Source organism: Serratia sp. GW822-FHT06E05 (genome assembly GCF_058799445.1).
In genome coordinates this window covers 56,535-171,877 of the sequence record NZ_JBXALM010000009.1, presented here as the reverse complement: position 1 = coordinate 171,877, position 115,343 = coordinate 56,535, and the positions used below count along the sequence as shown (strand labels likewise).

Here is a 115,343-nt window from a genome sequence, read left to right as displayed (position 1 = left end):
CTGAAAGAACTGTTCCGCATCGAAGTACCGGAAATCGGCGAAGAAGTGATTGAAATTAAAGCGGCAGCCCGCGATCCAGGCTCCCGTGCGAAAATTGCAGTGAAAACCAACGACAAACGCATCGACCCGGTCGGCGCTTGCGTAGGTATGCGCGGTGCGCGCGTTCAGGCCGTTTCGAGCGAGCTCGGCGGTGAACGTATCGACATCATCCTGTGGGATGATAACCCTGCGCAGTTCGTCATCAACGCCATGGCGCCGGCAGACGTTGCCTCGATCGTGGTTGATGAAGATAATTGCACTATGGATATCGCCGTTGAAGCCAGCAATCTGGCACAGGCGATCGGCCGTAATGGCCAAAACGTGCGTTTGGCATCCCAGCTGTTAAAACAACACCGTGACGACGACCGTTGGGAACTGAACGTGATGACGGCGGACGATCTGCAGGCCAAGCACCAGGCCGAAGCTCATGCCGCCATTGATACCTTCACCAAGTATCTTGATATCGACGAAGATTTCGCCACCGTACTGGTCGAAGAAGGCTTCTCTACGCTGGAAGAATTGGCTTACGTGCCAATCAAAGAGCTGCTGGAAATCGACGGTCTGGATGAAGATATGGTTGAAGCGTTGCGCGATCGCGCCAAAGCTGCATTGACCACGCTGGCCCTGGCCCAAGAAGAAAGCCTGGGCGACCAAAAACCTGCTGACGATTTGCTCAACCTTCCGGGTCTTGAGCGCAGCATGGCCTTTAAACTGGCCGCGCGTGGGGTTTGTACGCTGGAAGATCTTGCCGAGCAGGGTGTTGACGATCTGGCTGATATTGAAGGGCTTAGCGATGAGCAAGCCGGCGAGCTGATTATGGCCGCACGTAATATCTGTTGGTTTGGCGACAACGCGTAATAAACTGTAGCAGGAAGGAACAGCATGACGACAGATGTAACCGTAAAATCGCTGGCAGCAGAGATTCAGACTCCAGTTGATCGCCTGGTACAGCAGTTTGCTGATGCAGGGATTAACAAGTCTGAGACAGACTCTGTAACCCAACATGAGAAAGAAGCCTTACTGGCGCACCTGAACCGTGAACACGGTAGCGCGCCTGGTAAGCTCACGTTGCAGCGCAAAACGCGCAGCACCTTGAATATTCCGAGCACCGGCGGTAAAAGTAAATCGGTGCAAATTGAGGTCCGCAAGAAACGCACTTATGTAAATCGCGATACGCCAGAAGCCCAACAGGCTGAAGCGGCAGAGCAGGCACAGCGTGAAGCGGAAGAGCAGGCACAGCGCGAAGCGGAAGAGCTAGCGAAACGCGAAGCAGAAGCGAAGCGCGCAGCCGAAGAGCAAGCCAAACGTGAGGCCGCGGAGATTGCTAAGCGTAATTCAGCGGAAAAAGAAAAAGTGACGAATCAACATACCGACGAAATGACCAAGCCAGCTCAGGCAGAAAAAGCACGCCGTGAAGCCGAAGCCGCTGAACTGAAACGTAAAGCGGAAGAGGAAGTACGCCGTAAGGTCGAAGAAGACGCCAAACGCGTAGCGGAAGAAGCTCGCCGCATGGCAGAAGAGAACGGTGAGAAGTGGGCCGAAGCTGAAGCAGCAAGCGCTGCGGTTGAAACAGCCGATTACCACGTGACTACCTCTCAGCACGCCCGTGCCGCTGAAGACGAAAACGACGCTAAAGTTGAAGGCGAACGCCGCAGCCGCACCCGTGGCGGTAAAGCGACCAAGCAGAAGAAAGGCAACAAGCTTTCCGAGTCTAAAGCAGACCGTGAAGAAGCGCGCGCCGTTACCCGTGGCGGTAAAGGCAAGCGTAAGCCAAGCACTCTGCAGCAGGGCTTCAACAAGCCGGCTCAGGTGGTTAACCGCGACGTTATTATCGGCGAAACCATCACCGTAGCCGAACTGGCTAACAAAATGGCGGTTAAAGGCTCTCAGGTCATCAAAGCGATGATGAAGCTGGGCGCAATGGCCACCATCAACCAGGTCATCGATCAGGAAACCGCGCAGCTGGTTGCCGAAGAGATGGGCCACAAAGTTATCCTGCGTCGTGAGAACGAGCTGGAAGAAGCGCTGATGAGCGACCGTGATACCGGTGCAGCGGCTGAGCCACGTGCGCCAGTTGTGACCATCATGGGCCACGTCGACCACGGTAAAACTTCTTTGCTGGACTACATCCGCTCCACCAAGGTGGCAGCAGGCGAGGCCGGCGGTATTACCCAGCATATCGGTGCTTACCACGTAGAAACCGACAACGGCATGATCACCTTCCTGGATACCCCAGGCCACGCAGCCTTTACTTCAATGCGTGCCCGTGGTGCTCAGGCGACTGACATCGTTGTTCTGGTTGTTGCTGCCGACGACGGCGTAATGCCGCAAACCATCGAAGCTATCCAGCATGCGAAAGCAGCGCAGGTACCGTTGGTGGTTGCAGTGAACAAAATTGACAAGCCGGAAGCCGATCCGGATCGCGTTAAGCAAGAACTGTCCCAGTACGGCGTTATGCCGGAAGAGTGGGGCGGCGAAGCTCAGTTCGTTCACGTATCTGCGAAAGCCGGTACCGGTATCGACGAACTGCTGAACGCTATCCTGCTGCAGTCCGAAGTTCTCGAACTGAAAGCAGTACGCAGCGGCATGGCCAGCGGCGTAGTTATCGAATCCTTCCTGGATAAAGGTCGTGGTCCGGTTGCTACCGTGTTGGTACAGGAAGGTACGCTGAACAAAGGCGATATCGTTCTGTGTGGCTTCGAATACGGCCGCGTGCGTGCGATGCGTGACGAACTGGGTCGCGAAGTGACCTCTGCGGGTCCTTCTATTCCGGTTGAGATCCTGGGCCTGTCCAGCGTTCCTGCCGCCGGTGATGAAGCGACCGTTGTGCGCGATGAGAAGAAAGCGCGTGAAGTTGCGCTGTACCGTCAAGGCAAGTTCCGCGAAGTTAAACTGGCGCGTCAGCAGAAATCCAAACTGGAAAACATGTTTGCGAACATGACCGACGGTGAAGTTTCTGAGCTGAACATCGTACTGAAATCCGACGTACAGGGTTCTTGTGAAGCCATCATGGATTCACTGTTGAAACTCTCTACCGACGAAGTGAAAGTGAAGATTGTTGGTTCTGGCGTAGGTGGTATCACTGAAACCGACGCAACGCTGGCAGCCGCTTCCAACGCCATCATCCTGGGCTTCAACGTCCGTGCCGACGCTTCTGCGCGCCGCGTGATTGAAGCAGAAAGCCTGGATCTGCGTTACTACTCCGTGATCTATAACTTGATCGACGAAGTGAAGCAGGCGATGAGCGGTATGTTGGCGCCTGAGTACAAGCAGCAGATCATCGGTCTGGCCGAAGTGCGTGACGTGTTCAAATCACCTAAATTCGGTGCTATTGCCGGTTGTATGGTTACCGAAGGTAACATCAAGCGTCACAACCCAATCCGCGTTCTGCGCGACAACGTGGTTATCTATGAAGGCGAGTTGGAATCCCTGCGCCGCTTCAAAGATGACGTTAACGAAGTCCGTAACGGCATGGAATGTGGTATCGGCGTTAAGAACTACAACGACGTGCGCGTCGGCGACATGATCGAAGTCTTCGAAATCATCGAGATCCAACGTACCATCGCTTAACGCTAGCACATCTGCTTAAGTCTTTTCTGGGGGGCCTTGTGCCCCCCGATTTGTCTGGAGAATCCATAATGGCAAAAGAATTCAGCCGCGGTCAGCGCGTGGCACAAGAGATGCAAAAAGAGATTGCTATCATTCTGCAGCGTGAAGTCAAAGATCCGCGTATCGGCATGGCTACCGTTTCTGGTGTAGAAGTTTCTCGCGATTTGGCCTATGCCAAAGTTTATGTCACCTTCCTGAACGTGTTGACCGAAAACCCGGATCCGGAACTGGTGCCAAACGGCATCAAAGCGCTGCAAGACGCTTCGGGTTACATCCGCACATTGCTGGGCAAAGCCATGCGTCTGCGTGTAGTGCCTGAGCTGACCTTCGCTTACGACAACTCTCTGGTTGAAGGCATGCGCATGTCCAACCTGGTGACTAACGTAGTGAAGAACGACGCCGAACGCCGTTCCGCATCAGGCGATGACGAGGAGGCTTAATGAGTCGCCCTCGTCGCCGCGGCCGTGATATCCACGGCGTCCTGTTGCTGGACAAACCGCAGGGCCTGTCGTCTAACGACGCCCTGCAAAAAGTAAAACGCCTCTATAACGCCAACCGCGCGGGACACACCGGCGCGCTCGACCCGCTGGCGACCGGCATGCTGCCGATTTGCCTCGGTGAGGCGACCAAGTTCTCACAGTTCCTGCTCGACTCCGACAAACGCTATCGCGTTATTGCTCGACTGGGTCAGCGCACCGATACTTCGGACGCCGACGGCCAGATTGTGCAGGAACGTCCGGTGAACTTCACCCAGGTGCAGCTCGATGCGGCGTTGGACAGCTTCCGCGGCGATATCAAGCAGGTGCCTTCGATGTATTCGGCGCTGAAGTACCAGGGCAAGAAACTCTATGAGTATGCTCGTCAAGGTATCGAAGTTCCGCGCGAAGCACGCAGCATCACCGTTTACGATCTGCAGTTTATCCGCTGGGAAGGGGACGAACTGGAGCTGGAAATTCACTGTTCGAAAGGCACCTACATCCGCACCATTACCGACGACCTCGGTGAGTTGCTGGGGTGTGGCGCACACGTGATCTACCTGCGTCGTCTGCAGGTGGCGACCTATCCGATCGAAAGGATGGTCACGCTGGAACAGCTGAACGAATTGCTGGAGCAGGCACAGGCACAGGAAGTCGCGCCAGGCGAGCTGCTCGATCCTCTGCTGATGCCGATGGACAGCCCGGTGGAGAACTACCCGGAAGTGAATTTGCTCCCGGTAGTCGCGGGATACGTTAAGCAGGGGCAGCCCGTACAGGTTGCCGGTGCGCCGGCCTCGGGCATGGTACGTATCACCGAAGGTGAAGAGCGTAAATTTATCGGCGTGGGTGATATTGCCGATGACGGTCGTGTGGCGCCGCGCCGCCTGGTCGTCGAATATTTCGACTGAGGGCAGAAAACGCACTGCCTTGCGATCGCACTGCGCTAAGGGTAGAATGGCGCAGCTTATGCATTGGGTTGCTGAATTAGAGATCGGCGCCTGTATTTATTATCTATAATCTGGAGTATTACAATGTCTCTAAGTGTTGAAGCTAAAGCTAAAATCGTAGCTGATTTCGGTCGTGGTACTAACGACAGCGGTTCTTCCGAAGTTCAGGTTGCCCTGTTGACTGCGCAGATCAACCATCTGCAAGGCCACTTCTCAGAGCACAAAAAAGATCACCACAGCCGTCGTGGTCTGCTGCGTATGGTTTCTCAGCGTCGTAAGCTGCTGGACTACCTGAAGCGTAAAGATGTAGCACGTTACACCAGCCTGATCGAGCGTCTGGGTCTGCGTCGCTAATCTAGCGAGTTTCAGTGGAAAGGGGCCTATTTGGGCCCCTTTCTTCTAGGAAGCATAAGCAAATCAGGTTAATGTATTACTGATGTTTCCAAACAGGATCTTCCATTACAGAGGTTCGCGCGGCTAATGAGAGGCTTTGTCTCAGGCTTGAGATAAGGATTGTCATTAGTCGCGAGGATGTAGTGAGAAGGCAAATCGAGTCAATGGCGTGTCGAGTCGTCAATACGATTGCGCGCCTAATCTAAGGATATAATTTTGCTGACACCGATCATTCGCAAATTCCAGTATGGCCAGCATACCGTCACTATCGAGACCGGTATGATGGCTCGTCAAGCCACCGCCGCCGTGATGGTGAGCATGGATGACACCGCCGTATTCGTTACCGTAGTTGGCCAGAAAAAAGCCAAACCAGGCCAGAGCTTCTTCCCACTGACCGTTAACTATCAGGAGCGTACCTACGCTGCTGGTCGTATCCCGGGCAGCTTCTTCCGTCGTGAAGGCCGTCCGAGCGAAGGCGAAACTCTGACTTCCCGTCTGATTGACCGTCCGATCCGTCCACTGTTCCCGGACAGCTTCCTGAACGAAGTTCAGGTGATCGCGACCGTTGTTTCCGTAAACCCGCAGGTTAACCCGGACATCGTTGCGATGATCGGTGCCTCTGCAGCCCTGAGCCTGTCCGGTATTCCGTTCAATGGCCCAATCGGTGCTGCTCGCGTGGGTTACATCAACAGCCAGTACGTGCTGAACCCAACGACTGACGAGCTGAAAGAAAGCAGCCTGGACTTGGTGGTTGCCGGTACCGCAGGTGCAGTGCTGATGGTTGAATCCGAAGCTGACGTTCTGAGCGAAGATCAAATGCTGGGCGCGGTGGTCTTTGGCCACGAGCAACAGCAGATCGTTATCGAGAACATCAATTCCCTGGTTGCCGAAGCCGGCAAGCCTAAGTGGGATTGGCAGGCACCTGCAGTCAACGAAGCGCTGCACGCGCGTGTTGCAGAACTGGCAGAAGGCCGCCTGGGCGACGCTTATCACATTACCGAAAAACAAGAGCGTTACGCTCAGGTAGATGCGATCAAGAACAGCGTTGTTGAAACCCTGTTGGCACAGGACGAAACCCTGGACGCGTCTGAAATTCAGGACATCCTGGGCAGCGTTGAGAAAAACGTCGTTCGTAGCCGCGTGCTGCGTGGCGAGCCGCGTATCGACGGCCGTGAAAAAGACATGATCCGTGGCCTGGACGTGCGCACTGGCGTACTGCCGCGTACCCACGGTTCCGCACTGTTCACCCGTGGTGAAACTCAGGCTCTGGTTACTGCAACTCTGGGTACCGCACGTGATGCGCAGAACCTGGATGAGCTGATGGGCGAGAAGACCGACAGCTTCCTGTTCCACTACAACTTCCCTCCGTACTCCGTTGGTGAGACCGGGATGGTAGGTTCGCCTAAACGTCGTGAAATTGGTCACGGTCGCCTGGCGAAACGCGGCGTATTGGCTATGATGCCTAAAGCAGAAGATTTCCCGTACACGGTGCGTGTGGTTTCCGAAATCACCGAATCTAACGGTTCTTCTTCCATGGCTTCAGTCTGTGGCGCTTCTCTGGCGCTGATGGACGCTGGTGTGCCAATCAAAGCCGCCGTTGCGGGTATCGCAATGGGCCTGGTGAAAGAACAAGACAACTTTGTGGTTCTGTCCGACATTCTGGGTGACGAAGATCACCTGGGTGACATGGACTTCAAAGTAGCGGGTAGCCGTGACGGTATTACCGCGCTGCAGATGGACATTAAAATTGAAGGCATCACCCGCGAAATCATGCAGGTTGCACTGAACCAGGCCAAGGGCGCGCGTCTGCACATCCTGGGCGTAATGGAACAGGCTATCAGCACTCCGCGTGGCGATATCTCTCAGTTCGCACCACGTATTCACACTATCCGAATCAACCCGGACAAGATCAAAGACGTGATTGGTAAAGGCGGCTCTGTCATCCGTGCGTTGACCGAAGAGACCGGCACTACCATCGAAATCGAAGATGATGGTACAGTGAAAATCGCTGCTACCGACGGTGAGAAAGCGAAATTCGCTATTCGCCGCATCGAAGAGATCACTGCCGAGATCGAAGTGGGCCGTATTTACCAGGGTAAAGTTACCCGTATCGTTGATTTCGGCGCATTCGTGGCGATCGGCGGCGGTAAAGAAGGTCTGGTGCACATCTCTCAAATCGCAGACAAGCGCGTTGAGAAAGTGACCGACTATCTGCAGATGGGTCAGGAAGTACCGGTTAAGGTACTGGAAGTTGACCGTCAGGGCCGCGTGCGTCTGAGCATCAAAGAAGCGACCGCACCAGAAGCAGGTTCACCTGCGCCTGAAGCAGAATAACTGTATAGATAGATTTACAGCTCCCGGCCATGGGGTTGGGAGCTGTTCGTATCGCGCGGGTAGGATGCTTGCGTATTAGCAAACGGATGAAAGGATGTTCATCCAATGTTTGTCTTCGGGAGTGGGAAATGAAGCCTTTCTTGCGCTGGTGTTACGTTGCGACAGCACTCATGCTGGCAGGATGCAGCAACCATGATTGGCGTAAAGACGAAGTTTTGGCGATCCCGTTGCAGCCAACTCTGCAGCAGGAAGTGATCCTGGCGCGCATGGAACAAATACTTGCCAGCCGGGCACTGACGGACGATGAGCGTGCGCAGCTTTTATATGAGCGCGGTGTGCTGTATGATAGCCTCGGGCTACGTGCACTGGCGCGCAATGATTTCTCGCAAGCGCTGGCGATACGTCCTGATATGCCAGAAGTTTTCAACTACCTGGGCATTTACTTAACGCAGGCAGGCAATTTTGATGCTGCCTATGAAGCGTTTGATTCTGTACTAGAGCTTGATCCAACTTACAATTACGCGCGTTTAAACCGGGGCATCGCACTGTATTATGGCGGCCGCTTCCCGTTGGCGCAGGATGATCTGCAGGCGTTTTATCAAGACGACCCAAACGATCCCTTCCGTTCGTTGTGGCTTTATCTGGTGGAAAGAGAAATCGATCCCAAGAAGGCTGACGTAGCGCTCCAGCAGCGTTATGACAAAGCGAACCGAGGGCAATGGGGATGGAATATTGTCGAATTCTACCTGGGCAACATCAGTGAAAAAACGCTGATGGAAAGGCTCAAGGCAGATGCAACGGATAACACTTCGCTCGCTGAGCATCTCAGTGAAACTGACTTCTATTTAGGTAAGCATTACCTAAGTCTGGGGGACAAGGACACCGCTTCGGCGCTGTTCAAACTGACGGTCGCTAACAACGTTCATAACTTCGTTGAGCACCGCTATGCATTGTTGGAATTGGCGCTGTTAGGCCAAGAACAAGACGACCTATCGGAATCGGACCAGCAATAGCTGACGAACAACTATCAGCCTGATATACATTGGTTTTTTGCCAAAGTTATCGTCTTAACGGGCGAGGGCTTTTTTGTTCGTTTTATAATCTAATTTGAGCCGGTTCACACTTTTCAATGAAAATGACTGAAAATTTTCTCGACGAGTTATGTAGACTGGCTGCCATTATTAATGAGGCACGTGTACATGACTACTGAGCTTGAAACCTCTTTTGCTGACCTGGGGCTGTCTGCTCCGATCATTTCTGCCCTGACCGATCTGGGCTATGAAAAACCTTCACCGATCCAGGCTGAGTGTATTCCTCACCTGTTGAACGGCCGTGATGTGCTGGGCATGGCACAGACCGGTAGTGGTAAAACTGCAGCATTCTCGCTGCCACTGCTGCACAACCTTGACGCTTCCCTGAAAGCACCTCAGATCCTGGTGCTGGCACCGACCCGCGAACTGGCGGTTCAGGTTGCTGAAGCGATGACTGATTTCTCCAAACACATGCATGGCGTTAACGTCGTGGCCCTGTATGGCGGCCAGCGTTATGACGTGCAGCTGCGCGCTCTGCGTCAGGGCCCGCAAATCGTAGTAGGGACTCCAGGCCGTCTGCTGGACCACCTGAAGCGTGGCACCCTGAACCTCTCTAACCTGAGCGGTCTGGTGCTGGATGAAGCCGACGAAATGCTGCGCATGGGCTTTATCGAAGACGTAGAAACCATCATGGCAGAGATCCCGGCTGAACATCAGACCGCGCTGTTCTCCGCAACCATGCCGGAAGCGATCCGTCGCATTACCCGCCGCTTTATGAAAGAGCCGCAGGAAGTGCGCATCCAATCCAGCATCACTACCCGTCCGGACATCAGCCAGAGCTACTGGACTGTGCACGGCATGCGTAAAAACGAAGCGCTGGTGCGTTTCCTGGAAGCGGAAGACTTTGATGCGGCGATTATCTTCGTTCGTACCAAAAACGCGACCCTGGAAGTGGCTGAAGCGCTGGAGCGCAGCGGTTACAGCAGCGCAGCACTGAACGGCGACATGAACCAGGCACTGCGTGAGCAGACCCTGGAGCGCCTGAAAGATGGTCGTCTGGATATCCTGATCGCAACCGACGTTGCTGCTCGTGGCCTGGACGTTGAGCGTATCAGCCTGGTGGTAAACTATGACATCCCTATGGATTCAGAGTCTTACGTTCACCGTATCGGCCGTACCGGCCGTGCTGGTCGTGCCGGCCGTGCGCTGCTGTTCGTAGAAAACCGCGAACGCCGCCTGCTGCGCAACATCGAACGCACCATGAAGCTGACCATTCCAGAAGTTGAGCTGCCAAACGCAGAACTGCTGGGTGAGCGTCGTCTGGCCAAGTTCGCCGCTAAAGTACAGCAACAGCTGGAAAGCAGCGATCTGGACATGTACCGCGCACTGCTGGCTAAACTGCAGCCGGAAGAAGAGCTGGAAATGGAAACCCTGGCCGCAGCACTGCTGAAAATGGCACAGGGCGAACGTCCTCTGATCTTGCCACCGGATCCCGTGTTCAAACCACGTCAGCGTCGTGAATTCAACGACCGTGACGACCGCGGCAGCGACCGTCGTCGTGACGCACGTCCAGACAGCCGTGATGGTGGCGCAGATCGCCCACGTCGCGAGCGTCGTGACGTTGGCGAAATGCAGCTGTACCGCATTGAAGTGGGCCGTGATGACGGCGTTGAAGTTCGTCATATCGTTGGCGCGATCGCTAACGAAGGTGACATCAGCAGCCGTTACATCGGTAACATCAAGCTGTTTGCTGGTCACTCGACCATCGAACTGCCAAAAGGCATGCCGGGCGAGATCCTGTCTCACTTCACCCGTACTCGTATCCTGAACAAGCCGATGAACATGCAACTGCTGGGCGATGCACAGCCGCATGAACGTCGTGAGCGTCGCGAAGGCGGTGCTGGTGCAGGTAACGGCGAGCGTCGTGGCGGTGGTCGTCCATTCAACGGCGAACGTCGTGAAGGGGCAAACCCAGGCCGTCGTTCTTTCGGTGATCGTCGTGAAGGCGGTGCTGCTGCACCTGCCGGCAACGGTGGCGAACGTCGTGGCGGTAACTTCAACCGTGACGGCCAACGCGCCCCACGTCGTGATGACGCCGCTCCGGCTGCACCACGTCGCCGTTTCGGTGATGCATAACATCTGATTTGACCGCTTGCGGTTAATCGGACTAAGAAACCAGCCTTCGGGCTGGTTTTTTTATGCCTGAAATTCACCGTTAAATGGCAGAAAATGGCGTATCATTTATAAGGTTTTTTCTTATGGATACTACGCACGGGAGATGCCATGAGTTGGCAGCAGTTCAAGTCTCAATACCTGGTGCGCTTTTGGGCACCTTTACCCGCGGTGATTGCCGCAGGGATCCTCTCTACCTACTACTTTGGTTTGACCGGTACCTTCTGGGCGGTAACCGGGGAATTTACCCGCTGGGGTGGCCATGTATTGCAGTGGTTCGGCCTGCACCCTGAGCAATGGGGCTACTTCAAGGTTATCGGCCTTGAGGGCACGCCGCTGCAGCGCATCGACGGCAGGATGATCATCGGCATGTTCGCTGGCTGTATCGCTGCCGCACTGTGGGCCAATAACATCAAGCTGCGCCAGCCACAGCACCGCATTCGCATTGTGCAGGCGCTGTTGGGCGGCATTATCGCCGGCTTCGGTGCCCGTCTGGCGATGGGCTGCAACCTGGCGGCGTTCTTTACCGGTATTCCTCAGTTCTCGTTGCACGCCTGGTTCTTCGCACTGGCGACCGCTGCTGGCTCCTACTTTGGCGCCAAATTTACCCTGTTGCCGATGTTCCGCATCCCGGTGAAATTACAGAAGGTAAAAGCCGCCGCCCCGTTGACGCAAAAGCCGGAGCAGGCGCGCCGCCGCTTCCGTTTGGGCATGGTGATTTTCTGTCTGTCGGTAGCCTGGTCACTTTGGACGCTGTTCGATGCGCCGAAGCTGGGTATCGCCATGCTGTTCGGTATCGGTTTTGGCCTGCTGATTGAGCGTGCGCAGATCTGCTTCACCTCAGCCTTCCGCGATTTATGGATCACCGGGCGTACCCACATGGCGAAAGCGATCATTATCGGCATGGCGGTGAGCGCCATCGGTATTTTCAGCTATGTGCAGTTGGGTGTCGCGCCGAAAATCATGTGGGCCGGCCCCAATGCGGTTCTGGGCGGCCTGCTGTTTGGTTTCGGCATCGTGCTGGCCGGCGGCTGTGAAACCGGCTGGATGTACCGTGCGGTGGAAGGACAGGTGCACTATTGGTGGGTGGGGCTGGGTAACATCATCGGCGCGACCCTGCTGGCTTACTACTGGGATGACCTGGCCCCGGCGCTGGCCACAGATTACGACAAGATCAACCTGCTGGATACTTTCGGGCCGATCGGCGGCCTGCTGGTGACTTACCTGCTGCTGGCGTTGGCGTTTGCCGCCATGCTGTGGTGGGAGAAACGTTTTTTCCGCGCCAAACCCGATGCGCAGGTGGTTAATTTGAGGAGTGTGTCATGAAGCAAGCGGCGATAGTGCCAAATTATCGGTTGGATATGCTGGGTGAACCTTGTCCGTATCCGGCAGTGGCCACGCTGGAGGCGATGCCGCAGTTGAAGCCGGGCGAGATCCTGGAAGTGATCAGCGACTGCCCGCAGTCGATCAACAACATTCCACTCGACGCGCGGAATCACGGTTACAAAGTGTTGGATATTCAGCAGGACGGGCCAACCATCCGCTATCTTATCCAGCGTTAACCGACGTGGGGCAGCGGTGTGCTGCCCCATTTTTGCATGGCGGACGTTGAGGGAAATGATTGCCCTGCGGCCCGCCGTTGACTTACCCTTTCGCCAGCGTGTCTTTTACTCCGGCGACAATCTCAAACGAATGCAACCGTGCCTGATGGTCAAAGATCTGGCCGTTAACCATGATCTCATCCGCACCGGTTTCGTTGAGCAACGTTTGCAGCCCGTGACGCACGGTATTTTCGTTACCGATGATCGACATGCGCAGTGCCTGATCAACCCCGTACTGTTCCCCGGCGGTCCATAGCGCGTGGATATTGTCCACCGGCGCCGGCAGTGGGCCTGGCGAACCACGACGCAGGTTGATGAACTGCTGCTGCATCGACGTAAACAGGAAGCGCGCATCGGCATCGCTGTCGGCGGCCACCACGTTGACGCACACCATCGCATGCGGCTGCTGGCACTGCTCGGAAGCTTTGAAGTTATCACGATACAACTTCAGCGCCTGGAACAGCATCTCCGGTGCAAAGTGGGAGGCGAAGGCGAACGGCAGGCCAAGCTGTGCCGCCAACTGCGCGCTGTACAAACTGGAACCGAGCAGCCAGAGAGGGACATGCAATCCTTGGCCGGGTACCGCCTGTACCGGCTGGCCCGGTTGTGCATCGCAGAAGTAATGTTGCAGTTCCTGCACGTCGCGGGGGAAGTTATCCACCTCGCCGGACAGATGGCGGCGCAGTGCCATCATGGTGCGTTGATCGGTACCGGGTGCACGGCCGAGGCCCAAATCGATACGCCCGGGGTACAAAGACTCCAGCGTACCGAACTGCTCGGCGATCACCAGCGGCGCATGGTTAGGCAGCATCACGCCACCGGAACCAAGGCGAATGGTTTGGGTACCCGCGGCCAGATAACCCAGCAGTACCGAGGTGGCGGCACTGCCGATGCCGGTCATGTTGTGATGCTCTGCCAACCAATAGCGTTGATAACCCCATTTTTCGGCATGTTGTGCTAAATCTAAAGAAGCGTGAAACGCATCACGTGGTTTGGCCCCTTGTGGGATAGGGGATAAATCCAGTACCGAAACCGGTACCGCAGTTTTTTCAGTCATGGCATCGTCCATCAAAAGGTGATCGCTTAAAGGGCGATTGCAGAAGTCTGCAAACTACAAAGCATAATGTGCTTTTAGTGTTAAAAGCATAATCCAATTTATAGTTATAAAAGAGGATATATGTGCTCGAGATATCCTTATGAGTAAAATGGTTTTTTTGGGAGTTTATTGAAATATGGACATGATGATTTCACCTGCCGCTTACTGCTCAGGGAGCTGAGAGAATGAAAAAAAAGACGTTGTTTACCCTACTGTTGATGGTGGTGGCGATCGCCATGGCGATATTGTTCCGCGCGCATAATCAGGATTTGTTGTTGCAGGGCGAAGTGGATGCGCCTGAGGTGATTGTGGCTTCCAAAGCTAAGGGACGAGTGATTGAACGTCTGGTGGAGCGTGGGGACGACGTGCAGGCAGGGCAAGTGATGATTCATCTCGACAGCCCGGAACTGATGGCGCAACTGCGTTCCGCGCAGGCGTCGCGCGATGAGGCCAAAGCGCAGCTCGAGCAGTCGCTGCACGGCACGCGTGAAGAAAGCATCCGCAACCTGCGCGCCAACCTGGCGCAGTCCGAAGCGCAATATCGCAACGCGCAAAACGACTACAACCGCAACCTGAGCGTGGCCGGTAAAGGTTATATTTCGAAATCTGAATTGGACGCTTCACGCCGCGCGCGCGATACCGCTTTCCAACAGGTGCAGGCGGCCAAAGCCAACCTGGACGAAGGGATTAACGGCGACCGTGTCGAATTACGGCAACAGTACGCTGCGGCACTGCGAGCAGCGGAAGAAAACTTGCTGCAGGTGAAAGCCCAGACGGACGACCTGCAGGTTTTGGCCCCGGTGACCGGCGAAGTTGGGCCAATACCGGCAGAAGTGGGCGAGTTGTTGAATGCGGGTAGCCCATTGCTGACGCTGATCCGCATACCGGACGCTTATTTCGTGTTTAACCTGCGTGAAGATATTTTGGCTCACGTGCGGAAGGGCGACAAAGTCCAGATGCGGGTACCGGCACTGAAGGACAAAATGATCGAGGCGGAAGTGCGTTATATCGCCCCGCTGGGTGACTACGCCACCAAACGTGCCACCCGAGCTACCGGTGATTTCGATCTGAAAACGTTTGAAGTGCGCCTGTATCCGTCACAGCCGGTAGACGGCCTGCGCCCAGGGATGAGCAGCTTATGGCTATGGAAAGAGTAAGGGCCGGCTGGCGCTGCTTCAGTCATGCGTTTGGCAACGAGTGTCGGCTTGCCTTCCGCAGCCCGGTGGTGCATTGGCTGAGCTGGATCTTCCCGCTGATCCTGTTTGGTCTGATCAGCAGTAACTTTTCGGAAGGGACCTTGCTCGATCTGCCTGTGTCGGTAGTGGACAGCGATCACAGCCCGCTATCCAAATCGCTGACGCGCCGTCTGGATGCCGGTTCGCACGCCCACGTCGAGGCTTACCCCGGTGGGCTGCAGGAATCGCTGCATCGCCTGCGTAGCGCGCAGGATTACGCGCTGCTGTATGTGCCGCCGGATTTTGAGGCCAACGCGCTGGCTGGCAAACAGCCGAGCGTGGTGATGTACTACAATGCGCTGTTTTACGGTGCGGGGCTGTATTCCACCCAGGACTTCAGCGGCCTGATGACCGAAATCAACGCCAGCTACCGCAGCATCATCGCCGGCGAGATGGGCAAAACACTGCCGCCCCTGGCGGACGTGACGCTTTCCTACGGCAGTTTATTCAACGCCAGCGGCAGCTATATTTATTATCAACAGTTTGCCGCCACCATCCACCTGCTGCAGCTGTTCGTAGTGACCTGCATGATTTACGTGTTGGCACGCAGTAAATCCTTGTTGAAGGCTCGGCCGTTCAGCCTGGCGCTGCTCGGCAAGTTGGCGCCGTACACCCTATGTTTCACCAGCTTGCTGATGGTTGAAATTGCCGCGCTGGTGGGCATTTTTGACGCCCGCGTCAGCGGCAATCCGCTGTTTATGCTGATGATTGGCTTCTTCTACGTGATGGCGGCGCAGAGCATTGGCCTGCTGTTGTTTACCTTTACCAGCAGCACCATCACCGCCTACAGCCTGATCGCCATTTTGGTGAGTATTGCGCTGACCTTTTCGGGCATGGCGGTGCCGGAACTGTCGATGCCGCTGCCGGCGCGCATTATTTCCAATATTGAGCCGTTAACTCATGCGTTGTACGCCATGTTTGACGTATTCCTGCGGCAAGTCCCTGCCAGCGCCATCTTCAGCGTCTGTGCGTTGCTGTCGATTTATCCGCTGGTGACCGCACTGCTGGTGCGTAACCGGCTGTTGGCGCGGCTGTTAAAAGAAGGGGGGGCAGGATGAAACTTTATTGGCAAACCTTCGTCCGGGTGCTGCTCGGCATGCTGGAGCGGCCGATGTGGCTGATGTTGATCCTGTCGTTGTGCGTCATGAGCATGGTCTATGCCAACCGCACGGTATGGGATCTGCCGGTGGGCGTCATCGATCAGGACCACAGCACCGCCAGTCGCCAGCTGATCCGTCAACTGGACGCCACCTCCAAAATCGCTATTGAAACCTACGACAGTCTTGAGCAGGCGCAGCGGGATCTTGGCTGGCGCAAGCTGTTCGCGGTGATCATCATGCCGGTGGATCTGGAGAAGAAGATCCTGAGCGGCCAGAATATCGTGGTGCCGGTGTATGGCGATGCGACCAACCGCCTGGCCAACGGGCAGATCCAGCAGGATGTGGTGGCGGCTTATCAGCAGTTGCTGACCCAGTACAACAACGGCCTGCTGTTACGCAGCGGTTTCAGCGAACGCCAGGCGCAGGTGATCCTGACGCCGATCGTCGGACAGACGTTGGATGTGTTCAACCCGGGCATCAGCTTTGCGGCGATCATCTTCCCCGGCCTGCTGGTGATGCTGTTGCAGCACTCGCTGTTGATTGCCTGCGTGCGCGTCAGCATTGCCATGAAGAGCATGCCCGGGGGTAAAGCGCCGCTGGCGGCGCATCTGGGGGGGCTGACGGCGTTGCTGCCGATCTGGCTGTTCCTGTCGATCGTGCTGTTTGTGTTGTGGCCATGGGTGCTGGGCTATCGGCAAACGGCGGGCATTGCGGAAATTCTGCTGCTGACCTTCCCGTTCTTACTGGCGGTGCTGGGGTTGGGCAAGCTGGTGACCGAGTGCCTGCGCAGCGTCGAAATGATCTACCTGACGCTGGCGTTTATTACGACGCCGATATTTTATCTTTCGGGCACCATCTGGCCGCTGCAGGCGATGCCTGGCTGGGTGCGGGCGATTTCCTACAGCATTCCCTCCACCTGGGCAACCAAGGCCGTTGCGGGGGTTAACCAGATGGGGTTGTCGCTGAACGAAGTGTGGGGGGACGTGGCGATGCTGTTGGTGCTGGGGATTGTTTACACCCTGTTGGGCTTCGGCGTAGGTTTCGTACGCAACAGCGTCGCGCTGCGCAGTATGTTCCGCAAACGGCAGGTTAATTAACGTTCCAGCAAGGGAGCCCCACCATTTCCTTGACCCTTAACAAGGTGGACAGACGCGCTGTCTCGCATAATCACGTCCGTGAATTTTCTTACTGGTGTGATTGTATGGCTTACCAACTGAACCTGAACTGGCCCGAGTTTTTAGAGAAGTATTGGCAGAAAAAACCTGTTGTTTTGAAAAATGCCTTCCCGAATTTTGTCGATCCTATCACGCCAGACGAACTGGCGGGGCTGGCGATGGAGCAGGAGGTTGACAGCCGTCTGGTGAGCAACGCAGAGGGAAAATGGCAGGCCAGCAACGGTCCGTTTGAACATTTCGATGACCTCGGTGAAACGGGTTGGTCACTGCTGGCGCAGGCGGTTAACCACTGGCATGCGCCCTCAGCCGAGCTGGTGCGCCCGTTTCGCGCCTTGCCGGACTGGCGCCTGGATGATCTGATGATCTCCTTCTCGGTGCCGGGAGGCGGTGTGGGTCCGCATATCGACAACTACGATGTGTTCATCATTCAGGGGATGGGCCGCCGTCGCTGGCGCGTAGGCGACGCCTTGCCGATGCGTCAGTTCTGCCCGCACCCGGCGCTGCTGCACGTTGATCCGTTCGAGCCGATCATTGATGAAGAATTGGAACCGGGCGACATTCTGTATATCCCGCCAGGCTTCCCACATGACGGCTTTACCCACGAAACGGCGTTCAACTATTCAGTGGGCTTCCGTGGGCCAAACGGCCGCGACTTGATCAGCAGCTTTGCTGATTACGCGCTGGAAAAAGATCTGGGTGGTGCGCATTACAGCGATCCTGATTTAACCCTGCGTGAACATCCGGGCCGGGTTGAAGAATATGAGCTTGAGCGCCTGCGCTCAATGATGTTCGAAATGATCGGCCAACCGGAAGACTTTAAGCAGTGGTTTGGCCGTTTTGCCACTACGCCACGTCATGAGCTGGATATCGCTATGGCGGAACCCCCTTATGAAGCGGAAGAGGTACTGAATGCGCTGATGGGCGGTGAAACCCTGACTCGCCTGAGCGGCCTGCGTGTGCTGCAGGTCGGCGACAGCTTCTTCGTCAACAGCGAGCGTCTGAACACCGTGGACGATCGTGCGGCCGATGCGCTGTGTCGTTATACCGAGCTGGGCCAGCCGGAGCTGGGTGATGCGTTGCAAAATCCGGCCTTTGTGGCTGAGCTGACCGAACTGATCAATCAGGGATACTGGTTCTTCAAAGAGTAGTTGTCGCTGTTGGCTGACTTGCCGGGTGGCGCTACGCCTACCCGGCAGTTTTGTATTTTCTCAACGAATTAAGACACCAATTCCAGCCCCGCGACCCGGCGCCAGTAGCCGTTGCAGTCGGCTTGATCGGTGAGCGTTAACGGCTGCGCACCCTGCTCGTTGGCACGGAAACGTTCGACCAGAGCCAACGTCTCCGTGCTCTGCGGCGACAGGCGCACGATGTCTACCAATCCCTGCATACCGCTCAATTCGTTACCCAGGTTATAACAGTAGCCGCTCATGGTCTGAATACCGTTGAGCACGAACACCTGTTGCTGTTCTTGGGAACGCATCATGCGGCCCTGCGGGTATTTGATGCAGCAGGTTTCGCATTCGTCCTTGGCACGGTCTTCAGACCGTGCGGTGAAGCAGCGTGCCGAATAGGCCAGCGGCAGGTGGCCGTAGCTCAGCACTTCCACTTCAAACTGCTGGCGGAAGCCCAGTTCCTCGCACTGCGCCAACAGTTTGGCCAGCCAGTCGCGTGACAGCTCGACCGGCATACACCAGCGGGTCATGCCCTGGCGGTGCAGCAGGCGCAGGGTATAAGCGTTGTAGCAATTTAGCGCGTGACCGGCGACGAACGGCAGGCCACGTTCCGCGGCCATGTTCACCGTGCCCAGATCGTTGGCTTCGATCAGGAATTCGCCGTTTTCCACATAACGCTTCAGTTCGTTCAGCTCGGACGGCGCCTGTAATAGGGCCAGGGTAGAGATCACCACCTGCTTGCCGCTGCGGGCTATCTCTTGCGCCAGCGCCAGCCAGTCTCCCACCTTCATTTCACGCCGTTTGGTGCAGACGCTTTCACCGAGATAAATAATCTCCGCGCTGCTGTTTACCGCCTGCTGATAAAAACTCTCGACCTCGGTTTTTGGCCAGTAGTACAGCACTGGGCCTAATGCGTATTTCATGCGTCCTCCTGCTACTGCCATTTGCGGTGATAGGCACCGAGGGTGGTTTGGGTGCCTTCGGACATCGAGCCGAGCGCCTCCATCCAGCCGGCCTCGGCCTGATAAGCGGCCGGATCGGCCTGGCAGCGATCGATGGCCTGACGCCACACGCGGGCAACCTGGCTAACATAGGCCGGGCTGCGCTGGCGGCCTTCAATCTTCACCGAAGCGATATTGGCAGCCAGCAGTTCCGGCAGCAGTTCCAGCGTATTGAGGCTGGTGGGCTCTTCCAGCGCGTGGTAGCGCACGTCATCCACCAGATAGCGGCCCTTGCACAGCGTCGGGTAACCGGCATTTTCATCGTCCCGGTAGCGGTCGATCAGCACGCCGTTCAGGCGTGACTCCATACCCTGAGCCGTTTGCTGCCAGCGCACGTAGCGCGCCGGCGAACAGGCACCGACGGTATTGGGGGATTCGCCGGTCAGGTAAGAGGAGAGGTAGCAACGCCCCTCGGCCATGATGCACAGGCTGCCGAAGGCGAAGACCTCAAGCGGCACAGGGCTGGTACGCGCCAACTGTTTAACCTGGTGCATCGACAGCACGCGCGGCAGCACCACCCGACCGACGTCGAAATGGCGTTGGTAGAAGCGAATTGCCTCTTCGTTAGTGGCAGAAGCCTGCACCGACACGTGGCGCTCCAACTGCGGGTAACGTTCGGCGGCGTATTCCAGCATCGCCAAATCGGCGAGGATCAGCACGTCGGCACCCAACTGCGCCGCCATGTCTACCGCCCGCTGCCAGCGGGCATAGCCGTCCGGGTGGGCGAAGGTGTTGATGGCGATGTGCAGCTTGCGGTGGTGGCGATGGACGTACTCGACCGCTTCCTGCAGCTTTTTCTCGGTAAAGTTGAGGCCGGCAAAGTGGCGCGCGTTGGTATCATCTTTCAGGCCGATGTACACGGCGTCAGCGCCGTTATCCACCGCAGCCTTCAGGGCCGGCAGGTTACCGGCGGGACAAAGCAGCTCCATAGATTTATCCTGACTCAGCATGCACCCATGGCGGATGCGGGCTGTCACAATGTTTACCGGTGACCGTTTTTAACCGGCAAACGCTAATCGGGAGGCAATTTTAGTGAAAGCGCGCTGAACAGGCTTTGATTTGAGGCAGCTTCTGGCGTATTGATAAAGCTGGCGGCGAAATGCACTATTTGTTGATATAGAGCGCTTCTGCCGTGCGCCACTGTGGCAAAATAGTGCATCTGTGTTGAAAGGAGTGAACGACAGTGTTGGAACAATTACGAGCGCGCATTGTGCGCCAGGGGCCGTCGCTGCTGCGAGTACCGCTAAAATTCACGCCGTTTGCTTTGCAGCGCCAGCTTCTGGAACAGGTGCTGGGCTGGCAGTTCCGCCAGGCGTTGGCGGATGGCGATTTGGAATTTCTCGAATCGCGCTGGTTAAAGATCGAAGTCCGCGATCTGGCGCTACACTGGTTTATGACGGTAGAAAACGGCAAGCTGGTTGTCAGCCAACACGCCGAGGCTGATGTCAGCTTCAGCGGCGACGCCAACGATCTGATTCTTATCGCAGCGCGTAAGCAAGATCCCGATACGCTGTTCTTTCAGCGTCGGCTGCAGATTGAAGGGGACACCGAATTGGGCCTGTATGTAAAAAATCTGATGGACGCCATCGAGTTGGAAGCCATGCCTGCGCCATTGCGCCTGGGCCTGCTGCAACTGGCTGAATTTGTTGAAGCAGGGCTGCAGGAGGGCACGGTGCAAACTTCCCGTGTGCCGGTATCATGCTAATCCGCGTAGAAATTCCAGTAGATGCCGCAGGGATCGACGCGCTGTTGCGTCGTGCCTTTGGGCGTGACGACGAGGCCGATCTGGTGCAGCAACTGCGCGAAGATGGCCTGCTGACGCTGGGCATTGTCGCCACCGACGACGAAGGCGGCGTGGTAGGTTATGCGGCGTTCAGTCCGGTGGACGTGGCCGGGGAGGATCGCCAATGGGTCGGTCTGGCACCGCTGGCGGTGGACGAAAGCCTGCGTCGCCAAGGGCTGGGTGAAAAACTGATCTACGAAGGATTGGATTCGCTCAATGAGTTCAGCTATGCCGCAGTCGTGGTGCTGGGCGATCCCGCTTATTACGGTCGCTTTGGCTTTAAACCGGCTGCCGCCTACGGGCTGCAGTGCCGTTGGCCGGGCAGCGAAGCCGCCTTCCAGGTGTATCCGCTGGCGGAAAATGCTCTGGATGATGCGCGCGGGGCGGTGGAGTTTTCCGAGCCGTTTAACCGGTTTTAATCTCAGCGTCCGGCAGTAAATGATCCAAAGTAAGAGGCGGGTGATTCACCAGCCTCTCTTTTTGCGTTTTGCTCAGTTGCTTCACCCGGTATTCCAGCCTTAGCGCTTTAGAACGATCCCCCGCCAGGCAGTGAAACGCCAACACCAGCTCGCCTTTGCCCCGCAGTGCCTTTGCACCTTTGCCAGCCTGATGCTGCGCCAGACGTCGTTCGACGTCGGTAGTAATGCCGGTATACAGCATGCCGTTAGGCAGACGCAGCATGTAAAGGTACCAGGGGGAGAGGGTATCGGTCATGAATAAGCAGCAACTTCGGTGGCCAGGGTGGGAATATGATGGCATGTTCGCCGTCGTAATCCCACCCTGTCCGCCTGCGGATGATTACGGTTAGCCTTTTTTGCCCGCCATTTCAAAGCGAGGTGAAACGATGCCGTACAGCGTCCAGCCGAGGAAAGTGGCGATGGCACCCCACATCATGGCCTCTTCACCGGAACTGTAGAGCGCATAGAAGCTGTAAAGCGCGCCAATGCCGGCAATGATGTTGGCGATCCGCGCTTTTTTCTCCGGCACTTTCGCCACCTTCTGAATAATGATCAGCGCCGCCATCGACAAGATGTAAGGGATAATATTGGTCACCACGGCCAGGTTAACCAGCACGTTGAACTGCTTGTTCAACGAGGGGCTGATGGTCATCAGCGACAGTACGCTCTGGATAACGACGATGGTCAGCATGCCTTTGACCGGGGCGTCCGCCTTGCTGAGTTTCGAGAAGATTTTCGGGAAGAAACCGCTGTCGGCGGAAGATTTGAATACCTGAGCGATGGTGAACTGCCACCCCAGCAGCGACCCGACGCAGGACATGATCATCAGTGCCATGATGATCTTGCCGACCGTTGGGTTGAACATATGGGAAAACGCCAGCCCAAACGGCGCGGTGGAATTGGCCAGGTCCATATTCGGTACTATACCGGCGATCACGTTGGTCGAAACGATATAGATCACTGCGGCGCTAAGCGTGCCGCCCAATACGGCGATCGGCACATTACGTTCTGGGTTCTCCACCACATCGGTATTGGCACAGGCGGATTCGAGGCCCAGGAAAGCCCATAGGGTCATGGAAATCGAAGCGCCAATGGCTTCAAAAGTTGGCACCTGATGCGGGTTCCACGCGGCGACGTAAGCGCTGCCGCTGAACCAGTGCCAGCCGATGATCGAAATCCCGACCACCGGGATGATGACGCCCCAAACGGTGATGCCGCTGATCCTGCCGGTAATGCGAGCGCCGCCGAAGTTGGCGACCGTGGCTAACCACAGCACACCAATGGTGGCGATACAGATCCCTAACGGGCTCAGGTTGGCGCCAAACAGCTCGGTACCGTAGCCCACGGCGGAAATGGCGATGGCGATATTGGCGATCAGTAACGAAACGCCGTAGGTATAGTTCGCCATAAAGTTGCCCGATTTGCCGAAAGCATATTCAGCATACCCCCCCATACCGCCGGATTTACGGCTGAACATCCCGCATTTGGCGAAGGCATAGGCCAGCGCCATTGAACCAACCGCAGTGACCAACCAGGAAACAATAGAAATTGTGCCTACCTCGGCCAATTTGGTCGGCAGCATAATTATGCCGGACCCCATCATGTTGACGGCCGTCAGGATCGTTAACTGCACGACCCCCATTTTATTATTAGACTTACTCATGATCATTCTCTCTTTTCGGATGCGATCTGGGCGGTGAATAATATTCACCGCCTTGTGAGGTCATTAATTACTCATGACGTAGCCGTAAGCGCGATTCCAGCCATCTTCATCTTGTTGGATATAAACACCCTGCAATTCCGGTGCGAAACCAGGAAGTAAATTAATGCCTTCCTCCAATGCCAGGAAATAACGCTGTGCAGCGCCACCCCATATTTCTCCAGGGACGACACATAAAACACCCGGAGGGTAAGGTAGTGCACCCTCTGCCGCAATACGGCCCTCAGCCTTGGCCAATGAAATCAATTCGATATTGCCGCGGACAAATTCTGTATTGGCATCTTGCGGGTTCATGGCGACACGAGGGAAATAATTTTTGCGGAACATCTCTTTTTGCAGTTCTTTAACGTCGTAACTGACATAGAGATCGTGCATTTCTTGGCAAAGTTGACGCAGGGTATAATTCTTGTAGCGTTGCTCATTGCTTTTATATACCGCGGGCAGGACTTCACTGAGTAATGAATCCTGCTCGATGTGTTTTTCAAAGCGGGCAATCAGCGCCACCAGATGCTGCATTTTGGCGATGTCTTCGGCCGGCGTGAGCAGGAACAGGATCGAGTTGAGATCGCATTTTTCCGGTACTATGCCGTTTTCGCGCAGATAGTTGGCCAAAATGGTCGCCGGAATGCCGAAGTCACTGTAGTTACCGCTCGTCGTGTCTATGCCCGGCGTGGTGAGCAACAGCTTGCACGGGTCGACAAAATACTGCGATTCCGCATAGCCTTCAAAGGCATGCCACTTCTCGCCTGGCACAAAGTTGAAGAAGCGCAAATCGTTGGCCATTGTCTCGGTGTCATAAGACTGCCAGGGCTTGCCGTCGATCTGATCTGGAACAAAAGGTTTGATTAACTGGCAGGTCTCCAGCAGCATTTTACGGGCTTCAATCCCTGCGCGAACGCACTCCTTCCACAGGCGCTGACCGCTTTTCCCTTCATGCATTTTGGCATTGACGTCCAGAGCGGCAAACAGCGGATAGAACGGGCTGGTGGAAGCATGCAGCATAAAAGCGTTATTAAAGCGTTTATGGTTGCAATAGCGACTTTGGCCTTTGATATGTTTGTCTTTTTTATGGATTTGTGAGGTTTGCGAGAAGCCGGCCTGCTGTTTGTGAACGGACTGGGTCACAATGATCCCCGGGTCGTTTTCATTCAGTTCAAGCAGTAAAGGCGAGCAATCTTTCATCATTGGGATGAACTGTTCGTAGCCCACCCAGGCGGAGTCAAACAGGATGTAATCGCACAGGTGCCCAATCTTGTCGACCACCTGGCGAGCGTTGTAAATGGTGCCGTCGTAGGTGCCTAACTGGATGATTGCCAGACGGAAAGGTCGGGCTTCATTGGCACGTTCCGGCGCCACTTCGCGGATTTGCTGACGTAAATAACGTTCATCGAAGCAGTGCGCATCAATACCGCCGATAAAGCCAAATGGGTTGCGGGCGGTCTCCAGATACACCGGCGTTGCACCAGCTTGAATCAGAGCGCCATGGTGATTGGATTTATGGTTATTACGGTCGAACAACACTAAATCGCCGCGTGTTAACAGGGCGTTGGTCGCAACTTTGTTTGATGCCGAGGTCCCATTCAGCACGAAATAGGTCTTATCGGCGTTAAAGACCTTGGCTGCGTGTTGCTGCGCGGCACAGGGTGCCCCCTCGTGGATCAATAAATCGCCCAGTTTGACGTCCGCGTTGCACATATCGGAACGGAACAGCGTCTCGCCATAGAAATCAAAGAACTGACGTCCGGCCGGATGTTTACGGAAGAATTCACCGCCCTGATGGCCCGGACAGGCAAAGGTGGCGTTACCCATTTCGACATACTGCGTCAGCGTGTTGAAGAACGGTGGCAGCAGATCTTTTTCATATTTTACCGCCGCGGCCTCCAACTGCTTGCCGTAGAACTGGGTGTTTTTCCCGCAGAGTTCAAATACCCCGTGCAGCGCCGGTAATACGGCATTGTCCAACTCTTCTTCGCAGCAAACCGCCACAAACAGCGGGATGTTCAACCCGATCTCTTCGAGATGCGTCACCATGCCCTTCGTAACGTCCTCAACGGACAGCACAATGGCGGCGACATCATTGAAATCGCTCTGATGCACATCGACAATTTCACGTTCTGTTTCAAAGCAGCCCAGTGTTTTTTCATTAGCGGCAATTTTTAACTTTTTCATTTTCTCATTCTTCAGACAAAGGTATTCCATCGGCAAATAATTAAATCTGCCGTTAATACCTTATTAAAATAAAGGTGTACGAGAACCTGGCATGCCGGAAGGCATTCCTGAGTTCACTCTATTATTTTGTGATGACGTTCTTATCCCATGAAGCTGAATTACGATGTTTTCCGCTGCGTAAGCAACAGCAGTTTATCTCTGTTGAACAGAGTGAAAAATAAGTCGTAATGATGTCTTGCGTTCGGAATAAGGACGAACGAGGAGGGAGGTTATCTGAAGTTAAAGAAAGCGAAGCTAAAGCAACTACGATGAGCCATCATCATAATATGGGTTGTGCGCCTGATATGCGCCATTTTTCTGTTGTTGTTTTCCATTTCTAATCCACCTTTGTGAGTGAAAAGATGGCGCTATTTTAACGCAGGCTTGAGCAAAATATGTGACATACATCACGCATATGCACCTTCAAGTAAATAACTATTCACTGGTTATGCATTGAGTTGCATAAGAATACCTCTAAAGAGTGATTATGCATGTAAATAGATTGATAATAAATAGCCCTTTCTGCTACCTGATTTTTCCTGTGTGGGAGAAATAGCAAAAAAAATTGGGTTTAAGAGGGGCGTATAATGCGCAATTGAAGTGGGTTTGTTTTTATTATGTTATAAGTCCATATAATGATATTTTGTATATAAATTCACTTTATCTGGGTGTTTATTCTCTTTTAATTTTTGCCGACATTGTTGTTATTTGTGACCCGCCTCAACAACACGGGTTAAGATGAAACAAGCTAACGGGGAGAATTCACAGTGACTATGACCGATGAGCATCAACCTATCGCACAGTTTCTCAGCAAGCAGCACGTACTGACGCTGTGCGCGGGGAACGGCATGGATATGTGGTGCGCCAATTGTTTCTACGTGTTTGACACCGAGCGGATGGCGCTGTGGTTGATGACCGAAACCCACACCCGTCACGGTGAGCTGATGCTGCAAAACGCCAGCGTGGTGGGCACCATAGCGCCGAAACCGAAGACCATCGCCTTGATCCGCGGCATTCAGTATCGGGCGCAAGCGACGATGCTGAACGGTGAGCAGGAGGCGTTGGCACGGGCACGTTACTGCAAGCGTTTCCCGATAGCCAAGATGATGAAGGCGCCGGTCTGGCAGTTGGATCTGCAGGAGGTGAAGATGACTGACAATACCCTCGGTTTCGGTAAAAAGCTTCACTGGGCGCGGGTCTGAATACCGCAAACTATACTTTTCAGCATCATCAATCAGCGGGAGGGCATATGGCACGGGTATTCATTGTCGGGGCAACTGGGTTGGTGGGTAATGCACTGTTACATCTGCTGCAGCGTGATCCGCAAGTTACGGCGATCGTGGCGCCAACGCGCAAACCATTGCCGCCGAACGAAAAATTAGAGAACCCGGTAGGGGATGATTTGTTCGCGCTGCTGACTGAATGTGAACAGCCGGTCGATATGGTGTTTTGCTGCCTGGGGACGACCCGCCGCGAAGCCGGTAGCGACGCTAATTTCCATTATGTCGATTACACCCTGGTGGTGGAAAGTGCGCTGACTGGCCGTCGGTTAGGGGCGCAGCATTGTCTGGCCGTCAGTGCGCTAGGCGCGAACAGGCGCTCTACGTTCCTCTATAACCGCACCAAAGGGGAAATGGAGCAGGCGCTGCGTGAACAGAATTGGCCGCGCCTGACGCTGGTGCGGCCATCCATGCTACTGGGGTCACGGCCCTCGCCGCGTTTGCTGGAGCGCCTCACCGCGCCGCTGTTTAAATTGCTGCCCGGCAAATGGCGAGCGGTGAGTGCCGAAGACGTGGCGCAAACCCTGCTGGAACAGGCGTTCAGCCCTGGCAACGGCGTTAGGGTGCTGGAATCCGATCGGCTGCATTGTTACCGCAGTGCACGCTGAGATTATCGAACGCCAGCTCCAGGCCAGGCGGCAGTTCATTGTCTGTCAGCCACAAATCGAGATGATGGCTGATGTGCGTCAATAGGGTACGGCCTGGTTGCAAGCGTTGCTGAATTTCCTGCGCACGGGTCAAATCGTTGTGGTTACGCGGTGCCTGCGGCTGAGGGGGCAGGCTGCAATCGAGCACCAGCAAATCCAACGGCACTCCGCGTAGAAAAGCGTCGGTATCGGGCGGCAGGCCGACGGTATCGGTCAGGTAGGCGAGCGATGCCCCTGCGGCCTGGATCAGATAGCCCAGTGTGATTTTTGAATGCTGCAGCGGTAACGGTGTGATGCGCAGCCCGCCCAGTTCAAGGGGTTCGAAGGGGGTTAACGGCGGTTGAAACGCCAGAATACCAGGGTGTTTGAACAGGTCATCGCAGCCCTGCTCGTCTGCCGGACCATAGACGGGAATAAAATTTCCGCACCCCCAACGCAAAGGAAATAACCCCTGTACGTGATCCATGTGGTAATGTGTCAGTAAAAAACGTTGAATTTCCCCCGCCGAAAAACGCCGTTCCAACGACGGTAATCCTGCATCCAGCAAGGTCGTTTCCCCCTGAAATTTGAGCATGGCGCTGCACGGTCGTCGCCGAAACGCCGGCTCGCGCCTCGCCCGCTGACAGACCAGACAATCACAGCCAAACACCGGGATCTGTTGCGCGCCACCGGTGCCGAGAAACGTCAGTTGCATGTCGTCACTCCCGATTATAAATACTTCTCCGCGAAGGCATGGATATCACGGAAATCCGCCAACCGCTGTTGCAGCGTCTGGTGGTCCCAGTGCCACCACTGGCTGCGCTCAATGCGTTCGATCAGGGCGTCGTCGAAACGCATGCCGATCTTTTTGGCCGCTACGCCGGCGACAATCTCATAGGGGGCGACATCTTTGGTGACGACCGCCGCGCTGCCGATAACGGCACCGTTGCCGATGCTGACGCCGGGCATGACGATGGCGTTATGACCGATCCAGACGTCGTGGCCGATAGTCACATGCTGTTCGCGCCGCCAGTCGAAGAACGCTTCGTCGTCTTCTCCCAGGTCATACTCTGAAGCGCGGTAGGTGAAATGGTGTTGGGCGATACGCTGGTAACTGGGGTGATTGCCAGGATTGATACGCGCATAAGAGGCAATCGACACGAATTTGCCGATGGTGGCGTAAAAAATCTGGTTGTGTCCGGCGGTATAGGAGTAGTCACCCATCTCCACCTCTTCCAGAATCGCATCGTCGGCCAGATGTACATATTGGCCTAAGCGACTGCGGTTAAGCGTCACGTTGTTACCGATTCTCGGCTGCGCAGCATCGTTCATGGCACGGTATCCTGTGGTTGTTTTGCCAAAGAGGGCAGCAGCGCCAACAGCACCGCCAGCGTGTCATCAAGGTTGCCGTCGTTATCCAACCGTCGGCAACCGGCAGGGAGTTTTTCCTGGTACTCTGCCGCACGCGCCAATCGTTGTTCGATCTGCTCGGCATTTTCGCGTCCGCGGTTTTGCAGCCGCTGGCGGAGAATATGCGTACTGACCTGCAGGCAAACCGGCAGCAGCTGTGCGCCATAACGCTGCTGCGCCTGCAATAAGTGAGCGCGCGAGCCATTGACCACCACATCGATCCCCTGCAGCAACCAAAGATCCACTTCGATCCCAAAAGCGTAATGATGCTGGTGCGCGTGCCAGTCGAGGGCGAACAGGCCTTTGGCGCGGCGGCGCAAAAATTCGGGTTCACTGAGCGCAATATGGTTCTCGCAGCCGGCGTCTGCCGGCCGGGTGATATAACGGTGCGCCACCAGCGGCGCACTGTCGGCATGGGCGCGCAGGGCGGCCAGCAGGCTGTCTTTCCCGGCCCCGGAAGGCCCCATCAGATAGATAAGCTGTGCCATCAGAACACCTGCTTGCCCTGGCGCCACACGTTCTGCACGTAGATATGCTCGCCGTGCGGCCGCGCCAGCACCAAATCTGCCCGTAATCCTTCGGCGATGGTCCCGCGATCCTGCAAGTCCAGCGCTTTCGCCGGGTTGCGGGTGATCATCTGCACCGCCTGCGGCAAGCCGTAGCCGTTGCGCTCGTCGGCCGCGATACGAAATGCCGCATCCAGCAGGCTGGCCGGGTAATAATCGGAAGACAGAATATCCAACACCCCCAACGCCGCCAGATGGTGCGCTGCCACGTTGCCGGAGTGGGAACCGCCGCGCACGATATTCGGTGCCCCCATCAGCACCTGTAATCCTTGCTGATGCGAGGCCAGGGCCGCGGCTTCGGTGGTGGGGAATTCGGCAATGGCGCTGCCCAGCGCACAGGACTCGGCTACGTGTTCGGCGGTCGCATCGTCGTGACTGGCAAGAGAGATCTTGCGTGCCCGGCAGTGAGCGGCGATCGCTTCGCGGTTTGGCGTGGCCCAGCGAGCGGAAAGCCCGATTTGCTGCTCCTCAAAGTCGCTCATCTTCTGGTCATTGAGGTTGTATTTGCCCTGATAGTATTCGCGGTATTTTTCTCGCGAAGCGAACTGGCGCTGACCCGGCGAATGGTCCATCAACGACACCAGAGACACGCCCGGCTTGTCCATCAGCTGTTCGAACAACGGCAGGGTACTGTCGTGCGGCAGTTCGCAGCGCAGGTGCAACCGGTGTTCGGCGCGATTCACCCCCGCACGCTGGCTGTGGATCACCGCGTCGATCATTTTTTGCAGGTTCTCCAGCCGGTGACCGCCGTCGCGTACGTCGCCAATGGCCACTGCGTCCAGCACGGTGGTGATGCCATTGGCCACCATCAATGCATCATGGCTGCTCATGGCCGAATGGGCCGGCCAGTCGACGTTAGGGCGCGGGGTGAAAAACTTGTCCAGGTTGTCGGTGTGTAATTCAATCAGGCCAGGCAGCAACCAGCCGCCTTCACCGTTCAGTGCCTGGGGTAACTGACTCGGCGTATCGGCAAAACTGCGGATCGTGCCGTCGCTGATCTCCAGCGATCCTTCGACAACCTGATCTTCCAGCACCAGCTTCACGTTATTGATGATCATCAGAGGATCTCCAGCGCCTGTGGCGCCTGCATGTCATATAACCGGTCGGCGACCTGCTGACGGACGCCCTCATCATGAAAAATGCCGACGATAGCCGCGCCGCGCCGTTTGGCCTGTTCGATCAAGGCGACCACTGCCGCGCTGTTGCGGCTGTCGAGTGACGCCGTGGGTTCGTCCAGCAGCAAAATCGGATAATCGACAATAAAGCCGCGCGCAATGTTCACCCGCTGTTGCTCGCCGCCGGAGAAGGTCGAAGGCGCCAACTGCCACAGACGCTGCGGCACATTGAGCTGGTTAAGCAAGGTTTCGGCGCGCTCACGGCATTCGGTGCGATCGGCACCCTGTTCCAGTAACGGCTGCATCACGACGTCCAGTGCGCTGATACGAGGGATCACTCGCAGGAACTGGCTGACCCAGCCAAGGGTATGACGGCGAACCGCCAGGATTTGGCGCGCTTCGGCCTGCACCATGTCCAGCCATTCCCCCTGATGGTTGACCCAGATATGGCCGCTGTCGGGCAGATAGTTGGCATACAGCGAGCGCAGCAGGGTTGATTTTCCGCTGCCGGAATGGCCGTGCAGCACCACACACTCGCCGCTGCTGACCGTCATGTTGGCGTCGTGCAACACCGGCAGCCGCGTGCCGTGCTGCTGGTGGAGCACAAAGGTTTTGCTGAGGTGTTCAACCCGGATTTGAATAGTCATCTGTTATTACCTTGAGTTACGACAGCACCGAAGAAACCAGCAGTTGGGTATAAGGATGGTGTGGATCGTCCAGCACCCGGTCGGTCAGGCCGCTTTCCACCACCTCGCCCTGTTTCATCACCAGCAAGCGGTGCGCCAGCAGGCGCGCCACGCCGAGATCGTGGGTGACGATCACCGCCGCCAACTGCATTTCCACCACCAAAGTGCGCAGCAGATCGAGCAGCCGCGCCTGCACCGAAACGTCCAGACCACCGGTGGGTTCGTCCATAAACACCAGCTTCGGGTGGGTCACCAGATTGCGGGCGATCTGCAAGCGTTGCTGCATGCCGCCGGAAAAGGTGGTCGGTAGATCGTCAAGGCGCGACAGCGGGATCTCAACGTCTTCCAGCCACTGCCCGGCCTGACGGCGGATGTCGCCATAGTGGCGCTGGCCGATGGCCATCAGCCGTTCGCCGATGTTGCCGCCGGCGGAAACCTTGGGCCGCAGCCCGTCGAGCGGGTGCTGATGCACCACGCCCCAGTCGGTGCGCAGCAGGCGGCGGCGATCGCTTTCCGCCATCGCATATAAATCATGCTGTTGCCCGGCCTGCGGACGGTAGAGGATCTGCCCTTGCTGCGGCGGCAGCCGCGCAGAGATCGACTTCAGCAGGGTGGTTTTGCCGGAGCCGGATTCGCCGACGATGCCCAGCACTTCACCGGGGTAGATATCGAAAGACACATCGCTAAAGCCTTTGCCCGGTGCGTACAGGTGGGTCAGGTTAGCCACCGACAGCAGCGGCGTGGTGCTCAGAGGGGTGGAAGTCATCAGTGCTGCGCCTCTTGCGAAGGTTGCGCCAGTTGCTGCTGGCAGTAATCGGTATCGGAGCAGACGAACATGCGGTTGCCCTGGTCGTCGAGCACTACCTCGTCCAGATAACTGTGGCGCGAGCCGCATAGCGCGCAGGGCTCGTCCCACTGCTGTACGCTGAACGGATGATCGTCGAAGTCCAGGCTCTCCACTTTGGTAAAGGGTGGCAGGGCATAGATACGTTTCTCTCGTCCGGCCCCAAACAGCTGCAGCGCCGGCATCATGTGCATTTTCGGGTTATCGAATTTGGGGATCGGCGACGGATCCATCACGTAGCGGTCATTGACCTTCACCGGATAGGCGTAGGTGGTGGCGATGTGGCCGTAGCGCGCGATGTCTTCGTACAGCTTCACCTGCATCACGCCATACTCTTCCAGCGCATGCATTTTGCGGGTCTCGGTTTCTCGCGGTTCGATAAAGCGCAGCGGCTCAGGGATCGGCACCTGATAAATCAGGATCTGGTCTTCGCGCAGCGCAGTTTCCGGAATGCGGTGACGGGTCTGGATCAGCGTAGCCTCGGGCGTGCGTTCGGTGGTGGCGACCCCGGCGACGCGCTGGAAAAAGCGGCGAATCGACACGGCGTTGGTGGTGTCGTCGGCGCCCTGATCAATCACCTTCAGCACGTCGGCACGGCCAATCACGCTGGCGGTCAACTGAATGCCGCCGGTGCCCCAGCCGTAGGGCATCGGCATTTCACGGCCGCCGAACGGCACCTGATAACCGGGGATGGCGATTGCCTTCAAAATGGCGCGACGGATCATGCGCTTGGTTTGCTCGTCCAGGTAGCCCAGGTTGTAGCCGGTTAATACTTCACTCATTGCGGGCCTCCTGACGCTCGCTAAATTCCTGGCGCAGACGCTTAAGCAGTTCCAGCTCTGCCTGGAAATCGACGTAGTGCGGCAGTTTAAGGTGGGAAACAAAGCCGGCGGCTTCGACGTTATCGGCATGGGCCAGCACGAACTCTTCGTCCTGCGCCGGGCTGGCGATGCCTTCGTCGTACTCGGGGCTTTGCAGTGCACGGTCTACCAGCGCCATTGCCATCGCCTTGCGTTCGGCCCGGCCAAACACCAGACCATAGCCGCGGGTGAAATGCGGCGGCTGGTCAAGCGGATCGATAAAACCGTTAACCATCTCGCATTCGGTTAGCAGGATTTCGCCGATATCAATGGTGAAACCCAGCTCTTCTGGCGTGATCTCCGCTGAAACATAGCCGGTGCGGATCTCGCCGGCGAACGGGTGGGTACGGCCGTAGCCACGTTGGGTGGAGTAGCTCAGCGCCAGTAAAAAGCCTTCGTCACCGCGCACCAATTGCTGCAGACGCGCTGAGCGTGAGCAGGGGTAAACCGGAGGATTACGGGTGATATCGTCCGGTATGCTGCCGTCGTCCTGTTCCGCCAATGCCAGCTGTTGCTGACTGAGCAGATCAAACACGTGGGCACAGTTTTCCGGCAAGGGTTCGTCCGCCTGTGGTGCGCGGGGGGCCTCTCCTTCCGCCAGCAACGCGAAATCCAACAGCCGGTGAGTGTAATCGTAGGTTGGCCCCAGCACCTGTCCGCCGGGCAAGTCCTTGTAAACTGCCGAGATGCGGCGCTCCAGTCGCATATTTTCTGTCGCCAGCGGTTCGCCGATCGCCAGGCGCGGCAGAGTGGTACGGTAGGCGCGCAGCAGGAAAATGGCCTCGACCAGATCGCCGCTTGCCTGCTTGATGGCCAGCGCCGCCAGCTCGGGATCGTAAATACCGCCCTCGGTCATGACCCTGTCCACGGCCAGGCCCAGCTGCTGCTCAATCTGCAGTGCGCTCAGTTCCGCCACGCTGTCATCGCCGCGCCGCAGCTGTTCTTGTAACTGATGGGCGGCCTCAATGGCTTTTTCGCCCCCTTTAACGGCAACGTACATCAGCACACCTCCACGTGGGTGGTTCGCGGTAACGCCAACAGGCATTCGCCGCAGGTCAGCAGGAAATCCAGCCCCAGCGGGAAGCGCTGCGGGCGGTTAAGCAGGTAATCCAGCAGCGCCGGCGGCAGCTGCGGTGAAATAATTCGTTGATGTTCGATGCCTGGCCCGGTCAGGCGCAGGGCGGTGCCTTGTTCCAGGCTAGCTAACTGCACAATCACCGTAGCGCTGAACTCGGGGGAAATTTCGCTGCCGTGCGGCAATGCCTGTAAATCGGTCGCCTGCAGTTGGCTATCGAACAGGGCGAAACACACCTCTTCGGCGCGCTCGGCCAGCGGTGCGCCACTGTGGAAGCGAATGTTTGTTAGCGCTTGCTCACTTTTTAGCTCAGGACTCAGCTGGATCGGAGTTTCCTGATCCGCCAGGGTCAGCAAGGCAGCGGTACTGGCGGCATTCAGCCTGTCCCAGGTTGGGCTGCCTTGCAGCGTGACCACATGCCCAGGCTCGCTTAACGCCTTAAGAATTAAGCGGAAAGTCTGCTGAGATTGGTCGATCGGCTGGGTAAAACCTGTCAGTAGGCTCATGATTAATCCCCTCGCACCAGCGTAAAGAAGTCCACCCGGCTGGAGGCGACGGCCCTTGCACGCAGCTGGCGTTGCTCGTGTTGCAGCGCGGCCAGCGGCTCTATCAGCTGTTGTTGCAGCAATTCGGCCTGCTCCGGCAGTTGCAGCAGGGCATCCAGCAGCGCGCAGAGTTCGGCATGCGCCTTATCGCGCCCGGCGATATAGCTGTAGCCATAGCCGCCGTTTTCGAGCTGGACCACCGCACGGGTGACGGTCATGTCGCCCAAGACGAAGCGGCGACCGGTGGCGCCCATGCGCCCCTGCAACTGCGCCAGGCCAATCTCCGGTGCACGGATGCTCTGGTAGCGCGGGTTGATATTCAGCGCCTGCCAGTGGCTGCGCAACTGGGCCGGCTGGCTGTGCGCCAGTACCGACATCCAGCGTTGTCTCGGCTGTAAGGCTTGCATTTAGTGCTCCATCGTCAGTTCAATCATGTCGGCGCGCGCCAGGCTGACGGAGTATTCCGCCACGTTGTCGCTGCCGGTGCAGACGTTCAGGGTGCGCACGCACAGCAGCGGCGCCTGGGTGGCAATTTCCAGCATCCGGCTCTCTTTGGCCTGGGCCCGGCGCGCACTGATGCGTGTCTGGCTGCGGGTCAGCGGCTGGTGGATGTTTGATTCGATAAATTCGTGCAGCGAACCGCTGTGGAACTGCTGTAGCGCCGGCCACCAGTCCAGATCGGGCAGATAGTGGTCGATCAGGCTCATCGGTACGCCGTTGACCCGGCGCAAAGTGCGAAGGTGGATCACCGTTTCGCCTTCTTCCCGTGACAACGCGCTGGCAACATGCCCATTGCACGGGCGTAGCACAGCGAGTAAGCGCTCACTGGTGGGGTGACTTCCCTGCTCGAACAGGTTCTGACTGAAACGGGTATTGGCATGCAGCGGGTAGTCGTAGGGGCGCATCAACACCAGAATGCCGATCCCGTGCCGGCGTTGCAGCCAGCCGCGTTCCACCAATTGATCGACTGCACGACGCAGGGTATGGCGATTGACCTGATAGCGTTCCGCCAATTGCTGCTCGGAAGGCAGGTAGTCGCCACAGCGGTATTGGGTGCGCAGCTCTTGTTCCAGCTGCGCGGCGATTTGCTGGTAGCGGGTGGGGAAACTGGTCGGATGTCTAGATAAGTCCATCATAATAAAAAACCTCGGTGGCCATAACGACATAAAAAATATGCGGTTTATTGGCATGTCTTACAGTGCTTACCCTGCGGCTTGAAAGACGACGGGTAGGTCCCGTGGTGAAGTTGGCATCATCTTGCAGGCGTCAGATGACAATCGCGTTACGCGTCGGTGGCGAACAGATGAACTATTTTGGACAGGCAGATGATGCGCAGGGGGCCGCTGCGCGCTAAGCTGACGCTATTGATGATTGAACCGAGTTAATCTAAGCCCATGCCACATCCCCTGACTGCAACTGAACACCGCGCGCGCCCTTGGCCGTGGTGGAAACCGGCGCTGTTTCTGCTGGTGGTGGCCATCGGCCTCTACTACGTCAAATGGCAGCCTTATTACGGCAAGGCCTTTCTGGCGGCGGACACGCATTCCATCGGCAAATCGATACTGGTCAACGACGACAGCAGCCCGTGGCTGGCGGCCTGGCACTATGCGCTGGTCTATTTCACGGCGGTATGGAAGGCGGCGGTGCTCGGTGTGGTGTTGGGCTCATTGGTACAGGTGCTGATCCCACGCGATTGGTTGATGCGCACGCTCGGTCATCCGCGTTTTTCCGGTACCTTGCTGGGCGCGGTGATCGCACTGCCGGGCATGATGTGTACTTGTTGCGCCGCGCCGGTAGCTGCCGGATTACGGCGTCAGTCGGTGTCCAGCGGGGCAGCGATGGCGTTCTGGCTGAGTAACCCGGTGCTGAATCCTGCCACGCTGATTTTTATGGGCTTTGTGCTCGGTTGGCAGTTTGCCGCAATCCGGCTGGTGGCTGGGGTGATCATGGTGCTGGGCATCGCCTGGCTGGTGCAGCGTGCCACTGCCAGGGATCCGCAGCCGGCGGCTTTGCAAACGCCGCTGCTGCCGCTGGATAAAGCTAACGAAAAGCCGTTTTTCGGCCGCTGGCTCAAGGCGCTGTGGTCGCTGTTTTGGTCCACCATACCTGTCTACATTCTGGCGGTATTGGCGCTAGGGGCCGCGCGCGTTTGGCTGTTCCCGCATGCCGATGGGGCGATAGATAATAGCGTGTTGTGGATTATTGGCCTGGCGATCGCCGGTTGCCTGTTCGTGATCCCGACGGCGGCGGAAATCCCGATTGTGCAGACTCTAATGCTGGCGGGCATGGGCACCGGCCCGGCGCTGGCGTTGTTGATGACCCTGCCGGCGGTCAGCCTGCCTTCGTTGCTGATGCTGAACAAGGCCTTCTCTGCCAAGGCGCTGTGCCTGACAGCGCTGTTGGTTGCGCTGTGTGGGATCGTCACGGGCGTGGTAGGAATGGGGTTGGTATAAATTGTTTAATAAATAGTCTTTCATTCGTATTTGCGTTGTCACAAATGTGCTAACGTTGGCAGGTTTTCAGTTGTTAAATATTGAGCGAATGCAGGAGTATCAAGATGGAAAGCCGTATCCAGTTTCGCATTGAGGATGAGACTAAACGTTTGGCGCAGAAAGCCGCAGAAGCCAAGGGGATCACTTTGAGTGAGGCGTGTCGACGTTTGGCTGAGCAAATGGCGGATGAGCAACGGGCCACTGAGCAACATGAAAATTGGTTGAAAGAAAAGGTTGATGCCGCTTTTGCCCGTTTGCATGAAGGAAGTGCGGTCTATCTTGACCAACAACAGGTTGATGAAAGCATGGATGCCTTTAAGGCAAAAGTCCGAGCGAAATACGACCGAAAATAAGGATCGTTATGCGTGTCGAATGGGATGAAGAAGCGCTACGGGACAGGGAACGTATTTTTGATTTTCTCTATCCTTTTAATCCACAGGCTGCTGAGCAGGCTGATGCTGAGATTGATAAGGCAGTGAAGCGCCTGTTGGATTACCCTGAACTCGGTAAAATTTGGTACAGACAGGCGCGTAAGTTATTGGTCAGCCAGGCTTCGTTATTAGTTTTATACGTTGTTGTCGACGACGTGATTAAGGTTTTAGCCGTTGCTCATCAACGAGAGAAATTCCCCGACATAGAGAACTAACGCAGCTTATGCACCACCTGATTAGCGCTGCCGCGCCAAATCAGCGCCGGATCTTTTAAGTCCTGCATAAACTTTCCGTCAATCAACACGTTAATCCTGTCCACTATCTGCATTTGCTGCGCATCCAGCTCCGCCAGCCGGTAGCCGGTCCACAGCCAGATATCCTTGCCCGGGCATTCGGCACGCACCCGTTTCACCAGTTGCAGCACCGCCGTGACGTTGGCGGGGTGCAGGGGATCGCCACCGGACAGCGACAGCCCCTGGCGCGGAATGCGCGTATCGTTCAGGTCGGCAATCAACTGATCTTCCATCGTCTGGGTAAACGGCTGGCCGGAGTTAAGCCGCCAGGTACTTTTGTTGTAGCAGCCAGGGCACTGGTGCACGCAGCCGGCAACAAACAGCGTGCAACGGGTGCCGGGGCCGTTGACGACATCAATGGGGTAATACTGGTGATAATTCATGCGAGGTCTGCCCATCTGGCTATTTTACTTGCCATTTTCCCCCCGGGCAGTGCTCTGAATACTCACGTACTGCGTGTACGCTCCGTTTCTCCCGCGCTGGCCGAGGGTAAATTGGCGGCGACAATCACGCCCGGTGAACAGACGTATGCTCAGCAGGCTTGACGATCTTTGCTTCAGCCGATCTGCCCGTTCCCCAGGTGTTTCACCCGGCGTTTCACCTCTTCTTGCTTGCCGGCATTGAACGGCCTGGCGTCCGGGCTGCCGAGATAGCCGCACACCCGGCGGGTGACGGAGACCTTGGATGGCTCGTGGTTACCGCATTTCGGGCAGGTGAAGCCCTTGCTGGTGCAAGAGAATTCTCCGGTAAAACCGCACTCGTAGCATTCATCGATGGGCGTGTTGGTGCCGTAATAGGGCACGCGGCTGTAGCTGTAATCCCACACGTCTTCGAGCGCTTTCAGGTTGTGCTGCAGGTTCGGGTATTCGCCGTAACAGATGAAACCGCCGTTGGCCAATGGCGGATAGGGGGCTTCAAAATCCAGCTTGTCGTAAGGATTGACCTTTTTCTCTACGTCGAGGTGGAAGCTGTTGGTGTAATAGCCTTTGTCGGTCACGCCAGACACCACGCCGAAATCGGCGGTATCGAGCCGGCAGAAGCGATCGCACAGGTTTTCGCTTGGCGTGCTGTACAGGCTAAAGCCGTAACCGGTCTCGGCTTTCCAACTTTCCGTGGCGGCCCGCAGGTGCGCAACGATGGCGATCGCCTTGGCGCGCAGCGTTTCATCGTCGTATACGTGTTGTTCGTTGCCGAACAGGGCGTTGATGGTTTCATGCAGACCGATGTAACCCAGCGAAATAGAGGCACGGCCATTCTTGAAGATCTCGGCAATGTTGTCGTCTGCCTTCAGGCGTACGCCGCAGGCGCCTTCCATATACAAAATAGGGGCCACGCGCGCCTTGATACCTTCCAGCCGGGCAATGCGCGTCATCAGCGCTTTTTTCGCCAGCAGCAAGCGCTGATCCAGCAGATCCCAGAAGCGGCTTTCATCGCCCATGGCCTCCAGCGCAATACGCGGCAGGTTCAGGCTGATCACGCCGATATTGTTGCGACCATCGTGTACCAGCTCGCCCTCTTCTTCGTAAGTGCCGAGGAAGCTGCGGCAGCCCATCGGCGTTTTGAACGAGCCGGTGACTTTCACCACCTGATCGTAATTGAGTATGTCTGGGTACATGCGTTTGCTGGCGCACTCCAACGCCAACTGCTTGATGTCGTAATTCGGATCGCCGTACTGATGATTCAGGCCGTCGCGGATGGCAAACACCAGTTTAGGGAATACCGCCGTTTTACGGTTTTTGCCCAGCCCGGCAATGCGGTTACTCAGGATAGAACGTTGGATCAAGCGTGATTCCCAAGAGGTCCCCAGCCCGAAACCGAAGGTGACGAACGGCGTCTGGCCATTGGCGGTGTGCAGGGTGTTGACCTCGTATTCCAGCGACTGGAAGGCGTCGTAACACTCTTTTTCGGTGCGCGCCATGGCATAGCCTTGCGCGTCAGGGATCTGCCACTGTTCGGCGACCTGCTGGTGTTTGTTAAAGCTTTCGGTGACGAACGGCGCCAGGATCTCGTCGATACGGTTAATGGTGGTGCCGCCATAAATATGGCTGGCCACCTGCGCGATGATTTGCGCGGTCACTGCGGTAGCGGTGGAGATCGACTTCGGGGGTTCAATCTCGGCGTTACCCATCTTGAAGCCGTTGGTCAGCATGCCCTTCAGGTCGATCAGCATGCAGTTGAACATCGGGAAGAATGGCGAGTAGTCGAGATCGTGGTAGTGGATCTCGCCTCGCTCATGGGCCAGCACCACGTCACGCGGCAGGATGTGCTGCTTGGCATAGTGCTTGGCGACGATCCCGGCCAGCAGATCGCGCTGGGTGGGGATCACCTTGCTGTCTTTATTGGCGTTTTCATTGAGCAACGCTACGTTGCTTTGCTCGACCAGGCCGCGGATCTCCTGGTTCAACCGTCCACGCAGTTCACGCGCGACGTCGCGATCGTGACGGTACTCAATATAGGCCCGCGCCAGCTGCTTGTATTCGCCGGCCATAAGCTGGTTTTCCACTGCCCGCTGGATTTCATGGATATCGACGCGCGGCTGCTGTGATATCTGTTGAGCGACTACGCGGGCGACGGTTGCGCAGTAGTCCGCATCGACGATCCCCACGGCCAGCGCGGCCCGCTCGATCGCTTGCCCAATACGTGCCTCGTCAAAAGGTACCTGACAACCGTCCCGTTTAATCACTACTGGTTTCACGTTGTTACTCCTTGTTCCCCGAGGGAGCGTTGATGCCCTGCCTTGCAGATTTCAGCCTGAAAGCTAGCGGGCATCGGTATGATTTCAGCTTATCCACAGGGCCATGCCGCAGCACGCAAGGGCTGAGACGATGTGTGGATGATTTTGTGGATAACTACTATATATAGTTGTTGTCGTTTCTTAATGCACTATATATAGATGTTGATGGGGTTCTTTTGACGTAGGACAAAGAAAATGAAAGAGCGCGCGTAAGCTGTACAGACGTTAATTTTGGCCTGAATGCTCAGGCCGGACGAGAGTGGAAATGTTCGAGCAGGAACTCAACCCAGACGCGCACTCGCGGGGGCAGATCGGCCGAGGCATAGTACAACCACAGTTGGGTTGGCTGCGGCCAGCATTCTGCCAGCACCGGCAGCAGGGTACCCTGCGCAAAGTGATGCTCCGCATACCAACGCGCCAGACAGACGATGCCCAGGCCAGCCAGTGCCGCATCCAATAACATCTCCGGCCGACTGGCCACCAGGCGGCCATGCAGCTCCAGCGTTTTGGCTTCGCCATGTCGATGCAACGGCCATTTTACGCTGCGGCCGGTGGCCGGGTTACGGTGCAGCAGACAATTATGTTGCAGCAGATCGTCAGGATCCTGCGGCGTGCCGTGCTGCGCAAGATAGCCGGGCGAGGCCGCCAGAACCATCTGCATCGGATACAGTGGCCGCGCCACCAGCCGGCTGTCGGGATCGACCCGGCTGCCGATGCCGACGTCAAATCCTTCGCCCACCAGATTAACCACGCGGGCATCCAGTGAGAGATCGAGATCGATCTGCGGATAACGTTCCAGGAATTGCGGGATCAACGGCATCAGGATCTGGCGGCCGAAGCCGGGGATCATGCTGACGCGCACCGTGCCGGAAGGTGCCTGCTGCGCGCTACCGGCAGTTTCCAGCGTGGCGGACAGCGCCTGCCACAGCGGTGCGACTTGCTGCAACAGCGCCTTACCTTCGTCGGTGAGCACCACGTTGTGGGTATTACGCTGGAACAACCGCAGCGCCAGTTTTTCTTCCAGCACGCGAATATTTTTACTGATTGCCGCCGGGGTGACGCCCAGTTGGCGCGCGGCGGCGGAGAAATTCTGTGCCTGGGCGGCCGCGAGAAAGGCTGGCAGCAGGCGGTGCACGTCAAAGGGCAGCGACATAGTGGTTGATACTTTCAGTTGAAATTGAAGTGACGATTCACAGCCTACACCCGCGGCGCTGGAAATGGAAAAATGCGTTATCAAATCTTAATCAAGGATCCTTTATGTCGCGTATTTTAGTGTTGACCGCCCACCGTTTTCCCGACGAATCACGCATCAACAAAGCGTTGATCGAAGCGCTTCGTCCTTTGCCTAACGTCACTGTCCACGAACTGATGCGTGCTTACCCGGACTATCAAATCGACGTGGCGCGTGAGCAAGAGCTGCTGCAAAACCATGATGCGGTGGTGATGCTGTTCCCGTTCTATTGGTACAGCTCACCGGCGATTCTCAGCGAGTGGCAGGATGCGGTATTAACCCACGGTTTCGCCTACGGCAGTGAAGGTACCCAACTGCATGGCAAGCCCTTGCAACTGGTGGTCACCACCGGCGGCAATCAGCAGGCCTATACGGCGGAAGGGTATAACCGCTATCCGGTCGAGGATTTGCTGCGTCCGTTCCATGCGATGGCCAACCTGACCGGCATGGATTACCTGCCGCCGCATCTGGTGCAGGGCGTCTTTGATATGAGCGATGAGCGTCTGGCGCAAGAGGCCGCCGGAGTGGTGGCTCTGTTGAAAAAAGAGTAGGGCGCAGCCTGAGGCCGCGCCCTGGGGGGTTAGTCCTCTAACAACCACCACACCGCTTCGAACGGGCGCAGGGTGATAGCCTGCGGTTGCGTAGGCGCATCGGCGTAATTGCTCATCAGCGGACGCCACAACGCTGAAGGTTCCACGCCTTCCGCCTGCCAGGGCAGCGGTTCACGGCTGAGGTTGGCCGCCACCAGCAGGCGTTGGCCGTTCCAGCGGCGCTGGTAGCACCACAGCGCCGGATGGTTGGGGGCCAGATCCTGATAGTCACCGTGGGTCAACAGCGGATACTGCTTGCGCAGGGTGATTAACTGACGGTAAGCGTAAAACACCGAGTCCAGATCGGCCAGTGCCGCTTCAGCATTGATTTGCGGGTAGTTTTCCGCACAGCCAATCCACGGGGTTCCCTGGGTGAAACCGGCGTTGGGCGCGGCACTCCACTGCATTGGCGTGCGGCCGTTATCGCGCGATTTAGTGGCCAGGATCGCCAGCAATTCGGCGTCACTTTTGCCCTGGGAGCTTAGCTCGGCGTACATGTTCAGGCTTTCCACATCGCGGTACTGCCCGATGGTGCTAAAGCCGGGATTGGTCATGCCGAGCTCTTCGCCCTGATAAATATAAGGCGTGCCCTGCATGCCGTGCAGCACCATCGCCAGCATTTTGGCGGCCGGTACTCGCAGTTCGCCTTCATCGCCGAAGCGCGAAACGATGCGCGGCTGATCGTGGTTACACCAGAACAGCGCATTCCAGGCCTGGTTGTGCATGCCCTGCTGCCAGTGGCGGAAAATCTGTTTCAGTTCAACGTAATCCGGCGCCGCCAGCGTCCATTTTTCGCCGCCGGCATAGTCCACTTTCAGATGATGGAAGTTGAAGGTCATCGACAACTCTTCACCGCTTTGCGCAGCGTACTGCCGGCAATGCTCCAGGGTGGTGGAGGACATTTCGCCCACGGTCATCAAGCCGCGCGGCTGGAACACGTCGCGGCTCATTTCCTGCAGGAACTCATGAATACGCGGCCCGTCGGTATAGAAACGGCGACCGTCCCCCTGGGGATCGGACGGGAAATCCTGCTGTTTGGAAACCAGGTTAATCACGTCGAGGCGCAGGCCGTCGACGCCTTTGTCGGCCCAGAACTGGCACACTTTCTTCAATTCTTCGCGGACCGGCGGGTGTTCCCAGTTGAGATCGGCCTGCTCGGTGGCAAACAGATGCAGGTAATACTGGCCGCTGTCGGCATGCCACTGCCAGGCATTACCGCCAAATTTGGAACGCCAGTTGTTCGGCGGGGTATCACCTTCGCCATCGCGCCAGACGTAGAACTGGCGGAAAGGGCTGTTCGGTTCTTGCGAAGCTTTGAACCACGGGTGGTCGGTTGAAGTGTGGTTGAACACCATATCCATGACGATGCGGATGCTGCGCTGGTGGGCGGCGGCAATCAGTCGGTCGAAATCCTCCATGGTGCCGTAGGCCGGATCGATGGCGCAGTAGTCCGCCACGTCATAACCGTTATCGACCTGTGGGGAGACATAAACCGGCGTCAGCCAGATCGCATCGACGCCCAGCTCCTGCAGATAGTCCAGCCGCTGGGTCACACCGGCCAGATCGCCGTAGCCGTTACCGGTGCTGTCCTGAAAACTCTTCGGGTAGATTTGGTAGATGACGCCGTTTTGCCACCAGGGGATTGGATTGCTCATAGTCATACCTTTAAATCGTGACAACGGGCCCGGCATGCCGGGCCCCTACATTTTAATCAGACCGGCAGCTCACCGCGGCTGGCTTTGCGTTTGTAAACCATCATGGTCAGGACCAGCGGGATAATCACCGCCACCAGGATCGCCACCGTGTAAATCATCCAGAACTGAGGTTTGATCGACAGGATGCCCGGCAAACCGCCGACGCCGATGCCGTTGGCCATCACGCCGTCCAGGCCGCAGATCAGCCCGGCGAAGGCAGAGCCGATCATCGCGCACAGCATAGGGAAACGGTATTTCAGGTTGATCCCGTACATTGCCGGTTCGGTGACGCCAAGGTAGGCGGAGATTGCCGCCGGGACCGAGATTTCACGTTCGTTGGCCTTGCGGCTGACGATGATGATACCCAGCACCGCAGATGCCTGCGCAATGTTGGACAGAGCAATCAGTGGCCAAACCGGCGTGCCGCCCATGCTCTGGATCATCTGCATATCGATGGCCAGCGTGGTCTGATGTACGCCGGTGATCACCAGCGGGGCATACAGGAAACCAAACAGCGCGGCCCCAATCGGCGCGAAGCTGCCGGTCATGACGGCTTTCACCGCCCAGGCTACGCCATCGCCAATCATGCGGCCGAACGGGCCGATAAAGGCGTGCGCCAGGAACACCGCCAGCAGCAGAGAAACGACCGGCACTACCACCAGATACAGGTAATCCGGCACGATCTTTTTCAAACGGGTTTCAATCCAGCCCAGTGCCATACCGGCCAGCATGGACGGGATCACCTGCGCCTGATAGCCGACTTTCTGGATGGTGAACCAGCCGAAGTTCCACACTTCCGGGATCTGCTGGCCGAGCTGATAGGAGTTCATCAACTGCGGCGACACCAGCGTGACGCCCAGCACGATGCCAAGCACCGGCGTGCCGCCCATTTTTTTCACCGTTGACCAACAGATGGCGACCGGCAGGAACATGAAGATGGCTTCACCGAGCAGCCACAGGAAGTCGTAAATGGTTTTCCACGCCGGGTGCATTTGCGCCAGCGTTTGGCCGCCGGACATCGGGATGTCGCCGATCACGTTGCGGAAGCCGAGGATTAAACCGCCGCTGATCAGCGCTGGCAGCAGCGGGAAGAAGATTTCGGCGAAGTGGGAGATAGCGCGCTCGCTCCAGGTCATGTTCTGGCGCGCAGCCACCTTGGCCTGTTCTTTATCGGCCTCGTTGACGCCGGTGGTGGCAATCAACGCCTGATAATAATCACCGACCTCCGGGCCAATCACTACCTGGAACTGCCCGGCATTGGTGAAGCAGCCTTTGACCATTGGCAGCTCTTCGATTTCTTTTGGTTTGGCAAGACTTGTGTCGTTGAGAACGAAACGCAGCCTGGTAATGCAATGGCTGACGGTGGCGATATTCTCGCGCCCGCCCACCAGCACAATCAGGCGATCGATATCCTGCTGTTTTACTTTGCCCATTATTAGATACCTTTCTTGGTATGAGACTGCCGCAGAGGTGTTGTTGGAGTGATGATCAAAGCTTAGTCATTTCGCTTTTTTTATGGAATGGGAACGTTCCCGGTTTGGGGCGAGGATCACAAAACGATAAAAAAATGACCACTTGTTGAACAGGGGAAATTTGAGAGCGGGGCGAAACATTCCGTAATATTATCTTGAACTGATGCAACGCTGGCTATACTGTCAGCCTTAACAATCAATAAGTTGATTGAAATCAGCGGCACTCACGCCTGTGTTTTCAAAACCAATACGCTATACGAGTGCTATTACCACGGACTTTTTTCAAGGAAGAATGATGACTTTGACATTGCCTCGACTGCTTTTTGTCTTTACCGCGCTGCTCCTGAGCGCCTGTACCAGTCAAAAAAGTAGCCCGGAACGCCACGCTAAACATGCGGTTTATCAGTTGGCACGTGAAGATTTCTCCCCCGAAATGCGAACCCAAATCCCAGACTCGATAAAAGCGTCTATTCCGTTCTTCGACCAGTTCTACAAGATGGGGAAAGCCGATCGGGCCAAGGGCTTAACGCAGCAACAGGCACAGCAGCAGGAAGCCTATTTCCGCAGCCCAGAATTCCTCAGTGACATGGGGAAGAAAGGGCGATTTATCAATCAGCAATATTCAGTGGATAACCCGCAGAAACAACGCCAGATATTGCTGGATTCCGCCGTGGCCACCTACTGGGATGGTTACGAAGGGCGGCCTTGAAGACTGCCTACAAATGATGCAATAAACCCGCCGTCAGGCGAGTTTGCTTGGCACGATGATCTGGCGGATACCCTGTTCGCTGCTGAGCTGTCCCAGCAGCTGTTGCGCAGCCTGCAGTCCGGCGCTGCCGTAGCCGAGATCGACCGAGAACGTTTCGGGAAACAAGAAGTTAAGCAACGGGGTGTTACCGATGCCGCACACCTGCAGCGGCGCAATATGCTGCTGTTGCAGGTATTTGATGGCGCCAAGGGCGATGGTGTCGGAGGCGCACACCAGCGCGGTGGTCTGTGGTTCGATGGCTGAGGCAGCCAGCTGGAAGCCGCTCTGATAACTCAATTCACCCAAGGCCACATGGGGGGAAATCCCCCGTTGGCGGCAGGCGTCCAGATAGGCCTGGTGGCGGCGCAAACCGGTGGTGGCATCCGACAGTTGTACCCCCAAATAACTGATATGGCGATGCCCCTGCTGCTGCAGGCGTTCCATCAACAGCCGTACGGCACCGTCGTCGTCGTAGCACACCGAGGAAAAACCGTCATATTCCCGCGCCAGCACCACCATCTTTTCTTGCCATGGGCTGAGCATGGCCGCCGTCAGGCCGGTGAAGCCAAACAGGATCACCCCGTCGACGTTGCGCTGTTGAAGGACATGCAGATGCTCTTCCACCAGCCGGGTTTCAAACTGGCTTTCCATCACGATAGGGTCGAAACCGTGCTGATACAGCAGCGGCAGCATGGTGCGTACCGCCTGGTTTTCTGACGGCGAATCGAGACGGGAAACGATGATGCCGACCACTTTATCGCTCTGGCCGCGCATGGCGCGCGCCGATTTGGACGGGGTGAACCCCTGCTGACGGATCACTGCTTCCACCCGTTCGCGGGTTTGCGGGCTCACGCTGCCTTCGTTGTTCAGCACGCGTGATACGGTGGATTTGCCTACGCCGCTCAGGCGTGCGATGTCCTTGATGGTCAGCCGGTTTTGCATGGTTTACTTTTCGTTGAGGTTAAAAGGCGTAGACTGGCGGCCTACGCTGAATGCCCGTCAGCATAGCTTATTTTCCGCAACGGATCTTGACGCTATGCAGGGATTTATGTGCTGCGCTGAACGGCCGCTCTTGTCGTTCGATCTTTTCATTTACCGGAGGTTATCACCCGTATGGATCCCGATCCGACCCCGTTAGACACCCACTCGGTGATCCGGTAAAACCTGCTCGCTTTGCGCTGCTGTTTTACCGGTGAAGTAAACGGTAACCGGTAGCGCACGCCCGTCGTTCGCTCCTGCTGCTTTTAAAAAAACAGGATCTGCCCCGGCAGAGGCTTTTTGGCACATCCAAAAGCCCGGTTGGGTGCGATCCCGCGTTCACCCGCTGCCGGGAGGCAATGGGCGACGAGGTGCAAAATAATGAAACTGAAAAATATTCCCCGTCAGCTGTTGGGCATGCTCAGCCGCAATTTACCGCGCCGTTTGGTGCACCGCGATAGCCTGTTGGACAGCCTTGGCGGCAAAGCGCAAGGGTTGCCCGCCGGATTGGCACAGCAGCGGCTGGAATGCGCCGCTGCCGACGTCACCGATCTGTATCTGCGTTTTCACAGCCACCCGGAAGGCATCACTGCCCATGAGGCTGAGCGGGTGCGCGAACGCTGCGGCGAGAACGTCATCGACGATCAGCAAAAAGAAGCCTGGTGGCAGCACCTGTGGCACTGCTATCGCAACCCGTTCAACCTGCTGCTGACCGCGCTTGGCATGATCTCTTACGCGACGGAAGATCTGACGGGCGCACTGGTGATCGCACTGATGGTGGTGATCTCCACGTTGTTGAACTTCATTCAGGAAGCGCGATCCAATCGGGCGGCGGACGCGCTGAAGGCGATGGTCAGCAACACCGCCACGGTGATCCGCAGCGACGCATTGTCCGGGAAAAGCGAACATCTTGAACTGCCGATCTCTCAACTGGTGCCGGGTGACATCATCAAACTGGCGGCAGGAGATATGATCCCGGCGGATCTGCGCGTGCTGTCGGCCAAGGATCTGTTTATCAGCCAGGCGGCGTTGACCGGCGAATCTCTTCCGGTAGAGAAAATCGCCGAGCTGCGTGAACAGGCAGAAGATCCGTTGGAGTGCCAGAACCTGTGCTTTATGGGCACCAACGTGGTCAGCGGCACCGCGCTGGCGATGGTGATCGGTACCGGCGGCGGCACCTACTTTGGCCAGTTGGCGCAGCGGGTCATCAGCCAGGATGAACAGCCGAACGCTTTCCAGACCGGCATCAGCAGGGTCAGCTGGCTGCTGATCCGTTTTATGCTGGTGATGACGCCGATCGTTTTGTTGATCAACGGCTACACCAAGGGTGACTGGTGGGAAGCGGCGCTGTTTGCGCTGTCGGTGGCGGTGGGGCTGACCCCGGAAATGCTGCCGATGATCGTCACTTCAACGCTGGCCAGAGGGGCAGTGAAACTGTCCAGGCAGAAAGTGATCGTCAAACGTCTGGATGCTATCCAAAACTTTGGCGCCATGGACGTTTTGTGCACTGATAAAACCGGCACCCTGACCCAGGATAAAATCGTGCTGGAGCGCCACACCGACGTGTTCGGTGCCGCCAGCGATCGCGTGCTGCATTACGCCTGGCTTAACAGCTTCTACCAGACCGGCTTGAAAAACCTGCTCGACGTGGCAGTGCTGAGCTGCGCGGAACAAAACCACCAGCCGGATGCGTTGCAGCATTACCGTAAAGTGGATGAGATCCCGTTTGATTTTGAACGGCGCCGTATGTCGGTGGTGGTGGCCAAAGACGCGCAATATCACGAACTGATCTGCAAGGGCGCGCTGGAAGAGATGCTGGCGATTTGCAGCCATGTGCGGCAGGAAGATGAGGTGATCCCGCTCAGCGAAGCGCTGCTGGCGCGAATTCGGCGCATCACCGACGATCTCAACCAGCAAGGGTTGCGCGTAGTGGCGGTGGCCAACAAGATCTTGCCGGCCCAGGCCCATGAATACAGCGTGGCCGACGAGTCGGATTTGATCCTCGAGGGCTACGTGGCCTTCCTCGATCCGCCTAAAGAGAGCACGGCACCGGCGTTGGCGGCGCTGAAAAACAGCGGTGTCACGGTGAAGATCCTTACCGGTGACAATGAGCTGGTGGCGGCGAAGGTGTGCAAAGACGTCGGGCTGGCGGCGGATCACGTATTGCGCGGCAGTGAAATCGAACAGATGAACGACGAACAGCTGGCGCAGGCTGCGGCGCGTACCACGGTGTTCGCCAAGCTGACGCCGCTGCATAAGGAACGCATCGTCAAGCTATTGCGCCAGCAGGGCCACGTGGTCGGCTTTATGGGGGACGGAATCAACGATGCGCCCGCTCTGCGTGCGGCGGATATCGGTATTTCGGTGGACTCCGCTGTGGATATCGCCAAGGAAGCGGCGGACATCATCCTGCTGGAAAAAAGCCTGATGGTGTTGGAGCAGGGGGTCATCGAGGGACGCCGTACTTTTGCCAACATGCTCAAGTACATCAAGATGACCGCCAGCTCCAATTTCGGCAACGTCTTCAGCGTGCTGATTGCCAGCGCCTTTTTACCTTTCCTGCCGATGTTGCCGCTGCACCTGTTGATCCAGAACCTGATGTATGACATTTCACAGATCGCCATTCCGTTCGACAATGTCGACGACGATCAGATTACTCAGCCGCAACGCTGGAACTCCGGCGATATTGGACGCTTTATGGTGTTTTTCGGGCCGATCAGCTCGATCTTCGACGTGCTGACCTTCAGCCTGATGTGGTGGGTTTTCAAGGCCAATACGCCTGAAATGCAGACGCTGTTCCAGTCCGGCTGGTTCGTGGAAGGCCTGCTGTCGCAAACGCTGATTGTGCATATGATCCGCACGCGCAAAATACCGTTTATCCAGAGCCGTCCTTCATGGCCGCTGTGCATGATGACCCTGCTGGTCATCGTTACCGGCATCGGCCTGACCTTCTCGCCGTTGGCCGGATTCTTGCAGCTACAGGCATTGCCGCTCGGCTACTTCCCGTGGCTGGTGCTGATCCTGACCGGCTATATGGTGCTGACCCAGTGCGTGAAAGGCTGGTTTGTGCGCCGTTACGGCTGGCAGTAATCGCTGCGCCCCTCTTTCGCCTGGAAGAGGGGCATCTGTGATCCAACCCGGCTTTTCACCCTTGTCGTTGGACATCTGTCCTGTGCTCAGTCTTTATTTACAGCTTAGCTGTCTTCCCCTTTGCCTTTCAAACTACCGCGTTGTTGGCTGCACGTCCTCACCCTAGTCACTTAGCAAATCTAAGCTCCCAGGGATTCAGACGCTTGCTGCCTGGCGGTAATTTGAAATTCGTTGGGGGAGCAATTGATATTTTTTCCTCTGAGGAATTTCTGATGCACAGAACTTTGCGTTATACGCTACTGGCTTCATCGTTATTGCTTTCCCTGGGCGCGCTGGCGCAGCCGGCCGGCGATCTGCCGCTGATGCCCTGGCCGCAGCAGGTTGAACTGACTCAGCCGGCGGGCAAGCTGGTGTTGGATCACCGTTTGTCGATTAGCCTGCAGGGGGACGATCTGGACGATGCGCTGCAGCGCTGGCGCCAACGTATTGAGCTGCAAACCGGCTGGACCCTGGTGCCGCAGGTCGAAAAAGCCACGGGCGTGGTCATCAAGGTGAATATCAAAGATAAGGTGGCGGCGCAGCCGCTGCCGGGGAGCGATGAAAGCTATAAATTGACGGTGACGCCGCAGGGGGTAACGCTGGCAGCCAATACCCGTTTCGGCGCGTTGCGCGGCATGGAAACCCTGCTGCAATTGGTGCAGACCGACGGGCAGAACACCTTCCTGCCGTTGGTGAGCATTATCGACGTACCGCGTTTCCCGTGGCGCGGTGTGCTGCTGGATTCGGCACGTCATTTCCTGCCGTTGGCGGACATTCTGCGTCAGCTCGACGGCATGGCGGCGGCCAAACTCAACGTGTTCCACTGGCACCTGACCGACGATCAGGGCTGGCGCTTTGCCTCCGAGCGCTATCCTAAACTGCAACAGCAGGCCAGTGACGGCCAATTCTACACACGCGAACAGATGCAACAGGTAGTGGCTTACGCTAGCGCGCGCGGTATCCGGGTAGTACCTGAAATCGATCTGCCTGGCCATGCTTCCAGCATCGCCGTGGCCTACCCGGAATTGATGAGCGCGCCGGGCCCGTATTCGATGGAGCGCAAGTGGGGTGTGCATCTGCCGACGCTGGATCCGACCCGCGATGAAGTTTATCGGTTTGTTGACGCCATCATTGGCGAACTGGCTGCGATCTTCCCCGATCCTTATTTGCATATTGGTGGTGATGAGGTTGATGCCAGCCAGTGGAAGCAATCCAAAACGATTCAGGCCTTTATGCAGCAGCACCAGTTGGCGGACACCCATGCGCTGCAGGCCTACTTCAATCAGAAGCTGGAGAAAATCCTCGAACAGCATCAGCGTCAGATGGTGGGTTGGGATGAGATCTATCATCCGTCGCTGCCGCGCAGCATTGTCATCCAGTCCTGGCAGGGGCAGGATTCGCTCGGCGCCAGCGCACAGGACGGTTACCAGGGCATTCTGTCTACCGGTTTTTACCTCGATCAACCGCAAAGCGCGGCCTATCACTATCGCAATGAGATCCTGCCGCAGCCGCTGGGCGTCGACACCGAGGTGCAGCCGGATGAAAAGGCGCAAAGCTGGCAGTTCAGCATGCCGCGGCTGAAGGGCAGCGCGGTAGAAGGCAGTTTTACCCTGATTGAAGGCAAGCAGGGCTGGCGGGGTTTTATCGATTTCAACGGTAAATCGCGCCGTGCGATGCACGATATCGTCTGGCGTTCTCCGCAGCAGGTGAGCTTCCGGCTCGACAGCTGGATGGGGGATACCCGCCCGGTATTTACCCTGAGCCAGGACCAGCTCAGCGGCTATACGCTGGTGGGCAACGTGCGTTACCCGACCACTGGCAGCAAGCTGACGGCGATCCCGGAGAGCAAGATGCCGGTGGTGCCGGAGACGAAGCAGCAGGCCAATATTCTCGGCGGTGAGGCGGCGCTGTGGGCGGAAAACATCAGGGCGCCGATCCTCGATCTCAAACTCTGGCCGCGTGGGTTCGCGGTGGCGGAGCGCTTGTGGTCTGCGCAGGACGTGACCGATGAAAATAATATGTACCGCAGGCTGGCGGCAGTCGATGCCTGGTCGGTGGTGTCGGTGGGGTTGCAACAGCATGCGGAAACCGCACGCGAGTTCACCCGGTTGGCAAACAGCGTGACGATAGCACCGCTGCAAACCCTGGCAGAAGCGGTGGAGCCGGGCCAGTACTACACTCGACAGCATCTGAAATTCAAAGCCGGTAACTATCACCAGTTCGAACCGCTGAACCGTTTTGCCGATGCACTGCCGGCGGAAAGCAACGCGGTGCGCGAGATGGGCATGCAGGTTGCGGCGTTAGTGAAGGACCGCAACGATCGTGCTGCAGCGCAGGCGTTGCGCGAACGTTTACAACGCTGGCAGCTCAATACCGCACCGGTAAAAACGGTGATTGCCGGTAACCGGCTGATGCAGGATCTGGCACCGGTGGCGCAGGATGTCGGCGCGCTGTCCACGCTGGGGCTGATGCTGTTGGAGCGTTATCAACAGGGCAAACCGCTGAGCAAGGCAGAAGCGACCCAGATACAGCAGCAATTGGACGCGGCGGCGCAGATACGCGACGAAGTGGTGATTGCGGCGGTCTATCCGCTGGAAGCGCTTTTGCGCGCCAGCGCTATCGAATGAGGTAAGTCAGTATATGTAGCGCTCAGCATGTGTAGGGGCTCAGCATGCTGAGCCCGCAAAACCTACAGTTGCAGCGGCGGCAACTGTTTGAAAATACTGACCAGCCCTTCGCCCCAGCCTTTACGGATGGCGCTAAAATGCGGGTGATCTTCGGTGATACGGTACTGCTGCGCACTGCTAAAGCTGTCGCGCGGGTAGATCATCACGTCGAGCGGCAGGCCGACCGACAGGTTGCTGCGCAGCGTCGAATCCAGAGAGATCAGCGCGCACTGCATCGCCTGTTCCAGCGGGGTGTCGTAGGTCAGTACCCGATCGATAATCGGTTTGCCGTATTTGCTTTCGCCAATCTGGAAATAGGGCGTATCGCGGGTGGCCTCGATAAAATTACCCTGCGGATAAATATGGAATAGCCGCATCTCTTCACCGCTGATCTGGCCACCGAGCAGCAGGCTGCAGCTGAAATCGGTCGTGCTGCCGCTTTGCTGGGCTTCGCTGTCGCGTTGGATCACTTCCCGCACCGTTTCGCCCACCAGCGTGGCGGCTTCGTACATGCTCGGAGCGTTCAGCAGGTTCAGGCGTTCGGGATCTTTACTGCGGCGCTGTAGCAGGCTGATGATGCTCTGAGTGGTCGCCAGGTTGCCGGCGCTTTGCAACACCAGCATGCGTTCACCGTCCTGCTGAAACACATGCAGTTTGCGGAAGGTGGAAATATGATCCACGCCGGCATTGGTGCGCGAATCGGAAGCAAAGACCAGCCCGGAAGACAAGCGCATGGCCACACAATAGGTCATACCACAATCCCTCAAAACGATACTGGCACGCCGCCAACCGCCAGCGTGCCGTAAACCCTGGTTTTCGGCAAGAGGCTACTGGCCGGTTGGCATCATCTGCACTTCGGCGATGGTCTGCATGTTCTCGCAGCCGCCGCCGAGCCGCATCCCGCGTACCGGGCAGGCGTCGAGATAGTCGATGCCCACTGCCAGCTTAAGGTGTTGATTCGGCAGGCGGGTATTGTTGGTGACGTCAAAGCTGTGCCAGCGGTCGTCGACCCAGGCCTCGGCCCAGGCGTGGGTGGCGACGTGGGCCGAGTCCTCGCTATATAGATAACCGCTGACATAGCGCGCCGGAATGTTCAGGCTGCGGCAGCAGGCCAAAAATACGTGGGTATGATCCTGACAGACGCCGGTGCCGGTTGCGAATGCCTGGGCCGCGCTGTCGGTGACGCTGGTTGACCCTGGGGTGTACGGCATTTTGAGCAGCAGCTCGCCCATCAGATTTTCCAGCCCGTCCAGCACCGCCTGCGGTTGGTAGTAGCGCAGGGCGAAGGCCTGGATCGCGCTGTCGGGTTGGGTCAGCGGGCTGTGGCGCAGGAAGACCAGCGGCGACAAATGCCCCATCACCTGATCTTCGGCACCGTCTTCAATTTCCACCACGCCGTGGGCCTGAATGCTGATGGCCTGGTGCGGGTGATCCAGCGTCAGCACGTGCAGCACGTTGCCGAAGGCATCGGTGGTGCACACCGCATCTTCCGGCAGCGTCAACTGCCATGAAATGATGCGCTGATGCTCCGAATCCTGCGGCGTCAGGCGCAGATACTGAGTGCTGCGCTGCACCTGCTGGGCATAGGTATAGTGGGTGTTGTGCTCAATGTTCAGTTTCATTGCGCCTCCAGATAAGTGTGATGGATGCTCTCCGCGATGCCGCCAATCTGGCCGAGAAACGCGTCCAGCCAGTCGTTCAACCCGACCTTGTTCAGATCTTTCATGCTGCTAAAGCGCAGCTCGGCGTGCAGCGTATGCGCCAGCCGGCGCGGCTGATTGGCACTGTTGCCGCCAATTTGCTCCAGCTGTTGCACCAGATCGCCGACGCAGGCCAGCAGGGAGCGGGGGATTTCATTACGCAGGATCATCAGTTCGGCAATGGTGTCCCGACTGAGCTGCTGCTTGTAGATGCTGTGGTAGGCTTCGCGTGCGCTCACTGCCCGCAACAGCGTGTCCATGCGGTAATATTCGCGCACCGGGTCGCCGTCGCTGTCCATCAGCGAGTTCTTGACCCCTAACAGACGGGCAGTGCTGTCTGCGCGCTCCAGCAGGGTGCCGAGACGGATAAAGCACATGGCGTCGCTGCGCAGCAAGGTACCGAACATCGCACCGCGAAACAGGTGAGAACGTTCCTTCACCCAGTCGAAAAAGCCATCCGCGCCCACTGACCCTATGCCCTGACGGCGGATCAGCTTCATTTCGATCCAGGTGGCGTTGATGCATTCCCAGACCTCGGAAGACAGGCTGCCGCGCACCGCATGGGCGTTGTTCCAGCCCATTTGCAGACAGCTGTAAATGCTGCTGTGGTTGCGGCTGTCGAGCGCAAAAAAGCTCACCAGATTGGCCATCGTCAGGTCGGGGTAGGCGGCGGCATACAGCTGTCCGGTACTGGTCAGATTGAGGGGTACCTGCAGATCCTGATCCTCGCTGTCGCGGATCGGCATCATCGACAGCTTGTTGGTGACGTCGAGCACCCGGGCGATGCTTTCCGCCCGCTCCAGATAGCGGGCCATCCAATAGAGTTCACTGGCAGTTCGGCTCAGCATGCGTCGTCCTCCAACACCCAGGTATCCTTGGTTCCCCCGCCTTGCGACGAGTTGACCACCAGTGAGCCTTGCGCCAGCGCCACGCGCGTCAGGCCGCCTGGCACCAGGCGGATTTCCGCGCCGCTGAGGGCGAACGGCCGTAAATCGATATGTCGCGGCGCCAGGCCGTCGTTGACGAAGGTCGGGCAGGTCGACAGCGCCAGCGTATTTTGCGCAATGTAGTTATGCGGCTTGGCCAGCAGCAGGCTGCGGAAGTGAGCGATTTCGTCTTTGGTCGCCGCCGGGCCGATCAGCATGCCGTAGCCGCCGGCACCGTGCACCTCCTTCACCACCATCTGTTCCAGGTTCGCCAGCACGTACGACAGTTCATTCTTGTGGCGGCATTGCCAGGTGGGCACGTTATTGAGGATCGGCTCTTCCTGCAGGTAGAAACGCACCATGTCCGGCACGTACGGATAAATTGACTTGTCGTCGGCCACGCCGGTGCCGATGGCGTTGGCCAGCACCACGTTGCCGGCGCGGTATACCGACAGCAGGCCCGGCACGCCGAGCATCGAATCCGGGCGGAACGCCAGCGGATCGAGGAAGGCGTCGTCCACCCGGCGGTAGATCACATCCACCTTGCAAGGCCCGGCGGTGGTACGCATAAAGACCGCCCCGTCCTTGACGAACAGGTCGGCGCTTTCCACCAGCTCAACCCCCATCTGCTGCGCCAGGAAGCTGTGTTCGAAGTAGGCGCTGTTGAAACGGCCCGGCGTCAGCACCACCACGGTAGGATCGTTGATCGGCGAGCTTTCACGCAGGGTTTGCAGCAGGTGCGACGGGTAGCGCTCCACCGGCGCGATGCGTTGCTGAGCGAACAGCTCCGGGTACAGGCGCATCATCATTTTGCGGTTTTCCAGCATATAGGAAACGCCGGACGGGGTGCGCAGGTTGTCTTCCAGCACGTAATACTGGCCGTCACCGTTGCGCACCATATCCACGCCGACAATGTGCGCGTAAATATTGCGGTGCAGATCGACCCCTTGCATGCAGGGTTGATATTGATCGTTGGCCAGCACCTGTTCCGCCGGAATGATCCCGGCTTTCAGAATGTGTTGTTGATGGTAAATATCGTGCAGAAAGGCGTTAAGCGCCTGTACGCGCTGGCGGATACCGCGATCGAGCATCGCCCACTCGCTGGCGGGTATGATGCGCGGTACGCTGTCGAACGGAATCAAGCGCTCAGCGCCATCATCCTCACCATAAACGTTAAAGGTAATCCCCACCCGGTGAAACAGCAGTGCAGCCTCTTCCCTCTTGCGTTGAATGGCCTTTTGGTCAGCCTGTTGCAGCCAATGCCAGTAAGCCTCGTAGTGACCCCGGTGCTTACCCTCAGCCAGAAGCATCTCATCAAAAAACGGTGAAGCAGACAGATCGATATTTAGCATCATCACCTCGTCGACATTGCAGGCTGTATACAGAACCAGCATAAAATGTGCCAAGGTGATAAAGGGGCGAAAATGGCGCGAAAACGCCGGCTCGCGGCAGGAAATGGCCCGCTTTGGGTGCAACCAAAGCGGGCGCTGCCTTAAAACGGGGCAAAACTGCGGCGCGTGTGGGTTGACTATGAGCAGTGATGGCGCAACTCACCGGGCAAAGGACGCGGGCGGGCCCTGAAGACCCGCCCTGGTATTTATACCTGCAATGCTTGCTGCGAAGTGCCGATAGACTGCCGCAGATAATTCAGTAGCATTTGCCGGGTAAACCGTGGTTCTTCGATCCCGCTGTGCCGCAGGAAATGCTGCAGGTTGCTGCAATCCCATTGGTAGGTATTTTGGTAGAGCTGCACCGTCGATTGCCCATTCACCATATTGTCCCTGAACAGGCTGAGCAACGGGTAGAGCGGTGCATTAGCGTCGTGTTCCCACTGTGCTCGCCATTGATCGAAAGGCAGCTGTCGGAAACGGTAGCCACACTCGCGCTCCAGCAGGCGGAAGAAGGCTTGCAGCGTCAGGTTATTCTGGTGCTGGTGGATCAGGTTGAATTTCTTCCCTAACGCCTGAGGGTTGCGAGTGATATGGGCAATGGATTGGGTCATATAGTCCACCGTCGTCAGGCCCTCGCGCAGGTCTTGCAACACCGGCAGGGTGCCGCTGGTGATACAGGTTTTGACTAGCCGTCCCCACCATTGGTAGCTGGCGCTGACGCCGGTTCGGCTGTGGAAGGTGGCGTACCCCAGACGGAAGGTCATTAGCGGCAAGCCTTGCGATGCCGCCAGATCGGCAATTTTCTCCATTACCCATTTGCTGCGGACGTAGCCGATATCGGTGATCACCGCCGGCAGGTTCTGATCTATGTCGTCACTTTCCAGCATCACCCGTTTGCCGGTATGCAAGTGCCCCCAGCTGTAGACCGAAATCGTCGACATCAACATCAGTGGTTTGGTGCGTCGGTACGCGGCAAAACGAATGATTTCGCGCAGGCCCTGCACATTATCGCGTTTCATATAAGAATAGGGCTGGATAAAGTTCACCGCACTTGCCGAATGATAAATGATATCGATCCGCTGGCTGAGTTCACGGAAGTGCTCAGGTGACAGGGCGAAATCGTGCTCGGCCACGTCACCGGGGATCAGATGGACGCGCGCGTACTGCTCGGCGGATAAAGTAATCTGATAGCGATTCAGGATCTCGTTGAGTCGTTGCTGCGGGGATATCCGGCTACGCTGCCGCACCAGGCAATACAACTCGGCACGGGTTGTGGCGAGCAACTCTGCCAGCAGATGCGCACCGACAAAGCCGGTGGCGCCGGTGAGCAAAATGGCTTTGGGGTCGCTGACCTGTCGCACATCATAATCCGGGTTGATGGTGATATCTGCAGGCAGCCAAACATCGTCTTGCAGAGCACGTACCGGTTCGCTGTCCACCGTCGGCAGTACATGGCCGCTGCGTTCATCCAGCGCCTGCGACAGACGATTTATCGTCGGATATTCATAAATATCGCGCACATAGACTTTGACTCCGATTTTGTTATCGATGGCCGTCGCCAGCTTTGCTGCCAGCAGTGAATGGCCGCCGATGTCGAAAAAGTTGTCTTCGGCGCGGATATTCGCCGTCCCCAATACCTGGCTCCAAATAGCGGCAATGATCTGCCGGCTGCCGGTCAGCGTCTCTGCTGCCGGAGGCTGATCCGTGTGGGAAAGGGCCAACAGCGCGGCCTTATCGGTTTTACCATTGGCATTGATCGGCATGCGTTCCATCACCAGGAAGCTGGCGGGCAGGAAGTATGAAGGTAACATTTCTTTCAGCTGCTGCTTCACACGTTCGACCAACTCGCCGTCGTCATTGTCAGCCGCCAGAAACGCCACAATCTGTTTGTTTGCAGGATCCTGGGGTTGGGTGGCGATAGCGACAGCCGCCTTCACTCCCGCAACCTGCACCATAACGCTTTCTATTTCGCCCAGTTCCACGCGGTTACCGCGGATTTTGATCTGGTCGTCTAGACGCCCGAGGTATTGAATGCGTTGATCCGGTAGCCAGCGTGCCCGATCGCCGCTGCGGTAGAGGCGTTTACCGGCAAAATGCACCGGGGTAATAAACTTTTCTGCGGTGAGCTGTGGGTCATTCAGGTAACCACGAGCCAGGCAACGGCCACTGATATAAAGCTCGCCAGCCTGTTGGCCACTCACCGGTTGCAGATGATCGTCGAGAATGAAGATCTCGGTGTCTGCCACCGGTCGACCGATAGTCGCGGCCGTGTTTTGTGTTGCACAAGTGACCCGATTCCAAGTGGCAAAGATGGTCGCTTCAGTGGGGCCGTAGTAATCCACCAAGGGGTAACTCACTCCACGGAGATCGATCGGGTTGAGTTTTTCCCCGGCGGTAAACAGGTAGCGCAGCGCCAGGTTTTCTGGCTGTGGCGCGCCGACGATTTCAGCCACCAACACCGTGGGCACGAATGCATGGGTGATCTGGTGGTCTGCGAAGAAGTTGAGCAGGGCAGAGGGCTGCAGTCGGGTCTCTTCTTGCGGCAAATATAGCGTGCCGCCGCTGAGCAATGCTGCCCAGATTTCCCACTGGGCCACATCAAAGCCGATACCGGCTATCAGCGTGGAACGGCTTTCATGGCTCATGGCGAATTTTTGATTATGCCAGAGAATAATATTCAACAGTGAATGATGTTCAATCATCACTCCCTTGGGCTTGCCGGTAGTGCCAGAGGTGAAAATAATATAAGCCGTTGCATCACTCTTGGGATTTATTAATTCAAAAGGCACCAGTTTATCTGATGTAATATTATCAATGGCAATGATTTTCACATCGGGGTTATTTATTTCAAAAGTAATTGATAAGTTACTCAATATGATTACTTTTGACCCGCTTTGTCTGACAATATCCAGAATTCTTTTTTCAGGATATCGGGCATCGATGGGGATATAACTTGCTCCAGCTTTGATAATCGCCAGGATACCTATCAGCAATTCCGGCGTGCGCAGCGCGACTAATGGCACGTTATCACCGGGGCTAACGCCCTGCCGTTGCAACTGACCGCAGAGTTGGTTGCTGGCTTCATTTAACTGTCGGTAGGTAATACGTTGATCGTCACTGACGATCGCCAGTGCTTCGGGGGAATAAGTGACCTGTTGGATAAAATAATCCAATATGCTTTGAGCCATGGGATATTCTCCTGAGATAATTAGTCTGGTTAATAAATCACAAGAAATCATAGCCTGGCCGGGCGAAAATAATTATAGACGTATTTTTAATGCGGAATTGTAAATGTGGGGAGGATAGGTCTATCGTTATAAAATAATTGAAATAATAAAAATACTAAAAATAAAAACGGCCAGCCTGGGCTGACCGTTGGGCGCGTGGTCGCGGTATTAGCGACGAACGGCGATGGCTTCGATTTCAATTTTCACGTCTTTCGGCAGACGGGCCACTTCAACGCAGGAACGGGCCGGGAACGGCGCGCTGTGCTCGGTGAAGAAAGCTTCATAAGCGGCGTTAACGGTAGCGAAGTCGTTCAGATCTTTCACGAAAACCGTGGTTTTCACGATGTCGGCCACTTTCAGGCCGGCGGCTTCAACGATCGCTTTAACGTTTTCCAGCGACTGGCGAGCCTGAGCGGCAACGTCGTCGGCAACGGCGCCGGTTTTCGGATCGACCGGGATCTGGCCGGAAGTGATGATCATGCTGCCCAGATCAACGCCCTGCACGTAAGGACCAATGGCTGCCGGGGCGAGTTCAGTGCTGATGTTACGTGACATTTTTTCTCCTGATATACCCTTCGTCTTTCAAATCGCAGCGCGGTGGGCTGCGTGGCTCTCCGTAGCGTCGGGCCCGGTATTCGGTGCCCCTACGGGGTTCCCATTATAGGCAGTCACCGGGAGAATAACAGCCTCATCTCCCGGCTGCCGGCCGAACTCAGTCCGCCTGCAAGACCACCTGATGCTCGAACTCTTTTTCGCAGTAGCGGCATTTCAGGTGTACGTCGCCGTCGCGGGATTTCACGCTAAAGCTGGAAGACACCGGTTCGCTGCGGCTGATGCAGTTGCTGTTCGGGCAGGTCAGCACGCCGTCGATGTGATCCGGCAGGCTGAGGGTCAGTTTGCGCACCACTTCATAATTGTCGATGCGGTTAACCGTGGCTTTCGGCGCGTACATGGCCAGTTGGTTGGCCTGTTGCTCCGTCAGGAAGGTGTTTTCGATTTTGATCAGGTCTTTACGGCCCAGCTCGTTGGAAGGCAGGTTCAGGCCGATGGTGATGCGCTGGTCGGTGGCGGTCAGCTTGAACAGCGTCAGCAGCTTAAACCCGATCTGTGCCGGAATATGGTCAATCACCGTGCCGCACTTGATCGCTTCAACCTGCAGTTTGTTATCGTGAGTCATGACGGTTCCCCCTTAAAGAGCCAAATCTGCGTTTAAAACCAGCGCCAGCAGCGCCTGACGGGCGAAAATGCCGTTACCCGCCTGCTGGAAATAGTAGGCGTACGGCGTTTTGTCCACGTCGGTAGTGATTTCGTCAATGCGTGGCAGCGGGTGCAGTACCTTGAGGTTGGCGCGTGCGCCGGCCAGATCCGCTGCGCGCAGAACGAACTGCGCCTTCACGTTGGCGTATTCGGAAGGATCCAGACGCTCTTTCTGCACCCGGGTCATGTAGAGAATATCCAGCTCGGGGACCACCTCTTCAATGCTGCTGTGCAGGCTGAACTCGATGCCTTTCTCTTCCAGCATTTGCAGGATATAGGCCGGCATTGCCAGCGCGTCCGGCGCGATGAAGAAGAAGCGGTTGCCTTCAAACTTGGCCAGCGCCTGCGCCAGCGAGTGCACGGTGCGGCCGTATTTCAGGTCGCCAACCATGGCGATATTGATGTTGTTCAGGCGGCCCTGGGTTTCCTGAATGGTGAACAGGTCGAGCAGCGTCTGGGTCGGGTGCTGGTTGGCGCCGTCACCGGCGTTGAGCACCGGGATGCCGCCGGAGAATTCGGTCGCCAGGCGCGCCGCGCCTTCCTGCGGATGACGCATGACGATGGCGTCGACGTAGGTGCCAATCACCGAGATGGTGTCGGCCAGCGTTTCGCCTTTCTTGCCGAGCGAGGTGTTGCTGCCGTCGGCAAAACCCACTACCGAAGCGCCCAGGCGGTGCATCGAGGTTTCAAACGACAGGCGGGTACGGGTCGAGGCTTCAAAGAAGCAGCTGGCGATCACCTTGTGTTTTAGCAGCTCGGGTTGCGGATTGGCTTTCAGGCTGGCGGCGGTGCGCAGCACCAGCTCCAGATCCTCGCGGCTGAGATCGTTAATAGAGATGATATGTTTGTGATACAGCGGGTTGGCCATTTTTCACTCTCCTCGACTCGTGCCCGTGGCGCGGGGCTTTGAACAGATTTTTCAGGCAAAAAAAAGCCCCTCAACGAGGGGCTTGAAACGATCGGTTTAGCAACAGGAGAAACAACGGCAGTTGGCTGCCGATTGGCAGTCGGTTTTGTCGGTTGTGGCTAACAAAACAAACGTCGTTTTTCATGCTTTCTCCTGGCAAATTGTCGCGCATTATACTCGCGCCTTTGTTCACTGCAAGCGCTAAAACGCCGATTTTTGTCATTTCGCAATCGATTGGCTGGTGGCCTTTAGCCGCATGCAGAAAATTTATCTTCAGTGGGCTCGGCGCAGCAAAATCACCAGAACGAAAACACCGCCCAGCCCGGCGGTAATGATCCCGATGGGCAGCTCTTGGGGGGCGGTGATGACGCGGCTCAGCAGATCGCCGGCAGAGAGCAATATGGCCCCTAACACCCCGACCAACGGCAGCAGACGCCGGTGACGTACGCCGGTAAAAGGGCGCGCCAGATGGGGAACCATTAAGCCGACAAATCCTATCACCCCGGTCAATGCCACCAGTAATGCCGTCGCCAGCGAACAGCAAAGAAACACTTCCGTGCGCAAACGGCGGGTGTTGATGCCCAGCGTGCCGGCGGTCTGTTCGCCCGCCAGTAAGCCGTCCAGCGATCGCCAGCGCAAGGCAATCAATACCACCAGCAACAGCAGCGCTATCAAGGCAAAAATCACATTATCCCAGCGGGCCAGCCCCAGCCCGCCCAGCGTCCAGAACAGTACGCTGCTGGCGGTACGCTGATCGCCGGAAAAAACCAGATAGTTGGTGAAGGCCCCGAATAAAAAAGAGACCGCCAGCCCGCAGATAATCAGTTTTTCGGTGCCTTTTTGCGATTGAGTCATAAAAATAACCAGCACCACGGCAGCAGAGAGTATACCACCGGCAAAGGAAGACACCGGTAACGTCCAGGCCCCGAGGCTATCACCGAGACGGGTCATCACCAGCACCACGCCGGCGGAGGCGCCAGAGGAGAGGCCAAACAGAAAGGGATCGGCCAAATCGTTGCGGGTTGTGGTTTGCAACAGTGCGCCGACCAACGCCAGGCCAGCCCCCGCCAGTAGCCCAAGCAAGGTGCGTGGCAAACGCAGTTCCAGCACGATGCTCTTGATCATGGGGGACACATCACCCGGGATGATGCCCAGCGCGCTCAACACCTGGGCAAGAGAGAGCGACACGCTGCCTTGGGCGACATTGGCGAAGATTAACCCTGCCAATAACAGCGGGGCGAGGGTCCAGGCCAGCCTGAAACGTATTTTTTCCGACATCAGCTAACAGCGGCAGGATAAAGGGCCTGAGCCAGTTTGTGGATCGCCTCAATATTGACCGGCCCCGGTGTTAACGCCTGGTATTTCAATTTCAAATAGCGGTGATGAACCACTGCCGGGGTTTGCTTCATCAGGGGGTGTTGTTCAAGGAAAAGCTGCCGCGCATCGATGCTGTCGGTGGGCTCAGCCTGATAGTCCACCAGAATGATAAATTCAGGCTCTGTCGCCGCCACGCTTTCCCAATTGGTGTTCACCCAACTGGTGTTCAGGGTATCCATCACGTTTGTTGCCCCAGCGGCTTCAATAATCGCCGTCGGCATGGCGTAGGCCCCGCTGGTGTAGGGCTTTTCTTCGCCGGAATCATAAAGGAACACCCTGACGGGTTTTTGCGTCGCAATTTTGCGATGGATATCTGCCACCTGCCGTTGCCAGCCTGCGACCAGTTTTTCCGCCTGTTCCTGTTTACCAAAGACTTTGCCGAGCCTGATCATATCGTCGTAGAGCAAATCCATACTGGCCCGCGGCCGATGATTGTCGACGTGGATGCAGCTTTCACTCAACACCAGCGTTTTGATATTGAATTTTGCCAGCGCTTGCGGGGTCACTTCCCCACGAAGACCATAATTCCAACCGGCGAAGAACAGGTCTGGGCTGGCGGCAAGAAGGTTTTCGATCGTCGGGTATTTGGCGGCCAGTTCAGGAATGGTTCCCTGCTGCTGCGTGAATTCAGGGATGTTTTTGTACCAGCCGGAGATCCCTGTCACGCCGACGATAGAAGGCTGGAGCTGCAGGGCAAAGGCCATTTGCGACATATTGATATCTTGAATAATGGCACGCTGTGGCGGGCGTTCAAAGGTCAGGGGCTGACCGCAGTTGTCCACCGTAACCGGGAAACCAGAGGCCCCGGCGCTTGCCGCGGTGAATGCCAGTAACGCGGCGAGGGTTAACTTTTTCACATCGACTCCAGATTCATTGCACCGAAAGGCTATTGATTGGGCATTACCGTCGGTTGTCTGGCCTGGCGTCAGTGGGGCGGAGGAAGGTCATCCCACTCGGGTAACCCCGTGGGCAAAACGGCAAAACCGAAGTCAATAACCCGGTTTATTGGAAACGGGGGCAACATACCGGAATAATTCGTATGACAAATATAGTTAGATCAAACAATTGTCGATTGTGGCGAATATCGCGGGGATTATGTCGGTAAAGCCTCGAAGAAACGCACAGCTTCGCCGCTTTCCGGATGACGAACCTGCAGCGTTCTCATGCCAAACACCTGTTGCAGGTGCGCCGATTCCAGCACCCTTTCAGGGCGGTCATAACAAAGGATTTTCCCTTTATTGATGATCATCACCTTATCGGAAAAGGGTTGCACCAGCTCGAGATCGTGCAGCACTTTTATCGTGGCTATCTTTTTTTCATGGATCAGCGACAGCAGTTGATGTCGGGCCAGCGGATCGAGATGGTTAGTGGGTTCATCAAGCAATAACAGCAACGGCTGCTGCGCCAATGCTCTGGCGAACCCGGCGCGCTGGCGTTCACCGCCTGAAAGCTTGCCCAGCGGGCTATGTTGCAGGTGGCCGATACCCACCTCCTCCACCGCTTTTGCAACTATCAGCGTGTGTTGAGATGGCGAATGATCGGCCAGCCAGGGCAGTCGTCCCAGCGCCACATACTCGCTAACCTTCAGCCGTAAATCCGCATCATCGTGCTGGCTCAGCAAGGCGATAGCGCGGGCGCGTTGCTGGGGTTTTAAGCTGGCTAGGGGCTTTCCCTGAAAGAGAATTTCGCCTTCGGTCGGCTTGAGCTCACAGGTCAGTAGCCGCAATAGCGTGGATTTCCCACTGCCGTTCGGGCCGATAATGGTAACGGATTCACCGGGTTGAATACTGAAGCTGGCCCGATCAATTCGCGGGGCCTTCCCTGGGGTCGCCAGAGAAAGATTCTGCACCGACAGCAGGCTGTCGGTGGGCAGGCTGGTCATGAAATATCCTTTTCCGAGCTCAGAAAAATGTCTCAACGGTTTCTATAACGTTGTAATTATCATCAATCACCAACAGCGTCTTCCATTTATCGAAGGTCAGGCAGGGGTGAGAGGTGGCAAACACCAGTATATCTCCAACCTGCACCGGGAAGTCTGCCGGGCAGCTTAACATGGCGTGCTGGTCCATAACCCCCTGGGTGGTCAACTGCTGCACGCTGCTGTCTTGCCGAATCCCGTTGCGGTAATGGGCGATCGGCTGCGGTAATCCGGCGTCGAAAGCCGCGTCTCGCTTGCCAAAATTGACGATAACCCGGCCCGGCTCCGGCACCGACTGTACCAGCGCTATCAATTCCAATGCCGAGGTTAGCTCCCCCGCCAGATCGCAGGCGTAGCTATCGCGGGCCAGCACCGCATTTTGCGCGTCCTGATAAATTCCCCGATCGTGGGTGATGTAACAGCCGGGGCGGATCACCCGACGGCAGTTTTCCGGCAAAGACTCTTCACCCCAAACGCGGCAAACCACGTCATACCAGGAAGAGCCCGCACCGGTGAGGATTGCTTCTTCACCGCTGAGCAGACGTTGCCGGTGCAGTTCACGCAGCAAGCCGGCGGCGTCACGCAGGAACCGTTCGATTTTACTCTGGGCGTCGTCGCCGTGCATCACGCCTTCATATAGCTCGATACCCTGCAGGCGCAGCCCTGGCAGCCCGGCAATATCCTGCGCCAGTTGCTCGGCTTGTGCCACGCTACGGCAGCCGCAGCGGCCACCGGGCACGCCCAGTTCCAACAGGACATCCAGGGTTTGCCCATGCTGGCTGAAAAACGCCGAGAGGGCTTGCGCATTGCTCAGGCTGTCGATGCAGCAAAGGAAAAGGGTGGAGGGATGTTGCGCTTTCAATTCGGCCACGAGTCGCATATTGGCCTTGCCGACCAGTTGGTTGGCCATCAGCACCCGGGGTACGCCCGCCTCCATTGCCACCTTCGCCTGCCAGGCGGAACCGACGCCCACCGCCCAGGCGCCCTGGGCTACCTGACGCTGGAAGATCCAGGGGGTCATGGTGGTTTTACCGTGCGGGGCCAGCGAGACGCCGCGTGCATCGGCATAGTTTTGCATCCAGGCGATATTGTTTTCCAGGCTGCTGAGCTTGATCACCGCGGCCGGCAGGCAGACATCTTCGTTAAGCAGGTTTGCCGGCGCAGACGGGTCACTGCGCAGCACGGCGGCCTTATGGGTAACGGTGAAATCTTTTTGGTATTTCATAACATTATCCTTTGGGTGATCTATCTTTTTTAAATTGGGGTATCTTGATTTATTTATTTGATTTTAATTGGATTTAAATATTATTTTTTGATTTTAGGGTACAAAGTATCATTTTTAACGCTGATTTTTGTGTAGTCTTCCACTGTTTTCTTGCATTGTAAATGACAAAATTTAATCACTATGGGGTGAGGCGATGGGTGTGGATATCGACATTATCTCGCGCATTACAGAGCTTTTTATTGAGCTGAGCAGCGCCGAAAAACGTATCGCGCAATTCATTCTGGACGAGGCGGACGCGGTGACCGCTTTGCCGATTGCCGAGCTGGCCCGACAGGCCAACGTCAGCCAGGCCTCGATCACGCGCTTCGCCAAAACGCTGGGCTGCCGTGACGTGCGGGACCTTAAGGTCAAGCTGGCGCAGTCGTTGGCGGTGGGGCAACGGTTTATCCATGAAGAACCGGACCTGGAAGGGATCCAGGGGATTTACGAAACCATCATCAATGTCCTGACGATTAACCGCCGGACGATCGACGAGCCGGCGCTGGCCAAAGCGGTGGAGTGGCTCAGCGACGCGCGGCAAATTCTGGCCATTGGCATGGGGGGCGGTTCGACCATTTGTGCCGCTGAGGTACAGCACCGCCTGTTTCGGCTCGGGCTGCCGGTGACCGCGCAAAGCGACGGCTTGCTGGTGCGCATGATGGCGGCGGCGGTGGCCAGGCAGGATGTGGTGGTGGCGCTGTCGCTGGGCGGCTACACGCAGGAAGTGGTGGAAAGTGCGGCGATTGCTCGCCAGTACGGGGCCAAAGTGGTGGCCATCACGCCGGCAGGAACGCCGCTGGCGGCGCAGGCCGACGTGCTGTTGGCGCTGGTGGTGCGGGAAAATGATTACATCTATAAACCCAGCACTTCGCGCTACGCCATGTTGGCGATGGTCGACGTGCTGGCGACGGCGCTGGCCATGGCGAATAAACGCCAGTCCCGGGACCGTCTGCGTCGCATCAAGCTGGCGCTGGACAGTCACCGTGGAGGAGAAGATCGGCAGCCGCTGGGGGACTGAGTCGCTGCCCCAAGACACTAACCTGAGGATGATGATTCATGCGGTATCAGTATCTGATTAAAAATGTCACGGTGATCGACGGCAGCGGCGGGCCGCAATACCGTGCCGATGTGGCGGTGAAAGACGATCGGATTGGGGCGATTGCACCAGCCATAGAGGCTGAAGCCGAGGTGGTGATCGACGGCCGGGGGCGGGTGCTGTCGCCGGGGTTTATCGACGTACATACTCACGACGACACCAACGTGATCCGCATGCCCGAGATGCTGCCGAAGATATCTCAGGGGGTGACAACGGTGATTGTCGGCAACTGCGGCATCAGTGCTGCCGGGGCGGTGATCAAAACCAGCGTGCCCGATCCAATGAACCTGCTGGGAGAAAAAGCGCATTTCGTTTACCCCACGATTGCCGATTATCGTCAGCAGGTCGAGGCCGCGACGCCGGCGGTGAATGTGGCGACGCTGATCGGGCACACCACGCTGCGCAGTAACCAGATGGACGACCTGTTTCGCCCGGCTAATGCCGAGGAAATCTGCGCCATGCGTGAGCAGCTGCGTGCCGCGTTGCAACAGGGCGCTTTGGGGCTGAGTACCGGTCTGGCGTATGCCTCGGCGTTCTCTGCCCCCACGCAAGAGGTGATGGCATTGGCGGAAGAGCTGGCGGGTGAGCAGGGGATTTACACCACTCACCTGCGTTCTGAATTTGAGCCCATACTCGAGGCAATGGAGGAGGCATTCCACATTGGCCGCCATGGCCGGGTGCCGGTGGTGATTTCGCACCACAAATGCGCCGGGGCCAAAAACTGGGGCCGCACGCAGGAAACGCTCAAGCTGTTCGACAAGGTGCGCCAGACGCAGGACGTGTCCTGCGACTGTTACCCTTATTCCGCCAGTTCATCGACGCTGGATTTAAAACAGATCACCGATGAGTTCGATATCGTCATCACCTGGTCCGAACCGCACCCGGAGATGGCGGGGCAATCCTTGCGGGACATCGCCGGGGCCTGGTCAATGAGCCTGCATGAGGCCGGCAAACGGCTGATGCCGGCGGGGGCGATTTATTACAACATGGACGAGCAGGATGTGCGCCGGGTATTGCGCTATCCGCTGACCATGGTGGGATCGGATGGCCTGCCGAACGATCCGATGCCGCACCCGCGCCTGTGGGGCGCTTTTCCCCGCGTGCTGGGCCACTACAGCCGCGATGAAGGTTTGTTCCCGCTCACGGTGGCGGTGCACAAAATGAGCGGTATGTCGGCGGCGCGTTATCAACTGCCGCAGCGTGGGCTGATCAAAACAGGGTACTACGCCGATCTGGTATTGTTTGACGCATTGAAAGTGAAAGACAGCGCGACGTTCAGCCAACCGCAGCAACCCGCTGCAGGGATCGACGCGGTGTGGGTGAACGGCGTACTGAGTTATCAACATCAGGCCGTGACCGGCCTGCGCGCCGGGCGGTTTTTGTGCCGTCAGGGCAACACAATCGACAGGAGCAAGGCATGACGATCAAAAGATACGGCATTGACGGCGGAACCGGAACCGGTGGACAGCATCTGCCCTTTTCCCGCGCGGTAGAAGCCGGTGGCTGGTTGTACATTTCCGGCCAAACGCCGATGAAAGACGGTGAAGTGGTGGAGGGGGGGATTATCGATCAGTCTCGACTGGCGATCCAAAACTGCCTGGATATTATGGCGGAAGCGGGATATGGCCTGGAAGACGTGGTGCACGTTAAGGTCATTCTGACCGATGCGCGTTACTTCCAGTCATTCAATAAAGTCTTTCGCGAGTTCTTTGCCGCTCATCCCCCGGCACGGATTTGCGCGGTCGCCGATCTGGTAGTGGATTGCAAGGTTGAAGTGGATATCACCTGCTATAACGCCGCACGTATTCCCCGCTAGAGCGCTTGCCGATTAAAGGGGGGTGAAGCCACCCTCAGACCGCTGATTAACCCGCATAATGGCTAAACCGGTAGGGGTCGAACATGTTCGACCCGATTTAACCGATTGATTATGCGATAGGACGCAGCATGCAACGCCCTTACTACGAAACTTTGGAGCACTTTGCCAGTGGCCTTAGGGGCAAAATCTCCCCTAATCATCATTTCACCAGGCGGTGGAGCTCCGCGGCGCGAGTCAGTTATTTGCTGACGCGATCGTAGTAGACCATGTCGGCGTTCAGACCCTGCTGATAGCCTTTGACGTTATCGCGCAGCACCACTTCGGTTTTCGCCTGATCGATAAAGACATACGGCGAACTGCGTTGCAGTTCTTGCTGCATGGCAGTGTACAGCGCGCTGCGCTTGGCGGGATCGGCTTCGGCCACCGCCGCCAGCGTTTGCTGGTTCAACTGTGGGATCTGCCAGCCGTTGAGGCCTGCGACCGTGCTGGTCTTGCCGTCGTTATAGGCGAAGGCGCTGGCATTGGAGTGGGCGTCGAAATAGTCCGGGATCCACAGGCGGATCGCCGCCTGATGCTGTCGGGCGCGTACCCGCGAATAAACCTGGCTGCCGGCGGCCGGCAACAGTTCCACCTTCACGCCACCTTCGGCAAAGCTGGCCTGCAACGCCTGAGCAATAGTAATAAACGGCGGTTTGTTCTCGACGTCCAGCGTCAGCGAGGCATTGGTGATACCGGCCTTGGCCAGAATGGCCTTGGCTTTGGCCGGATCGAAACTGAACGGATTGTCTTTCAGCGCGCCCGGCAAGCCGACCGGCAGGAAGCTCTGGTGCACAAAATATTGGCCCTTCAACAGATCTTTAGTGATGCCCTGATAGTCGATCAGATAGCGCGCCGCTTCCCAGAACGCCGGGTTTTTCAACAGCGGATTGGCGGTATTGCCGGTGTTGAACACCAGGTAATTCTGCTCGGCAGAGGGGATTTCCAGCACCTTCACGCCCGGCTGATTTTTCAGCGCCACGGTTTGGTCCGGGCCCAGTTCGCGCGCCACATCTGCGTCACCTTGCTGGATCAACAGGCGGCGAGTGGCGGAGTCCGGCACGCTTTTAATGATGATGCTTTTCAGCAGTGGCTTGCTGCCCGGCGACGTCGGGTTGGCGTCCAGCACAATCGCCTGATGCGGTTGATAGACGCGCATTTTAAACGGCCCACTGCCGGCGGAGTGCATTTTCAGCCAGGCATTGCCGTAGTCGCCGTCTTTGGCGTTAGGCTGCACCGCCTTGCTGTCGACGATCGAGGCGATCGGCGTGGAGAGAATATTCAGCGCCACCGCAGGACTGACGTTCGCCGTCCAGCTCAGTTGCAGGCTGTGGTCGTCGATTTTTTTCAGCTGTGCGTCGATGTTGTCCGGCTGCCAGCCGAGAACGTTGAGGATAAACGCTGGTGACTTGTTCATCTTCACCGCGCGGCTAAAGGAAAATATCACGTCATCGGCGGTCAGCGGGTTGCCGGAGGCGAAGGTCGCCTGCGGACGCAGTTTGATAGTCAGGGTTTTGGCTGCGGCGTTGCCCTGCCAGCTTTCCGCCAGCACCGGTTCCACTTTCGCCGGATCGTCGCGATCCGCCTGCACCAGCCGCTGATACAGGCTTGGGACGGTCTGGATACTCGACAGCTCGTTGGCTTCCGCCGGATCCAGGCTGACGATATCGTCGAGCGATTGCACGACCACCAGCGTATTGGGCGGGGTGGCGGCCAGCGCGGAGGAGGACAGGGCGGCAAGTATCAACAGCGGCAGGACTTTGGCTTTCATCGATGTTTTCCCTTGAATGTACGGCAAGAAATTATTGTTATCGTTTGTTTTCACGGCGTTTTCGCCGCCAGAATGCCACGGTAGAGTCTTTGTCGGCGGCTGACAAAGGCCAATCGGCTATTTGATATGCTTAAAATATATTAGACGGAAAAGGCGAGAGGGGGACGCAGCGTGCTGGATCACTGCGCCCCGGCAATGCAGATTAAAACGTTTCGCTTAGGGTGGCGACCATCACCGCCTTGATGGTATGCAGGCGGTTCTCGGCCTGATCGAACACCACGCTGTGTGCAGATTCGAACACCTCATCGGTGACTTCCATGCCGCCGTGCAGCCCGTATTGTTCGGCCATTTGCTTACCGAGCGTGGTCTGGTCGTCGTGAAACGCCGGCAGGCAGTGCAGGAATTTGACGTTCGGGTTACCGGTCAGTTTCACCATCGCCATATTGACCTGATAAGGCTTCAGCAGCGCGATACGCTCCTGCCAGGTTTCTTTCGGCTCGCCCATCGATACCCACACGTCGGTATACAGAAAGTCCGCGTCCTTCACCCCTTCGGCAATGTCTTCGGTCAGGGTGATCTTGGCGCCGGTCTGTTTTGCCAATGTCTGGCACTCTGCCACCAGCTCCGGCTGTGGCCAGCAGGCCTTCGGCGCCACCAGTCGCAGGTCCATGCCCGCCAGGGCGGCAGCTTCCAGCAGGGTGTTGCCCATGTTGTTGCGGGTGTCGCCAAGGTAGGCGAGCTTCACCTCGCTCAGCGGCTTGCCCGGTAGGTGCTCCTGTACGGTCAGCAGATCCGCCAGCAACTGGGTCGGATGGAACTCGTTGGTCAACCCGTTCCACACCGGTACGCCGGCATGGTTGGCCAGGGTTTCCACCAGCGCCTGACCATAACCGCGGTATTGAATACCGTCATACATCCGGCCCAGCACCCGGGCGGTGTCTTTCATCGATTCTTTATGACCGATCTGGCTGCCGCTTGGGCCCAGATAGGTGACCTGAGCACCCTGATCGAAAGCGGCAACTTCGAAAGAGCATCGGGTACGGGTCGAGTCTTTTTCGAAGATGAGCGCAATATTTTTGCCCTGCAGGTGGCGTTTTTCCTGGCCTTTCCGCTTGGCCTGCTTTAATTCGGCCGAAAGCTGCAGCAGCGCCTGAAGCTCCGCCGGGGTGAAATCCATTAACCTTAGGAAGTGACGTTTGTAGAACGGGTTTATGCTACTCATTGCCGTGTATCCTGATTGTTGTTATTGAATTAAAATTCACTTTATATGTATGAATATTCAATTTCAACCCCGTGGGAGAAATCTTTCACGTTTATCGTGGAAGCAATGCCGACGGTGTGTGAAAATAGAAGGAATACAGGCCATTTGACTTGAGGATATAGGCATGGCAAACCGCGAACAGCTAGAAGAACAACGTGAAGAGACCCGCCTGATCATCGAAGAACTGCTGGAAGACGGCAGCGATCCGGAAGCGCTCTACACTATCGAACACCACCTTTCTGCTGAGAAGTTTGAAGTGCTGGAGCAGGCCGCCGTTGAAGCCTTCAAGTTGGGCTACGAAGTGACCGACGCCGAAGAGCTGGAAGTGGAAGACGGTACCCTGGTGATGTGCTGTGACGTGATCAGCGAAATCGGTCTCAACGCCGAGCTGATCGACACTCAGGTAGAGCAGCTGGTGGCGTTGGCAGCACGTTGCGGCGTCAACTACGACGGTTGGGGCACCTACTTTGAAGATCCGAACGGCGAAGAAGGTGACGACGACGAAGAAGAAGGTGACTTCATCGACGAAGACGACGACGGTAAACGCCATTAATTAATCTTGTGGGCCGGCGCTCGCCGGCCCCGCCTATCCCGCCGTTTTTCAAGCCGCAGCGCTAGCTGTAACTTGAAATGCACAGGGCAGTTGAAGCAGATGAAATACCAATCCCTGTTAGCCCCCATTTTAAACTTCCTGCATTGCGAAACCCCAGACGCCTGGATCGACGCCGCCCGTCGTCCGGAAAACCTGCCGCTGTTGCTGACCGACCATATGGTGTGCGAGCTGAAAGCGGCGCAAACCGGCATGTGGCTAATCCGCCGTTACGTGGCAGACAAGGAGAGCGGCGATGCCTTGTTGGCGCTGCTAAGGCCTTATGAAGCGTTTCTGCATGAAGCGCAGGGCGTGCCGGAAGCCTTGTTCCAGCAAAACAATTTCACCCGCAAGATCTTGCCTAAGAACGGCTCGGCCTACGGCCAGGATCTGGCGGACAAGATGGTGTTGCTGATCAAAGAAGAGCTGCATCACTTCTCGCAGGTGCTGGAGATCATGCTGGCGCGGCAGATCCCGTATAAAAAGATCACCGCCAGCCGCTATGCCAAAGGCATGATCCGCGAGATCCGCACCCACGATCCGGCCACGCTGATTGATAAGCTGATTTGCGGTGCCTATATCGAAGCCCGCTCCTGCGAGCGCTTTGCCCGGTTGGCACCGCATCTGGACGACGAGTTAAACCGTTTCTACGTTTCGCTGCTGCGCTCCGAAGCGCGCCACTATCAGGATTACCTGCAGCTTGCCGAACAGATAGCCGGTGGCGACATCAGTGAGCGGGTGGCCCATTTCGGCCGCATTGAAGCAGAGCTTATCCAAACGCCGGACAGCGAGTTCCGCTTCCACAGCGGCGTGCCCGCCTTCGCCTGATAGTCGGGCGCCCGCGCAACTCAGTTACGCCGGTGCGCCCAGCAGCAAATCCACCGCTTTTTCCGCCAGCATAATGGTCGGCGCATTGGTATTGCCGCTGGTGACCTGCGGCATCACCGAGCAGTCGATCACCCGCAGTCGCTCAAAACCGTGCACCCGCAGTTGCAGATCGGTCACCGAGTCCTGCGGCGATTGGCCCATGCGGCAACTGCCTACCGGGTGATACACCGTCTTGCAGAAGTTGCGCACAAACTCCTCCAGCTGGGCGTCATCGTTCAACCACGCCGGCTGCGGCATCAGCAGATCTTTGATCAGCGGCTTGAGGGCCGCGGTTTGCAGAAAGCGCAGGCCGAATTTCACCGCGCGCACGCTGCCGGCCAGATCTTCCGGATGGCCGAGGTAATTGGTGTGCAGCTTCACCGGATCGCGCGGATCGCGGCTGCGCAGCAGGACTTCCCCTCGCGCCTTGGGCTGCAGATAACCGACCTTGAGCGTGAAACCGTGGATATTGGGCAGCGGTTCGCCGGGCACGTCGTCCCAGCTGTCGAGCATCGGCAGGAAGTGGATTTGCACGTCGGGCCGGCCGTCACCCTGGCTGTCGGTGAAGGCGGCGCCTTCCAGTACGTTGGAGCTCAGCACGCCGCTGCGAAACGCCAGCCATTCGGTGCCGTGGCGTAGCGCCTGCAGCCCGCGATCGGCACCGTACAGGCTGATCGGTTGTCGGGTGCTGACGTTGATCGACGTATGCAGGTGATCGTGGAAGTTCTTGCCCACCGGCAGATCGGCGAGCGGCGTTATGCCCAACTGTTGCAGATGTTCGCGTGGCCCAATGCCTGACAGCATCAGGATCTTCGGCGATCCTACCGCGCCGGCGCTGAGGATCACTTCCTTTGCCGCATGCGCGGTGACTTCGGCACCGCCGTTTTGGCTATACACCACGCCGGTGGCGATGTTGTTGTCCAATACCACGCGGTGCACCAGCGCATTCAGTTTCACCACCAGGCGTTGGTCGTTGCGCACCGCTTTCAGGTAGGTGCGTGCAGTGCTGGCGCGCTCGCCGTTATGGGTGGTGGTCTGGTAGAAGCCGACGCCGTGCTGGCTGTCGCCGTTGAAATCGTTGCGGTAGGGCAGGTTCAGTTCCTGGCCGGCGCGGATAAACGCCATGCTGAGCGGGTGTCGGTAGCGGTTCTCGCTGACCGGCAGCAGGCCCTCACCGCCGTGATAGGCGTCGGACAGGCTCTCGTTGGCCTCGGCACGTTTGAAATAGGGTAGCACGTCCTGATAGCCCCAGCCGACGCAGCCGTAACGTTCGGCCCACTCGTCGTAATCCTGCCGCTGGCCACGAATATAGATCATGCCGTTGACCGAGCTGCTGCCGCCCAACACCTTGCCCTGGGCGATCTGCATGCGGCGGTTGTTGGCGTGCGGCTCGGGTTCGGTTTCGTAGGGCCAGCTTTTTTTGGCGATGATTTTCGCCACGCCGGCCGGCATCTTGATGAATAAATTATTGTCGTCGCCACCGGCTTCCAGCAGTAACACCCGTGCCTGAGTGCGGCGGATCAACTGCGCTGCCAGTACGCAGCCGGCGGAACCTGCGCCGACAATGATGTAATCAAAAGCGTTTTCCGACATGACTGCTCCCAGTGCGATTACGGCATGAGCCTGTCATGGCAGAGTATCGCAAGCGGACGGCAGGTCAATTTCAAATCGTTAATTTGTTAATGAATATCACATAAATTGTTTTTAATTTTTATCAACTAATTGATTTTAATATATAAAAAATAAAATGTTCATATTAATATTTTTTGTGGTTTGCGCGACCGTGACGATACCGGAACGAAAAATACGCGGTGATAAATATCCGGCGCATTGTTTCTAAACGGAATATTAAATATGAGATTTATCCGAGCGGGAAAGAGGATGTCAGCACAAAAATGCTGCTATATGATGAGCCACTCTATGGTTGGATAAGATATTAAGAAATATGGACATTTCGATTAATAAATCTAATTATTTAAAAGGGATTGCCATCATATTGATGCTGATCCATCACCTGTTTGCCTACCCGATCCGAATTAGCCCGGATATCCCGGTCTATCATATTGTTAACAGCGTTGATCTTGAAATGTATCTTGGTCTGTTCGGCAAGATTTGCGTTTCGATGTTTCTGTTTCTGTCCGGTTACGGGTTTGCGCTGAAAAAAGAAGTGTCGTTTCACTATATCTGGGGAAAGCTGAAGAATTTATATATCAGCTATTGGATAGTGTTATTTATCTTTGTCCCTATCGGCATTTTCTTCTTTCCCGGAGAAAGGTATAGCCTTTCCCTGCCGCTGTTTCTCGAAAACCTGATTGGCATTAAATCCACGTATAACAGCGAGTGGTGGTTCTTCAAACTCTATGTGCTGTACGTGCTTTCTCTGCCGCTGTTGTCGCGGCTGAATATCTACCCTTTGCTGGGGCTGCTGGTTCTGGCGGCGCTGTGCGGCAGAGGGCTGCAGTATTTCGCCTGGGCGCCTGAAATCGTGATCGAATATTGCACCTGGCTACTGCCTTTCGGCTTTGGCATGGTGTTTGGCCGCAGCAAGCAAATGCCGGCGGACTTCTGGCTGTCGAAGCTGATTGTTACCCTGAGCCGCACCCATCCGCTGATCTTGCTGATGGTGACGGTAGCGGTGTTTATCGTCGCCCATAATCCGGGGCTGCTGCTGGTGACGCCGCTGTTTATCATCGCGATGATGAAAACCGCAGACGGGCTGGGCAGCACGGTGAATCGGGTGGTGGGCGAGTTGGGCAAGCATTCGATGTACATGTGGCTGACCCACAGCTTCTACTGCTATTACTTTACCCAAAAGCTGATTTTTGCGCCGCGCTATACGCCGCTGATCCTGCTGCTGCTGATTGTGGTGTCCTACCTGACCAGCCTGGTGCTGAGCCGGATTGAGCTGGCGATCAAGGGCAGGGTAACGGCGTAGGGAGGCTGAATACTGCGCCCGTGATGACCGTGGGCGCAGCAGCAAGATTAAAGCGTTTTCAGCATGGTGACTTCGCAGTCGACGTGGCCAGTGGTGCCCATGGCGTGGTCGATATGTTCGAAGCCCAGATGCTCGTACAGGCCGATGGCCTGCGTCAGGCTGGCGGTGGTTTCCAAATAACAACAGCGGAAGCCCTGTTGACGGGCAAACTCCAGTGCCTGCAGCGCCAGGCGTTTTGCCAGGCCCTGGCCGCGCAAAATCGGCAGGAAATACATTTTCTGTAATTCGCAAATATCGTCGTCACCGCCCTGCAGCGGGGCCACGCCGCCACCGCCGGCAATCCGGCCATCGACTTCTATCACCCAATAAGCGCTGCGTGGCAGGCTGTAGAGCTGATACAAGACGTCCAGATTGGGGTCGGAAACGGTATAGCCTTTGTCCGCCGTCAGGCCGTGCTCGGCAGAGACTTCGCGAATGACATTAGCAATAGCGGCATTGTCGTCAGCCGTTATTGGGCGCACCAGAAGACGTACTGGGGTTGCTGTTGTCATAGTTACACTCGCCATAAAAAGAACCCGAAGGGCTCCGGAATATCGTTTTTTGTGCAGACAAAAACGCGCCGGGGTTATATCTCGGCGGCGTCCATGCAGCTTTAATATCTTGTAATAACATCTATACCCTTCATCTTTCAAGCTGCAGATGTGTTGGCTGCGTTTTCTTACCCCAGTCACTTACTTATGTAAGCTCCTGGGGCTTCGCTCACTTGCCGCCTTCCTGCATCTCGAAATCTATTGGGTATTTATATGGCTGATGCAACGGCGATAAAAAAACAGCGGGGAAATCCCCGCTGTTTTTCAACTGTTGCAGTGAACCGAAAGATTACAGCGCGGTGATGGTCGCCTGCTGTTCCTGTAGCTTCACTTTACCTTCTTTGCAGGCTGCCAGACGTTCGCGCTCTTTGGCGACCACGGCTTCCGGCGCGCGCGCTACAAAGCCTTCGTTGGCCAGCTTGCCTTCGATTGAGGCGATTTCTGCATCCAGCTTGCCCATCTCTTTCGACAGACGCGCAATTTCGGCGTCTTTATCGATAAAGCCGGCCATAGGGATCAGCAGCTCGGCGCCGTCCACCAGTTTGGTGACCGATACCGGGCCTTTGTCACCCGCAGGCAGCAGGGCGATAGACTCCAGACGCGCCAGACGCTCGATAAAGCTCTGGTTCTCCTGCACGCGACGCTGAGCGTCGGCACTGCAGTTGCGCAGCAGCACTTCCAGCTGTTTGCTCGGAGCGATATTCATCTCGGCACGAATGTTACGCACCGCGGTGATCGCCTGCTTGATCCACTCCAGATCGTTCAGCGCCTGCGCGTCTTCCAACGCGGCGTCGTACTCTGGGAAGGGTTGCAGCATAATGGTGTCTGCGGTTTCGCCGGTCAGGGTTTTCACGCGCTGCCAGATGGTTTCGGTAATGAACGGGATCACCGGGTGCGCCAGGCGCAGCAGGGCTTCCAGCACGGTGATCAGCGTGTGGCGGGTGCCGCGCTGTTCCGCTTCGCTGCCGTTGCTCACGACCGGCTTGGTCAGCTCCAGGTACCAGTCACAGAACTGGTTCCAGGTGAATTCGTACAGGATGTTGGCGGCCAGATCGAAGCGGTAGGTGTCCAGCGCTTCGCGGTAAGCTTTCACCGTACGGTTGAATTCGGCCAGGATCCAGCGGTCCGCCAGCGACAGCACTTTCTCGCCGCCGTTGAAGCCGCAGTCCTGACCTTCCGCGTTCATCAGCACGAAGCGGCTGGCGTTCCACAGCTTGTTACAGAAGTTGCGGTAGCCTTCCAGGCGCTTCATGTCCCAGTTGATGTCACGGCCGGTAGAGGCCAGCGCCGCCAGGGTGAAGCGCAGGGCGTCGGTGCCGTGCGGCTCGATGCCGTTCGGGAACTGCTTCTCAGTGCGCTTGCGGATTTTCTCCGCCAGCTGCGGCTGCATCATGTTGCCGGTGCGTTTTTCCAGCAGGTCTTCGAGCGAGATGCCGTCAACCATGTCGAGCGGGTCGATCACGTTGCCTTTCGACTTGGACATCTTCTGCCCTTCGTCGTCGCGGATCAGACCGGTCATGTAGACCGTCTTGAACGGAACCTGCGGCTTGCCGTTTTCGTCCTTCATGAAGTGCATGGTCAGCATGATCATGCGCGCAATCCAGAAGAAGATGATGTCGAAGCCGCTGACCATCACGCTGGTCGGGTGGAAGGTTTTCAGCGCGTCGGTCTGCTCTGGCCAGCCCAGGGTAGAGAAGGTCCACAGACCGGAAGAGAACCAGGTGTCCAGCACGTCTTCGTCCTGAGTCAGCACCACGTCGGCGCCCAGGTTGTTTTCGCTGCGTACTTCTTCTTCGCTGCGGCCCACGTAGACTTTGCCGTTCACGTCGTACCAGGCCGGGATACGGTGACCCCACCACAGCTGACGAGAGATACACCAGTCCTGAATGTCGCGCATCCAGCTGAAGTACATGTTTTCGTACTGCTTCGGCACGAACTGAATTTCGCCTTGCTCAACCGCTTCCACCGCCACTTTCGCCAGCGGGGCGGTACGTACGTACCATTGGTCGGTCAGCATGGGTTCGATCACCACGCCGCCGCGGTCGCCGTAAGGCACCGTCAGGTCGTGCGGTTTGATCTCGTCGAGCAGGCCCAATTCGTCAAAGGCGGCAACCACCGCTTTACGCGCCGCGAAACGCTCCAGGCCACGGAACTGGGCCGGGATTTCGTTGCAGTAATCGGTGCAGATTTCGCCGAGGGTGTTGAACACTTCCGCTTCCTGGCGGATATCGCCGTCGAAAGTCAGGATGTTGATCATCGGCAGGCCGTGACGTTTACCGACTTCGTAGTCGTTAAAGTCGTGCGCCGGGGTGATTTTCACGCAGCCGGTGCCTTTTTCCATATCGGCGTGCTCGTCACCGACGATGCGGATGCGGCGGCCCACCAGCGGCAGAATGATTTCTTTGCCGATCAAATCTTTGTAGCGCGGGTCTTCTGGGTTTACCGCTACGCCGGTATCTCCGAGCACGGTTTCCGGACGGGTGGTGGCGACCACGAGGTAATCTTTGCCTTCGGCGGTTTTGGCGCCATCAGCCAGCGGATAGCGCAGGTGCCACATGGAGCCTTTGGACTCGCGGTTTTCCACTTCCAGGTCGGAGATGGCGGTGCGCAGTTTCGGATCCCAGTTCACCAGGCGTTTGCCGCGGTAGATCAGATCTTCTTTGTGCAGACGGACAAACACTTCGCGTACCGCGTTGGACAGGCCTTCGTCCATGGTGAAGCGCTCGCGCTCCCAGTCCACGGAGTTGCCCAGGCGACGCATCTGGCGGGTGATGGTGCCGCCGGATTCCGCTTTCCACTGCCAGATTTTGTCGATGAACGCATCGCGGCCATAGTCATGGCGAGTTTTGTTTTCTTCTGCGGCGATCTTGCGCTCAACCACCATCTGGGTGGCGATACCGGCATGGTCGGTACCGGCCTGCCACAGGGTGTTTTTACCCTGCATGCGCTGGTAACGGATCATGGTGTCCATGATGGTCTGCTGGAAGGCGTGACCCATGTGCAGGCTGCCGGTGACGTTCGGCGGCGGGATCATGATGCAGAAGCTTTCCTGGCTGGTATCACCGTTTGGCTTGAAATAACCCTGGTTTTCCCAGTGATCGTACAGCTTCTGTTCGATCTCTTTCGGGTCGTATGCGGTATCGAGATGACTGTTTGTCTTTTCCATTTTATATCGTTGTTCAGTGAGTTGGCGGCGTTGCCGTGGTCAAATGGAAGCCGACGCTGCGATAGGCTTTATATCGGTCGCGCGCCAACTGTTTTAAGGTGTCTTCGTAAGGGACGAAGTCTACCACTTCATGGAAAGCAGTAGCAAAATCTGCAAACTGCGGCAGCAGGGCGATCAGCAGATCGCGCGGTGAGTTGCCGCGTTTGCCGGGCCAGCACAGCTCGACCGGGGCACCGTAGTGTGGCCCTTCGCCGGCCAGGTTGTGCGGCACGAACTGGTGCGGATCGCGCTGCCACAGCGCTTCGTCCAACCGCTGGGCCTGTTCCTGGCTTTCGCAGGCGATCAACACCCGCTTGCCGGAGCGCCAGCGTTCGGCGGCAACGGCGCAGGCCACGGCCTCATGCGCGCTGAGCGCACCTGCCGGTTCCGCATGTTCAATTAAATAGAACGTAGCCTGTTTCATATAACCCCTTCATCTTTCAAGCTGCAGCCGTGTTGGCTGCCCTCCCTCACCCCAGTCACTTACCCGTGTAAGCTCCTGGGGATTCTCTCGGTTGCGGCCTTGCTGCAACTCGAAAGCTATTGGGTTTATAAAATTGTGCAGCATTACTAAAAACACAAGGGTACAGCATGCTGTACCCTTGGGGATTATACCTGAATTACCGCTCAGATTTAATCGTCGCCGTTCAGCCCCGCGCGATTGAGCAGGAACTGCGCCAGCATCGCTACCGGACGACCGGTTGCGCCTTTGGTTTTGCCGGAACGCCAGGCGGTGCCGGCGATATCCAGGTGCGCCCAGCTGTACTTGCGGGTAAAGCGCGACAGGAAACAGGCTGCGGTGATAGCCCCGCCCGGACGGCCGCCAATGTTCGCCATATCGGCAAAATTGGAGTCCAGCTGCTCATAGTACTCGTCGGACATCGGCAAGCGCCACGCGCGGTCACCGGCCTGTTCGGACGCGCCGATCAGTTCGTGTGCCAGTGGGTTGTGGTTCGACATCAGGCCGGTGATGTGGTGGCCCAGCGCGATCACGCAGGCGCCGGTCAGGGTGGCAACGTCAATCACCAGCTCCGGATCGAAACGCTCAACGTAGGTCAGGGTGTCGCACAGCACCAGGCGGCCTTCGGCGTCGGTGTTCAACACCTCGACGGTCTGGCCGGACATGGTGGTCAGCACGTCGCCCGGACGATAAGCGCTGCCGCCCGGCATGTTTTCACAGCCGGCCAGTACGCCGATCACGTTCAGCGGCAGGTTCAGTTCCGCCACCACGCGCATCACGCCGTACACGGTGGCGGCGCCACACATGTCGTACTTCATCTCGTCCATGCTGTCGGCAGGTTTGATCGAGATGCCGCCGGAGTCGAAGGTCAGCCCTTTACCCACCAGCACAATCGGCTTGGCGTCCGGGTTCGGGTTGCCTTTATATTCCATCACCGACATCAGCGATTCGTTCTGCGACCCTGCGCCAACCGCCAGATAGGCGTTCATCCCCAGCTCTTTCATCTGCTGTTCGCCGATGACGCGGGTGGTGATGTTGGTGCTGAAGGCGTCCGCCAGTTGACGAGCCTGAGAGGCCAGGTAGCCGGCGTTACAGATGTTCGGCGGCATATTGCCGAGATCTTTCGCTGCCTTGATACCGGAAGAGACGGCTAGACCGTGCTGGATAGCGCGTTCACCGCTGGTGAGCTCACGACGGGTCGGCACGTTGAACACCATTTTGCGCAGCGGACGGCGCGGCTCCACTTTATTGCTTTTCAGCTGATCGAAGGTGTAGAGCGTTTCTTTTGCGGTTTCCACCGCCTGGCGCACCTTCCAGTAAGTGTTGCGGCCTTTCACGTGCAACTCGGTCAGGAAGCAGACCGCTTCCATGGAGCCGGTATCGTTAAGGGTATTGATGGTTTTTTGAATCACCTGTTTGTACTGGCGTTCATCGAGCTCGCGCTCTTTGCCACAGCCAATCAACAGGATGCGTTCGGAGAGAATGTTAGGCACATGGTGCAGCAGTAACGTCTGCCCGACTTTACCTTCCAGTTCGCCACGGCGCAGCAAAGCGCTGATATAACCATCACTGATTTTGTCGAGTTGTTCTGCGATAGGGGACAAGCGGCGCGGTTCGAAAACGCCGACTACAATACAGGCACTGCGCTGTTTTTCCGGGCTACCGCTTTTTACACTGAACTCCATGCACTCTCCTGAATCTTAAAGACAAAGGCAGGCGCTACGGCTAGAATAACGTACTCCGTAACGATCTCCCGCCATTGAGTTAACTAACTATGTTAACCTGAACGGCGTAAATTGCTCTGTTTTGGCGACTATAAGTAAGTTCCTATAGGACACCCAAATGCTAGATGTTGTAATACTATTTTAGCTGTGTTGGTTGCCATATGATGAGAATAAATGGCGGATTAGCGATGAAACTATCGATTTTCCTGCAAAAAGACAAGTTTTCACAGGCGTAATAAGCGTGATCATCATAAGATATCTGGTACGGGAAACGCTAAAGAGCCAAATCGCGATCCTTTTCATCCTGCTTCTGATCTTCTTTTGTCAGAACCTGGTCAAGGTGTTAGGCGATGCGGTGGACGGCGATGTCCCGACAAATTTAGTCCTTTCATTGCTCGCATTGGGTGTGCCGAAGATGGCGCAGCTAATCCTGCCGTTAAGCCTGTTTCTCGGCTTATTGATGACGCTTGGGCGGCTGTATACCGACAGCGAAATCACCGTGATGCATGCCTGCGGGCTGGGTAAGCGCACCCTGATTATCGCCGCGATGGTGCTGGCGCTGATTACCTCCGCCGTGGCGGCGGTCAACGTGTTCTGGGCCGGGCCCATGGCCTCGCGCTATCAGGACGTGGTGATCAGTGAAGCCAAAGCCAACCCCAGCATCGCCGGGCTGGCGGAAGGGCAGTTCAAACCTTCGCAAGACGGCAACGCGGTGCTGTTTATCGGCAACGTAAAAGGCAGCACCTTCAACGACGTGTTCCTGGCGCAACTGCGGCCGAACGGCAACCAACGCCCATCCGTGGTGGTGGCTGAGCATGGCCAGATCAACCAGATGAAAGACGGTTCGCAGGTGGTGACGCTGGACAAGGGCACCCGCTTCGAAGGCACCGCGCTGCTGCGTGACTTCCGCATTACCGATTTCAACGACTACAAAGCCGTGGTCGGCCACCGCACGGTCGCCGTGGACGGCAACCAGGCCGAGCAGATGTCGATGCAGACGCTGCTGGAGTCTGACGACCCGGACGCGCGCGCCGAGTTCCACTGGCGCCTGACGCTGGTGCTTTCCGTGGTGATCATGGCGCTGTTGGTGGTACCGCTTAGCGTGGTCAACCCACGCCAGGGCCGCGTGCTGAGCATGCTGCCGGCCATCCTGCTGTATTTGATTTTCTTCCTGCTGCAGACGTCGCTGCGTTCCAACGGCGGCAAGGGCAAACTGGACCCGATGATATGGCTTTGGGTGGTCAACGCGGCGTACTTTGCGATCGCGCTGGCGCTAAACCTGTGGGATACGGTGCCGATGCGTAAGCTGCGTGCACGCCTGAGAGGAGCGGCCTGATGTTTGGCGTTTTAGACCGATATATCGGTAAGACGATTTTCAACACCATCATCATGACGTTGTTCATGCTGGTGTCGCTTTCCGGCATCATCAAGTTCGTCGATCAGCTGCGTAAAGTGGGCCAGGGCGAGTACACGGCGCTGAGCGCCGGGATGTTTACCCTGCTGAGCGTACCGAAAGACATCGAGATCTTCTTCCCGATGGCCGCGCTGCTGGGCGCACTGCTCGGGCTGGGGCAACTGGCGACGCGCAGTGAACTGGTGGTGATGCAGGCTTCCGGCTTTACCCGCATGCAGATCGCCGGCTCGGTGATGAAAACCGCTATCCCGCTGGTGTTGTTGACCATGGCGATTGGCGAGTGGGTGGCACCGCAGGGCGACCAGATGGCGCGCAACTACCGTGCGCAGCAGATGTACGGCGGCTCGCTGCTTTCCACCAAAAACGGCCTGTGGGCGAAGGACGGCAACGACTTCATCTACATTGAGCGCGTGGCAGGCGAGAAAGAGCTTTCCGGCGTCAACATCTACCACTTCAACGACCAGCGCAGGCTGGAGACGGTGCGCTATGCCGCCACCGCCAGCTTTGAAGACGGCGTGTGGAAGCTTTCGCAGGTGGATACCTCCGACCTGACCAATGAAAAGCAGGTGACCGGCACCCAGACGCTGACAGGCGAATGGAAAACCAACCTGACCCCGGACAAACTGGGCGTGGTAGCGCTGGACCCAACCTCGCTTTCGATCAGCGGCCTGCACAACTACGTGAAGTACCTGAAACAGAGTGGCCAGGAAGCCAACCGCTATCAGCTGAACATGTGGAGCAAAGTGTTCTCGCCGCTTTCCGTCGCGGTGATGATGCTGATGGCGCTGTCGTTCATCTTCGGGCCGCTGCGCAGCGTGCCGATGGGCGTGCGTGTTGTGACCGGTATCAGCTTCGGCTTCCTGTTCTACGTGCTGGACCAGATATTCGGCCCGCTGAGCCTGGTGTACAACATGCCGCCGGTACTGGGCGCGTTGCTGCCAAGCATGCTGTTCCTGCTGATCAGCGTGTATATGCTGCTAAAACGCAAGTAGCGGCACGACAGACGATTTAAAAAGGCGTAGCCATGCGGTTACGCCTTTTTTGTTTCTGGGAACTCTGCAGCGTGCTACTGATGATATCGCTACGCACAGGCGCACGTTATCGCCGATGTCATCCGTAGGGGCGCTGCACGCTACGCCCGTGCCGTTTGCCACAGTTATCCCCGATGTCTTCCGTAGGGGCGCCGCATGCTGCGCCCTTGCCGTTTGCCACAGTTATCCCGATGTCATCCGTAGGGGCGCCGCATGCCGTGCCCGTGTTGTTTGCCACAGTTATCCCCGATGTCTTCCGTAGGGGCGCCGCATGCCGTGCCCGTGCCGTTTACCACAGTTATCCCCAATCGACACGCCTTACTTTGCCCAAAAAACGAACCCAATGTGACCCCGGCGACGATTTTTTCAGCACTTAACTCATTGAACAACGGATAAGTGTTGCACATGGATCGCTGAAAGGTATAATGCACCCGTTTTCCGCATACTACTTGCAGTGCCGAAGTGGCGAAATCGGTAGACGCAGTTGATTCAAAATCAACCGTAGAGATACGTGCCGGTTCGAGTCCGGCCTTCGGCACCATTAGTACAGCGCGAACAAGAAGCCACCGAGAGGTGGTTTTTTTGTGCCTGAAATCCAGCCCTGCAAGGTTTTTTCCTCACTTTATCACTCAATCTGAGTCAGCCTACATCAACTTGCTGATGCGGATACAACCGCGGGTATATCCCGGTTCGATAATGTTTGTACCCACACAGATCCCTTGAAAGGATACTCAACATGGCTCTGAGTGATGTAAAGATTCGTTCGGCTAAGCCTGAAGCAAAAGTATATAAGCTTACTGATGGCGACGGCATAGTGTAGTGTTGCTGGTTCACCTGGACGGTTCAAAAACACTGGTGCTTGCGTTATCGCTTTGAAGATAATGAGGAAATGCTGATGTGGGGTATTTACCACTGAGATGAGCGCAGAAAAATGATTCAGCGGTGGGTAGATTATATAAATGCGAACCGGGATATGGGGATTTGCCTGTTCGATTTTGCAAAGAGTAGAGTAATGCTGTGAATTGAACACACCGTCACCGGTAGACAAAGCATACTTACCAATAGGTCTTTAGAAAATGAAGAAAGGACGCTTCACTACACTTCGCTGCGAGATGACAGGTGTACATGCCGTATCAGCGGATACTTCATTCAGCTTCGGACGTCATACTCATGACCAGTTCGGCATTGGCTTAATTGATCGTGGTGCTCAGGTGTCGATGAGCGGGCGAGGTATTGTTGAAGCCCGCGTGGGAGATATCATTACTGTTAATCCAGGAGAAGTGCATGATGGATCTCCGCTAGGTACAGAAAGCAGATCGTGGCGAATGCTTTATTTTGAGCCGGAAGTTCTGTCCGGAGTTATTCAGAGACAGACAGAAAACAACATGGGTTGTGTTGAGCTGTCTAGCCCGGTTGTGCACAATCATGAATCAGCAATATATTTTTCAACACTCTTTCGTACATTGACGGATCCATGTGGGGGGGACAGCGAAATTGAACGAGAAGAAACTCTCCTCGTTTTGCTTACAAGCCTCCTCGGTTATCAGCATCAGGAACGGGCTTGTGCTCCAATAGCAATTGCCCTTGCGAGGGAACGTATTGATGATGACCCCTCATTAGCACTGTCACTCTATGAGCTTTCAGAACTTGGCGGCGTAAGTCAATTCCAGCTACTGCGTGGTTTTTCAAAAGTTACAGGATTCACTCCTCATGCTTACCTTATTCAGCGCAGATTACAGAGGGTAAGACAATTAATCGCTGGAGGTATGTCTCTTGCGGACGCATCGCATGCAGCTGGTTTTGCGGATCAGAGCCATATGACCCGACTTTTTGTTCGTACATATGGCATTACGCCAGGAGCCTATGCTATGGCTATAAAATGAACTGCAATTTTATTCAATACAAATAGTCGTGACAGAGGGCATCTTTCTGGAAACGTTCAAGAAGAGAGATCTGCCAATGTCATTACACTACGCTCCTGAAATCCGTTCACTGTTCGGACGACTCCACTCTGGCATCGTTACTGTTGATGGTATTCATTCGAATGCCAATCCTTCAGAGCAGATTGCATTTTTACATGATATTGCCGACAAGCGACTGGCAACTGCCAGTGAGGGAGAGTTTGTCGAAATCAAGGCCTGGCGGCGGGCTTATTCAACCCTGGGATTAAAACCAACACAATATCGCTGTGCGGCTGAGGCACTCCTGAGGCGCCATCGTAAAGGAGGTGAACTTCCAGAACTTCATCCTCTTATTGGCTTGTGTAATGCGGTTTCGCTCGCGTTTGCTATACCTGTCGCCGTGTTTGATCTTGATCGAGTTGCAGGGGAGATGACTGTTCGGCCAGCGAACGGCAAAGAATACTATGAGTCTTTTACAGGGGAGACTGAAAATCCTGAAGCAGGTGAGGTAATTTTTGTTGATACCTCCGGCCGGGCCCATGCACGGCGCTGGACCCATCGCCAGAGTGGCTGGTCTGCCGTGAGTTCAACAACCTGCCGTGTGATGATTGTAGCCGAGGCCCTGCATGAAACGTCTCGTGAAGATATAGCAGCCCTCCTGTCTACGCTGACTAAGTTGTTATGTCAGATTTGGCCAGAAGCTTCAGTCAGTGTGGAGAGGTCATTGTGACGCCTGAGTTTCTACTTACCACATTCATTATCGTTGCATCTCCAGGTACTGGTGTGCTCTATACCATCGCGACGGGGCTTTCAGGCGGTGCACGTGTAAGTATGATTGCGGCACTGGGATGCACGCTGGGTATTGTTCCACACATGTTAACTGTTATTACAGGGCTTGCTGTATTGCTACATACAAACGAAATTGTATTTAAGATAATAAAATATCTTGGGGCGATATATTTGCTTTATATGGCATGGAAGACAATTAATGAAAAGAGAAAGCTTAATATTAATAGTGAGGTGAGAACTCAGAGTTACAGGCAGGTCATTACTTCAGCGATACTTATTAATTTACTTAACCCAAAGCTGTCAATATTCTTCCTGGCTTTCTTACCTCAATTTGTTATTAAGAGTGATATCTCACCGGTAACTCAGATGCTGGAGATGAGCCTAATTTTCATGGCTATAACTTTCTTTGTGTTTATGCTGTATGGAATATCTGCAGCCAGAGTGCGAGAGTATGTTGTTGCAAATGAATCTGTGCAGCGGTGGGTGTTACGATTCTTTTCTGTTTCTTTTTTCATACTTGCGGTTAAATTGGCATTAATGGAAGTTTAAATATGAGGGGATTTAGTGATAAGCGCATCCAATAATATTTTTATGTTGCTTTAAAATTATAAATTACAGGTGTAATCATACCAAAAAACCTAAGTAGGAATTATGATGTCTGATCTAAATGACATAGATGTGCTCTTTGTAGCAGGCTTTAGTCCCATCACTCTTGATACAGATCTAAGCACGGTATTTTATAAAGATACACTTCGCTTACCTTTAAAAATATGGAAGGCAATAACGATGATTTGCTGACGGGCGTTAATGTATATGGAGTAAAGCATTTTGCACTTTGGCCTCTGTCTCCGGCCGCACAGTCCTGCTTTGGTACAGAAAAATGGCTGTGAGATGTACCTATTGCTAGGGGATAGCTCGAATTTGAAGTTTTAGTTGATCACTAGGTCATTGCCACTTTTGCTGGCAGGTCCCGCAGTGCCTTGAACGTTCATTTCGATCCAAGAGATGCTGGACTAACCGGGAGTGATGATTATCATGTTATCGATACTACCGATTCAGAGAGCGTGCTATGCAACATATCATTGAAGGTTTCCTCAGCTTCCAGAAAGAGATTTTCCCACAGCGTAAGGAACTCTTCCGCAGCCTTGCCTCCAGCCAGAACCCTAAAGCGCTTTTTATTTCGTGTTCTGACAGTCGCCTGGTGCCCGAGCTTGTGACACAGCAAGACCCGGGGCAGCTTTTCGTTATCCGTAACGCAGGCAACATCGTGCCTTCCTTTGGCCCGGAACCGGGCGGGGTGTCAGCGACCATCGAATACGCAGTGGTGGCACTGGGCGTTACGGATATCGTGATTTGCGGCCACTCGAACTGTGGAGCCATGAAGGCGATAGCTTCTTGCCAGTGCCTTGACCCGATGCCGGCAGTGGCCCACTGGCTGCATTATGCTGACGCCGCCAAAGCGGTGGTAGAGAAGAAAACGTGGGATAACGAAATCGACAAAGTTAACGCTATGGTCGAAGAGAACGTTATCGCCCAGCTTAATAACATTAAGACTCACCCTTCCGTTGCCGTGGGTCTGCGCAACAACGGCCTGCGTCTGCACGGCTGGGTGTACGACATCGAAAGTGGCGAGATCCGCACGCTGGATAAAAATACGAAGAATTTCGTTTCGTTGGCAGATAACCCTGAAGTTCACTTCGAATAAAGCGATGCCAGGCCTTGGCGATGACATTGAATCCACGCTCCGGCGTGGATTTTTTTATAGGTAGATCTAAAGAGCCGCTTAACCAGAGTAGGTTAATTTATCCGCTATAGGGGATAATACTCATTTTATCCACTTGGGAGGATAAAATGAAAACCACCTCGGCACAGATGCTGGCGCATCCATTACGCAATGAGCGTAAAAAGCGTAACCAAAGCCAAAGCAAAACCGCTGACAGCGTTGGGGTAAAGCAGACGACGGTTTCTGCCTTTGAAAATAACCCGGACGGTACCCGGCTGGAAACGTTGTTCAAACTGCTTGCTGCGCTAGACTTGGAGCTGCAGGTCATCCGCGTGGCAAGCCGGTAGATCCCAAGACCTGGGATCAGGAGTGGTGAGCATGGAAAAGCTGCGTGTGACGCTGAATGGGACTGTTGAAGGTCAGCTCTCCTACAAGTATTAATGGAGAGCTGGGAGAATAGAGTTTATTTCAACGAATGGAGCATTTTTATCATCGAGTTATTGTTGGTTGTTTTTAATTTATCGTAATAGATTGGCTCTGAAATTGGTGAGTCCCATATACTGATGTCTTTTTTATTAAATGGGATGCAATTCATAGCAATATTTTTTAAATGGTTTGTTTTTTCATCGTGCTCCTTGGTGTTATCTATTGTCAGCTTTAAGCTTTCCTTTCTGGCATGGATGATTGTAGTCGGGCAGATTAGTTGTGTGTTGCCTAAGGTGAAAATGCTAACGCCAGTGATAAAGAACCTGTTAGGTATCTCTTGAAAGTATCTCGTGTTCCACAATTGTCCATTAAACATCGCATGTGGATGGACATTTTCTTTAATATAAAAATCATGAGTACGCCAGTCGCTAATACCTGATAGGTTCATTGTCATATTTATAATCATATTTGGTATAGGGCGGAATATCATGGATAAAAAAACTAAAGTTGTAATAATTGATATTAAAATGATAGCTATGTCATGAAATAAATCGCCATTTTTCTTCTCATTGATGTAAATCGCACCGGGTAAAATGCTTAATGTGGAGAATGCTATGGCCACAGCAGTCAGTAAACTTATCTGGGCGAAATCGCTACTACCTTCCGTGAACTCCAACTGATTTAAGAAAAACGAAAGTGGGAGCATTTGCACAACTGCAGGAGTAAGAAGCAGTAATGGCAATAGTATTTTTGTGGATGTTGTCTCTAAATGTCCTTTGGCCTCATTGTTATTCTGAAGGTAATGTTTTATTGGGTCTAAAATATTCTTTTTAGTGATGTAAAAACTAAATAATACGGATGCTATCAGAAAGGCTATAGTGGTTAAGTGTCCGTTCAACTTAAAGTAATAATAAGAGAAAAAACACAAGGACAATAAAACACATAATCCAAGGCTGTTCAGTAGACCAGTAATGGAAAAGCCATGGGCTATTTTATTGTGTTTTACTAAGTCCTTTTCATAGTTGGAGAATATAAGTACCATCATAAATGACGATGAAAATATTAACATACTAAAACCTAAGAGTGATAGTATGGCGAACCCAAATATGAAAGCTATAGCCGAGCTGGCACTGGTTGCATCATAGAATATATCTAATCTTTCTAAGTTAGATAGATATAGCCATATTACTGCAAGAGTTAACCCTGTCATAAATGCCGACGATGACATTATGGAGAGGATGAATTTCTTGCTTGGGATTTTAAAATGGCTGTTTTTCACTATATGACTTCCTTATCTGTTTATGTCCAATAAATGTACAGCTCCTGTTATGCTACAAATCAATTTTAATATCAAATGCCCTATGTTTTTTACATTTATTGATTATTAATTTGCTAATTATATAGATGATTTCTAAATGGAGTTATTTTTAATTCGATATGAAGTTATGTTTAGATGCGTGCATTAGAGCGAGTTTGCCTGCTTCAGTAGCCAGTGCCTGCAGACAGGTGAAAACCACTACGCACTGATGTCACAGCAAGCGGTATTGATTCATGTATAATCTCACCATCTTTTTGCACCCCTATTCAGGTTGTTGATATGGCTAACACAAACTTCTCTCAAACTGCTGCTTTCATTTGGTCGGTAGCCGACCTGCTCCGTGGTGATTTTAAACAATCCCAGTACGGGCGTGTGATTTTGCCTTTTACGCTGCTGCGTCGTCTGGAGTGCGTGTTAGCGCCGAGTAAAGATGCCGTCGTGGCACAAGCGGAAAAGTTGAAGACCAGCCCGTTGCCTGAAGAAGGCAGAGATAAGTTTCTGTTACGTGCGACCAATGGCCTTTCGTTCTTTAATACCTCGCCGATGGATCTTGGCAAGATGGGGCAGAACGATATCAAAGCTAACCTGGAGAACTACGTTCAGTGTTTTTCCAAGGACGCGCGGGAAATCTTTGAGCACTTCAAATTTAGTGAATTTGTCAGCCTGTTGGATGATGCCAACCTGCTGTACAAGGTGGTTAAAAAATTCGCCACTACCGATCTGAGCCCCAAAGCCATTTCTAACCATGATATGGGCCTGGTGTTTGAAGAGCTGATTCGCCGTTTTGCGGAAAGTTCGAATGAAACTGCCGGAGAGCACTTTACCCCGCGCGATATCGTGCGTTTAACCACTTCGCTGGTGTTTATGGAAGATAATGACGCCTTGTCGAAAGATGGCATTATCCGCACCATTTACGACCCAACAGCCGGTACCGGTGGCTTTCTCTCCTCCGGTATGGAATACGTGCGCGAGCTGAATCCGAACGCAGTGATGCGTGCTTTTGGTCAGGAATTAAACCCAGAGTCTTACGCCATCTGTAAAGCCGATATGCTGATCAAAGGGCAGGATGTCAGCCGTATCAAATTGGGGAATACGCTTTCCAACGACCAGTTACCGCAGGACCAGTTCGATTACATGCTGTCTAACCCACCCTTTGGCGTGGACTGGAAAAAGATTGAAGGTGAGATTAACGACGAGCATCAGCAGAAAGGCTTTAACGGGCGCTTTGGCCCAGGTTTGCCGCGTGTCTCTGATGGTTCGCTGCTATTCCTGATGCACCTGATCAGCAAAATGCGTGATAGCCGTAATGCCGATGGCTCCGTGAGCAATGGCGGGCGAATCGGTATTATCCTCAACGGTTCCCCGCTGTTTACCGGCGGGGCGGGCAGCGGTGAGAGTGAAATTCGCCGTTATATTCTGGAAGCCGATTTGCTGGAAGGCATTGTCGCGCTGCCAACGGATATGTTCTACAACACCGGCATTGCGACCTATGTGTGGATCCTGTCGAATAAGAAAGCGACCGAGCGTAAAGGTAAAGTCCAACTGATTGATGGCACCAACCTGTGCGGCAAGATGCGTAAGTCATTAGGTTCTAAACGTAACCTGATGGGCGAGGACGATATCAAGCTTATCACCCGCACCTTTGGTGATTTTGAGGTGGTGGATGCGACGGCTCTTGAAGATTTAGGTCTGGAAAAAGCACCGGAGCAGAAATCTAACCGTGGTCGCCAATCGGCATCGGCCAAAATCGAAGCGCCGAAAACCTTCGCCAGCAAAATCTTTAACAGCACGAATTTTGGCTACCGTCGCCTGACTATCGAACGCCCACTGCGTTTGTCTGCACAGGTTACCGATGAAGCCATTGCCGCGCTGCGTTTTGCGGCGAAGCCGTTTAATGCCCCTATGGAACGCCTGTATGAAGAGTTCTCCGCACAGTGGCAAAACGATAACTACGGTGACTTTGCAGATAGTGAAGTTGAAGCCCGCGCCATTATCAAAGCTGAATTTGCTGAGCTGAAAGAGAAGCAAATTAAAGACCTGCTGGACAGTAAACTGTGGCTGACACAGCGTGCATTAATGGATAAAGCGCAGCAGATCCAAACGGCGTTGGGGGCTAAAGCGGGTGGCAAAGCGTTAGTGAGTGATGACTTCAATGAGTTCCAACTCACGCTGAAAGGCGCAATCAAAACTGCTGGCGTTAAGCTGGAGACCAAAGAGAACAAGCAGTTTATCGATGCCATCACCACCAAAAATCCGGCTGCCGAACCGGTGGTGAAAAAGGTGCTGAAAGAAGCCGCTCAGCCGCTGTACGGCGCGTTTGAATATAATGGCAAAGTGGTGGAATTCGAACAGGACAGTGATCTGCGTGACAACGAGAACGTGCCATTAAATCCGGCTGTTTCCACCAGCGATTTGATCGAGAACTACTTTAAAGCCGAAGTGTTGCCACATGTAGCCGATGCCTGGATCAATGCTGATAAGCGCGATGCCAAAGACGGGGAAGTGGGTATCGTTGGCTATGAAATTCCGTTTAATCGCCACTTCTATGTTTATCAGCCGCCGCGTCCATTAGAAGAGATCGATGCCGATCTGGACGCCGTCAGCGCCGAGATTATGAAGCTGCTGCAGGAGGTACATTCCTGATGGCTAAATATAAGGCTTATCCGGAGTATAAGGATTCTGGGGTTGAGTGGATGGGGATGGTACCCTCTCACTGGAATATTAAGCGGCTTGGTCAATTCTTTGAGGAAAGAAGAGATAAAGTTAGTGATAAAGACTATGCTCCTTTATCTGTAACTATGCAGGGTATTGTCCCCCAAATTGATACTGCAGCTAAAACAGATGCAGGGGATAATCGTAAGCTGGTTTTGAAAAATGATTTTGTTATTAATAGCCGTTCAGATAGAAAGGGCTCGTCGGGGGTGTCCCAACTTAATGGGTCCGTTTCATTAATTAGCATAGTAATGGAGCCTAAAAGAATAAACCCTAAATTTGCTCACCATTTACTCCGCAGTTATCCGTTCCAGGAAGAGTTTTACCGCTATGGTAAAGGCATTGTTGCCGATCTTTGGAGTACAAACTCTTCTGAAATGAAAAATATTCTTATCCCTGAATTGGCAGATGATGAGAGTAATGCAATTGCATGTTTCCTCGATCACGAAACCGCAAAAATAGATAACCTGATCGAGAAGCAGCAGCAACTGATTGAGTTACTCAAAGAAAAGCGTCAGGCAGTGATTAGCCATGCCGTGACTAAAGGGCTAAACCCTAATTCGCCGATGAAAGACTCTGGTGTTGAGTGGTTGGGGGAAGTACCGGAGCATTGGACTGTTATGCAAATGCGGCATGCAATTGTTAGGATTGAGCAGGGAAAAAGTCCAGAATGCGAAGCACGTAACGCAGAGGATGATGAATGGGGCGTTCTAAAATCGGGATGTGTAAATGGCGGTCTTTTTAATGAAAAAGAACACAAAGCCCTACCCATTTCAATAAAGCCTAATATTGAGAATGAAGTCCACCCAGGTGAACTAATTATGTCTCGAGCAAGTGGATCAGCTGATTTAATCGGTTCAATGGCTTTCATCTATAGTTGCAGAGATAAATTATTACTTTCTGATAAAACATTTCGAGTCATACCTACAAAAAAAATATTACCTGAGTTTCTCTCGTTTCTAATGGGTTCATTACCAATGAGAAACCAAATAAAATTATCTATAAATGGCGCTGAGGGGTTGGCTAACAATATTACTAAAGAATCAATTAAATCATTTTATATTGTAGTGCCATGTTTTAATGAGCAAGTTGAAATCGTTAGTTTGATCAATGAAAGAAATAAGATATTTGAACAAATTGAAGTAAAATTAAGCAATTCGTTAAGATTTCTCCAAGAACGCCGCACCGCCCTTATCTCCGCCGCCGTAACCGGCAAAATCGACGTCCGTAACTGGGTCGCACCAGACGCCGAAAAAGCTGAGGTATCACAGGAGGCTACCGCATGAGTATGGACACCACCAAAGAGGCAATCTTCCAAAATGAGATGATTGCTCAAATGGTTGCCAAGGGATGGATTGTCGGCAAACCTGACGGCTACGATCGCGAACGTGCTTTGTATGCGCAAGATGCGATTGCCTTTGTGCAAAACACCCAGCCACTGGAGTGGGAGAAATTTGCCAAGATTTACCCGACCGATACCGAGCGCCATTTCCTCGATGCGTTGGTGGCCCAACTAAAAAAAGCGGATAACAACGCCACCGATATGCTTTCGCGCACTTACGGTACGCTGGGCGTATTGCGCCACGGAATCAAAAGCCATAACGCGCGTTTTTCGCTGTGCCAGTTTAAGCCCGAGCATAATCTCAACCCGGAAACGCTGGCGAGATATCAGCAGAACATCTGCCGCATTGTGCCGGAACTGGTTTATAGCCCCTATGCCACCAAAGCGGCATTTGATGAGGCGGGTGCCAAAGCCAAGAAGTGGCGAATCGATCTGGTGCTGTTTGTTAATGGCCTGCCGATAGCCACGCTGGAGCTGAAATCTGAGTTCAAGCAGGCGGTACAAAACGCGATTAAACAATATAAGAAAACGCGTTTGCCGAAAGATCCGGTTACCAACAAGCCGGAGCCGCTGCTCACTTTCAAACGTGGTGCGCTGGTGCACTTTGCCGTCAGCCAATATGAAGTGTTTATGGCGACTAAACTGGCGGGTGATGACACCTTCTTCCTGCCGTTTAACAAAGGTACCCAAGCCGGCGGAGCGGGGAACGATATCCCTGAAGACCCCAATCGCTATGCCACCGACTACCTGTGGAATGAAGTTCTGCTGCCAGACAACCTGCTGAAAATTCTCGCCAGTTTTGTGCATCTGCAAATCGAAGAAAAAGAAGAGTGGAACGGGCTAAAAGGCAAGAAAGAGAGCCTGATCTTTCCGCGTTATCACCAGTGGGACGTGGTGAATAAACTGATTAGCGCGGCCACGGTGGAAGGAACGGGGCATAAATACCTTATCCAACACAGCGCCGGTTCCGGGAAATCTAACTCTATCGCCTGGACGGCACACCAGCTTTCCACGCTGTACGACGAGAAAGGCGAGAAGCAGTTCCATTCGGTGATTGTGGTCACCGACCGCACGGTACTGGACGATCAGCTTCAAGACACCATTTACCAGTTTGAACACGCGGACGGCGTGGTCGGGCGCATCAATAATAAAGAAGGCGATGGTTCGAAATCAGAAAAACTCGCCAGCGCGCTGGAAAACTCACAGCCGATTATTATTGTTACCATCCAGACCTTCCCGTTCGTGTTGAAAGCTATCGAAAACAGCGTCAGCCTCAAGCAGCGTAAATATGCGGTGATCGCCGATGAAGCACACTCATCGCAAAGCGGTTCCACGGCGCGTCAGTTGAAAGAAGTGCTGATGACGGACGAGGCGGATGATGATGTCGAGCTGTCGTCGGAAGATATTCTTGATGCCACTATCGCCGCGCGTAAAGGCAGCAGCAATCTTAACTACTATGCATTTACCGCCACGCCAAAAGCCAAAACCCTCGAGTTGTTTGGTCGTCGTCCTAACCCTCTTGAACCGGCATCGAAAACCAACAAGCCAGAAGCTTTCCATGTTTACTCTATGCGTCAGGCAATTGAAGAAGGCTTTATTCTGGATGTGCTGAAGAACTACACCAACTACAAAGTGGCATACAAGCTGCTGCAAAAGTTGGACGATCCCGATCGAGAAGTGGACAGCAAAAAAGCCAAAATCAAACTGAACCAGTGGGTCACGTTGCACGATCATAACGTTGCCCAAAAAGTAAAAGTGATCGTTGAGCACTTCCGCAAGCATGTGATGCATTTGCTGGGTGGGCAGGCCAAAGCGATGGTGGTGACCAGTTCGCGTAAAGCGGCGGTGCGCTATAAGCTGGCGTTTGATAAATACATTGCCGAGAATCATTACGCGAAGATCAATGCGATGGTGGCGTTTTCTGGCGAGGTGGAGTTTGTTGAAAGCGACCACAATAGCCTTGCGCTGCTGAATCAAAAGTTTACCGAAATGAACATGAACCCAGGGCTGAAAGGCCGGGATATGCGTAAAGCTTTTGATAGCGAAGACTATCAGGTGATGCTGGTGGCAAATAAATTCCAGACCGGTTTTGACCAGCCAAAGCTATGTGCCATGTATGTGGACAAAGCGCTTGGCGGCGTGGAGTGCGTACAAACGTTGTCGCGCCTAAACCGCACCTATCCGGGCAAAGCGCAGTCGGGCACTTTTGTGCTGGATTTTTATAACGAGCCTGATGATATTCTCGCTGCTTTCCAGCCGTACTACCAAACGGCGGAACTGACCGATGTTAGCGATCCTCAGCTGGTTTTCGAATTATTCGAGAAACTGCGTACCAGCGGCATATTCCTGTGGAACGAAGTGGAACAGTTCTGCGAGGCCTTCTTTACCAAAAACAAATCCAATGCGGCGATCAGTAATATCTGCAAGCCGGCCGTTGAACGTTGGAAGAAGCGTTATACGTCCGCTATCGATGCTTACGTACTGGCAAAAGAGATCTTTGAACGCACGAAGAAAACTAACGATATCGTGTTGATCACCAATGCTGAAAACAGCTTCAAAGACTGCAAACAAGAAAAAGACAAACTGGATATCTTCAAAAAAGACCTCGGCAGCTTTGTCCGTTTTTACGAGTTTATGTCGCAAATCGTTGAGTACGATGACAAAGATCTGGAAAAACTGAGTCTGTTTTCCCGACATCTACGTCCGCTGTTGCATGAACAGCGTATAGAAGAAGATGAGATTGATTTAAGCAATGTGGATATGAGCCATTACCGTCTCTCGAAAATCCACGAACAGCATCTCAAGCTTCAGGAAGATGCCGAAGAATATAAACTCGAGCCGGGTAATGACATCGGCACAGCCAAGCCGAAGGATAAGAAAGAAGAGTTCCTGTCGAACATTCTGGCGCGCCTTAACGACCTGTTTATCACTGATAATCTCAGCGATAAGGACATGATCAACTATGCGTTTACCGTGCGCGACAAGCTATCGGAAAACCAAGCGGTGATGACGCAGATTGCTAACAATACCCGTGAGCAAGCCATGCTGGGGGATTTCCCAAAAGCCATTGATGATGCGGTCATGGACAGCAATGAAGCTCAGCACGAAATGATGGTGCAGTATCTGTCCAACCCAGAGCTCGCCAAGGGGTTTGCCCGCGTGGTGTTTGATATGCTGAAAGGCGCTTGAGATTGATTAGGCAGTGGCTAGCAGCCTTGATGTTAACGTCTTGGCTGCCGTAGTTTTGTAGTAACAGTACCGGCTTTTTTTCAAATAATGTCACCGTACAGGAACTATCGTGATGGATATCGTTGCCGATGTTGAAGCAGGTAAGCTGACTCTCAGTGAATTGATTAACTCTCTGGCCGAATACAAAGATTATTCTCATTCGGAGTGGAATAGCCGTTACCGTGAATTTACGGCATTGCTTCAACAAACCCAGACATTCTCAGGGCCGGAGACGGATGATCTGGTTAAACGGCTTTGGTATGAGCGTGATAACGGAATTGCCAGTATCCGCCAGGGGGTTCCGTCGTTGGCCGAGTTCCAGCAAAGTCTCCCATTGCTCAGAGAACTGACCGAGCGTATTCATCGTCAACCCGACGAACAAACTTACCAATATGTAGAAGCTGCCTTGCAGCAAGCCAAGGAGACTGGACAGCTCAAACGGATGTATTGGAGTTTGAGGAATCGTGTCTTTGCGGCCTTTACGCCAGAAACTTGCACCAGCACGGTAGACGAGAATGCGTTTACCAAAGCCGCGACGTTTATAAATGAGCAATTTTCGTTTGGCCTGACGCTTACTGGCGATTGGTTGCAGAAAAACCATGAATTGAAGGGCGCGATTAACAGGCAATTGCCAGATGCGGATCCTTACTATGTGAACATGGCGATCTGGCATCTCTATGAACTGCTGCGTGAGCGTGACAGCGAGCAAAAACAAGAGAAAATGGTTAGCAGCGCAGTCACGGTGAGCAATGAAGTGGTGAGCGTGACGATACCGCAGCATTCACCCGTCAATATGATCTACTTTGGCCCTCCGGGAACCGGAAAAACCTTCATCTTGCAGCAGAAGATGAAAGAGTACACCACGCAGGCCGCTCCCGCCGATTATGATGCTTGGCTAGATTCTCGCCTTGAATCACTTAACTGGATGCAGGTGACAGCGCTAGTCTTATTGGATCTGAATAAACGCGCCAAAGTTCGCCAACTGACTGAGCACCAGTGGTTCCAACGTAAGGCCTTATTGAATGGTCGTAGCAGTAATTTATCGCAAACGGCTTGGGCCACGCTGCAATCTTTTACCGTGCCGGAATCCACCACGGTTGAATATAAAAATCGCCGTGAGCCTACGATTTTCAATAAAACGGCCGAGAGTGAGTGGTTCCTAGTGAAGTCGCAGCTAGAGCAGGTGGAAGATCTTGTTTCACTTTATGCTGAGTTAAAGCAGGGCCCGCAAACAGCAGAGGCCATTCAGCGATTTGCCGTAGTTACCTTCCATCAGTCTTATGGTTACGAAGAGTTTATCGAAGGGATGCGGGCTCGGGCCGATGAGGGCGGCAATATCTCTTATCCCATTGAGCCCGGCATTTTCATGCGTTTATGCCAGCGTGCTAATGCCGATCCGGCGCACCGCTATGCCATTTTTATTGATGAGATTAACCGTGGCAATATCTCCAAGATTTTTGGCGAGCTGATTTCACTGATTGAAATCGACAAGCGCGCCGGTATGAGTAATGCGATGAGCCTGCAACTGTCCTATAGCGGCCAGACATTCAGTGTACCTGGCAACGTCGATATTATTGGGGCAATGAATACCGCAGACCGTTCGTTGGCGCTGATGGACACTGCATTACGCCGCCGCTTCGACTTTGTCGAGATGATGCCAGATCTCTCATTACTCAGTGGTGCAAAAGTAAAAGGCATTGAGCTTGAATCATTATTAGAGAAACTTAATAGCCGAATTGAGGCGCTTTACGATCGCGAGCATACGTTAGGGCATGCGTTCTTTATGCCAGTAAAAAAAGCCTGCGATGCGAAGGATGAAGATAAGGCGTTTAAACAGCTGAAGGCGGCATTCCAGAAAAAGATCATTCCTTTATTGCAGGAATATTTCTTCGACGATTGGAACAAAATACGGTTGGTGTTGGCGGATAATCAAAAGCAAGACGACAACCTACAGTTTGTCATTGAGAAAACTGACGATCTAGACATGCTGTTTGGTACTGACCACGGTTTACGGCGTCACGATCAGCAATCAACAGCCTATGAACTTAAGGCTTTTGAGCAAGAAGTCTGGAATATGCCTCAGGCTTACCGTGCAATTTATCAACCCGAAGAGGCGGTCCCTACTACACAGGCTGCGCAAAATGGGTGAGGTGATCTCTGTTTTTGAGTATGACCTGTTGGGTGTTGAAAAAGAAACGCCGGCGGGTGCTGTTCCTCTCCCTCATGAGGTATTCAATTATTTAGAATCGCTTAGCCTGACCAGCGAGAAGGGAAGCCAACTGCTCAAACTCACTTCACGCTCTGGGTGCCGGTTGCTTCAAGTACAAAATTACGCCGGGATACTTTATACCCCCTTTGGCCTGCAGCTAGAAGTTTTGCCCAAGATAGGCAAAAACCTAGCGCGCGGGCATGCACGAGCGACATTGCTGACTATGCTGAGCCATTTGTCTGGTTTTCGGCATATCCAAACCCAGCAGGCTTCCGTTCATGCACAACGAATGCCTTTACTGGAGATTTTCATCAACCAGTTTTTGCATAGCGTTAGCCAACTGCTTAAACAGGGTCTGCGCTCAGACTATGTGAATGAACAGGGTAATTTACCCTTCATGAAAGGCAAACTGATGCTTTCCGCTCAGTTGCGACATAACGTTGTGGATCGTCATAAATTCTGTGTCGATTACGATGACTACTTGCCTGACTGTGCCGCCAATAGGCTCTTACACTCAGCACTTCATAAGCTAGGTAGCCTTAGTCTGTCATCAGATAATCAGCGCTGGCTGCAGGAAATGCGCTTTGCTTTTAATGGAATTCCGTTTAGCCGAGATATTGATGGGGATATATCGAGCCTGCGCCTGGATCGCGGTATGGCTCATTACCATGAGCCGCTTGCATGGGCGCAATTGATTTTGCACGCAATGAGCCCGAGTGCTTTGCAAGGGGATGCTAAAGCCTTATCACTGTTGTTCCCTATGGAGGCGGTGTTTGAGTCTTTTGTCGCGCAGACTCTTACTGATGAACTACCACACGGCTTCAAATTAAAGCTGCAGGCTGCGAGCTACTCATTGGTTAAACATGGTGAGAGGGATTGCTTTAAGCTGCGCCCAGATTTGTTGATTCAGTCACGTCATCCGGTAAAAACCAAGATGGTGCTGGACACTAAATGGAAGTTGGTGAATAGCAATTCTCAGGAGAAACCCCTTTACGGAATAGCGCAATCCGACTTCTATCAGATGTTTGCTTACGGCCAAAAATACCTTGATGGGGTTGGTGAGATGTATTTGATCTACCCGGCGCACGATGACTTCCATCATCCAATACCACAGCATTTTGCTTTCTCAGATTCATTGCGGTTATGGGTGGTACCTTATCGGATCACAGCTAAGCGTGGGCAGAGGATGATGTGGGGAAAAGAGGATCCTTTTCTAGATCCGTTTCTTTAAGCACCACCCTCGAAACACTTCTACTCCAATAGTTTTTAAATAATGACTATTTAAAACTCGCCTCTTTCAGCTCCAAGTTCACCATCAAAGTCTGGTTCAGCGCTTTCCCATCAACCCCACTATGGATCCGGCGGTGGCAGGTAGGGCAGATAGCGCCGACCCACTGAGGGTGATCGGGGCCTTCATCGGCTAGGCGTTTTGTGTGGTGAGGCTCCAGGTAGGGTTCGCCATTCTTTTTCATGAACGGAGCCGGTTTATCGCATGACTCACAGATGCCATTGGCGCGTTGAAGTACGTATTTTTTCACGTCCTCGCTGCGTTTGAACCAAGAATTCTTGCTGTCACTTTCTTTACGCTGGCCCGTCATCATGGATGATTTTATGGCCTTGGCACGTAGCTGCTCGAGCGTTTCTTTCTTTTGGTCTATTTCTGATGTAGTGGTGTCATTGTCAACGTATTGAGCGGAAGATACCCGGAATAAATTAAAAATGATCCCTTGTCTCATTTTTTTCTCGGTATCTAGACATTGGGTGTAATTCCATGAATCGCACTCAAACAATCCAACAAATTTTACGCCAGTACGTTTTTTATTATATTCAAATAAAAGTATATCCCTACCATTATCTTTATGGTCTCGGATGTGTTTATTACCGCTGGTAAACGCCATATCACCGTTTTGGCCTTCTCCCGTGTAGGAGAAGTGGTCGTCGGTAGACCATCCATCTTTGTACCCATGAGTTTCGCCAATCTCACCAGTAAAAATGAAAATCACGGGGAATTCTTTTGGTGTCGATATTCCACCCTGCTCTTGTCCACCGTAGAGGTCATGGAGGTCTTTACGCTTGTAAAGTTTACCTTTTTCTAATTTCTCCAGAGGGTGTTGTGTTTCAATTACCTCGAAGTCAAGGTTTTTAAATGCTTGGGTGACTGTTTCTAAATTAACATTGAATTTTATTTTATCTGATAGTTTTCCAAGCTGGAGAATATAAGCTGCTGTGGCGATACCATTAATTTCGTACAGGGATTTATTATAACGAACCTTGTGTGTTCTTATTTTTTCAATTTTATTTTTCTTAAGGAAATTATCATAACCTTGATTGTTATATTCGTTGATTGCATCTAAAACAGCATCTTTTGAAGATAACATTGCGATCTTAATAGCCAAAACATTTCCCTCATTGCAGAACGGATTCTGATCAATGCGTTTGCGTACTGCCAGCGGCCATGCGTCATTATCCAGCAGTTAACTCATCGATTTATCGAATGCGTTAACTATGCCAGGCCACGGGGGAAATGCCTACCTTCGTGAATGTGTTTATCGTGATGTGTCAGTCAGATCTATGAGATTTACCAGAGTGATAAGAACGGTATAAAACTAATACCGTTCTTATTATTTATTTTGGTTTTTATTTTAACTTATCAGCTCTGACACTCCATCTCGCGCAGCGCGCGGCCATAGAGGTTACACCGTGCCGGTACTAAGTGAGCCGCCGCGTTGAGGTAGTGATTCAGCTGTTCCCACTGGGTGTCGTCGGATTGCGGGTTCTTTTGCATAAGTTCACCGAACAGCAGCAGGCCGTGGCAGAATCCTTCGGCCTGTTCGGCTCGCAACAATCGCCATTAGCGGCCCTTATAATCCCTCCCCATCACCCCAAATCCCCCCCATTACTGGCAATCACCTGCTTGTACCACCAGAAGGATTTCTTGCGCGTGCGGGCGAGGGTACCGTTGCCGTTGTCGTCGCGGTCGACATAAACCAGCCCGTAGCGCTTGCTCATTTCTCCGGTCGATGCCGCCACCAGGTCAATGCAGCCCCACGTGGTGTAGCCCATCACCGGCACGCCGTCGGCGATGGCGTCGGCCATGGCGCGGATGTGTTCCCGCAGGTAGCTGATGCGGTAATCGTCGGCTATCTCGCCTGCGGCATTGAACTCGTCGTGCGCGCCCAGGCCGTTTTCCACCAGGAACAGCGGTTTTTGGTAGCGGTCGTACATCATGTTCATGGTGATGCGCAAACCCAACGGGTCGATGCCCCAGCCCCAGTCGCTGCGCGGAATATGCGGGTTGGTCAGGGATTTCACCACGTTGGCGGCGCTGCTGTTGTTGTCGTTCATATCGGCAGACGCGCAGCGCGAGGCGTAATAGCTGAAGGAGACAAAATCGACGGTGTTCTTCAGGATCTCGGCGTCGCCTTCCTCCATTACGATGCTTACGCCTTTCTCGCGGAATACCCGGGCAGAATAAGAAGGATAGGCGCCGCGGGCCTGCACGTCGATAAAGAACAGGTTCTCGCGGTCTTTCTCCAGCGCGGCCCACATGTCTTCCGGCTTGCTGGACCAGGGGTAAAAATTGCCGCCCGCCAGCATGCAGCCCACCTGGTTGGCGGGGTTCACCTCGTGGGCGATGCGGGTTGCCAATGCACTGGCCACCAGTTCGTGGTGTACGGCCTGGTATTTTACCTGCTCGGGGTTCTCGCCTGCCTCAAACACCAATCCTGCGCCGGAGAACGGGCTGTGCAGCACAATGTTGATCTCGTTGAAGGTGAGCCAATACTTCACCAGCCCGTCGAAGGCTTCGAAGCAGGTACGGGCATAGCGGGTGAAAAACTCCACCATTTTGCGGTTGCGCCAGGAACCGTATTCGGTCACCAGGTGCATCGGCACGTCGAAATGGCACAGTGTCACCAGCGGTTCGATGCCGTATTTGCGGCACTCTTCGAACAGGCTGCGGTAGAAGGCGATGCCTTCCGGGTTGGGCGTCAGCTCGTCGCCGTTCGGGTAAATCCGGCTCCAGGCGATGGAGGTGCGGAACACGCTAAAGCCCATCTCCGCCATCAGCGCGATGTCATCGCGGTAGCGGTGGTAAAAATCAATCGCGTCGTGGCTGGGGTAAAACTCGTCTTCGCGCAGGGTAAAGCGCTTCTCCAGGCCAAGCTTTACCGGCATGCGGTTGGGGCCATGCGGGATCATGTCAACCGTGGTCAGCCCTTTGCCACCCTCGCGATAGCCCCCTTCCGACTGGTTGGCGGCCAAGGCGCCGCCCCATAAAAACCCTTGCGGGAAAGTTGAATCAGACATGCAATCCTCAATTACCCGTCATACTTGAAGTTGCCTCTGTGTTGGCTGCGTTACAAGACCCATCCGTGGGTCTTGCCCCTTCGGGGCCGCTGCAAGCAGCGTTCAAATCTGTTCCTGACAGATTTGTCGCGCACCCCAGTCACTTAGCTGACTAAGCTCCTGGGGATGTACGGCCTTGCCGCCGTGATGCAACACCAATTATGTAGGGTAAAAAATAGTGTGTTAATGGGTCGCGTTAGCGGTATTGGCCGCAGGCGCGGTTGTCGTTGGGGCCTCTTCGCTTTCCGGAATGTCTTCAAAGCCCAACAGCAGCGTGAGCACGAATGACAGCACCACGGAAAGCACCATCACGCCGCCGACCCAGACAATGCTCATCGGGTTCGACGGGTCAAAGAACTGCACGCTGGTGAACAGACCGGGCGAAGCCATCGAATGGCTGGCTAATCCGCCAATGCCGGCGACGGCGCCGCAGATAAAGCCGCTGATCAGGCTGGCGATTAATGGGCGTTTGAGCCGCACCGCCACGCCGTACAGCGCCGGTTCGGAAATGCCCGCCACAATGGCGGAAGCGGCGGCGGCCAAGGCGGTCTGGCGCAGCTCGCGGTTCTTGGTTTTGAACGCCACCGCCAGCGAAGAGCCGCCGAGCGACAGGTTGGCGCCAATCTCCGAAGGCATCACCATGCCTTCTTTGCCGGTTTCGGCGATGGTCTGAATGATGGTCGGGGTGAAGACTCGGTGCATGCCGGTCATCACCAGCAGCGGCCAGATCGCCCCCATAATGGCGACGGAAAGCCAGCCCAAATAGCCATGCACGGTATACACCAGCGCCGAGATACCGCTGCCGATCCAGATGCCCAACGGGCCGATCAACACAATTGCGATCGGCGCGGCGATCAGCACAATCAGCATCGGCTTAAGGAAGTTCTTGGTCACCGCCGGGGTGATGCGATCGACCCATCGTTCGATATACGACAGGATCCAGGTCATCACCAGCGCCGGGATCACCGTGTAGGTGTATTTCACCGCCGTCACCGGAATGTAGGCGAACTCCACCGCCTGGCCCTGCGCCGCCTTGGCCATCAGATCGATAAAGTTAGGGTGCAACAGCACACCGGCAATGGCGATCGCCAGCGACATGTTGGTTTTGAATTTAAGGGCGGCCGACGCGGCGACCATCACCGGCAGGAAGAAGAACGCGCCGTCGCCAATCACATTGAGGATGATCAGCGTCGACGAGCCTTTGTCGAACACGCCAGCCATATCCAGCATCATCGCCAGCAGCTTCACCATCGAACCGCCGATGATGGCCGGGATCAGCGGCGACATGGTGCCGACCAGCGCGTCGAGGATCCCGGCGCCAATGCTTTTCAGGGTGATTTTACGCTTTGCCGGTGCGGCCGCGGGGGCGTTACCCGGCATGCCGAGCGCCAGCACCGCCTGATAGGCTTTCGACACTTCGTTGCCGATGATCACCTGGCACTGCTCGCCGCTGTGCACCACGCCCATCACGCCGCTAATCGCTTTGAGTCTTGGCGTGTCGATCAGCGCCTTGTCTTTCACCACGAATCGCAGGCGGGTCATGCAGTGCGTAACGGCTTCGACGTTCGCGCGGCCGCCCAACGCATCCACGATGGCGTGCGAGATCTCTGTGTAGTTCTTCGGCATGGAGTATCGTCTCTTAGATTATGGGTATACCCGTCATACTTGAAGCTGCATCTGTGTTGGCTGCGTTATAAGACCCATCGTGGGTCTTGCCCCTTCAGGGCCGCTGCAAGCAGCGTTCAAATCTGTTCCCGACAGATTTGTCACTCACCCGAATCACTTACTTGAGTAAGCTCATCGGGATGAGACTCGCTGGCCGCGTTACTCGGCAAAGCCTCGCCCCGTTGGGGCCAGCGCAAGCGCTGTTCAACAAAACCCTTGGTTTTGTTGTGATGCCGCTCCAATTATTTAGGGTATAAGTACGCGCCTGGGCGATCCGCCGTTCCATCTCAATGAAACGCCCACAAGAAACCGGTTTCACAAAATCATGCTGATCTGTTTTAACTCTGGCAAGAATTATGATTTTTTGGTTTTTCATTTCGTGAGGTCAGTCACTTTAAGGCTGGGAAGGGCGGCAACGGCAGGCGCGAAAACATTCCAAAGGTGGGGCGTCTTGGGTAGACTGCGCGGAACCCTGGATTTTGACGGCGCAGAGATGGCAACAATACTTGAGGTGGCAAAAAGGGCCGGCGTTTCTAAAGCGACGGTGTCCCGCGTGTTATCCGGCAGCGGCTATGTGGGCCCGGAGAAGCGCGAACGGGTAGAGAAAGCCATCGCCGAGACCGGCTATCGGCCCAATCTGCTGGCGCGCAACCTCGCCACCAAAACCACTCAGACCATCGGGCTGGTGGTCACCAACACGCTGTACAGCGGCAACTATTTCAGCGAGCTGATGTTCCAGTCGGCGCGCATCATGGAAGAGCACGGCCGCCAACTGATCCTGGCGGACGGCAAGCACACCGCCGAAGAAGAAAAGGCCGCCATTCAATTCCTGTTGGACCTACGCTGCGACGGCGTGATCATCTACCCGCGCTTTCTGTCGATCGCGGAAATGGACGAGATCATTTCCCAGCACAAACAGCCGATCCTGGTGATCAACCGTCGGTTAAGGCTGAACGACAGCTACTGCATCTTCAGCGATCAGCACGCCACCAGCGCGGCGGCAGTGGGGCACCTGATCGAACAGGGGCACCGCGATATCGCGTTCATCACCGGCTCGCTGGATTCGCCCACCGGGCTGGAGCGGCTTTCCGGCTATAAAGCCGCGTTGGCGGAGCAGGGGATCGCCGTCAATAGCGCCCTGATTGTCGAGGGGAAGTGGAATGCGCAAAGCGGCATGGCGGCGGTTGATACGCTGGTGGCCAGCGGCAGCGCTTTCAGCGCCATTGTCGCCAGCAACGACGAGATGGCTATCGGCGCTATCAAGCGGTTGACGGAGCGCCAAATTCCGGTGCCGTCCGCCGTTTCGGTGATTGGTTTTGATGACATCCCGCTGGCGCCTTATACCATCCCTTCGCTCTCCAGCATGAAAATGCCGGTAACCGACATGATCAAGGAAACCATCAATCGGCTGGTGTCGATGCTGGACGGCGGCGAGCTGAGCAAGCGCCCCACCTTCCCGGCCAGCCTGATCCTGCGCGATTCGGTAGCGGCGGGGCCTTATTTTCAGAAGGGGTAAGGGGGAGGCGGGTTTTATTATTTCCCACGGTACGTCATATAAATTTTTTGAATTTCAGGATCATCCAGACTGCCGTAGGAGATATTTTCTTTATCTAAGCCATCCAGCCCTTTTATCCCTCCGATGATGGTCGGCCAGTCATCACGGCTTGATATGTCGACGACAAAAGGCTGCAGATAATGGTCAAGATGTCTCTGAGAGGGGGCGTTTATCTCGTCAGTCAAAGCCTGGAGATAGTCATTTTTATTGCTCTCTGGCCAGTTAATGGTGAATCCGGCACGGAAGCTGAGTTCCATAAACACCAGCAAAATAGTACGGCCATTGCCGTCAAGAAAGGGATGCGCAAAAGCCAATAATCCCATAACCTCCCCTGGCCGTTCCCTGAAGCGTTCCTTGTCCACTGCGAGTCGCAGTGCATAATCAACGGCCAGACGAATAGAATCAGGTCGCTCAAAGACAGTATGGCGCGAATTTTTCTCTGAGCCTTTGAAGACGGCCAGATGAGGAACTAGTTCATTTCGATCCTTTCCCGCCCAAGGATAGAATTCAGAGAAAAGAATTTCGTGAACTTTAAGAACAGACGAGTAGTTGATGTGCTTTGTTTGGGCGAGATAACTGAGGGCATCTTCGATACTTAATTCGAAAGAGAGATGTTCAGACTTTTTTATTTCAGCCGGTTCTTTGAGGTGCAGGGTATTCTGAAGATAGCCAGCAGCATCAAAGTCGCCGAACGGGTCAAAAATCATGTTGTTAATTTCTTGCGGGCATTCCTTTGTTCAAGGAAGTAACGACCCTGAAGGCTAAGTATTTCAGACTTGGTAAGCACACCTTTGCGTTTAAGATTAACCATGAGTTGTTCAACGTCATCCAATTCGACGGTGTCGTCAGCCAGACCAGTAATGGCAACCGCCATACGGCTAATGCCGTCGCGGTAATCTGTAATTTCATGATCTTTTGCGAGTTTATGGACATAACGTGCAACACTAACGAGAGATCTTTGCGGCATTTTGGCATCCTCAGTCATTGCTCATATTTTAGCATGCCACTGCTGTTCTGTCTTCGCAGCGCAACCTATGATGGCACTTCAGATTGCGCCACTTAACTCGAAAGGGCTCTATCAACCCAACTCGGCAAACCTTGCCCGGATCTCCTCCTCCGGCAAATCTACGCCAATAAACACCAAGGTGCTGCGGCGCTCTTCCTCCGGCAGCCACTCGCGATCCCAGTCTGCGTTATACAGCCGTTGTACGCCCTGGAATAACAGCCGGCGCGGCTCGTCCTTGATCGACAAAATGCCCTTATAACGCAGCAGGCTGTCGGCGTATTCCAGCAGCAGGCCCTCCATTACTTCGGAAATCTGCATCAGCTCCAGCGGTTGGTCGTGGTACACCACGATCGAACCAATGTTGTTTTGCGCTTGCGGAATGCGGCGGAACAGCGGCGCCGGCGGCGTCAGGGTCAGCTTGTCGTTCAGCACAAAACCTTCGATGTCGAACAGTACGCTGAGATCGATATCGCCGTGCGTCACTTTATACACCGGTGCGCGGGCGTTCATCTGCTGCAGGCGTTGGATCAGCGCTTCGCAGTCCGGTGCCACGTCGGTTTTGGTCAGCAGAATGCGGTCGGCGTAGCCCACCTGCGCCTGCGCGATGCTGAACTGGGTCAGTTGTTGGTCAGCATGTGCGGCGTCCGCCAGGGTGATGATGCCGTCCAGCAGGAAGCGTTGGCAGAGGATCTCGTGCGAGAAAAAGGTCTGGGTGATTGGGCCGGGATCGGCCATGCCGGTGCATTCGATGATCAATCGATCGAACGCCAACTGGCCCTGGTCTACGCCGTCCAGCAAGTCCAGCAGCGCATCGGCCAGTTCGTTGGATTTGCTGCAGCAGATGCAGCCGTTGCTCAGGGTGGTGATGCGGCTGGCGCGGTCGCCAATCAGCGCATTGTCGATCGGCACTTCGCCGAATTCGTTTTCGATTACCGCAATCTTGTAGCCGTGCTCGGCGTTGAGAATATGGCGTAGCAGAGTGGTTTTACCGGCGCCCAAAAAGCCGGTCAGAATGGTGACTGCGATGGGTTTCATTACGGGTCCTTATTAACAGCAGCGCATGCCGCCTTTGCCGTCCCCACCGTAGCGGGCCTGCTGGCGTTCGCGGAAAAACTCTTTATAGGTCATCACCGGTTTGTCCGGGTGGTTGTCTTTCATGTGCTGGACGTAGGTATCGTAGTCGGGCACGCCCACTAACATGCGCGCTGCCTGACCGAGGTATTTCCCCGCCTGGCCGAGATTTCCGAACATCGCCTTCTCCCCAAAAAATTACCCTGCATAACAGCTTTCATTATGCAGGGTATCCGTTAAATCACCATCAGTGCTGCGGTGAAACTTTGACGTCCCCCTCAGTTACGCCGTTGGAGGGCGCTTCTTCAGGCACCGGCACGTACGGCGTTTCCTGGTCGCTGCGGTTCGGGTTTTTATGCGCCGCCATGGCGGTTTTCACCCCGTAGAAGATGATGCTGTACACCACCAGCAGGAACAGAATGCTCAGCCCGGCGTTGGTGTAGTTGTTCACCACGATATGGTTCATGTTAGCCACTTGCTGAGCGGTCAGCTCGGCACCGCCTTCGGCGATTTTGCGCTTGTACTCACCGGCCTGGAAGAAGAAGCCTTCCAACTGAGGATTGTCGCTGAACAGCTTCAGACCCAGGGCGTAAGTGGTACAAATCAGCAGCCATACCGCCGGCAGCACGGTGACCCAAATGTATTGGGTACGCTTCATCTTAATCAGCACCACGGTACCCAACACCAGCGCCACGGCGGCCAGCATCTGGTTGGAGATGCCGAACAGCGGCCACAGGCTCTTCACGCCGCCGAGCGGATCGACCACCCCTTGATACAACAGGTAACCCCACAGGCCAACGCAGCCGGCGGTGCCGACAATACCGGCCACCAGCGAGTCGGTTTTTTTCAGGAACGGCACGAAGTTGCCCAGCAGGTCCTGCAGCATAAAGCGGCCGGAACGGGTACCGGCATCCAGCGCGGTCAGAATAAACAGCGCTTCAAACAGAATACCGAAGTGGTACCAGAAGCCCATGTTGGCGCCGGGAATGATCTGGTGGAACACGTGGGCGATACCCACTGCCAGCGTAGGTGCGCCACCGGCGCGGTTCAGTACCGAAGGCTCGCCGATGTCCTTGGCGGTCTGCAGGATCTGTTCCGGGCTGATGACAAAGCCCCATGAGCTGACGGTCGCCGCCGCGTGGGCGGTCACATCTTTCAGTGACGCCATGATCATCGGCGCATCTTCGGTACCCAAACGGTGCAGGTCAGGCATGGTGATGCCCAGTGCTGCCGGCGGGGTGTTCATGGCGAAGTACAGGCCCGGCTCGATAATCGAAGCCGCCACCAACGCCATGATGGCCACGAAGGACTCCATCAGCATCGCGCCGTAACCGATAAAGCGCGCGTCTTTTTCATTGGCCAGCAGCTTCGGCGTGGTGCCGGAGGCGATCAACGCATGGAAGCCGGACACGGCGCCACAGGCGATGGTAATGAACAGGAACGGGAACACCGAGCCTTTCCACACCGGGCCTGTCCCGTCGACAAACTGGGTGATCGCCGGCATTTTCAGCTCAGGGTTGAGGATCACGATGCCAATCGCCAGCCCGACGATAACGCCAATTTTCAGGAAGGTCGCCAGATAGTCGCGCGGCGCCAGGATCAGCCAGACCGGCAGCAGGGCGGAAACGAACGCATAACCAATCAGCGTATAGGTGATGGTGGTGTCTTTAAAGGTCAGCGCCGGGCCCCAGTACGGATCGTGGGCAATCACGCCGCCGAACCAGATGGAAGCTACCAGCAGCACGATGCCAATGATCGACACTTCGCCCACCCGTCCCGGACGCAGGAAGCGCATGTAAACGCCCATAAACAGGGCAATCGGCACGGTGGAACAGACGGTGAACACGCCCCACGGGCTTTCCGCCAGCGCTTTCACCACGATCAAGGCCAGCACCGCCAGGATGATGATCATGATCAGGAAGCAGCCAAACAGCGCGATGGTCCCCGGTACCGGGCCCATTTCCTTTTTGATTATCTCGCCAAGCGAAGCGCCGTTGCGGCGCGAGGAAATGAACAGCACCATAAAGTCCTGCACCGCCCCCGCCAGCACCACGCCGCCCAGTAGCCACAGCGTGCCGGGCAGGTAGCCGACCTGCGCTGCCAGCACCGGGCCCACCAGCGGGCCAGCCCCGGCAATGGCGGCGAAGTGGTGGCCGAACAGCACGTTTTTGTTGGTTGGCACGTAGTTCAGGCCGTCGTTATTGACCACCGCCGGCGTCGCGCGGAAGGCGTCCAGCTTCATCACCTTGGTGGCGATGTACAGGCTGTAATAACGGTAAGCCACCAGATACACCGCCACCGAGGCGACGATGATCCACAGCGCGCTGATGTGTTCGCCACGGCGCAGCGCAACCACGCCCAGGCAGGACGCGCCGAGTATTCCCAGCAGCATCCAGGGTATGTGTTTTAAAATTCCCTCTCTGTTCATTGAGGTGTCCTTAGTTCAAATCTGCAAAATGAATGAGTTAACCCGCTTATAAGATGTTTCAGGCACGCGGCCCGGTGCGGATAACGTTCGGGTACGAACTCTAAATAATTCGAGTGGCATTGAGGCGGCAAGGGCGCGAAGCCCGATGAACTTACATAAGTAAGTGATTCGGGTGAGCAATCGTAGCCAACAACGATGCAACTTGAAGTATGACGAGTTTAGGAACAGCTCATCATTGCGGGTTGGGGCTGGGGAAGACATGCGAATTTCAGTCAACGGTGCTATAGGGTGCCGAACGGTTGAAATCCCGGGGTGAGCGGTTGGGCGTTGCAGGGGGAGTGGCAACGCCCCACCGAGGGCCGGGTCAGTAAATCTTTCTGGCGTTGATCCCAGCGGGGAAAATGCCGGTGGCGAAGATGTGCCCGTTAACCTGCAGCTGGCCGTCGGGCAGCATTTCGACCGGGTATTCGTGGGTCAGATAACTGAGAAAGTTATTGCGGTCGTCGAGCGTCTGAAAGCCGATCAGATCGTAGAAAAACAGCGATTCGATTAAGCCGTGGTGCTCGGGGATCTGTCTGAGCAGCGCCGTCGATGGGAACGGCAAATGGAAGAAGAACGCGCAGGGGTTCAGCAACCCCTGTTCTTTCAGCGCCTGGCCGCAGGGCAACAGCTGGTAATCATCAATACAGATGATGTCGTTCGGGCAAACATACTCGCAGGCGATATCGGCGAAATGCCGGTTGAGTTGCCGATAAGCGCGGTAGTTCTCCGGCGTGAAATGCGCCTTCTCCGGGTGGTTATGGAACACTGGCCACAGGCCGTCGTGATAGTAGCCCTGATAGTGGAAGTGAAACTCCTCGGTCGATAACGGAAAGGTCACCTGCTCGTAGCCGCTGCGGTGCTGGTAACTGACTGGGCGCAGCGGCGCATCGCCAAAGTTCTGTACGTCACCGTTCCAGCCCAGCCACAACCCGCGATCGTCGTCGCTCTGGCTGTCAGGCGATAGGGCCTGCGTAGCGCAGGCCAGATCTTTGCCGTCACACTGCTTATTCGAGATCAAAACCAAACGAGACATGCTGCGTTCCTTGTTCAGGTTACGAATAGGGGGTTAAAGCATCCAGCGGGTTTCCGCTTCGGTGACCTGCGCTTCAAAGCGGCGCAGCTCGGCGCTCTTACAGGTGTGCCACAGCGCGGCAAACGCTGGGCCGAGGCTTTCCTGCAACGGTAGCGTTTGCCGGAATAACGTCAATGCTTCCTGCTGGCTGAGCGGCAGTGCCACCGCGTCGCCATTTTCATAGCCGTTGCCGCAGGCTGCCGGCGGCAGGGGTTGCGTGTGCTCCAGCCCATACAGCATGCCGCTCAGCATCGCCGCTACGGCCAGATACGGGTTGGCATCGGCCCCGGCCAGCCGGTATTCGATGCGCTGGTTGGCATGGTCGGCGCAGGGTAAACGCAGTGCCACCGTGCGGTTATTGTGCCCCCAGGAGGCGCGCAGCGGCACGTGCATACCGGGACGAAAGCGGCGGAAGGCGTTAACGTTGGGCGCGAATATCGCCATCGAGGCTGGCATCAGCGCCAGCATGCCCGCCATCACCTGCGTCATGGTGGCGCTCAACTCGCCCGGCAGGCTTGCCAGCAGGTTGTTGCCCTGCTCATCCTGCAGGCTGATATGAAAATGCAAACCGCTACCGGCGGCCTGAGCACAGGGCTTGGCCATAAAGCAGGCGTGCTGGTGGTGTTTCTCGGCGATCTGGCGCGTCAGCCGCTTCAGGGCCAGCACCTGATCGCAGGCCTCCAGTACGCGAGCGCTGTGATGCAGATTCAGCTCATACTGGCCGGAGGCGGC

Annotated in this window: 100 protein-coding genes, 1 tRNA gene and 2 pseudogenes (2 of these 103 cut by a window edge); 48 read left to right on the top strand and 55 right to left on the bottom strand. The window is 55.3% G+C overall.

Annotation, left to right across the window (positions count from 1 at the left end):
- The 11 genes from nusA to yedF form a co-directional block, all read left to right on the top strand.
- Window positions 1-897 carry the 3' portion of a transcription termination factor NusA gene (gene nusA / locus AC1RKC_RS19415; RefSeq protein WP_004952855.1) on the top strand. The gene continues 612 nt to the left of window position 1, outside the view, so only the last 897 of its 1,509 coding nucleotides appear in the window; its start codon lies beyond the left edge, outside the window; its stop codon occupies window positions 895-897.
- A gap of 24 nt (window positions 898-921) precedes the next feature.
- Complete coding sequence (gene infB, locus AC1RKC_RS19410; RefSeq protein WP_020824953.1) at window positions 922-3,609, top strand: translation initiation factor IF-2; 2,688 nt, start codon at window positions 922-924, stop codon at window positions 3,607-3,609.
- A gap of 68 nt (window positions 3,610-3,677) precedes the next feature.
- Entirely contained in the window at window positions 3,678-4,088 is a 411-nt protein-coding gene (gene rbfA, locus AC1RKC_RS19405; RefSeq protein WP_020824954.1) for a 30S ribosome-binding factor RbfA, read from the top strand.
- Window positions 4,088-5,032, top strand: a complete 945-nt coding sequence (gene truB / locus AC1RKC_RS19400; protein ID WP_115060316.1) for a tRNA pseudouridine(55) synthase TruB — start codon at window positions 4,088-4,090, stop codon at window positions 5,030-5,032. Before rbfA ends, truB begins: the two co-directional genes overlap by 1 nt.
- A 123-nt stretch (window positions 5,033-5,155) precedes the next feature.
- Window positions 5,156-5,425 (top strand): 30S ribosomal protein S15, encoded by a 270-nt coding sequence (gene rpsO, locus AC1RKC_RS19395; protein ID WP_012004950.1) that lies wholly within the window; start codon window positions 5,156-5,158, stop codon window positions 5,423-5,425.
- Window positions 5,426-5,680: 255 nt separating this feature from the next.
- Window positions 5,681-7,798, top strand: coding sequence for a polyribonucleotide nucleotidyltransferase (gene pnp / locus AC1RKC_RS19390; RefSeq protein ID WP_020824956.1), 2,118 nt, complete (start codon window positions 5,681-5,683; stop codon window positions 7,796-7,798).
- A gap of 128 nt (window positions 7,799-7,926) precedes the next feature.
- Entirely contained in the window at window positions 7,927-8,811 is an 885-nt protein-coding gene (gene nlpI / locus AC1RKC_RS19385) for a lipoprotein NlpI (protein WP_012004952.1), read from the top strand.
- A 116-nt stretch (window positions 8,812-8,927) separates the two neighbouring features.
- A complete protein-coding gene (yrbN, locus tag AC1RKC_RS19380; RefSeq protein ID WP_096335046.1) occupies window positions 8,928-9,008 on the top strand; it encodes a protein YrbN in 81 nt (26 codons plus the stop codon).
- Window positions 8,998-10,965 carry a DEAD/DEAH family ATP-dependent RNA helicase gene (locus AC1RKC_RS19375; RefSeq protein ID WP_020824957.1) on the top strand — a complete coding sequence of 656 codons (1,968 nt, stop codon included), beginning with the start codon at window positions 8,998-9,000 and terminating at the stop codon, window positions 10,963-10,965. The genes yrbN and AC1RKC_RS19375 overlap by 11 nt, the downstream gene beginning before the upstream one ends.
- Before the next feature lie 147 nt (window positions 10,966-11,112).
- Window positions 11,113-12,327 carry a selenium metabolism membrane protein YedE/FdhT gene (yedE, locus tag AC1RKC_RS19370; protein WP_046374648.1) on the top strand — a complete coding sequence of 405 codons (1,215 nt, stop codon included), beginning with the start codon at window positions 11,113-11,115 and terminating at the stop codon, window positions 12,325-12,327.
- On the top strand, window positions 12,324-12,563 hold the full coding sequence (gene yedF, locus AC1RKC_RS19365; protein WP_046374647.1) for a sulfurtransferase-like selenium metabolism protein YedF: 240 nt from the start codon (window positions 12,324-12,326) through the stop codon (window positions 12,561-12,563). Before yedE ends, yedF begins: the two co-directional genes overlap by 4 nt.
- Before the next feature lie 82 nt (window positions 12,564-12,645).
- Here the strand turns inward: yedF and AC1RKC_RS19360 are convergent, their stop codons facing one another.
- Window positions 12,646-13,659 (bottom strand): luciferase-like monooxygenase, encoded by a 1,014-nt coding sequence (locus AC1RKC_RS19360; RefSeq protein WP_170868569.1) that lies wholly within the window; start codon window positions 13,657-13,659, stop codon window positions 12,646-12,648.
- Window positions 13,660-13,883: 224 nt separating this feature from the next.
- Here AC1RKC_RS19360 and AC1RKC_RS19355 point away from each other — a divergent pair, with 224 nt between their 5' ends.
- From AC1RKC_RS19355 to AC1RKC_RS19340, 4 genes are all read left to right on the top strand, one after another.
- Complete coding sequence (locus AC1RKC_RS19355; RefSeq protein WP_020824960.1) at window positions 13,884-14,855, top strand: HlyD family secretion protein; 972 nt, start codon at window positions 13,884-13,886, stop codon at window positions 14,853-14,855.
- Window positions 14,837-15,991: an ABC transporter permease gene (locus tag AC1RKC_RS19350; protein ID WP_020824961.1), complete on the top strand. Its 1,155-nt coding sequence runs from the start codon at window positions 14,837-14,839 to the stop codon at window positions 15,989-15,991. Before AC1RKC_RS19355 ends, AC1RKC_RS19350 begins: the two co-directional genes overlap by 19 nt.
- Window positions 15,988-17,130, top strand: coding sequence for an ABC transporter permease (locus AC1RKC_RS19345; protein ID WP_020824962.1), 1,143 nt, complete (start codon window positions 15,988-15,990; stop codon window positions 17,128-17,130). Before AC1RKC_RS19350 ends, AC1RKC_RS19345 begins: the two co-directional genes overlap by 4 nt.
- A 104-nt stretch (window positions 17,131-17,234) precedes the next feature.
- The gene (locus AC1RKC_RS19340; protein WP_115060314.1) at window positions 17,235-18,356 is read left to right on the top strand and encodes a ribosomal protein uL16 3-hydroxylase; all 1,122 of its coding nucleotides are present in this window, start codon (window positions 17,235-17,237) and stop codon (window positions 18,354-18,356) included.
- 68 nt (window positions 18,357-18,424) lie between these two features.
- On the opposite strand, the gene AC1RKC_RS19335 is transcribed toward AC1RKC_RS19340, so the two are convergent.
- Both AC1RKC_RS19335 and ubiU read right to left on the bottom strand, forming a co-directional pair.
- Entirely contained in the window at window positions 18,425-19,303 is an 879-nt protein-coding gene (locus AC1RKC_RS19335) for a U32 family peptidase (RefSeq protein ID WP_020824964.1), read from the bottom strand.
- 11 nt (window positions 19,304-19,314) lie between these two features.
- Window positions 19,315-20,310 carry a ubiquinone anaerobic biosynthesis protein UbiU gene (ubiU, locus tag AC1RKC_RS19330; RefSeq protein WP_048762819.1) on the bottom strand — a complete coding sequence of 332 codons (996 nt, stop codon included), beginning with the start codon at window positions 20,308-20,310 and terminating at the stop codon, window positions 19,315-19,317.
- Between the two features lie 254 nt (window positions 20,311-20,564).
- Here ubiU and ubiT point away from each other — a divergent pair, with 254 nt between their 5' ends.
- Together ubiT and AC1RKC_RS19320 are read left to right on the top strand one after the other, a co-directional pair.
- Window positions 20,565-21,086, top strand: coding sequence for a ubiquinone anaerobic biosynthesis accessory factor UbiT (gene ubiT / locus AC1RKC_RS19325; protein WP_020824966.1), 522 nt, complete (start codon window positions 20,565-20,567; stop codon window positions 21,084-21,086).
- Window positions 21,080-21,583, top strand: coding sequence for a GNAT family N-acetyltransferase (locus AC1RKC_RS19320; RefSeq protein WP_020824967.1), 504 nt, complete (start codon window positions 21,080-21,082; stop codon window positions 21,581-21,583). Before ubiT ends, AC1RKC_RS19320 begins: the two co-directional genes overlap by 7 nt.
- Here the strand turns inward: AC1RKC_RS19320 and AC1RKC_RS19315 are convergent.
- The 4 genes from AC1RKC_RS19315 to speFL form a co-directional block, all read right to left on the bottom strand.
- Window positions 21,570-21,878 (bottom strand): GIY-YIG nuclease family protein, encoded by a 309-nt coding sequence (locus AC1RKC_RS19315; RefSeq protein WP_139285490.1) that lies wholly within the window; start codon window positions 21,876-21,878, stop codon window positions 21,570-21,572. The genes AC1RKC_RS19320 and AC1RKC_RS19315 overlap by 14 nt on opposite strands.
- Window positions 21,879-21,968: 90 nt before the next feature.
- Window positions 21,969-23,285, bottom strand: a complete 1,317-nt coding sequence (potE, locus tag AC1RKC_RS19310; RefSeq protein WP_115060310.1) for a putrescine-ornithine antiporter — start codon at window positions 23,283-23,285, stop codon at window positions 21,969-21,971.
- Between the two features lie 63 nt (window positions 23,286-23,348).
- Window positions 23,349-25,511 (bottom strand): ornithine decarboxylase SpeF, encoded by a 2,163-nt coding sequence (gene speF, locus AC1RKC_RS19305; RefSeq protein WP_128865497.1) that lies wholly within the window; start codon window positions 25,509-25,511, stop codon window positions 23,349-23,351.
- 269 nt (window positions 25,512-25,780) lie between these two features.
- The gene (speFL, locus tag AC1RKC_RS19300; RefSeq protein WP_112363015.1) at window positions 25,781-25,885 is read right to left on the bottom strand and encodes a leader peptide SpeFL; all 105 of its coding nucleotides are present in this window, start codon (window positions 25,883-25,885) and stop codon (window positions 25,781-25,783) included.
- A 438-nt stretch (window positions 25,886-26,323) separates the two neighbouring features.
- On the opposite strand from speFL, the gene AC1RKC_RS19295 reads away from it, so the two are divergent.
- On the top strand, window positions 26,324-26,752 hold the full coding sequence (locus AC1RKC_RS19295) for a YhbP family protein (protein ID WP_115060308.1): 429 nt from the start codon (window positions 26,324-26,326) through the stop codon (window positions 26,750-26,752).
- Between the two features lie 47 nt (window positions 26,753-26,799).
- Window positions 26,800-27,438, top strand: coding sequence for an NAD(P)H-binding protein (locus AC1RKC_RS19290; protein WP_261139497.1), 639 nt, complete (start codon window positions 26,800-26,802; stop codon window positions 27,436-27,438).
- Here AC1RKC_RS19290 and phnP read toward each other — a convergent pair.
- The 11 genes from phnP to phnF are packed head-to-tail and all read right to left on the bottom strand — an operon-like array spanning window position 27,389 to window position 35,690.
- Window positions 27,389-28,171, bottom strand: a complete 783-nt coding sequence (gene phnP / locus AC1RKC_RS19285; RefSeq protein WP_041414151.1) for a phosphonate metabolism protein PhnP — start codon at window positions 28,169-28,171, stop codon at window positions 27,389-27,391. The genes AC1RKC_RS19290 and phnP overlap by 50 nt on opposite strands.
- 14 nt (window positions 28,172-28,185) lie before the next feature.
- On the bottom strand, window positions 28,186-28,788 hold the full coding sequence (locus AC1RKC_RS19280; protein WP_261135918.1) for a DapH/DapD/GlmU-related protein: 603 nt from the start codon (window positions 28,786-28,788) through the stop codon (window positions 28,186-28,188).
- Window positions 28,785-29,354: a ribose 1,5-bisphosphokinase gene (gene phnN / locus AC1RKC_RS19275; RefSeq protein WP_493092684.1), complete on the bottom strand. Its 570-nt coding sequence runs from the start codon at window positions 29,352-29,354 to the stop codon at window positions 28,785-28,787. The genes AC1RKC_RS19280 and phnN overlap by 4 nt, the downstream gene beginning before the upstream one ends.
- On the bottom strand, window positions 29,354-30,490 hold the full coding sequence (phnM, locus tag AC1RKC_RS19270) for an alpha-D-ribose 1-methylphosphonate 5-triphosphate diphosphatase (protein WP_493092685.1): 1,137 nt from the start codon (window positions 30,488-30,490) through the stop codon (window positions 29,354-29,356). Before phnM ends, phnN begins: the two co-directional genes overlap by 1 nt.
- Entirely contained in the window at window positions 30,490-31,194 is a 705-nt protein-coding gene (gene phnL / locus AC1RKC_RS19265; RefSeq protein WP_044553987.1) for a phosphonate C-P lyase system protein PhnL, read from the bottom strand. Before phnL ends, phnM begins: the two co-directional genes overlap by 1 nt.
- A gap of 16 nt (window positions 31,195-31,210) precedes the next feature.
- Entirely contained in the window at window positions 31,211-31,999 is a 789-nt protein-coding gene (gene phnK / locus AC1RKC_RS19260; RefSeq protein WP_261135915.1) for a phosphonate C-P lyase system protein PhnK, read from the bottom strand.
- Window positions 31,999-32,859: an alpha-D-ribose 1-methylphosphonate 5-phosphate C-P-lyase PhnJ gene (locus tag AC1RKC_RS19255; RefSeq protein ID WP_020824979.1), complete on the bottom strand. Its 861-nt coding sequence runs from the start codon at window positions 32,857-32,859 to the stop codon at window positions 31,999-32,001. The genes phnK and AC1RKC_RS19255 overlap by 1 nt, the downstream gene beginning before the upstream one ends.
- On the bottom strand, window positions 32,852-33,937 hold the full coding sequence (locus tag AC1RKC_RS19250; RefSeq protein ID WP_260629750.1) for a carbon-phosphorus lyase complex subunit: 1,086 nt from the start codon (window positions 33,935-33,937) through the stop codon (window positions 32,852-32,854). The genes AC1RKC_RS19255 and AC1RKC_RS19250 overlap by 8 nt, the downstream gene beginning before the upstream one ends.
- On the bottom strand, window positions 33,937-34,518 hold the full coding sequence (phnH, locus tag AC1RKC_RS19245; RefSeq protein WP_116691392.1) for a phosphonate C-P lyase system protein PhnH: 582 nt from the start codon (window positions 34,516-34,518) through the stop codon (window positions 33,937-33,939). Before phnH ends, AC1RKC_RS19250 begins: the two co-directional genes overlap by 1 nt.
- Window positions 34,519-34,520: 2 nt before the next feature.
- Window positions 34,521-34,964 carry a phosphonate C-P lyase system protein PhnG gene (gene phnG / locus AC1RKC_RS19240; RefSeq protein ID WP_046374634.1) on the bottom strand — a complete coding sequence of 148 codons (444 nt, stop codon included), beginning with the start codon at window positions 34,962-34,964 and terminating at the stop codon, window positions 34,521-34,523.
- The gene (gene phnF / locus AC1RKC_RS19235) at window positions 34,965-35,690 is read right to left on the bottom strand and encodes a phosphonate metabolism transcriptional regulator PhnF (RefSeq protein ID WP_170868571.1); all 726 of its coding nucleotides are present in this window, start codon (window positions 35,688-35,690) and stop codon (window positions 34,965-34,967) included. It lies immediately after the preceding gene.
- A 261-nt stretch (window positions 35,691-35,951) separates the two neighbouring features.
- Between phnF and AC1RKC_RS19230 the strand changes: the two genes are divergently transcribed.
- The 3 genes from AC1RKC_RS19230 (at window position 35,952) to AC1RKC_RS19220 (ending at window position 37,695) form a co-directional block, all read left to right on the top strand.
- Window positions 35,952-37,010, top strand: coding sequence for a permease (locus AC1RKC_RS19230; protein WP_129983217.1), 1,059 nt, complete (start codon window positions 35,952-35,954; stop codon window positions 37,008-37,010).
- A 104-nt stretch (window positions 37,011-37,114) separates the two neighbouring features.
- A complete protein-coding gene (locus AC1RKC_RS19225; RefSeq protein ID WP_020824985.1) occupies window positions 37,115-37,402 on the top strand; it encodes a type II toxin-antitoxin system RelB/DinJ family antitoxin in 288 nt (95 codons plus the stop codon).
- Between the two features lie 8 nt (window positions 37,403-37,410).
- A complete protein-coding gene (locus AC1RKC_RS19220) occupies window positions 37,411-37,695 on the top strand; it encodes a type II toxin-antitoxin system RelE/ParE family toxin (RefSeq protein ID WP_020824986.1) in 285 nt (94 codons plus the stop codon).
- Here the strand turns inward: AC1RKC_RS19220 and nrdG are convergent.
- The 3 genes from nrdG to AC1RKC_RS19205 all read right to left on the bottom strand — a co-directional run bounded on the left by nrdG (window position 37,692) and on the right by AC1RKC_RS19205 (window position 41,660).
- Window positions 37,692-38,156: an anaerobic ribonucleoside-triphosphate reductase-activating protein gene (gene nrdG / locus AC1RKC_RS19215; RefSeq protein ID WP_493092686.1), complete on the bottom strand. Its 465-nt coding sequence runs from the start codon at window positions 38,154-38,156 to the stop codon at window positions 37,692-37,694. The genes AC1RKC_RS19220 and nrdG overlap by 4 nt on opposite strands.
- A gap of 173 nt (window positions 38,157-38,329) precedes the next feature.
- A complete protein-coding gene (gene nrdD, locus AC1RKC_RS19210) occupies window positions 38,330-40,468 on the bottom strand; it encodes an anaerobic ribonucleoside-triphosphate reductase (RefSeq protein ID WP_020824988.1) in 2,139 nt (712 codons plus the stop codon).
- 283 nt (window positions 40,469-40,751) lie between these two features.
- A complete protein-coding gene (locus AC1RKC_RS19205; RefSeq protein WP_020824989.1) occupies window positions 40,752-41,660 on the bottom strand; it encodes a LysR family transcriptional regulator in 909 nt (302 codons plus the stop codon).
- A 104-nt stretch (window positions 41,661-41,764) separates the two neighbouring features.
- On the opposite strand from AC1RKC_RS19205, the gene AC1RKC_RS19200 reads away from it, so the two are divergent.
- Window positions 41,765-42,289: an NAD(P)H-dependent oxidoreductase gene (locus tag AC1RKC_RS19200; RefSeq protein WP_048762834.1), complete on the top strand. Its 525-nt coding sequence runs from the start codon at window positions 41,765-41,767 to the stop codon at window positions 42,287-42,289.
- A gap of 29 nt (window positions 42,290-42,318) precedes the next feature.
- Here the strand turns inward: AC1RKC_RS19200 and treC are convergent, their stop codons facing one another.
- Entirely contained in the window at window positions 42,319-43,983 is a 1,665-nt protein-coding gene (gene treC / locus AC1RKC_RS19195; protein ID WP_493092687.1) for an alpha,alpha-phosphotrehalase, read from the bottom strand.
- Window positions 43,984-44,039: 56 nt separating this feature from the next.
- Window positions 44,040-45,455: a PTS trehalose transporter subunit IIBC gene (treB, locus tag AC1RKC_RS19190; RefSeq protein ID WP_020824992.1), complete on the bottom strand. Its 1,416-nt coding sequence runs from the start codon at window positions 45,453-45,455 to the stop codon at window positions 44,040-44,042.
- A 334-nt stretch (window positions 45,456-45,789) separates the two neighbouring features.
- Here treB and AC1RKC_RS19185 point away from each other — a divergent pair, with 334 nt between their 5' ends.
- Window positions 45,790-46,203 (top strand): Exc2 family lipoprotein, encoded by a 414-nt coding sequence (locus AC1RKC_RS19185; protein WP_392455117.1) that lies wholly within the window; start codon window positions 45,790-45,792, stop codon window positions 46,201-46,203.
- 33 nt (window positions 46,204-46,236) lie between these two features.
- Here AC1RKC_RS19185 and treR read toward each other — a convergent pair whose 3' ends face one another.
- Window positions 46,237-47,184, bottom strand: coding sequence for a trehalose operon repressor TreR (gene treR, locus AC1RKC_RS19180; protein WP_261135907.1), 948 nt, complete (start codon window positions 47,182-47,184; stop codon window positions 46,237-46,239).
- Window positions 47,185-47,601: 417 nt separating this feature from the next.
- Between treR and mgtA the strand changes: the two genes are divergently transcribed.
- Both mgtA and AC1RKC_RS19170 read left to right on the top strand, forming a co-directional pair.
- Window positions 47,602-50,310, top strand: a complete 2,709-nt coding sequence (gene mgtA / locus AC1RKC_RS19175; protein ID WP_142816053.1) for a magnesium-translocating P-type ATPase — start codon at window positions 47,602-47,604, stop codon at window positions 50,308-50,310.
- A gap of 272 nt (window positions 50,311-50,582) precedes the next feature.
- Window positions 50,583-52,976 (top strand): beta-N-acetylhexosaminidase, encoded by a 2,394-nt coding sequence (locus AC1RKC_RS19170; RefSeq protein ID WP_261135903.1) that lies wholly within the window; start codon window positions 50,583-50,585, stop codon window positions 52,974-52,976.
- A gap of 62 nt (window positions 52,977-53,038) precedes the next feature.
- Here AC1RKC_RS19170 and AC1RKC_RS19165 read toward each other — a convergent pair whose 3' ends face one another.
- The 12 genes from AC1RKC_RS19165 to AC1RKC_RS19110 form a co-directional block, all read right to left on the bottom strand.
- Entirely contained in the window at window positions 53,039-53,767 is a 729-nt protein-coding gene (locus AC1RKC_RS19165) for a proteasome-type protease (protein WP_020824997.1), read from the bottom strand.
- 75 nt (window positions 53,768-53,842) lie between these two features.
- A complete protein-coding gene (locus AC1RKC_RS19160) occupies window positions 53,843-54,637 on the bottom strand; it encodes a transglutaminase family protein (RefSeq protein ID WP_046374624.1) in 795 nt (264 codons plus the stop codon).
- Window positions 54,634-55,563, bottom strand: coding sequence for an alpha-E domain-containing protein (locus tag AC1RKC_RS19155; RefSeq protein ID WP_020824999.1), 930 nt, complete (start codon window positions 55,561-55,563; stop codon window positions 54,634-54,636). The genes AC1RKC_RS19160 and AC1RKC_RS19155 overlap by 4 nt, the downstream gene beginning before the upstream one ends.
- Window positions 55,557-56,993: a circularly permuted type 2 ATP-grasp protein gene (locus AC1RKC_RS19150; protein WP_041415185.1), complete on the bottom strand. Its 1,437-nt coding sequence runs from the start codon at window positions 56,991-56,993 to the stop codon at window positions 55,557-55,559. The genes AC1RKC_RS19155 and AC1RKC_RS19150 overlap by 7 nt, the downstream gene beginning before the upstream one ends.
- Before the next feature lie 245 nt (window positions 56,994-57,238).
- Window positions 57,239-60,220, bottom strand: a complete 2,982-nt coding sequence (locus tag AC1RKC_RS19145; protein ID WP_493092688.1) for a non-ribosomal peptide synthetase — start codon at window positions 60,218-60,220, stop codon at window positions 57,239-57,241.
- 207 nt (window positions 60,221-60,427) lie between these two features.
- The gene (gene ridA, locus AC1RKC_RS19140; RefSeq protein ID WP_044554008.1) at window positions 60,428-60,814 is read right to left on the bottom strand and encodes a 2-iminobutanoate/2-iminopropanoate deaminase; all 387 of its coding nucleotides are present in this window, start codon (window positions 60,812-60,814) and stop codon (window positions 60,428-60,430) included.
- Window positions 60,815-60,971: 157 nt separating this feature from the next.
- Window positions 60,972-61,436, bottom strand: a complete 465-nt coding sequence (gene pyrI / locus AC1RKC_RS19135) for an aspartate carbamoyltransferase regulatory subunit (protein ID WP_020825003.1) — start codon at window positions 61,434-61,436, stop codon at window positions 60,972-60,974.
- 12 nt (window positions 61,437-61,448) lie between these two features.
- A complete protein-coding gene (gene pyrB / locus AC1RKC_RS19130; protein WP_020825004.1) occupies window positions 61,449-62,384 on the bottom strand; it encodes an aspartate carbamoyltransferase in 936 nt (311 codons plus the stop codon).
- Between the two features lie 312 nt (window positions 62,385-62,696).
- Window positions 62,697-63,701, bottom strand: a complete 1,005-nt coding sequence (locus tag AC1RKC_RS19125) for a FecCD family ABC transporter permease (protein ID WP_337047708.1) — start codon at window positions 63,699-63,701, stop codon at window positions 62,697-62,699.
- A complete protein-coding gene (locus AC1RKC_RS19120) occupies window positions 63,701-64,657 on the bottom strand; it encodes an ABC transporter substrate-binding protein (RefSeq protein ID WP_046374621.1) in 957 nt (318 codons plus the stop codon). The genes AC1RKC_RS19125 and AC1RKC_RS19120 overlap by 1 nt, the downstream gene beginning before the upstream one ends.
- Window positions 64,658-64,893: 236 nt before the next feature.
- Window positions 64,894-65,682 (bottom strand): ABC transporter ATP-binding protein, encoded by a 789-nt coding sequence (locus AC1RKC_RS19115; RefSeq protein WP_493092689.1) that lies wholly within the window; start codon window positions 65,680-65,682, stop codon window positions 64,894-64,896.
- Window positions 65,683-65,701: 19 nt separating this feature from the next.
- Window positions 65,702-66,943, bottom strand: coding sequence for an amino acid deaminase (locus AC1RKC_RS19110; RefSeq protein ID WP_493092690.1), 1,242 nt, complete (start codon window positions 66,941-66,943; stop codon window positions 65,702-65,704).
- 193 nt (window positions 66,944-67,136) lie between these two features.
- On the opposite strand from AC1RKC_RS19110, the gene AC1RKC_RS19105 reads away from it, so the two are divergent.
- The 3 genes from AC1RKC_RS19105 to AC1RKC_RS19095 are packed head-to-tail and all read left to right on the top strand — an operon-like array spanning window position 67,137 to window position 69,894.
- Window positions 67,137-68,000 carry a MurR/RpiR family transcriptional regulator gene (locus AC1RKC_RS19105; protein ID WP_046374619.1) on the top strand — a complete coding sequence of 288 codons (864 nt, stop codon included), beginning with the start codon at window positions 67,137-67,139 and terminating at the stop codon, window positions 67,998-68,000.
- A gap of 38 nt (window positions 68,001-68,038) precedes the next feature.
- Window positions 68,039-69,499 carry an N-acyl-D-amino-acid deacylase family protein gene (locus tag AC1RKC_RS19100; RefSeq protein ID WP_493092691.1) on the top strand — a complete coding sequence of 487 codons (1,461 nt, stop codon included), beginning with the start codon at window positions 68,039-68,041 and terminating at the stop codon, window positions 69,497-69,499.
- Complete coding sequence (locus AC1RKC_RS19095; RefSeq protein ID WP_020825011.1) at window positions 69,496-69,894, top strand: RidA family protein; 399 nt, start codon at window positions 69,496-69,498, stop codon at window positions 69,892-69,894. Before AC1RKC_RS19100 ends, AC1RKC_RS19095 begins: the two co-directional genes overlap by 4 nt.
- Window positions 69,895-70,132: 238 nt before the next feature.
- Here AC1RKC_RS19095 and AC1RKC_RS19090 read toward each other — a convergent pair whose 3' ends face one another.
- Both AC1RKC_RS19090 and argF read right to left on the bottom strand, forming a co-directional pair.
- Entirely contained in the window at window positions 70,133-71,701 is a 1,569-nt protein-coding gene (locus AC1RKC_RS19090) for an ABC transporter substrate-binding protein (RefSeq protein ID WP_116691371.1), read from the bottom strand.
- A 202-nt stretch (window positions 71,702-71,903) separates the two neighbouring features.
- The gene (gene argF / locus AC1RKC_RS19085) at window positions 71,904-72,923 is read right to left on the bottom strand and encodes an ornithine carbamoyltransferase (protein ID WP_115060264.1); all 1,020 of its coding nucleotides are present in this window, start codon (window positions 72,921-72,923) and stop codon (window positions 71,904-71,906) included.
- A 163-nt stretch (window positions 72,924-73,086) separates the two neighbouring features.
- Here argF and rraB point away from each other — a divergent pair, with 163 nt between their 5' ends.
- Both rraB and miaE read left to right on the top strand, forming a co-directional pair.
- Window positions 73,087-73,515 (top strand): ribonuclease E inhibitor RraB, encoded by a 429-nt coding sequence (gene rraB, locus AC1RKC_RS19080; RefSeq protein WP_020825014.1) that lies wholly within the window; start codon window positions 73,087-73,089, stop codon window positions 73,513-73,515.
- A 99-nt stretch (window positions 73,516-73,614) separates the two neighbouring features.
- Window positions 73,615-74,379 carry a tRNA isopentenyl-2-thiomethyl-A-37 hydroxylase MiaE gene (gene miaE, locus AC1RKC_RS19075; protein WP_044554017.1) on the top strand — a complete coding sequence of 255 codons (765 nt, stop codon included), beginning with the start codon at window positions 73,615-73,617 and terminating at the stop codon, window positions 74,377-74,379.
- Between the two features lie 24 nt (window positions 74,380-74,403).
- Here miaE and AC1RKC_RS19070 read toward each other — a convergent pair whose 3' ends face one another.
- Window positions 74,404-76,011, bottom strand: coding sequence for a GMC family oxidoreductase (locus AC1RKC_RS19070; RefSeq protein ID WP_493092692.1), 1,608 nt, complete (start codon window positions 76,009-76,011; stop codon window positions 74,404-74,406).
- 352 nt (window positions 76,012-76,363) lie between these two features.
- On the opposite strand from AC1RKC_RS19070, the gene AC1RKC_RS19065 reads away from it, so the two are divergent.
- Window positions 76,364-77,353 carry an acyltransferase family protein gene (locus AC1RKC_RS19065; RefSeq protein ID WP_046374614.1) on the top strand — a complete coding sequence of 330 codons (990 nt, stop codon included), beginning with the start codon at window positions 76,364-76,366 and terminating at the stop codon, window positions 77,351-77,353.
- Between the two features lie 47 nt (window positions 77,354-77,400).
- Here the strand turns inward: AC1RKC_RS19065 and AC1RKC_RS19060 are convergent, their stop codons facing one another.
- From AC1RKC_RS19060 to pepA, 4 genes are all read right to left on the bottom strand, one after another.
- Window positions 77,401-77,904, bottom strand: a complete 504-nt coding sequence (locus tag AC1RKC_RS19060) for a GNAT family N-acetyltransferase (RefSeq protein ID WP_041414155.1) — start codon at window positions 77,902-77,904, stop codon at window positions 77,401-77,403.
- A 328-nt stretch (window positions 77,905-78,232) separates the two neighbouring features.
- Entirely contained in the window at window positions 78,233-81,109 is a 2,877-nt protein-coding gene (locus tag AC1RKC_RS19055) for a valine--tRNA ligase (RefSeq protein WP_261104367.1), read from the bottom strand.
- Window positions 81,110-81,122: 13 nt separating this feature from the next.
- Complete coding sequence (locus AC1RKC_RS19050) at window positions 81,123-81,572, bottom strand: DNA polymerase III subunit chi (protein ID WP_012005017.1); 450 nt, start codon at window positions 81,570-81,572, stop codon at window positions 81,123-81,125.
- Between the two features lie 209 nt (window positions 81,573-81,781).
- Window positions 81,782-83,293 carry a leucyl aminopeptidase gene (gene pepA, locus AC1RKC_RS19045; protein ID WP_048762852.1) on the bottom strand — a complete coding sequence of 504 codons (1,512 nt, stop codon included), beginning with the start codon at window positions 83,291-83,293 and terminating at the stop codon, window positions 81,782-81,784.
- A gap of 280 nt (window positions 83,294-83,573) precedes the next feature.
- Between pepA and lptF the strand changes: the two genes are divergently transcribed.
- The 10 genes and pseudogenes from lptF to AC1RKC_RS18995 all read left to right on the top strand — a co-directional run bounded on the left by lptF (window position 83,574) and on the right by AC1RKC_RS18995 (window position 90,537).
- Entirely contained in the window at window positions 83,574-84,668 is a 1,095-nt protein-coding gene (lptF, locus tag AC1RKC_RS19040; RefSeq protein ID WP_020825021.1) for an LPS export ABC transporter permease LptF, read from the top strand.
- On the top strand, window positions 84,668-85,738 hold the full coding sequence (gene lptG / locus AC1RKC_RS19035; RefSeq protein ID WP_020825022.1) for an LPS export ABC transporter permease LptG: 1,071 nt from the start codon (window positions 84,668-84,670) through the stop codon (window positions 85,736-85,738). Before lptF ends, lptG begins: the two co-directional genes overlap by 1 nt.
- Before the next feature lie 495 nt (window positions 85,739-86,233).
- Window positions 86,234-86,318, top strand: a tRNA-Leu gene (locus AC1RKC_RS19030).
- 195 nt (window positions 86,319-86,513) lie between these two features.
- Window positions 86,514-86,687, top strand: a pseudogene (locus AC1RKC_RS19025) (Arm DNA-binding domain-containing protein); the annotation flags it as partial.
- Window positions 86,688-86,853: 166 nt separating this feature from the next.
- Window positions 86,854-87,660, top strand: a complete 807-nt coding sequence (locus AC1RKC_RS19020) for an AraC family transcriptional regulator (RefSeq protein ID WP_493092694.1) — start codon at window positions 86,854-86,856, stop codon at window positions 87,658-87,660.
- A gap of 76 nt (window positions 87,661-87,736) precedes the next feature.
- Window positions 87,737-88,408 (top strand): B3/B4 domain-containing protein, encoded by a 672-nt coding sequence (locus AC1RKC_RS19015; protein ID WP_116691361.1) that lies wholly within the window; start codon window positions 87,737-87,739, stop codon window positions 88,406-88,408.
- Entirely contained in the window at window positions 88,405-89,016 is a 612-nt protein-coding gene (locus AC1RKC_RS19010) for a LysE family translocator (RefSeq protein ID WP_048762854.1), read from the top strand. The genes AC1RKC_RS19015 and AC1RKC_RS19010 overlap by 4 nt, the downstream gene beginning before the upstream one ends.
- Before the next feature lie 102 nt (window positions 89,017-89,118).
- Window positions 89,119-89,351 (top strand): annotated as a pseudogene (locus AC1RKC_RS19005) (glyoxalase); the annotation flags it as partial.
- A gap of 185 nt (window positions 89,352-89,536) precedes the next feature.
- Entirely contained in the window at window positions 89,537-90,172 is a 636-nt protein-coding gene (locus AC1RKC_RS19000; RefSeq protein WP_020825036.1) for a carbonic anhydrase, read from the top strand.
- 146 nt (window positions 90,173-90,318) lie between these two features.
- Window positions 90,319-90,537, top strand: a complete 219-nt coding sequence (locus AC1RKC_RS18995; RefSeq protein ID WP_048762855.1) for a helix-turn-helix domain-containing protein — start codon at window positions 90,319-90,321, stop codon at window positions 90,535-90,537.
- Between the two features lie 116 nt (window positions 90,538-90,653).
- On the opposite strand, the gene AC1RKC_RS18990 is transcribed toward AC1RKC_RS18995, so the two are convergent.
- Window positions 90,654-91,895, bottom strand: coding sequence for a hypothetical protein (locus AC1RKC_RS18990; protein ID WP_493092695.1), 1,242 nt, complete (start codon window positions 91,893-91,895; stop codon window positions 90,654-90,656).
- Between the two features lie 318 nt (window positions 91,896-92,213).
- On the opposite strand from AC1RKC_RS18990, the gene AC1RKC_RS18985 reads away from it, so the two are divergent.
- The 5 genes from AC1RKC_RS18985 to AC1RKC_RS18965 all read left to right on the top strand — a co-directional run bounded on the left by AC1RKC_RS18985 (window position 92,214) and on the right by AC1RKC_RS18965 (window position 102,656).
- Window positions 92,214-94,577, top strand: a complete 2,364-nt coding sequence (locus AC1RKC_RS18985; RefSeq protein ID WP_493092696.1) for a type I restriction-modification system subunit M — start codon at window positions 92,214-92,216, stop codon at window positions 94,575-94,577.
- The gene (locus AC1RKC_RS18980; protein WP_493092697.1) at window positions 94,577-95,932 is read left to right on the top strand and encodes a restriction endonuclease subunit S domain-containing protein; all 1,356 of its coding nucleotides are present in this window, start codon (window positions 94,577-94,579) and stop codon (window positions 95,930-95,932) included. The genes AC1RKC_RS18985 and AC1RKC_RS18980 overlap by 1 nt, the downstream gene beginning before the upstream one ends.
- Window positions 95,929-99,177 carry a type I restriction endonuclease subunit R gene (locus AC1RKC_RS18975; RefSeq protein WP_493092698.1) on the top strand — a complete coding sequence of 1,083 codons (3,249 nt, stop codon included), beginning with the start codon at window positions 95,929-95,931 and terminating at the stop codon, window positions 99,175-99,177. Before AC1RKC_RS18980 ends, AC1RKC_RS18975 begins: the two co-directional genes overlap by 4 nt.
- 112 nt (window positions 99,178-99,289) lie before the next feature.
- Entirely contained in the window at window positions 99,290-101,365 is a 2,076-nt protein-coding gene (locus AC1RKC_RS18970) for an McrB family protein (protein WP_061068955.1), read from the top strand.
- Entirely contained in the window at window positions 101,358-102,656 is a 1,299-nt protein-coding gene (locus AC1RKC_RS18965; RefSeq protein WP_493092699.1) for an McrC family protein, read from the top strand. The genes AC1RKC_RS18970 and AC1RKC_RS18965 overlap by 8 nt, the downstream gene beginning before the upstream one ends.
- 46 nt (window positions 102,657-102,702) lie before the next feature.
- Here AC1RKC_RS18965 and AC1RKC_RS18960 read toward each other — a convergent pair whose 3' ends face one another.
- From AC1RKC_RS18960 to ascF, 4 genes are all read right to left on the bottom strand, one after another.
- Window positions 102,703-103,821, bottom strand: a complete 1,119-nt coding sequence (locus tag AC1RKC_RS18960) for an HNH endonuclease (protein WP_493092700.1) — start codon at window positions 103,819-103,821, stop codon at window positions 102,703-102,705.
- A 254-nt stretch (window positions 103,822-104,075) separates the two neighbouring features.
- A complete protein-coding gene (locus tag AC1RKC_RS18955) occupies window positions 104,076-104,267 on the bottom strand; it encodes a hypothetical protein (protein WP_240504986.1) in 192 nt (63 codons plus the stop codon).
- Window positions 104,268-104,302: 35 nt separating this feature from the next.
- The gene (locus AC1RKC_RS18950; protein ID WP_493092701.1) at window positions 104,303-105,733 is read right to left on the bottom strand and encodes a 6-phospho-beta-glucosidase; all 1,431 of its coding nucleotides are present in this window, start codon (window positions 105,731-105,733) and stop codon (window positions 104,303-104,305) included.
- A gap of 222 nt (window positions 105,734-105,955) precedes the next feature.
- A complete protein-coding gene (gene ascF / locus AC1RKC_RS18945; protein ID WP_262255863.1) occupies window positions 105,956-107,398 on the bottom strand; it encodes a PTS cellobiose/arbutin/salicin transporter subunit IIBC in 1,443 nt (480 codons plus the stop codon).
- Window positions 107,399-107,930: 532 nt separating this feature from the next.
- On the opposite strand from ascF, the gene AC1RKC_RS18940 reads away from it, so the two are divergent.
- Window positions 107,931-108,953: a LacI family DNA-binding transcriptional regulator gene (locus tag AC1RKC_RS18940; RefSeq protein ID WP_174573695.1), complete on the top strand. Its 1,023-nt coding sequence runs from the start codon at window positions 107,931-107,933 to the stop codon at window positions 108,951-108,953.
- 17 nt (window positions 108,954-108,970) lie between these two features.
- Here the strand turns inward: AC1RKC_RS18940 and AC1RKC_RS18935 are convergent, their stop codons facing one another.
- From AC1RKC_RS18935 to AC1RKC_RS18905, 7 genes are all read right to left on the bottom strand, one after another.
- Window positions 108,971-109,699, bottom strand: a complete 729-nt coding sequence (locus AC1RKC_RS18935; protein ID WP_046374600.1) for a Fic family protein — start codon at window positions 109,697-109,699, stop codon at window positions 108,971-108,973.
- On the bottom strand, window positions 109,696-109,959 hold the full coding sequence (locus AC1RKC_RS18930; protein ID WP_041415195.1) for a hypothetical protein: 264 nt from the start codon (window positions 109,957-109,959) through the stop codon (window positions 109,696-109,698). The genes AC1RKC_RS18935 and AC1RKC_RS18930 overlap by 4 nt, the downstream gene beginning before the upstream one ends.
- A 111-nt stretch (window positions 109,960-110,070) precedes the next feature.
- Complete coding sequence (gene yjiA / locus AC1RKC_RS18925) at window positions 110,071-111,033, bottom strand: GTPase (protein WP_414618539.1); 963 nt, start codon at window positions 111,031-111,033, stop codon at window positions 110,071-110,073.
- A 12-nt stretch (window positions 111,034-111,045) separates the two neighbouring features.
- On the bottom strand, window positions 111,046-111,249 hold the full coding sequence (locus AC1RKC_RS18920; protein ID WP_004953088.1) for a YbdD/YjiX family protein: 204 nt from the start codon (window positions 111,247-111,249) through the stop codon (window positions 111,046-111,048).
- A 67-nt stretch (window positions 111,250-111,316) separates the two neighbouring features.
- Window positions 111,317-113,497, bottom strand: a complete 2,181-nt coding sequence (locus AC1RKC_RS18915; protein WP_046374598.1) for a carbon starvation CstA family protein — start codon at window positions 113,495-113,497, stop codon at window positions 111,317-111,319.
- 364 nt (window positions 113,498-113,861) lie between these two features.
- Complete coding sequence (locus AC1RKC_RS18910) at window positions 113,862-114,572, bottom strand: trehalose-6-phosphate synthase (protein WP_048762866.1); 711 nt, start codon at window positions 114,570-114,572, stop codon at window positions 113,862-113,864.
- Between the two features lie 33 nt (window positions 114,573-114,605).
- A protein-coding gene (locus tag AC1RKC_RS18905; RefSeq protein ID WP_261448607.1) for a glutamine synthetase family protein crosses the window boundary here: on the bottom strand, window positions 114,606-115,343 show its 3' portion. 642 nt of this gene lie beyond the right edge of the window; the window shows 738 of its 1,380 coding nt (coding positions 643-1,380); its start codon lies beyond the right edge, outside the window; it ends in the stop codon at window positions 114,606-114,608.

Coding starts and splice junctions, on each gene's coding strand:
- infB (WP_020824953.1), top strand. CDS start 922: ATGACGACAGATGTAACCGTAAAATCGCTGGCAGCAGAGATTCAGACT.
- rbfA (WP_020824954.1), top strand. CDS start 3,678: ATGGCAAAAGAATTCAGCCGCGGTCAGCGCGTGGCACAAGAGATGCAA.
- truB (WP_115060316.1), top strand. CDS start 4,088: ATGAGTCGCCCTCGTCGCCGCGGCCGTGATATCCACGGCGTCCTGTTG.
- rpsO (WP_012004950.1), top strand. CDS start 5,156: ATGTCTCTAAGTGTTGAAGCTAAAGCTAAAATCGTAGCTGATTTCGGT.
- nlpI (WP_012004952.1), top strand. CDS start 7,927: ATGAAGCCTTTCTTGCGCTGGTGTTACGTTGCGACAGCACTCATGCTG.
- yrbN (WP_096335046.1), top strand. CDS start 8,928: ATGAAAATGACTGAAAATTTTCTCGACGAGTTATGTAGACTGGCTGCC.
- AC1RKC_RS19375 (WP_020824957.1), top strand. CDS start 8,998: ATGACTACTGAGCTTGAAACCTCTTTTGCTGACCTGGGGCTGTCTGCT.
- yedE (WP_046374648.1), top strand. CDS start 11,113: ATGAGTTGGCAGCAGTTCAAGTCTCAATACCTGGTGCGCTTTTGGGCA.
- yedF (WP_046374647.1), top strand. CDS start 12,324: ATGAAGCAAGCGGCGATAGTGCCAAATTATCGGTTGGATATGCTGGGT.
- AC1RKC_RS19360 (WP_170868569.1), bottom strand. CDS start 13,659: ATGACTGAAAAAACTGCGGTACCGGTTTCGGTACTGGATTTATCCCCT.
- AC1RKC_RS19355 (WP_020824960.1), top strand. CDS start 13,884: ATGAAAAAAAAGACGTTGTTTACCCTACTGTTGATGGTGGTGGCGATC.
- AC1RKC_RS19350 (WP_020824961.1), top strand. CDS start 14,837: ATGGCTATGGAAAGAGTAAGGGCCGGCTGGCGCTGCTTCAGTCATGCG.
- AC1RKC_RS19345 (WP_020824962.1), top strand. CDS start 15,988: ATGAAACTTTATTGGCAAACCTTCGTCCGGGTGCTGCTCGGCATGCTG.
- AC1RKC_RS19340 (WP_115060314.1), top strand. CDS start 17,235: ATGGCTTACCAACTGAACCTGAACTGGCCCGAGTTTTTAGAGAAGTAT.
- AC1RKC_RS19335 (WP_020824964.1), bottom strand. CDS start 19,303: ATGAAATACGCATTAGGCCCAGTGCTGTACTACTGGCCAAAAACCGAG.
- ubiU (WP_048762819.1), bottom strand. CDS start 20,310: ATGGAGCTGCTTTGTCCCGCCGGTAACCTGCCGGCCCTGAAGGCTGCG.
- AC1RKC_RS19320 (WP_020824967.1), top strand. CDS start 21,080: ATGCTAATCCGCGTAGAAATTCCAGTAGATGCCGCAGGGATCGACGCG.
- AC1RKC_RS19315 (WP_139285490.1), bottom strand. CDS start 21,878: ATGACCGATACCCTCTCCCCCTGGTACCTTTACATGCTGCGTCTGCCT.
- potE (WP_115060310.1), bottom strand. CDS start 23,285: ATGAGTAAGTCTAATAATAAAATGGGGGTCGTGCAGTTAACGATCCTG.
- speF (WP_128865497.1), bottom strand. CDS start 25,511: ATGAAAAAGTTAAAAATTGCCGCTAATGAAAAAACACTGGGCTGCTTT.
- speFL (WP_112363015.1), bottom strand. CDS start 25,885: ATGGAAAACAACAACAGAAAAATGGCGCATATCAGGCGCACAACCCAT.
- AC1RKC_RS19295 (WP_115060308.1), top strand. CDS start 26,324: ATGACCGATGAGCATCAACCTATCGCACAGTTTCTCAGCAAGCAGCAC.
- AC1RKC_RS19290 (WP_261139497.1), top strand. CDS start 26,800: ATGGCACGGGTATTCATTGTCGGGGCAACTGGGTTGGTGGGTAATGCA.
- phnP (WP_041414151.1), bottom strand. CDS start 28,171: ATGCAACTGACGTTTCTCGGCACCGGTGGCGCGCAACAGATCCCGGTG.
- AC1RKC_RS19280 (WP_261135918.1), bottom strand. CDS start 28,788: ATGAACGATGCTGCGCAGCCGAGAATCGGTAACAACGTGACGCTTAAC.
- phnN (WP_493092684.1), bottom strand. CDS start 29,354: ATGGCACAGCTTATCTATCTGATGGGGCCTTCCGGGGCCGGGAAAGAC.
- phnM (WP_493092685.1), bottom strand. CDS start 30,490: ATGATCATCAATAACGTGAAGCTGGTGCTGGAAGATCAGGTTGTCGAA.
- phnL (WP_044553987.1), bottom strand. CDS start 31,194: ATGACTATTCAAATCCGGGTTGAACACCTCAGCAAAACCTTTGTGCTC.
- phnK (WP_261135915.1), bottom strand. CDS start 31,999: ATGACTTCCACCCCTCTGAGCACCACGCCGCTGCTGTCGGTGGCTAAC.
- AC1RKC_RS19255 (WP_020824979.1), bottom strand. CDS start 32,859: ATGAGTGAAGTATTAACCGGCTACAACCTGGGCTACCTGGACGAGCAA.
- AC1RKC_RS19250 (WP_260629750.1), bottom strand. CDS start 33,937: ATGTACGTTGCCGTTAAAGGGGGCGAAAAAGCCATTGAGGCCGCCCAT.
- phnH (WP_116691392.1), bottom strand. CDS start 34,518: ATGAGCCTACTGACAGGTTTTACCCAGCCGATCGACCAATCTCAGCAG.
- phnG (WP_046374634.1), bottom strand. CDS start 34,964: ATGCAAGCCTTACAGCCGAGACAACGCTGGATGTCGGTACTGGCGCAC.
- phnF (WP_170868571.1), bottom strand. CDS start 35,690: ATGGACTTATCTAGACATCCGACCAGTTTCCCCACCCGCTACCAGCAA.
- AC1RKC_RS19230 (WP_129983217.1), top strand. CDS start 35,952: ATGCCACATCCCCTGACTGCAACTGAACACCGCGCGCGCCCTTGGCCG.
- AC1RKC_RS19225 (WP_020824985.1), top strand. CDS start 37,115: ATGGAAAGCCGTATCCAGTTTCGCATTGAGGATGAGACTAAACGTTTG.
- AC1RKC_RS19220 (WP_020824986.1), top strand. CDS start 37,411: ATGCGTGTCGAATGGGATGAAGAAGCGCTACGGGACAGGGAACGTATT.
- nrdG (WP_493092686.1), bottom strand. CDS start 38,156: ATGAATTATCACCAGTATTACCCCATTGATGTCGTCAACGGCCCCGGC.
- AC1RKC_RS19205 (WP_020824989.1), bottom strand. CDS start 41,660: ATGTCGCTGCCCTTTGACGTGCACCGCCTGCTGCCAGCCTTTCTCGCG.
- AC1RKC_RS19200 (WP_048762834.1), top strand. CDS start 41,765: ATGTCGCGTATTTTAGTGTTGACCGCCCACCGTTTTCCCGACGAATCA.
- treC (WP_493092687.1), bottom strand. CDS start 43,983: ATGAGCAATCCAATCCCCTGGTGGCAAAACGGCGTCATCTACCAAATC.
- treB (WP_020824992.1), bottom strand. CDS start 45,455: ATGGGCAAAGTAAAACAGCAGGATATCGATCGCCTGATTGTGCTGGTG.
- AC1RKC_RS19185 (WP_392455117.1), top strand. CDS start 45,790: ATGACTTTGACATTGCCTCGACTGCTTTTTGTCTTTACCGCGCTGCTC.
- treR (WP_261135907.1), bottom strand. CDS start 47,184: ATGCAAAACCGGCTGACCATCAAGGACATCGCACGCCTGAGCGGCGTA.
- mgtA (WP_142816053.1), top strand. CDS start 47,602: ATGAAACTGAAAAATATTCCCCGTCAGCTGTTGGGCATGCTCAGCCGC.
- AC1RKC_RS19170 (WP_261135903.1), top strand. CDS start 50,583: ATGCACAGAACTTTGCGTTATACGCTACTGGCTTCATCGTTATTGCTT.
- AC1RKC_RS19165 (WP_020824997.1), bottom strand. CDS start 53,767: ATGACCTATTGTGTGGCCATGCGCTTGTCTTCCGGGCTGGTCTTTGCT.
- AC1RKC_RS19160 (WP_046374624.1), bottom strand. CDS start 54,637: ATGAAACTGAACATTGAGCACAACACCCACTATACCTATGCCCAGCAG.
- AC1RKC_RS19155 (WP_020824999.1), bottom strand. CDS start 55,563: ATGCTGAGCCGAACTGCCAGTGAACTCTATTGGATGGCCCGCTATCTG.
- AC1RKC_RS19150 (WP_041415185.1), bottom strand. CDS start 56,993: ATGCTAAATATCGATCTGTCTGCTTCACCGTTTTTTGATGAGATGCTT.
- AC1RKC_RS19145 (WP_493092688.1), bottom strand. CDS start 60,220: ATGGCTCAAAGCATATTGGATTATTTTATCCAACAGGTCACTTATTCC.
- ridA (WP_044554008.1), bottom strand. CDS start 60,814: ATGTCACGTAACATCAGCACTGAACTCGCCCCGGCAGCCATTGGTCCT.
- pyrI (WP_020825003.1), bottom strand. CDS start 61,436: ATGACTCACGATAACAAACTGCAGGTTGAAGCGATCAAGTGCGGCACG.
- pyrB (WP_020825004.1), bottom strand. CDS start 62,384: ATGGCCAACCCGCTGTATCACAAACATATCATCTCTATTAACGATCTC.
- AC1RKC_RS19125 (WP_337047708.1), bottom strand. CDS start 63,701: ATGTCGGAAAAAATACGTTTCAGGCTGGCCTGGACCCTCGCCCCGCTG.
- AC1RKC_RS19115 (WP_493092689.1), bottom strand. CDS start 65,682: ATGACCAGCCTGCCCACCGACAGCCTGCTGTCGGTGCAGAATCTTTCT.
- AC1RKC_RS19110 (WP_493092690.1), bottom strand. CDS start 66,943: ATGAAATACCAAAAAGATTTCACCGTTACCCATAAGGCCGCCGTGCTG.
- AC1RKC_RS19105 (WP_046374619.1), top strand. CDS start 67,137: ATGGGTGTGGATATCGACATTATCTCGCGCATTACAGAGCTTTTTATT.
- AC1RKC_RS19100 (WP_493092691.1), top strand. CDS start 68,039: ATGCGGTATCAGTATCTGATTAAAAATGTCACGGTGATCGACGGCAGC.
- AC1RKC_RS19095 (WP_020825011.1), top strand. CDS start 69,496: ATGACGATCAAAAGATACGGCATTGACGGCGGAACCGGAACCGGTGGA.
- AC1RKC_RS19090 (WP_116691371.1), bottom strand. CDS start 71,701: ATGAAAGCCAAAGTCCTGCCGCTGTTGATACTTGCCGCCCTGTCCTCC.
- argF (WP_115060264.1), bottom strand. CDS start 72,923: ATGAGTAGCATAAACCCGTTCTACAAACGTCACTTCCTAAGGTTAATG.
- rraB (WP_020825014.1), top strand. CDS start 73,087: ATGGCAAACCGCGAACAGCTAGAAGAACAACGTGAAGAGACCCGCCTG.
- miaE (WP_044554017.1), top strand. CDS start 73,615: ATGAAATACCAATCCCTGTTAGCCCCCATTTTAAACTTCCTGCATTGC.
- AC1RKC_RS19070 (WP_493092692.1), bottom strand. CDS start 76,011: ATGTCGGAAAACGCTTTTGATTACATCATTGTCGGCGCAGGTTCCGCC.
- AC1RKC_RS19065 (WP_046374614.1), top strand. CDS start 76,364: ATGGACATTTCGATTAATAAATCTAATTATTTAAAAGGGATTGCCATC.
- AC1RKC_RS19060 (WP_041414155.1), bottom strand. CDS start 77,904: ATGACAACAGCAACCCCAGTACGTCTTCTGGTGCGCCCAATAACGGCT.
- AC1RKC_RS19055 (WP_261104367.1), bottom strand. CDS start 81,109: ATGGAAAAGACAAACAGTCATCTCGATACCGCATACGACCCGAAAGAG.
- AC1RKC_RS19050 (WP_012005017.1), bottom strand. CDS start 81,572: ATGAAACAGGCTACGTTCTATTTAATTGAACATGCGGAACCGGCAGGT.
- pepA (WP_048762852.1), bottom strand. CDS start 83,293: ATGGAGTTCAGTGTAAAAAGCGGTAGCCCGGAAAAACAGCGCAGTGCC.
- lptG (WP_020825022.1), top strand. CDS start 84,668: ATGTTTGGCGTTTTAGACCGATATATCGGTAAGACGATTTTCAACACC.
- AC1RKC_RS19020 (WP_493092694.1), top strand. CDS start 86,854: ATGAAGAAAGGACGCTTCACTACACTTCGCTGCGAGATGACAGGTGTA.
- AC1RKC_RS19015 (WP_116691361.1), top strand. CDS start 87,737: ATGTCATTACACTACGCTCCTGAAATCCGTTCACTGTTCGGACGACTC.
- AC1RKC_RS19000 (WP_020825036.1), top strand. CDS start 89,537: ATGCAACATATCATTGAAGGTTTCCTCAGCTTCCAGAAAGAGATTTTC.
- AC1RKC_RS18995 (WP_048762855.1), top strand. CDS start 90,319: ATGAAAACCACCTCGGCACAGATGCTGGCGCATCCATTACGCAATGAG.
- AC1RKC_RS18985 (WP_493092696.1), top strand. CDS start 92,214: ATGGCTAACACAAACTTCTCTCAAACTGCTGCTTTCATTTGGTCGGTA.
- AC1RKC_RS18980 (WP_493092697.1), top strand. CDS start 94,577: ATGGCTAAATATAAGGCTTATCCGGAGTATAAGGATTCTGGGGTTGAG.
- AC1RKC_RS18975 (WP_493092698.1), top strand. CDS start 95,929: ATGAGTATGGACACCACCAAAGAGGCAATCTTCCAAAATGAGATGATT.
- AC1RKC_RS18970 (WP_061068955.1), top strand. CDS start 99,290: ATGGATATCGTTGCCGATGTTGAAGCAGGTAAGCTGACTCTCAGTGAA.
- AC1RKC_RS18965 (WP_493092699.1), top strand. CDS start 101,358: ATGGGTGAGGTGATCTCTGTTTTTGAGTATGACCTGTTGGGTGTTGAA.
- AC1RKC_RS18950 (WP_493092701.1), bottom strand. CDS start 105,733: ATGTCTGATTCAACTTTCCCGCAAGGGTTTTTATGGGGCGGCGCCTTG.
- ascF (WP_262255863.1), bottom strand. CDS start 107,398: ATGCCGAAGAACTACACAGAGATCTCGCACGCCATCGTGGATGCGTTG.
- AC1RKC_RS18940 (WP_174573695.1), top strand. CDS start 107,931: ATGGCAACAATACTTGAGGTGGCAAAAAGGGCCGGCGTTTCTAAAGCG.
- AC1RKC_RS18935 (WP_046374600.1), bottom strand. CDS start 109,699: ATGATTTTTGACCCGTTCGGCGACTTTGATGCTGCTGGCTATCTTCAG.
- AC1RKC_RS18930 (WP_041415195.1), bottom strand. CDS start 109,959: ATGCCGCAAAGATCTCTCGTTAGTGTTGCACGTTATGTCCATAAACTC.
- yjiA (WP_414618539.1), bottom strand. CDS start 111,033: ATGAAACCCATCGCAGTCACCATTCTGACCGGCTTTTTGGGCGCCGGT.
- AC1RKC_RS18920 (WP_004953088.1), bottom strand. CDS start 111,249: ATGTTCGGAAATCTCGGCCAGGCGGGGAAATACCTCGGTCAGGCAGCG.
- AC1RKC_RS18915 (WP_046374598.1), bottom strand. CDS start 113,497: ATGAACAGAGAGGGAATTTTAAAACACATACCCTGGATGCTGCTGGGA.
- AC1RKC_RS18910 (WP_048762866.1), bottom strand. CDS start 114,572: ATGTCTCGTTTGGTTTTGATCTCGAATAAGCAGTGTGACGGCAAAGAT.